The organism is Salinispora vitiensis, from assembly GCF_000378825.1.
Taxonomy (GTDB): Bacteria; Actinomycetota; Actinomycetes; order Mycobacteriales; family Micromonosporaceae; genus Micromonospora; species Micromonospora vitiensis.
This window is the reverse complement of record NZ_KB900388.1, coordinates 3,737,185-3,851,113: the sequence shown is the minus strand read 5'-3', so window position 1 is coordinate 3,851,113 and position 113,929 is coordinate 3,737,185. Positions and strand designations below refer to the sequence as shown.

General features: G+C 70.2%; 97 protein-coding genes, 2 tRNA genes, 1 other RNA gene, 3 pseudogenes and 1 riboswitch (1 of these 104 cut by a window edge). Of the genes and pseudogenes, 48 read left to right on the top strand and 55 right to left on the bottom strand.

The features are described 5' to 3' along the window. Positions 1-126: 126 nt before the first annotated feature. Positions 127-1,056: a GNAT family N-acetyltransferase gene (locus tag SALPAC2_RS0118195; RefSeq protein WP_018218066.1), complete on the top strand. Its 930-nt coding sequence runs from the start codon at positions 127-129 to the stop codon at positions 1,054-1,056. A gap of 86 nt (positions 1,057-1,142) precedes the next feature. Next, positions 1,143-1,346, top strand: a complete 204-nt coding sequence (locus SALPAC2_RS0118190; protein WP_018218065.1) for a hypothetical protein — start codon at positions 1,143-1,145, stop codon at positions 1,344-1,346. Between the two features lie 57 nt (positions 1,347-1,403). On the opposite strand, the gene groL is transcribed toward SALPAC2_RS0118190, so the two are convergent. Then, positions 1,404-3,026, bottom strand: coding sequence for a chaperonin GroEL (gene groL / locus SALPAC2_RS0118185; protein WP_018218064.1), 1,623 nt, complete (start codon positions 3,024-3,026; stop codon positions 1,404-1,406). Positions 3,027-3,620: 594 nt separating this feature from the next. Next, positions 3,621-3,824: a cold-shock protein gene (locus SALPAC2_RS0118180; RefSeq protein ID WP_007073263.1), complete on the bottom strand. Its 204-nt coding sequence runs from the start codon at positions 3,822-3,824 to the stop codon at positions 3,621-3,623. 210 nt (positions 3,825-4,034) lie between these two features. Between SALPAC2_RS0118180 and SALPAC2_RS0118175 the strand changes: the two genes are divergently transcribed. Next, the gene (locus tag SALPAC2_RS0118175; protein ID WP_018218063.1) at positions 4,035-4,571 is read left to right on the top strand and encodes a GNAT family N-acetyltransferase; all 537 of its coding nucleotides are present in this window, start codon (positions 4,035-4,037) and stop codon (positions 4,569-4,571) included. Positions 4,572-4,828: 257 nt separating this feature from the next. Then, entirely contained in the window at positions 4,829-5,617 is a 789-nt protein-coding gene (locus SALPAC2_RS0118170; protein ID WP_188115879.1) for an SAM-dependent methyltransferase, read from the top strand. A 195-nt stretch (positions 5,618-5,812) separates the two neighbouring features. On the opposite strand, the gene paaN is transcribed toward SALPAC2_RS0118170, so the two are convergent. From paaN to SALPAC2_RS0118150, 4 genes are all read right to left on the bottom strand, one after another. After that, entirely contained in the window at positions 5,813-7,486 is a 1,674-nt protein-coding gene (gene paaN / locus SALPAC2_RS0118165) for a phenylacetic acid degradation protein PaaN (RefSeq protein ID WP_018218061.1), read from the bottom strand. Between the two features lie 52 nt (positions 7,487-7,538). After that, positions 7,539-8,537: a GNAT family N-acetyltransferase gene (locus tag SALPAC2_RS0118160; protein WP_018218060.1), complete on the bottom strand. Its 999-nt coding sequence runs from the start codon at positions 8,535-8,537 to the stop codon at positions 7,539-7,541. A gap of 276 nt (positions 8,538-8,813) precedes the next feature. Further along, the gene (gene thrC / locus SALPAC2_RS0118155) at positions 8,814-10,100 is read right to left on the bottom strand and encodes a threonine synthase (RefSeq protein ID WP_018218059.1); all 1,287 of its coding nucleotides are present in this window, start codon (positions 10,098-10,100) and stop codon (positions 8,814-8,816) included. Between the two features lie 10 nt (positions 10,101-10,110). Further along, a riboswitch (SAM riboswitch) is annotated at positions 10,111-10,245 on the bottom strand. Positions 10,246-10,322: 77 nt separating this feature from the next. Next, on the bottom strand, positions 10,323-10,508 hold the full coding sequence (locus tag SALPAC2_RS0118150) for a hypothetical protein (protein WP_018218058.1): 186 nt from the start codon (positions 10,506-10,508) through the stop codon (positions 10,323-10,325). A 503-nt stretch (positions 10,509-11,011) separates the two neighbouring features. Between SALPAC2_RS0118150 and SALPAC2_RS0118145 the strand changes: the two genes are divergently transcribed. The 4 genes from SALPAC2_RS0118145 (at position 11,012) to SALPAC2_RS25030 (ending at position 15,804) form a co-directional block, all read left to right on the top strand. After that, on the top strand, positions 11,012-11,752 hold the full coding sequence (locus tag SALPAC2_RS0118145; protein WP_018218057.1) for an ABC transporter ATP-binding protein: 741 nt from the start codon (positions 11,012-11,014) through the stop codon (positions 11,750-11,752). Beyond that, positions 11,749-14,226, top strand: coding sequence for an FtsX-like permease family protein (locus SALPAC2_RS0118140; protein WP_018218056.1), 2,478 nt, complete (start codon positions 11,749-11,751; stop codon positions 14,224-14,226). The genes SALPAC2_RS0118145 and SALPAC2_RS0118140 overlap by 4 nt, the downstream gene beginning before the upstream one ends. Positions 14,227-14,255: 29 nt before the next feature. After that, on the top strand, positions 14,256-14,783 hold the full coding sequence (locus SALPAC2_RS26355) for a hypothetical protein (protein ID WP_223874080.1): 528 nt from the start codon (positions 14,256-14,258) through the stop codon (positions 14,781-14,783). Between the two features lie 298 nt (positions 14,784-15,081). Then, positions 15,082-15,804, top strand: a complete 723-nt coding sequence (locus SALPAC2_RS25030) for an ALF repeat-containing protein (protein WP_018218055.1) — start codon at positions 15,082-15,084, stop codon at positions 15,802-15,804. 262 nt (positions 15,805-16,066) lie between these two features. Here the strand turns inward: SALPAC2_RS25030 and SALPAC2_RS0118120 are convergent, their stop codons facing one another. After that, a complete protein-coding gene (locus SALPAC2_RS0118120) occupies positions 16,067-17,317 on the bottom strand; it encodes an MFS transporter (protein ID WP_018218053.1) in 1,251 nt (416 codons plus the stop codon). A gap of 7 nt (positions 17,318-17,324) precedes the next feature. Further along, positions 17,325-17,909 carry a transcriptional regulator gene (locus SALPAC2_RS0118115; protein WP_033661809.1) on the bottom strand — a complete coding sequence of 195 codons (585 nt, stop codon included), beginning with the start codon at positions 17,907-17,909 and terminating at the stop codon, positions 17,325-17,327. Between the two features lie 567 nt (positions 17,910-18,476). Between SALPAC2_RS0118115 and SALPAC2_RS0118110 the strand changes: the two genes are divergently transcribed. Continuing rightward, positions 18,477-18,875, top strand: a complete 399-nt coding sequence (locus SALPAC2_RS0118110; RefSeq protein WP_026184857.1) for a hypothetical protein — start codon at positions 18,477-18,479, stop codon at positions 18,873-18,875. 192 nt (positions 18,876-19,067) lie between these two features. Next, on the top strand, positions 19,068-19,712 hold the full coding sequence (locus SALPAC2_RS0118105) for a permease prefix domain 1-containing protein (RefSeq protein WP_018218050.1): 645 nt from the start codon (positions 19,068-19,070) through the stop codon (positions 19,710-19,712). Positions 19,713-19,761: 49 nt separating this feature from the next. Here SALPAC2_RS0118105 and SALPAC2_RS0118100 read toward each other — a convergent pair whose 3' ends face one another. From SALPAC2_RS0118100 to SALPAC2_RS0118080, 5 genes are all read right to left on the bottom strand, one after another. After that, entirely contained in the window at positions 19,762-20,112 is a 351-nt protein-coding gene (locus SALPAC2_RS0118100; RefSeq protein ID WP_018218049.1) for a PadR family transcriptional regulator, read from the bottom strand. 55 nt (positions 20,113-20,167) lie between these two features. Continuing rightward, complete coding sequence (locus tag SALPAC2_RS26350) at positions 20,168-20,341, bottom strand: GntR family transcriptional regulator (protein ID WP_018218048.1); 174 nt, start codon at positions 20,339-20,341, stop codon at positions 20,168-20,170. A gap of 51 nt (positions 20,342-20,392) precedes the next feature. Next, entirely contained in the window at positions 20,393-21,292 is a 900-nt protein-coding gene (locus tag SALPAC2_RS0118090) for an ABC transporter permease (RefSeq protein WP_018723815.1), read from the bottom strand. Beyond that, complete coding sequence (locus SALPAC2_RS0118085) at positions 21,292-24,138, bottom strand: alpha/beta fold hydrolase (protein WP_018218046.1); 2,847 nt, start codon at positions 24,136-24,138, stop codon at positions 21,292-21,294. Before SALPAC2_RS0118085 ends, SALPAC2_RS0118090 begins: the two co-directional genes overlap by 1 nt. A 131-nt stretch (positions 24,139-24,269) precedes the next feature. After that, entirely contained in the window at positions 24,270-24,905 is a 636-nt protein-coding gene (locus tag SALPAC2_RS0118080) for a class I SAM-dependent methyltransferase (RefSeq protein WP_018218045.1), read from the bottom strand. A gap of 155 nt (positions 24,906-25,060) precedes the next feature. On the opposite strand from SALPAC2_RS0118080, the gene SALPAC2_RS0118075 reads away from it, so the two are divergent. After that, positions 25,061-27,400, top strand: coding sequence for an AAA family ATPase (locus SALPAC2_RS0118075; RefSeq protein ID WP_018218044.1), 2,340 nt, complete (start codon positions 25,061-25,063; stop codon positions 27,398-27,400). Here the strand turns inward: SALPAC2_RS0118075 and SALPAC2_RS0118070 are convergent. After that, on the bottom strand, positions 27,394-27,903 hold the full coding sequence (locus SALPAC2_RS0118070) for a GNAT family N-acetyltransferase (protein ID WP_018218043.1): 510 nt from the start codon (positions 27,901-27,903) through the stop codon (positions 27,394-27,396). The genes SALPAC2_RS0118075 and SALPAC2_RS0118070 overlap by 7 nt on opposite strands. A 216-nt stretch (positions 27,904-28,119) precedes the next feature. On the opposite strand from SALPAC2_RS0118070, the gene SALPAC2_RS0118065 reads away from it, so the two are divergent. After that, positions 28,120-28,335, top strand: coding sequence for a hypothetical protein (locus SALPAC2_RS0118065; protein WP_018218042.1), 216 nt, complete (start codon positions 28,120-28,122; stop codon positions 28,333-28,335). A 33-nt stretch (positions 28,336-28,368) separates the two neighbouring features. Here the strand turns inward: SALPAC2_RS0118065 and SALPAC2_RS0118060 are convergent, their stop codons facing one another. From SALPAC2_RS0118060 to SALPAC2_RS0118045, 4 genes are all read right to left on the bottom strand, one after another. Further along, a complete protein-coding gene (locus tag SALPAC2_RS0118060) occupies positions 28,369-28,806 on the bottom strand; it encodes a DUF3263 domain-containing protein (protein WP_018218041.1) in 438 nt (145 codons plus the stop codon). 110 nt (positions 28,807-28,916) lie between these two features. Further along, entirely contained in the window at positions 28,917-29,927 is a 1,011-nt protein-coding gene (locus tag SALPAC2_RS0118055; protein WP_018218040.1) for an ABC transporter permease subunit, read from the bottom strand. Next, on the bottom strand, positions 29,924-30,901 hold the full coding sequence (locus tag SALPAC2_RS0118050) for an ATP-binding cassette domain-containing protein (protein WP_263404659.1): 978 nt from the start codon (positions 30,899-30,901) through the stop codon (positions 29,924-29,926). Before SALPAC2_RS0118050 ends, SALPAC2_RS0118055 begins: the two co-directional genes overlap by 4 nt. A 142-nt stretch (positions 30,902-31,043) precedes the next feature. Next, the gene (locus SALPAC2_RS0118045; RefSeq protein WP_018218038.1) at positions 31,044-31,829 is read right to left on the bottom strand and encodes a DeoR/GlpR family DNA-binding transcription regulator; all 786 of its coding nucleotides are present in this window, start codon (positions 31,827-31,829) and stop codon (positions 31,044-31,046) included. 185 nt (positions 31,830-32,014) lie between these two features. On the opposite strand from SALPAC2_RS0118045, the gene SALPAC2_RS0118040 reads away from it, so the two are divergent. The 3 genes from SALPAC2_RS0118040 to nagA are packed head-to-tail and all read left to right on the top strand — an operon-like array spanning position 32,015 to position 35,012. Next, positions 32,015-32,944 carry an SIS domain-containing protein gene (locus SALPAC2_RS0118040; protein ID WP_018218037.1) on the top strand — a complete coding sequence of 310 codons (930 nt, stop codon included), beginning with the start codon at positions 32,015-32,017 and terminating at the stop codon, positions 32,942-32,944. Then, positions 32,941-33,906, top strand: a complete 966-nt coding sequence (locus tag SALPAC2_RS0118035) for an ROK family protein (RefSeq protein WP_018218036.1) — start codon at positions 32,941-32,943, stop codon at positions 33,904-33,906. The genes SALPAC2_RS0118040 and SALPAC2_RS0118035 overlap by 4 nt, the downstream gene beginning before the upstream one ends. After that, positions 33,903-35,012 carry an N-acetylglucosamine-6-phosphate deacetylase gene (nagA, locus tag SALPAC2_RS0118030; RefSeq protein WP_018218035.1) on the top strand — a complete coding sequence of 370 codons (1,110 nt, stop codon included), beginning with the start codon at positions 33,903-33,905 and terminating at the stop codon, positions 35,010-35,012. Before SALPAC2_RS0118035 ends, nagA begins: the two co-directional genes overlap by 4 nt. A 46-nt stretch (positions 35,013-35,058) precedes the next feature. Here nagA and SALPAC2_RS0118025 read toward each other — a convergent pair whose 3' ends face one another. Then, positions 35,059-36,270 (bottom strand): DUF4032 domain-containing protein, encoded by a 1,212-nt coding sequence (locus tag SALPAC2_RS0118025; RefSeq protein WP_018218034.1) that lies wholly within the window; start codon positions 36,268-36,270, stop codon positions 35,059-35,061. Between the two features lie 42 nt (positions 36,271-36,312). Between SALPAC2_RS0118025 and SALPAC2_RS0118020 the strand changes: the two genes are divergently transcribed. Together SALPAC2_RS0118020 and SALPAC2_RS0118015 are read left to right on the top strand one after the other, a co-directional pair. Next, entirely contained in the window at positions 36,313-37,149 is an 837-nt protein-coding gene (locus SALPAC2_RS0118020) for a phosphatase PAP2 family protein (RefSeq protein ID WP_018218033.1), read from the top strand. A gap of 358 nt (positions 37,150-37,507) precedes the next feature. Further along, on the top strand, positions 37,508-38,077 hold the full coding sequence (locus SALPAC2_RS0118015) for a carbonic anhydrase (protein WP_026184856.1): 570 nt from the start codon (positions 37,508-37,510) through the stop codon (positions 38,075-38,077). Between the two features lie 94 nt (positions 38,078-38,171). On the opposite strand, the gene SALPAC2_RS0118010 is transcribed toward SALPAC2_RS0118015, so the two are convergent. After that, positions 38,172-40,112 carry an NAD-binding protein gene (locus SALPAC2_RS0118010; RefSeq protein ID WP_018218031.1) on the bottom strand — a complete coding sequence of 647 codons (1,941 nt, stop codon included), beginning with the start codon at positions 40,110-40,112 and terminating at the stop codon, positions 38,172-38,174. 113 nt (positions 40,113-40,225) lie between these two features. On the opposite strand from SALPAC2_RS0118010, the gene SALPAC2_RS0118005 reads away from it, so the two are divergent. Next, a complete protein-coding gene (locus tag SALPAC2_RS0118005) occupies positions 40,226-41,752 on the top strand; it encodes an FAD-dependent oxidoreductase (RefSeq protein ID WP_018218030.1) in 1,527 nt (508 codons plus the stop codon). 23 nt (positions 41,753-41,775) lie between these two features. On the opposite strand, the gene SALPAC2_RS0118000 is transcribed toward SALPAC2_RS0118005, so the two are convergent. The 3 genes from SALPAC2_RS0118000 to SALPAC2_RS27360 all read right to left on the bottom strand — a co-directional run bounded on the left by SALPAC2_RS0118000 (position 41,776) and on the right by SALPAC2_RS27360 (position 43,384). Continuing rightward, complete coding sequence (locus tag SALPAC2_RS0118000; protein WP_050563196.1) at positions 41,776-42,633, bottom strand: enoyl-CoA hydratase/isomerase family protein; 858 nt, start codon at positions 42,631-42,633, stop codon at positions 41,776-41,778. 71 nt (positions 42,634-42,704) lie between these two features. Continuing rightward, positions 42,705-43,175 (bottom strand): MSMEG_6728 family protein, encoded by a 471-nt coding sequence (locus SALPAC2_RS0117995; protein WP_018218028.1) that lies wholly within the window; start codon positions 43,173-43,175, stop codon positions 42,705-42,707. 5 nt (positions 43,176-43,180) lie between these two features. After that, the gene (locus SALPAC2_RS27360) at positions 43,181-43,384 is read right to left on the bottom strand and encodes a hypothetical protein (RefSeq protein ID WP_162561363.1); all 204 of its coding nucleotides are present in this window, start codon (positions 43,382-43,384) and stop codon (positions 43,181-43,183) included. A gap of 59 nt (positions 43,385-43,443) precedes the next feature. Here SALPAC2_RS27360 and SALPAC2_RS0117990 point away from each other — a divergent pair, with 59 nt between their 5' ends. The 4 genes from SALPAC2_RS0117990 to SALPAC2_RS0117975 all read left to right on the top strand — a co-directional run bounded on the left by SALPAC2_RS0117990 (position 43,444) and on the right by SALPAC2_RS0117975 (position 47,648). Beyond that, positions 43,444-44,613 carry a UDP-N-acetylglucosamine--N-acetylmuramyl-(pentapeptide) pyrophosphoryl-undecaprenol N-acetylglucosamine transferase gene (locus SALPAC2_RS0117990; RefSeq protein WP_018218027.1) on the top strand — a complete coding sequence of 390 codons (1,170 nt, stop codon included), beginning with the start codon at positions 43,444-43,446 and terminating at the stop codon, positions 44,611-44,613. Between the two features lie 709 nt (positions 44,614-45,322). Next, on the top strand, positions 45,323-45,739 hold the full coding sequence (locus SALPAC2_RS0117985) for a group I truncated hemoglobin (protein WP_223874081.1): 417 nt from the start codon (positions 45,323-45,325) through the stop codon (positions 45,737-45,739). Continuing rightward, complete coding sequence (locus tag SALPAC2_RS0117980) at positions 45,736-46,926, top strand: globin domain-containing protein (protein WP_026184854.1); 1,191 nt, start codon at positions 45,736-45,738, stop codon at positions 46,924-46,926. Before SALPAC2_RS0117985 ends, SALPAC2_RS0117980 begins: the two co-directional genes overlap by 4 nt. Beyond that, on the top strand, positions 46,923-47,648 hold the full coding sequence (locus tag SALPAC2_RS0117975) for a DivIVA domain-containing protein (protein WP_018218024.1): 726 nt from the start codon (positions 46,923-46,925) through the stop codon (positions 47,646-47,648). Before SALPAC2_RS0117980 ends, SALPAC2_RS0117975 begins: the two co-directional genes overlap by 4 nt. A 149-nt stretch (positions 47,649-47,797) precedes the next feature. On the opposite strand, the gene SALPAC2_RS0117970 is transcribed toward SALPAC2_RS0117975, so the two are convergent. The 4 genes from SALPAC2_RS0117970 to SALPAC2_RS28225 all read right to left on the bottom strand — a co-directional run bounded on the left by SALPAC2_RS0117970 (position 47,798) and on the right by SALPAC2_RS28225 (position 51,927). After that, positions 47,798-48,976, bottom strand: coding sequence for an NAD(P)/FAD-dependent oxidoreductase (locus SALPAC2_RS0117970; RefSeq protein WP_026184853.1), 1,179 nt, complete (start codon positions 48,974-48,976; stop codon positions 47,798-47,800). An 81-nt stretch (positions 48,977-49,057) separates the two neighbouring features. Next, positions 49,058-50,002, bottom strand: coding sequence for an RNA polymerase sigma-70 factor (locus SALPAC2_RS0117965; RefSeq protein ID WP_018218022.1), 945 nt, complete (start codon positions 50,000-50,002; stop codon positions 49,058-49,060). A gap of 88 nt (positions 50,003-50,090) precedes the next feature. Then, entirely contained in the window at positions 50,091-51,614 is a 1,524-nt protein-coding gene (locus tag SALPAC2_RS0117960; RefSeq protein WP_018218021.1) for a multicopper oxidase family protein, read from the bottom strand. A gap of 178 nt (positions 51,615-51,792) precedes the next feature. Beyond that, positions 51,793-51,927, bottom strand: coding sequence for a hypothetical protein (locus SALPAC2_RS28225; RefSeq protein WP_263404658.1), 135 nt, complete (start codon positions 51,925-51,927; stop codon positions 51,793-51,795). A 13-nt stretch (positions 51,928-51,940) separates the two neighbouring features. Here SALPAC2_RS28225 and SALPAC2_RS0117955 point away from each other — a divergent pair, with 13 nt between their 5' ends. From SALPAC2_RS0117955 to recD2, 4 genes are all read left to right on the top strand, one after another. After that, positions 51,941-52,762, top strand: coding sequence for a F510_1955 family glycosylhydrolase (locus tag SALPAC2_RS0117955; protein ID WP_223874083.1), 822 nt, complete (start codon positions 51,941-51,943; stop codon positions 52,760-52,762). Further along, positions 52,759-53,481, top strand: coding sequence for a response regulator transcription factor (locus SALPAC2_RS0117950; protein ID WP_026184851.1), 723 nt, complete (start codon positions 52,759-52,761; stop codon positions 53,479-53,481). The genes SALPAC2_RS0117955 and SALPAC2_RS0117950 overlap by 4 nt, the downstream gene beginning before the upstream one ends. Then, a complete protein-coding gene (locus SALPAC2_RS0117945) occupies positions 53,478-54,587 on the top strand; it encodes a HAMP domain-containing sensor histidine kinase (protein ID WP_018218017.1) in 1,110 nt (369 codons plus the stop codon). The genes SALPAC2_RS0117950 and SALPAC2_RS0117945 overlap by 4 nt, the downstream gene beginning before the upstream one ends. A gap of 100 nt (positions 54,588-54,687) precedes the next feature. Continuing rightward, the gene (gene recD2 / locus SALPAC2_RS0117940) at positions 54,688-56,946 is read left to right on the top strand and encodes an SF1B family DNA helicase RecD2 (RefSeq protein WP_018218016.1); all 2,259 of its coding nucleotides are present in this window, start codon (positions 54,688-54,690) and stop codon (positions 56,944-56,946) included. Between the two features lie 77 nt (positions 56,947-57,023). Here recD2 and SALPAC2_RS0117935 read toward each other — a convergent pair whose 3' ends face one another. Beyond that, complete coding sequence (locus tag SALPAC2_RS0117935) at positions 57,024-58,727, bottom strand: bifunctional metallophosphatase/5'-nucleotidase (RefSeq protein WP_026184850.1); 1,704 nt, start codon at positions 58,725-58,727, stop codon at positions 57,024-57,026. 290 nt (positions 58,728-59,017) lie between these two features. On the opposite strand from SALPAC2_RS0117935, the gene SALPAC2_RS0117930 reads away from it, so the two are divergent. After that, positions 59,018-60,439 (top strand): GGDEF domain-containing protein, encoded by a 1,422-nt coding sequence (locus tag SALPAC2_RS0117930; protein ID WP_018218014.1) that lies wholly within the window; start codon positions 59,018-59,020, stop codon positions 60,437-60,439. Between the two features lie 4 nt (positions 60,440-60,443). Here SALPAC2_RS0117930 and SALPAC2_RS0117925 read toward each other — a convergent pair whose 3' ends face one another. Further along, entirely contained in the window at positions 60,444-61,505 is a 1,062-nt protein-coding gene (locus SALPAC2_RS0117925; protein WP_018218013.1) for an aspartate-semialdehyde dehydrogenase, read from the bottom strand. 3 nt (positions 61,506-61,508) lie between these two features. Next, entirely contained in the window at positions 61,509-62,774 is a 1,266-nt protein-coding gene (locus SALPAC2_RS0117920; RefSeq protein WP_018218012.1) for an aspartate kinase, read from the bottom strand. Positions 62,775-63,247: 473 nt separating this feature from the next. On the opposite strand from SALPAC2_RS0117920, the gene leuA reads away from it, so the two are divergent. Continuing rightward, positions 63,248-65,023 (top strand): 2-isopropylmalate synthase, encoded by a 1,776-nt coding sequence (leuA, locus tag SALPAC2_RS0117915; RefSeq protein ID WP_026184849.1) that lies wholly within the window; start codon positions 63,248-63,250, stop codon positions 65,021-65,023. A 196-nt stretch (positions 65,024-65,219) separates the two neighbouring features. Here leuA and SALPAC2_RS0117910 read toward each other — a convergent pair whose 3' ends face one another. Further along, a complete protein-coding gene (locus SALPAC2_RS0117910) occupies positions 65,220-66,722 on the bottom strand; it encodes an MFS transporter (protein WP_018218010.1) in 1,503 nt (500 codons plus the stop codon). 144 nt (positions 66,723-66,866) lie between these two features. Here SALPAC2_RS0117910 and SALPAC2_RS0117905 point away from each other — a divergent pair, with 144 nt between their 5' ends. Both SALPAC2_RS0117905 and SALPAC2_RS0117900 read left to right on the top strand, forming a co-directional pair. After that, a complete protein-coding gene (locus tag SALPAC2_RS0117905) occupies positions 66,867-67,475 on the top strand; it encodes a GmrSD restriction endonuclease domain-containing protein (protein ID WP_018218009.1) in 609 nt (202 codons plus the stop codon). Then, the gene (locus tag SALPAC2_RS0117900) at positions 67,472-67,933 is read left to right on the top strand and encodes a hypothetical protein (protein WP_018218008.1); all 462 of its coding nucleotides are present in this window, start codon (positions 67,472-67,474) and stop codon (positions 67,931-67,933) included. Before SALPAC2_RS0117905 ends, SALPAC2_RS0117900 begins: the two co-directional genes overlap by 4 nt. A gap of 94 nt (positions 67,934-68,027) precedes the next feature. On the opposite strand, the gene SALPAC2_RS0117895 is transcribed toward SALPAC2_RS0117900, so the two are convergent. The 9 genes from SALPAC2_RS0117895 to ffs all read right to left on the bottom strand — a co-directional run bounded on the left by SALPAC2_RS0117895 (position 68,028) and on the right by ffs (position 78,152). After that, positions 68,028-69,143, bottom strand: coding sequence for an ABC transporter ATP-binding protein (locus tag SALPAC2_RS0117895; protein WP_018218007.1), 1,116 nt, complete (start codon positions 69,141-69,143; stop codon positions 68,028-68,030). Further along, the gene (locus SALPAC2_RS0117890; RefSeq protein ID WP_018218006.1) at positions 69,136-70,194 is read right to left on the bottom strand and encodes an ABC transporter ATP-binding protein; all 1,059 of its coding nucleotides are present in this window, start codon (positions 70,192-70,194) and stop codon (positions 69,136-69,138) included. The genes SALPAC2_RS0117895 and SALPAC2_RS0117890 overlap by 8 nt, the downstream gene beginning before the upstream one ends. A gap of 67 nt (positions 70,195-70,261) precedes the next feature. Next, positions 70,262-71,224, bottom strand: coding sequence for an ABC transporter permease (locus SALPAC2_RS0117885; protein WP_018218005.1), 963 nt, complete (start codon positions 71,222-71,224; stop codon positions 70,262-70,264). Beyond that, the gene (locus SALPAC2_RS0117880; RefSeq protein ID WP_018218004.1) at positions 71,221-72,225 is read right to left on the bottom strand and encodes an ABC transporter permease; all 1,005 of its coding nucleotides are present in this window, start codon (positions 72,223-72,225) and stop codon (positions 71,221-71,223) included. Before SALPAC2_RS0117880 ends, SALPAC2_RS0117885 begins: the two co-directional genes overlap by 4 nt. Before the next feature lie 75 nt (positions 72,226-72,300). Next, entirely contained in the window at positions 72,301-73,962 is a 1,662-nt protein-coding gene (locus SALPAC2_RS0117875; protein WP_018218003.1) for an ABC transporter substrate-binding protein, read from the bottom strand. Positions 73,963-74,269: 307 nt separating this feature from the next. After that, entirely contained in the window at positions 74,270-74,863 is a 594-nt protein-coding gene (gene recR, locus SALPAC2_RS0117870) for a recombination mediator RecR (protein WP_018218002.1), read from the bottom strand. 7 nt (positions 74,864-74,870) lie between these two features. Further along, the gene (locus SALPAC2_RS0117865; RefSeq protein WP_018218001.1) at positions 74,871-75,179 is read right to left on the bottom strand and encodes a YbaB/EbfC family nucleoid-associated protein; all 309 of its coding nucleotides are present in this window, start codon (positions 75,177-75,179) and stop codon (positions 74,871-74,873) included. 134 nt (positions 75,180-75,313) lie between these two features. Further along, entirely contained in the window at positions 75,314-77,896 is a 2,583-nt protein-coding gene (locus SALPAC2_RS0117860; protein WP_018218000.1) for a DNA polymerase III subunit gamma and tau, read from the bottom strand. Positions 77,897-78,061: 165 nt separating this feature from the next. After that, an RNA gene (gene ffs, locus SALPAC2_RS26345) (signal recognition particle sRNA small type) lies at positions 78,062-78,152 on the bottom strand. A gap of 81 nt (positions 78,153-78,233) precedes the next feature. Here ffs and SALPAC2_RS0117855 point away from each other — a divergent pair. Both SALPAC2_RS0117855 and SALPAC2_RS28550 read left to right on the top strand, forming a co-directional pair. Beyond that, positions 78,234-78,318 (top strand) — tRNA-Ser (locus tag SALPAC2_RS0117855). Between the two features lie 176 nt (positions 78,319-78,494). Next, a pseudogene (locus tag SALPAC2_RS28550) lies at positions 78,495-78,719 on the top strand (hypothetical protein); the annotation flags it as partial. 66 nt (positions 78,720-78,785) lie between these two features. On the opposite strand, the gene SALPAC2_RS0117850 reads toward SALPAC2_RS28550, so the two are convergent. Further along, the gene (locus tag SALPAC2_RS0117850) at positions 78,786-79,148 is read right to left on the bottom strand and encodes a hypothetical protein (protein WP_223874082.1); all 363 of its coding nucleotides are present in this window, start codon (positions 79,146-79,148) and stop codon (positions 78,786-78,788) included. A 193-nt stretch (positions 79,149-79,341) separates the two neighbouring features. Here SALPAC2_RS0117850 and SALPAC2_RS0117845 point away from each other — a divergent pair, with 193 nt between their 5' ends. From SALPAC2_RS0117845 to SALPAC2_RS0117820, 6 genes are all read left to right on the top strand, one after another. After that, positions 79,342-80,052: a class I SAM-dependent methyltransferase gene (locus SALPAC2_RS0117845; RefSeq protein WP_018217998.1), complete on the top strand. Its 711-nt coding sequence runs from the start codon at positions 79,342-79,344 to the stop codon at positions 80,050-80,052. Positions 80,053-80,364: 312 nt separating this feature from the next. Continuing rightward, a complete protein-coding gene (locus SALPAC2_RS0117840) occupies positions 80,365-81,693 on the top strand; it encodes an autotransporter outer membrane beta-barrel domain-containing protein (protein ID WP_018217997.1) in 1,329 nt (442 codons plus the stop codon). A gap of 52 nt (positions 81,694-81,745) precedes the next feature. Beyond that, on the top strand, positions 81,746-82,672 hold the full coding sequence (locus SALPAC2_RS0117835) for an aminoglycoside phosphotransferase family protein (protein WP_018217996.1): 927 nt from the start codon (positions 81,746-81,748) through the stop codon (positions 82,670-82,672). 48 nt (positions 82,673-82,720) lie between these two features. Beyond that, the gene (locus SALPAC2_RS0117830; RefSeq protein WP_018217995.1) at positions 82,721-83,929 is read left to right on the top strand and encodes an MFS transporter; all 1,209 of its coding nucleotides are present in this window, start codon (positions 82,721-82,723) and stop codon (positions 83,927-83,929) included. 43 nt (positions 83,930-83,972) lie between these two features. After that, positions 83,973-84,392 (top strand): VOC family protein, encoded by a 420-nt coding sequence (locus SALPAC2_RS0117825; protein ID WP_026184848.1) that lies wholly within the window; start codon positions 83,973-83,975, stop codon positions 84,390-84,392. Positions 84,393-84,476: 84 nt separating this feature from the next. After that, positions 84,477-85,112: a hypothetical protein gene (locus SALPAC2_RS0117820; protein WP_018217993.1), complete on the top strand. Its 636-nt coding sequence runs from the start codon at positions 84,477-84,479 to the stop codon at positions 85,110-85,112. On the opposite strand, the gene SALPAC2_RS0117815 is transcribed toward SALPAC2_RS0117820, so the two are convergent. Continuing rightward, entirely contained in the window at positions 85,096-85,476 is a 381-nt protein-coding gene (locus tag SALPAC2_RS0117815) for a YccF domain-containing protein (RefSeq protein ID WP_018217992.1), read from the bottom strand. The genes SALPAC2_RS0117820 and SALPAC2_RS0117815 overlap by 17 nt on opposite strands. Positions 85,477-85,576: 100 nt before the next feature. Here SALPAC2_RS0117815 and SALPAC2_RS25025 point away from each other — a divergent pair. After that, positions 85,577-86,198 (top strand): annotated as a pseudogene (locus SALPAC2_RS25025) (methyltransferase); the annotation flags it as partial. A 384-nt stretch (positions 86,199-86,582) separates the two neighbouring features. On the opposite strand, the gene SALPAC2_RS26340 reads toward SALPAC2_RS25025, so the two are convergent. From SALPAC2_RS26340 to SALPAC2_RS0117795, 4 genes are all read right to left on the bottom strand, one after another. Further along, on the bottom strand, positions 86,583-87,830 hold the full coding sequence (locus SALPAC2_RS26340; RefSeq protein ID WP_080636946.1) for a type II toxin-antitoxin system HipA family toxin: 1,248 nt from the start codon (positions 87,828-87,830) through the stop codon (positions 86,583-86,585). Further along, positions 87,817-89,538, bottom strand: coding sequence for a DUF262 domain-containing protein (locus SALPAC2_RS25020; protein ID WP_033661817.1), 1,722 nt, complete (start codon positions 89,536-89,538; stop codon positions 87,817-87,819). The genes SALPAC2_RS26340 and SALPAC2_RS25020 overlap by 14 nt, the downstream gene beginning before the upstream one ends. A gap of 290 nt (positions 89,539-89,828) precedes the next feature. Then, positions 89,829-90,695: a winged helix-turn-helix domain-containing protein gene (locus SALPAC2_RS0117800; protein ID WP_018217988.1), complete on the bottom strand. Its 867-nt coding sequence runs from the start codon at positions 90,693-90,695 to the stop codon at positions 89,829-89,831. A gap of 138 nt (positions 90,696-90,833) precedes the next feature. Further along, positions 90,834-90,920, bottom strand: a tRNA-Ser gene (locus SALPAC2_RS0117795). A 77-nt stretch (positions 90,921-90,997) separates the two neighbouring features. Here SALPAC2_RS0117795 and deoD point away from each other — a divergent pair. After that, a complete protein-coding gene (gene deoD / locus SALPAC2_RS0117790; protein WP_018217987.1) occupies positions 90,998-91,705 on the top strand; it encodes a purine-nucleoside phosphorylase in 708 nt (235 codons plus the stop codon). A 118-nt stretch (positions 91,706-91,823) separates the two neighbouring features. On the opposite strand, the gene SALPAC2_RS0117785 is transcribed toward deoD, so the two are convergent. From SALPAC2_RS0117785 to SALPAC2_RS0117775, 3 genes are all read right to left on the bottom strand, one after another. After that, complete coding sequence (locus SALPAC2_RS0117785) at positions 91,824-92,288, bottom strand: nucleoside deaminase (RefSeq protein ID WP_033661829.1); 465 nt, start codon at positions 92,286-92,288, stop codon at positions 91,824-91,826. A gap of 118 nt (positions 92,289-92,406) precedes the next feature. Beyond that, on the bottom strand, positions 92,407-92,931 hold the full coding sequence (locus SALPAC2_RS0117780; protein WP_018217985.1) for a tRNA adenosine deaminase-associated protein: 525 nt from the start codon (positions 92,929-92,931) through the stop codon (positions 92,407-92,409). A gap of 286 nt (positions 92,932-93,217) precedes the next feature. Continuing rightward, a complete protein-coding gene (locus SALPAC2_RS0117775; RefSeq protein WP_018217984.1) occupies positions 93,218-93,580 on the bottom strand; it encodes a hypothetical protein in 363 nt (120 codons plus the stop codon). 56 nt (positions 93,581-93,636) lie between these two features. Between SALPAC2_RS0117775 and SALPAC2_RS0117770 the strand changes: the two genes are divergently transcribed. Continuing rightward, a complete protein-coding gene (locus SALPAC2_RS0117770; protein WP_018217983.1) occupies positions 93,637-94,371 on the top strand; it encodes a M23 family metallopeptidase in 735 nt (244 codons plus the stop codon). A gap of 31 nt (positions 94,372-94,402) precedes the next feature. Beyond that, positions 94,403-95,404: pseudogene (locus SALPAC2_RS0117765) on the top strand (PHP domain-containing protein); the annotation flags it as partial. On the opposite strand, the gene SALPAC2_RS25015 reads toward SALPAC2_RS0117765, so the two are convergent. Further along, on the bottom strand, positions 95,353-96,489 hold the full coding sequence (locus SALPAC2_RS25015) for a DMT family transporter (protein WP_317889007.1): 1,137 nt from the start codon (positions 96,487-96,489) through the stop codon (positions 95,353-95,355). The pseudogene SALPAC2_RS0117765 and the gene SALPAC2_RS25015 overlap by 52 nt on opposite strands. 165 nt (positions 96,490-96,654) lie before the next feature. On the opposite strand from SALPAC2_RS25015, the gene SALPAC2_RS0117755 reads away from it, so the two are divergent. Continuing rightward, a complete protein-coding gene (locus SALPAC2_RS0117755) occupies positions 96,655-98,325 on the top strand; it encodes a DUF885 domain-containing protein (protein WP_018217980.1) in 1,671 nt (556 codons plus the stop codon). A 150-nt stretch (positions 98,326-98,475) separates the two neighbouring features. Here SALPAC2_RS0117755 and SALPAC2_RS0117750 read toward each other — a convergent pair whose 3' ends face one another. Beyond that, complete coding sequence (locus SALPAC2_RS0117750; protein ID WP_018217979.1) at positions 98,476-99,528, bottom strand: DUF3068 domain-containing protein; 1,053 nt, start codon at positions 99,526-99,528, stop codon at positions 98,476-98,478. Positions 99,529-99,642: 114 nt separating this feature from the next. Between SALPAC2_RS0117750 and SALPAC2_RS0117745 the strand changes: the two genes are divergently transcribed. Both SALPAC2_RS0117745 and SALPAC2_RS0117740 read left to right on the top strand, forming a co-directional pair. Then, positions 99,643-100,854, top strand: a complete 1,212-nt coding sequence (locus tag SALPAC2_RS0117745) for an acyltransferase family protein (RefSeq protein ID WP_018217978.1) — start codon at positions 99,643-99,645, stop codon at positions 100,852-100,854. Positions 100,855-100,935: 81 nt separating this feature from the next. Further along, the gene (locus SALPAC2_RS0117740) at positions 100,936-102,132 is read left to right on the top strand and encodes a glycosyltransferase family 4 protein (protein WP_018217977.1); all 1,197 of its coding nucleotides are present in this window, start codon (positions 100,936-100,938) and stop codon (positions 102,130-102,132) included. Here SALPAC2_RS0117740 and SALPAC2_RS0117735 read toward each other — a convergent pair. The 3 genes from SALPAC2_RS0117735 to SALPAC2_RS0117725 are packed head-to-tail and all read right to left on the bottom strand — an operon-like array spanning position 102,117 to position 105,933. Beyond that, positions 102,117-102,311, bottom strand: a complete 195-nt coding sequence (locus tag SALPAC2_RS0117735; RefSeq protein ID WP_026184846.1) for a hypothetical protein — start codon at positions 102,309-102,311, stop codon at positions 102,117-102,119. The two genes, SALPAC2_RS0117740 and SALPAC2_RS0117735, sit on opposite strands and share 16 nt — an antisense overlap. Then, entirely contained in the window at positions 102,304-104,055 is a 1,752-nt protein-coding gene (locus SALPAC2_RS0117730; protein ID WP_018217975.1) for a hypothetical protein, read from the bottom strand. The genes SALPAC2_RS0117735 and SALPAC2_RS0117730 overlap by 8 nt, the downstream gene beginning before the upstream one ends. After that, complete coding sequence (locus SALPAC2_RS0117725; RefSeq protein ID WP_050563125.1) at positions 104,056-105,933, bottom strand: hypothetical protein; 1,878 nt, start codon at positions 105,931-105,933, stop codon at positions 104,056-104,058. Between the two features lie 163 nt (positions 105,934-106,096). On the opposite strand from SALPAC2_RS0117725, the gene SALPAC2_RS0117720 reads away from it, so the two are divergent. Together SALPAC2_RS0117720 and SALPAC2_RS0117715 are read left to right on the top strand one after the other, a co-directional pair. After that, the gene (locus tag SALPAC2_RS0117720; RefSeq protein ID WP_018217973.1) at positions 106,097-110,464 is read left to right on the top strand and encodes an alpha-(1->3)-arabinofuranosyltransferase; all 4,368 of its coding nucleotides are present in this window, start codon (positions 106,097-106,099) and stop codon (positions 110,462-110,464) included. Then, complete coding sequence (locus SALPAC2_RS0117715) at positions 110,461-111,732, top strand: polysaccharide biosynthesis protein (RefSeq protein ID WP_018217972.1); 1,272 nt, start codon at positions 110,461-110,463, stop codon at positions 111,730-111,732. Before SALPAC2_RS0117720 ends, SALPAC2_RS0117715 begins: the two co-directional genes overlap by 4 nt. On the opposite strand, the gene nudC is transcribed toward SALPAC2_RS0117715, so the two are convergent. After that, positions 111,718-112,659: an NAD(+) diphosphatase gene (nudC, locus tag SALPAC2_RS0117710; RefSeq protein WP_018217971.1), complete on the bottom strand. Its 942-nt coding sequence runs from the start codon at positions 112,657-112,659 to the stop codon at positions 111,718-111,720. The genes SALPAC2_RS0117715 and nudC overlap by 15 nt on opposite strands. A 204-nt stretch (positions 112,660-112,863) precedes the next feature. Between nudC and SALPAC2_RS0117705 the strand changes: the two genes are divergently transcribed. Beyond that, positions 112,864-113,929 carry the 5' portion of a VanW family protein gene (locus tag SALPAC2_RS0117705; RefSeq protein WP_026184845.1) on the top strand. Its footprint extends 791 nt past the window's final position, so the window shows 1,066 of its 1,857 coding nt (coding positions 1-1,066); it begins with the start codon at positions 112,864-112,866; its stop codon lies off the right edge, out of view.

The following is a 113,929-nucleotide window of genomic DNA, read 5'->3' as shown; positions in this document are numbered from 1 at the left end:
TAGGCCGGGGATTTTTGACGCTGGGCCGGCCCGCTCCGGCCGCCCGGTCGGCGGAGGCGGGTCGCGTCGGCAGACAGCAGGGAACCTTCTTAACAACAGTGTTCCGGTGGCCTAGGGTCAGCGTCCATGGACCTGTTGGTCACCGAGCTGACCCCGGAGCAGCTGCCGACCGTGATCGAGCTGTGCCGCCGGTCCCTGGACCTGCCGGACGACGCCGCCGAGGCGGGGGCCATCGTGGCGACGCTCTGGCCGCGGGCGGTTACCAGCCGGCCCGTCGTCGCGCTGGGCGCCTACCGGGAGGACCGGCTCATCGGCGTACTGCTCGGCTCGCTCGCCGCACCGGGCAGCCCGGCCGCGCATGTGGACCTGGTCGCGGTGGGGCCGGCGCACCGCCGGCGGGGGGTGGCGCGGGCGCTGGTGTCGCGCGCCGAGCAACAGTTCGCCGGGCTCGGGGCGAGGGAGGTACGGCTGGCGGGCAACCCGCCGTACTACGCCTGGCCCGGTATTGATGTGCGCTACACGCCGGCGATCTGTGCGGCGGAGGCGCTCGGGTACGCCCGGGACAGTACGGCCTGGAACATGACCGCCGACCTCTCCGGCGCCGAGAGCCCGGCGCTACGGACGACGGCACCGGCGGAGCAGCGGCTGGCGGGCCAGGGAGTGACGGTACGGCGGGCGGAGCCGGCGGATCTGCCGGCGCTGACGGCGTTCGTGTCGGGGACCTTCGAGGGCACCTGGGCCGCGGAGGTGGCCGAGTCGATCGGCCGGGACCGGGCCGGCTGCCACCTCGCCGAACGCGACGGCGACCTCCTCGGCTTCGCCGCCTGGGGTTCGTCCCGGCCGGGTTGGTTCGGCCCGATGGGCACCGCGCCCGCCGCGGCCGGGTCCGGGATCGGTGGGGTGCTGCTGCGTCGCTGCCTCGCCGATCAACGGGCCGCGGGGATCACGCGGGCGCAGATTGGCTGGGTGGGGCCGGTTCGGTTCTACTCGGGCGGCGCAGGTGCCTGGATCGAGCGGGTCTTCTTCGGGTACCGGCGGACCCTCGGGGAGCAATAACCGACGAATGGGATAGATCATCCGATAGCGTCATTCGCCCCCATTAGCCGGCAGCGGCCCCTACCGTTTCGGTGGAGGAGGCCCACATGACGACGGACGACGAACAGCCCGGGCCGCCGTTGCCCTATGACCGCCTCGATGTCGGCGATGCCGAGCAGCAGGCGGAGATGGACGGCGCCGACGAACCGGCCGCCGACGAACCGGTGCCGGTCGTGGACGAGCCGGTCCCGGCGCCCCAGCCGTACGACCAGACGCAGAAGCGGCGCAACCAACGGCCGCTGCCGACGTAGTCGCGCAAAGGGGCGGGCCGCTGAGCGGCCCGCCCCTCCGGTCTCGCGAAACTGGACTCAGAAGTCCATTTCCCCGCCGCCCGGGCCGGCCGGGGCAGCCGGGGTCTTCTCCGGCTTGTCCGCCACAACGGCCTCGGTGGTGAGGAAGAGCGCCGCGATCGACGACGCGTTCTGCAGCGCCGAACGGGTCACCTTGGCCGGGTCGATGATGCCCGCGGCCATCAGGTCCACGTAGCCACCGGTCGCGGCGTTCAGGCCGTGGCCGGCCTCGATGCCACGGACGTGCTCGACGACGACGCCACCCTCAAGGCCGGCGTTGACGGCGATCTGCCGCAGCGGGCCGTCCAGCGCGATCTTGACGATCTGGGCGCCGGTCGCCTCGTCACCGGTCAGGTCGAGCTTGTCGAAGGCGGTCTTGCCGGCCTGCACCAGCGCGACGCCACCACCCGGGACGATGCCCTCCTCGACGGCAGCCTTCGCGTTGCGAACGGCGTCCTCGATGCGGTGCTTGCGCTCCTTCAGCTCGACCTCGGTGGCCGCGCCGACCTTGATCACCGCAACGCCACCGGCCAGCTTGGCCAGCCGCTCCTGCAGCTTCTCCCGGTCGTAGTCGGAGTCGCTCTTGTCGATCTCGGCCCGGATCTGGTTGACCCGACCCTGGATCTGCTCGGCGTCGCCGGCACCGTCGACGATCGTGGTCTCGTCCTTGGTCACCACGACCTTACGGGCGCGACCCACCATCTCGAGGCTGACGGCGTCCAGCTTGAGGCCGACCTCCTCGCTGATGACCTGGCCACCGGTGAGGATGGCGATGTCACCGAGCATGGCCTTGCGGCGGTCACCGAAGCCCGGGGCCTTGACGGCGACGGACTTGAAGGTGCCCCGGACCTTGTTGACGACCAGGGTCGCCAGGGCCTCGCCCTCGATGTCCTCGGCGATGATCAGCAGCGGCTTGCCCGACTGCATGACCTTCTCCAGGATCGGGAGCAGGTCCTTGACCGAGGAGATCTTGCTGTTAACGATCAGGATGTAGGGGTCGTCAAAGACGGCCTCCATCCGCTCCGGGTCGGTCATGAAGTACGCGGAGATGTAGCCCTTGTCGAAGCGCATACCCTCGGTGAGCTCGAGCTCCAGGCCGAAGGTGTTGCTCTCCTCGACGGTGATGACGCCTTCCTTGCCGACCTTGTCCATCGCCTCGGCGATGATCTCGCCGACGCTGGGGTCACCAGCGGAGATGGAGGCGGTGGAGGCGATCTGCTCCTTGGTCTCGACGTCCTTGGCGAGCTTCAGCAGCTCCTCCGAGACGCTGGCGACCGCGGTCTCGATGCCCCGCTTCAGGGCCATCGGGTTGGCGCCGGCGGCCACGTTACGCAGGCCCTCACGGACCATGGCCTGGGCCAGGACGGTCGCCGTCGTCGTGCCGTCACCGGCGACGTCGTCGGTCTTCTTCGCGACCTCCTTGACCAGCTCAGCGCCGATCTTCTCGTACGGGTCCTCGAGCTCGATCTCCTTGGCGATGCTCACACCATCGTTGGTGATGGTGGGAGCGCCCCACTTCTTCTCGAGCACGACGTTACGGCCCTTGGGGCCGAGGGTCACCTTCACAGCGTCAGCGAGCTGGTTCATGCCCCGCTCGAGGCCGCGGCGAGCTTCCTCGTCGAACGCGATCATCTTGGCCATACGGCGTTGTCCTCCTGGACACTCACGGGCCACCCGAGAGGGTGTCTCCCGGATGGGCCGCCTGGTTACGCACCTTCAGACATCGCCACCTGGCGACGGCGACGTCCGTCGGCCGGGCCGGATAGCCCGCGACGACCGGCCAACTGCCGCACCCGCGTCCTGCGACGCCGCCGCGACCGTGGCCCTCCCGCCCCGACCATTGGCACTCACGGTATGCGAGTGCCAAGGACCTGTTTAGCACTCCCCCTTGCCGAGTGCAAGCACGATCGCCCAGGGCAGCCGACTTCCACCGGTCGCCGAACGACGCTCACCAGCCCCTCGTACGCCGACCACGCGGGCGACAACGGCAACGAGCCCTACCTGCTTCCTCAGGTAGGGCTCGTTCTTTCCTCAGGTAAGGCTCGGAGGGTGACGGTGCGGCGAGAGCCGGGGCACGAACGAGCAGCAGCCGGGGCCCAGCGGGGCGGCCGGCAGGCACAGGCGAGCGACGTCACCGGGCCGCGCGCCAGCCCACGCCGGTCGGCTGGGCGGCTGGGCGGCGACAACTTTGGGGACGACCGTTACGCCGGTCGCCCCCGAGGCAGCGCCGGTCGCTCAGGCGACGACGCGCACCCGTTCGGCCTGCGGGCCCTTCTGGCCCTGGGCGATCTCGAACTCCACCCGCTGGCCATCGTCCAGCGCCTTGTAGCCGTCCATCTCGATAGCAGAGAAATGAACGAAGACGTCCTGCCCCCCGTCAACGGCGATGAAGCCGTAGCCCTTTTCGGCGTTGAACCACTTCACGGTGCCCTGTGCCACGGTGCACTTCCTAACTCTGCGCGACTCCACTCACCCCGGCCGAACCGGCATGCCGGCCGGCGGGTGGCACCGGTTCGACGATCGGCGACGGCCGCTGAACCGGTGACCGAAATCGCACGCTACACGAGGCGTGACGACGGCGCACGACCACAAATCGGACATGCGGCGAGCGAGTTCCATCGTCGGGCATCGTTATGATAGATAACCGACATGACGAGCGATCCCGCCCCGGGGCCGGCATCGACCCGGCGGGCGCGGGTCCGTCGGGTCCGGCCAGCCGACGCCGCCCGAATGCGGGCGCTGCGGCTGGAGATGCTCGCCGACGCACCGCTGGCCTTCCTGGAGACGCTTGCCGACGCGGCGGCCCGCCCCCACGCCGACTATGCGGCGCGCATCGCGTACACCGCGGCGGGCAGCTCCAACGCGCAGTTCGTCGCGGACCCGAGCGGCCGGCTGGTCGGACATGCCGGCGGCACGGCAACCCCGGACGAACCGGGGCTGACCGTCATCTTCGCCGTTTACATCACCCCGTCCTGGCGGCGCAGCGGACTACTCCCCGACCTGATCGACGCGGTGGCCGACTGGTCCCGCGCCTGCGGTCGTCCGGAGCTGATGCTGGAGGTCGTGGTCGGCAACGAGCGGGCCTGCCGGGCGTACCGTCGGCTGGGGTTCGTCGACACCGGTCGCCGCCTTCCGCACCCGACGATCCCGACCCTCACCGAGCTGCAGATGCGCCGCCCGGCCTGACCGACGCGGCACGCCACCGAACGCGTGCGGTACGACACCGAACGGGCCGGGCCACCGACTCGAACACCGGACGGCGGGCCCGGCCAGGAGTACACCCGGTGCCGCCCGGACCGCAGCCGCACTCTCACTCATCTCCGGGAATGTCGCTGGCGTCGATGTCCGGCTAGGCTGAACGCCGCCCGCTCCACGAGCGTCCTTAGTAGGAGGTGACCGTGCCCGGCAGTAACCCGGCTACGGAAGACCAGCAGCGACCCCAGTTGTCCGCAATAGACAACGGTGTGCCACATTCCGCCCGGATCTACGACTACTGGCTCGGGGGAAAGGACAACTTCGCCGCTGACCGGGCCGTCGCCGAGGCCCTGATATCGGCGATCCCGACAGTGCGGTCCATGGCCGCCGAGAACCGTCGATTTGTCCACCGGGTGGCCCGCTACCTGGTCGGACAGGCCGGCGTGCGGCAGTTCCTGGACGTCGGCACCGGCATCCCCACCAGGCCGAACCTGCACGAGGTAGCCCAGGAGATCGCCCCGGAGACCCGAGTGGTCTATGTCGACAATGACCCCATCGTCCTGGCCCACGCCCGGGCCCTGATGATCAGCACCGAGCAGGGGCGCAGCGAGTACCTCCACGCCGACCTGCGCGAGCCGGAGTTGATTGTCAACCACCGCAAACTGCGCGAGGTGCTTGATCTCAACCGGCCGGTCGCGCTGACGATCATCGCGACCCTGATGCTGCTCGAGGACGCCGAGGACCCGTGGCGCAAGATCCGCGTACTGATGGACGCCCTGCCGTCCGGTAGCTACGTGGCGATCACCCATCCGACCGGCGACTTCAACCCGGAGGCCGTCAAGACGGCCGTTGACGCTGCCGTTGACAGCGGCATGACCCTCGTGCCCCGCAGCCGCGACGAGGTGGCCCGCTTCTTCGCGGGTTGGGAACTGGTGGAGCCGGGAATCGTCCCGGTGGCAGCCTGGCAGCCCGACGACGGCCCGCCCACCGACCCGCACGCCGCCTACTACTGGGCCGGCATCGCTCGCAAGCCCTAGCCCGCCTTCGCCACTGGGGCGCCGGGCCGCGTGGCCCCGGGCAGCGGGGACGCCAAGAAGCCGGGCCACCGGGCCACCGGGCCACCGGGCGGACAACGCCGCGAAGGAGTCGTCCGCCCGGAACTGCCCGCCGGTGCAAATCCGGAAACGTGCAGCCGGAGCCGGGCCTGCGCGGCCCGCAGTCCCGAGTCTTACTCAGACGTGGCGACGGCTCTGCACGATGCGGAACCGGTTGGCGACGTAGGCACCGTCGGTGAGAGCCGCGTTGGCCGCCGGGTTCGCGCCGCTGCCATGGAAGTCGGAGAAGGCCGCCGACTGATTCACGAAGACGCCTCCGGTCAGGTTCGCCGACAGGTGCACCCCGACCTCGACCGCCGCCGCCTCGGCCGCGTCCAGCACCGCGTCCTCAGTCGAGTAGACCGCCGCGGTCAACGCACCCTGCTCGCCGACCGTGGCGCGCAGGAGTTCCAGGCTGTGCTCCGTCGAGTCGGTCCCGATCACGAACGAGATCGGACCAAACCACTCCCGGGCGTAGGTGGCGCTGTCGTCGGCGTTCAGCCGGACGATGGTCGGCGTCCGGACCACCGCACCGGGGTAGGTCGGGTGGCTGACGGTACGGGACTCCAGCACCGACTCACCGACCTTGGTCACCTCGTCCAGCCGCTCCAACACCCCGTCGTTGACGATCGCACCGGTCAACTCCACGCTGCGGGCCGGATCGGCGGTGAGCTTGCCAACCGCCGCCGCGATACCGGCCGCCACCTCGGCGAAGCTCTTGTGCCCCTGGTCGGTCTCGATGCCGTCCCGGGGAATCAGGATGTTCTGCGAGGTGGTGCACATCTGGCCGCTGTAGAGGGTCAGCGTGAAGCCCAGGTTGCGGCACATCCCGCCGAAGTCGTCGGTGGAGTCGATGACCACCGCGTTCAGGCCGGCCTTCTCGGTGTAGACCTGCGCCTGCCGGGCGTTGGCCTCCAGCCAGTCGCCGTACTCGGAGGAGCCGGTGAAGTCGACGATCCGCACCGCCGGATGCTGGGCCAGCGTGGAGGCGAGCTTCTCGCCCGGTGCTTCGGGGGCGAGCTGCACCAGGTTCGGGTCGAAGCCGGCCTCGGCGAGCACCTGGCGGGCGTACCGCACCGTGATCGCGAGCGGCAGCACCGCGCGCGGGTGCGGCTTGACGATCACCGGGTTGCCGGTGACCAGCGAGGCGAAGAGCCCCGGGTACGAGTTCCAGGTCGGGAAGGTGTTGCAGCCGATCACCAGCGCGACGCCCCGCGGCACCACGTGGAAGGTCTTGGTCATCCGCAGCGGGTCACCCTTGCCCGCCGCCTTCTCCCAGCCGGCCGTGCCCGGGTGCCGGGTCATCTCCGCGTACGCGTAGGCGAGCGCCTCCAACGCCCGGTCCAACGCGTGCGCGCCGCCCGCCTGGAAGGCCATCACGAACGCCTGCCCGCTGGTGAACTGCACCGCGTTGGCCAGCTCGAAGATGTTGCGGTGCAGCCGATCCAGGATCTCCAGGCAGACGCCCACCCGGGCCCGGGGGCCGGCGTCCCGCCACGACGGCAGCGCCGTGGCGGCGGCGGCGGTGAGGTGGTCGGCGCTCGCGTGCGGGTAGCCGACGCCCAGGTCGACGCCGAAGGGGCTGACCTCGGTCTGGACCGGGCTCCCGGCGCCGGCCTGGTCCAGGGGAAAGTCACGACCGAGGTACGCCTCGAAGGCCGCCTTGCCGTCGTCGGCGGCGGTCTCGCCGTACACCCGCGGGCTGGGCGACTCCGGGTAGGCGGACCAGTACCCGCGCTGCGAGATGGCGGTCAGCGCCCGGTCGAGGGTCTCGGCGTGCCTGTCGTACAGGGGGTGCGGGGTCTCCGTCATGCCCGACATCATGCAACAGATGTCAGCACGATCAGTAGGGCTGCGTCACAGATCAGATCGTCAACTGCCAGTTGGTCCAGTGGTCCGCCACCCGGAACCCGAGCTGCTCGTTGATGGCGATCATGTGATCATTGGCGGCGGCGTTGAAGGTGTTGATGACCCGCACCGCCGGTTCATGGGACCGCAGGTACCGCAGGTTTTCGAGCTTGACGAGCAGGCCGAGGCGGTGGCCCCGGTGCTCCGGGTCCACGATGGTGATCTGCTGGAGGGCGTGCCAGTCGACGGTGGCCGCCACGTCGAGCATGGTCCACCCGACGAGCCGGCCGGAAGCCCGGTGCCGTACTCCGGTGTGGTAGCGACGGCGGCCGCGCGCGGCCAGGGCGACGTCGGTGGCCCGGATCCGTTCGGCGTCGTACCGCCCCGGCTCCCACTCCAGGTCCCCCGTCGGCGCGTCGCTGACGAGGCGCCCCTCGAGGTAGGCGACGTCGGCCTGGTACTCCGCCGGGGTGTGGCCCTGCCAGAACACCAGCTGGTAGTCGGTGGCCCGGTCCTGGGCCTCGGCCAGCAGGCGGGCCAGCGCCGCGGGGTCCAGCTGGTCGAGGTCCAGCTGGCGGCGGACATCAGCCAGCGCGGAGTCCGCCCCGAGGGTCCGGGCGAAGGCGGCACCGGCCACCACCGTGTCCAGGGTCATCGCGGTCAGCCGCTTGCGCCGGTTTTCCCGGGCCAGCTCGACCGCGCGATCGAAGAGTGCCCGCCCGACCCCCCGGCGCCGAACGGCGGGATGCACCGTCAGGTCGACGAAGACGTTCTCGGTGTTCTCCAGCTGCGGCAACGCCAGGGTGACCAGGCCGGCGGCCGTACCGTCGAGGTGGGCCAGCAGGTGCACCGGCGCATTGCCGGGCATCGGGTGCCGCACCGACCCGATGAACCGCTGCGGGCAGAAGAGCGGAAAGTCAGGCAGATCAACGGCGGCGGCTGCCGCCTCGACCTGGACCGCCGCGTCGATCGCGTGGTCGTCGGCGGGGCCGAAGGGGGTGACGGTGATGCCCATGCCCGCAGCTTCCGCCACGAGGCGCTGGCCGGTCCAGCCATTTATCGACGGCCTGGAGCTGCCCAACCAGGCAGGAAGCCATGGGCGGTGGCGGCAGAAAAATTTGGGGTGGTCGGGAGGGACTCCCACGCAACGCCGCTGGCGCTGGGTCGAAAGAACAGAGTCTCCGGCGAGAGCCCTCCCGCGTTAGCTATTTTTCGGCATGAAAAACCGGACGTCAAGCCCGCACGGGCAGTTTTCACGCAGTCCGGGCCTCAGCAATCATCAAACGGTCGATCAACCCATCAGCCCGGCACCCCGGGCTGCCCGCAGCGAGGCCTTAATCCGGTGGCTTGGGCCCGCCTGATCCGCCACCGCGTCCAGGGTCTTGAGCCCCTCACCGGTATTGAAGATCACCGTCTCGGCGGTCGGGTCGAGCCGGCCGGACTCGACGAGCTTTCGCAGCACCGCCACGGTCACCCCGCCAGCGGTCTCGGCGAAAACCCCGGCGGTACGGGCGAGCAGTCGGATCCCGGCCCGGATCTCGTCGTCGTCGGCCGCCGCCATCCAACCACCGGTACGGCGGACCGACTCCAGCGCGTACGGACCGGCCGCCGGGTCACCGATGTTCAGCGACTTGGCGATGCCGGTCGGCTTGACCGGGTTGATGGTGTCACTGTCAGCGTGCAGGGCAGCGGCGATCGGGCTGCAGCCCGCCGACTGCGCCCCGAACACCCGCCAGCCACCGGCCGGCGCCTCGACCAGGCCAATCTCGACCAACTCGGCGAACGCCTTGTCGACCTTCGTCAGTAGCTCACCAGAGGCCATCGGAATCACCACCTGGGCGGGGATTCGCCAGCCGAGCTGCTCGGCCACCTCGTAGCCGAGCGTCTTCGACCCCTCGGCGTAGTAGGGCCGCACGTTGACGTTGACGAAGGCGGTGTCCTCGAACTCGTCGGTCTCCACCAACTCGCCGCAGAGCCGGTTCACGTCGTCGTACGACCCGTCGATCGCGACTAGGTCCCCGCCGTACACGGCGGTGGTGAGCACCTTGCCCTGCTCCAGGTCACTGGGGATGAACACCACCGACGGGACGCCGGCGCGGGCGGCGTGCGCGGCGACCGAGTTGGCCAGGTTCCCGGTGGAGGCGCAGGCGAACCGGGTGAAGCCCAACGACCGGGCGGCGGTCAGCGCCACCGACACCACCCGGTCCTTGAACGAGTGGGTCGGGTTGGCACTGTCGTCCTTGACCCAGAGCGGCGCGGTGAGACCCACCTCGGCGGCCAGCCGCGGGGCCGCGACCAGCGGGGTGAAGCCCGGGTCGAGGGTGACCCGGGTGGCCGGGTCCTGACCGACCGGCAGCAGCGGCGCGTACCGCCAGATGTTGCGCGGGCCGGCCTCGATCTGCTCGCGTGTGACGGCGGCCAGCGCGGCGGGGTCGTGGTCGACCTCCAATGGGCCGAAGCACTCGTAACAGGCGTGCTGGGCGATGAGCGGGTAGCGGGCCGAACAGGCGCGGCAGACCAGGGCGCGGGCCGGGCTGGCGGCGGGGTCGATCCCGGACGGGGCGAGGGTGGACGTCATCTCGAGATTCCTCTCATCTGCCCCCGCGTCGCACTCTGCGGCGGGGCCGGAATTGGCACCTGCCCCGCCAGTCACTCTGGGTGATCAGGTGGGGTGGTTGCCGGGGCGTCTTCGGGCCGTGTCCCTCAGCCCCTCTGGATGAGGCATTCAGTTGTGCGGCCGAGTGTAAGCCGGCGACGACGGCCGATGACCACCCGGTCCCACCCTGTGGCGAAATGTGATTCACCCCGCAGTAGCGGCGAGCCACCGCTCGACCCGGTCCGGCGCGACGACGGCCACTGCGTTACTCACCGTGGTGGCCGGGCCGCCTTCGGACGGGTTGGCGGTGGCCGGGCCACCTTCGGACGGGTTGGCGGTGGCCGGGCCGCCAGCCACCAGTTCGCTCCGCACGCTGTCGAGCTGCCCCACCTGTGCGCCCGCCGCGCCCGGTCGACGACGTCAGCTCGCGGACCTGCGGGGGCGGGACCATACAGATTCAGGACAGCAAGGTTGCAGACCCTAAAGCACGCCACACCAATAAGTTCACTGGTACACGGTTCCATCCTCGACGGACGCGCCGATCCACCACCTCAGTCCATTCAGAAAGAATTTTGTCTGCCGCTTACGTTTTCCACTGCGGTCATCCTGGCAACTGTGGTCGTCACTCCCTCCGGGACATGCACATTCCGCAATGGGCATTGAGACGGATACAGCGGTCACCACCGGTCGCGGTGGGGCTGACGGAACGTATCCAATTCGCTAAGGTCGACGAGTCCGTCCACCTCGGACACGGTGTGCTGCTGTCACGGTCGGGGCAGGCACATCGGTTGAGTCGCCTTACTCACGGGGGTGCGACCGTTCGAGATGGCTCGAGCCGCCAGAAGGGCGGCAGCCCAGGTGCCCACCCGACCCGAAGGAAGGCGAAGCGAAAAATGTCGACCGTCAGTGAGGTCTCGCCCGCGGTGCGGTTGCACCAGGTCACCAAGGTTTTTGGTGACCCGACGGCGGGGACGGTGGCGCTGCGTGCGGTCACCGCTGACTTCGCCGCCGGTAGCTTCACCGCCCTGATGGGTCCCTCAGGCTCGGGAAAGTCCACGCTGCTGATGTGCGCGGCCGGTCTGACCCGACCGAGTAGCGGCGTGGTTCAGGTTGCGGACCAGCGCATCGACAACGCTTCGGAGTCGGCGTTGACCCGGCTGCGGCGTGACCGGATCAGCTTCGTTTTTCAGCACTTCCAACTCATCGACTCGCTCACCGCCCTGGAGAACGTGCTGCTGCCGGCGCGGCTCGCCGGCCGTCGGGTGCGCAGCGGTGACGCGCTCGAACTTCTCGACCTGGTTGGGTTGGCAGACCGGACCGGGCACCGGCCGGCGCAGTTGTCCGGCGGGCAGCAGCAGCGGGTGGCGATCGCCCGCGCGCTGATCACCCGGCCGACGGTGTTGTTCGCCGACGAACCAACCGGGGCGCTCGACCAGTCGGCGGGTGCGGAGGTGCTGGAGTTGTTGCGGGGCCTGTGTGCCGCGCGCGGCACCACCGTCGTCATGGTCACCCACGATGCCGCTGCGGCGGCGGCCGCCGATCGGGTGCTGCTGTTGCTGGACGGGGTGCTCGTTGACGAGTTGCGAAGTGCCACCGTCGGTGAGATCTCCGACCGGGTCCTGGTGGGGCGGTGAGCGCCCGCCTGCGGTTGACCGCCGCCGACGTCCGGCTTCGCCCGGGCCGGGTCTTGGCTGTGGCGGTCGCCTGCCTCGTCACCGCCGCCGTTCTCGGCGCGAATGGCCTGCTGATCGCGGTGCTGCTCGAACGCCCCAAGGTGTCCCCGCTGGGCTCGGGTGAGGTCACGGCGGTGGTGGTCCGCGAGAGCGACAGCGGGGCCGTGGCACCGGCGGTTGCGCCTGACCTTGCTGCCCGTCTCACTGACGTGCCCGACGTACGGCGGGTCGTGGAGTTTCGGGGGCGCACTCTTTCCGTGGTGGCCGACGGCGCGCTCGTGGCCGGACGGGACCGGGCGGGGACCTGGGCCTGGAACTGGTCGGCGGCGGAGGCGGCCGGCTACCGGATCGAAGCCGGTACGCCACCGGCTGGCACGGAACTCGTCCTCGACCCGCGCACGGCCGACCAGTTGGGGCTGCGGCCGGGCGACCAGGTCGAGACCCTGGACGGGTCCGGGCGAACCTCCCGGCGCCTGTCCGCGGTGGTGGTGCCCCCGGCCGGTGGCTCCGCCGACGCCGAGCCCACCCTGCTGCTCGCCGATGACCAGGTCGCACGGCTGCCCGGCAGCACGCGCGCCGACGCGCTCCTGGTCACCGCCGCATCCGGCAGCGATCCGGTGCGGATCCGCTCCGCCCTCGATGCCCGGCTCGGTGACGGCTACCGGGCGATCAGCGCGGAGGATTTCCGCCCCGGGCCGGCGCCGACCAGCGAGCAGCAGGTCGAGGCGAGCGTCAACCTGCTCGCGCTACTGTTGTTCGTCCTGGTGACCTCCGCGGCAATGGTGCTCGGCACCACGCTGTCGCTGTGGATCAGCCAGCGCGGCCCCGTACTGGCGGTCCTGCGGGCGCTCGGTGTCTCCCGGCTACGGTTGCGGCTGCTTGTCCTGGGGGACGCGGCGATGGTGGTCGCCCCGCTCGCCGTGCTGGGCGTGCTCGGCGCCGCGCCGACAGCCGGGGCGATCAGGACGGCGCTGATCCACACCGGGATTCTGCCTCCGGACGCTCCCGCCGTACGGGCCAGCGGCGCGGGCGTGGCGATCCTGGCCGCGGCGGCCCTGCTGACCGTGCTCCTCGCCCTGACCGCCAGTGCAACGGCCGTCCGCGCTGCCGGACGGATCGATGCCGCAGAGGCGCTGCGAGCGGGTACTTCCGAGGCGAAGCGGGCCCGCCCGGTCGGCCGCCTGCTGGCCGGGCTGTCCCTGCTCGCCCTCGCCGCAGCGGCGCTGGTGGCCACCGCCGGCAAAGGGGCGGTACTCCTCGGTGCCGGTGCCACCGCCAGCGTGCTGTTCGTGGTACCCGCGCTCACCGTGCTCAGCCCCTGGCTGGCGCCGCTGTTCGTACCGGTCGCCGGGCTACTCGCCCGGCTGGCCGGCCGGGACGTCGGTCGACTCGCCGCCGCGAACCTGCGGCACTCCCCCCTGCGGACCGCAGCCATCGCCGCGCCGGCGTTGCTCGCCGTCGGTTTGACCACCACGCTGCTCGGCATGCCCCGGACCCTCGACGAAGGAGTTGCCCGACAGGCCGACCAGCGGCTACTCGCCGCCCAGGTGGTGGTGCCCGCCGGCACGGCCGGGTTACCCCTGTCCGCAGCGGAAGATCTGCCCGCCGATCAGGCCGCCGCAATGATCACCACCACGGTGCTGCCCCACAACGAATCCCGCTACGGGGGTCCCGTTGCCGTACCCGCCGCCGGCATCGACCCCACCGTCCTGCCGACCCTGCTCGACCTGGGCATCAACGACGGCGACCTCACCGCACTCACCGCCGACACGTTCGCCGCCGGGACCGGCACCGCCAAGCAGCACGGGTGGTCGACCGGCAACTCGTACCAAATCGAACTGGCCGACGGCCAGTCGCGCAACCTCCGCCTGATCGCCACCTACCAGCGCGAACTCGGAATCGCGGGCGTCCTGCTACCAGCCGAACTCGCCATCAGCCACGCCCCTGACCCCACCCTCGACATGCTCCTGCTCACCGACGACCAACACACCTGGCAGCCCCCACCCGGCGCACGCCTACTCGACCGGCAGACCTATCTGGCGACCTTGCAACCCCGGCAGACCACCGACAACGCGGCGATCCTGATCATCTCCCTGGTGATAGCCGGGTACGCGCTAATCTCCCTCGCGAACACCGCCGGCCTGGCCCAGAGCGACCGACACCACCAACGCCACGCCCTCCGCATGATCGGCGGAAGCCGCCACCAGCTGCGACGCCTCGTCATCACCGAAGCAGTCGGCGCCACCACGATCGGCATCCTGCTCGGCCTCCTCGCCGCGCTCGCGGGGCTCACCCCGCTGGCCATCGCCGCCGGCAGCGGACCCTTACCCGAACTCGACCCCCGCTGGACAATCACCGTCCCACTACTGTGCCTCTCCGCCGCCGCGACATCAGCAACACTCGCCGCCCGCCAGCCCCGAGGTCCCGGCCGATAGTCGACGGAACTACCAGCGGAGGAGCCCAGATGAGGAGAACAAGCGCCTATTCGTTCACACTTGGCGGCACCGTAGCCCTCCTGATGCTCTCGGCCACCGTTGCGTGCACGGTAGCTGCAAACCAGGAAAGACCCCGCCAAATTCAGCTACGTGAGGCCGAGGAGCTACTTTCGGAGGCCGTAGCCCTGGCACGGGACGGCAAGTTCGCCGACCTGTGCCACACGGCCGGAAGTCGGTCGAATTGCAGGTCAATTCTCGAATTCGCCACGTCTGAGGGACAACTACCGAACGACGAGATGCCGCTTGTGGTGGACGTCCGGCGCTATCCAGCCACTGACACACGGCCGGAGCATCTGGTGCTACGCGTTCAGGGCAGGCGAGTCGATGGCGCGACCTACGAGACCGACTTCCCGGTGATACGGGCGAACGATGGAGACGCGGCCAGCCTTTACCCCGTCTACTGGTCCGGAATGACCTTTTCCGCAGCTGCGCAATCGTGCAACGAGCAGGTGGGAGAGGTCTGCGCCCAGACTCGGATTGATGCCCCTCCGGAATAATCCACCTATGGGCCCGCAGTTGGTCGTCCCGGATGCGATGCAACGGTTGCGTCACCGGGCGAGGCGGCACGGCCCGCCATCCTCGCGCTCCACGTCGTCGACGTCCGGCCAGTAGTTCGCCTCGACCTCACACCCAACCGTGACCACGCATAGCGAATGCCGCAGCAGGCCCAAATTGCGTCCCAAATGCCACGAACCGACACCAGTCCAACAAAGCGATCGGCGCGGTATCCCACCCCCCACCCTTCTCATCCATTGGGGTAATGTCCCTCCCTTCTACTTCACGGGAGGGAACCACATGCGTGGGAAGATCCTGGCTGGCGCCCTAATGGCGCTGGCTTTCTTTATTCCGGCAACACCCGCGGCGGCTGAGACCCCACCGCTTGGGCTGGACGAGTCCTGCCAGATGGTCGAGCGCAAGGTGTACAAAGACATCCGCGAGATCATCACCATTGATCTGGACACCGCCAGCCACGCCGAGATTCACCTCTTGGCGTACCGGCTCCTGGAGGTGGCAGACGACTACTCGTTCGGCAGTACGTCCCGCAGTCTGCAGGAGGAGCTGGACGGCAGCACCGATGATCTCCGATCATTCCTCAAGGGACACGTTGAGGATAGATGGTGGATTGATCTGAGGATCAAGGTGAACCAGACAATGGCGAGTGGTGGCGCCAACGTGAAGGAGACCGCGCAGGAGGCGCTGAAAACCTCGACCATGGACGCCTACCTGGCTTACCTGAACGACGGTCTGTACGCCGCACGTGAGCTTGACTGCGCCGCTCAGGCCACACCGACGCCGAGCGCCACCACGACCCCCGCACCAACCCCGAGCGCCACGACGACTGATGCACCAACCCCCACCCCCTCCGCCAGCCAGGGCGCCCCCGGCGGCGAGGGAGGCGGACTTCCCGTAACCGGCGCCAACACCGCGACGGTCGCCGGCATCGGCGGCGCACTCCTACTCCTCGGCGGCGTGGGCTACCTGATCGGACGCCGACGCCGCACCCGCTTCGCTTCCTGACCCAGGCGCTTCGCGACACCCGGCCCGATATCGCCCCGGGTAGCCGCAATCAACGAACCACGACCAGGTGAAGCGCGACCGACAATGGGCCACCCGTTCCCGGCACACACCGGAGCAGGTGGCCTGTTGTCGGCCCCAGGCAACGGCGGGCGGGCGTTTCGAATCGGCCACGACCAACGCGCCATCCGGGAACGGATCAACCGCTAGTGGGGCGGGCGCTTGGCTTCATCCAGTGATAGTTCGGCTGTTCGCCCTGAAGGATCTATCCAATGTCGACGGTGGAGCGCTCTCGCAGTACGGGACGCTGCTGCAGGACCGAGCGCAGTCCCACGTAGGCGACCGCGCCGGCGGCCAGGTAGAGCGCGGCCTGCACGTTGAGGACGAGGACCACACTGAGTGCGTCACCGAGCAGGCCGGCGGCTGCCATGCCCAGCCCCTGTGCTGCGTTGTAGATCGCGTAGTAACCGCCGAAAGCCCGGCCCAGGTCGGTGTTGGGCACGCTTTGTTGAATCTGCGCGAAGGCTCCGCTGTTGTAGGCGATACCGGGCGCGCCGACCAGGATGAACAGCAGGATGTACCACCCGGGCTGGCGGGTGACCGCCGGCCCGTTCCAGATGACCAGGCTGATCAGGGCGAAGGTGGCGGCGCCAAGGCTCATCAGCAGCCGGGGACTGAGCCGCGCGCCGAGGGTGCCGACAATGAGGCCGCCCGCCACGCCGCCGATCGCCTGTACGCCCCGCAGCACACCGGTGAGCGTGCTGTCAGCGTGCAGCGCGCGGCTGACAAAGACTACGAATAGCACCACGAACAGGCCCTGCGCGATGCCGCCCAACGCCACACTCAAGAACGTCACGCGCACGCTGCGGTTACGCAGCATCGTCGTGAGGCCGGACCGCCAGGCGGCGAAGAACGACGACGTACGCTCCGGCGTACCCGATGAATTGGCGCCGTGGTCCGCGGCCCGACGGGCGACTGTGACCAGCGCCGCGGCGACCATAAAGGCCACAGCGGCACCGATCGCCAGGTAGCGGGTGCCCTCACGGATGAGGGCGAGCCCACCGAGCGAGCCGCCAATGAGCCGCCCCATGCTCACATTGAGCGCCACCATGCTGTTGGCACGCACCAGGTGCGCCGCCTCGACGATGCCCGGCAACGCGGCGTTGCGGGCGGAGTCGAACGTTTGCGTCAGTACCGCGTGGGCCCCGGCGACCAGCGAGATGATCCACAGATGATGCTCAGGTTGACTGAGCAGGGGTATCACCGCCACTGCCTGAAGCACGGCGACGCAGCTCATGAGCCGGAATCGGTCGAAGCGGTCGGCCAAGGCACCGGCGAACGATCCCAGGGTGATACCGCACAGCAGCTCGACGAGGAAGACCGCAGAGGTGAGGAACGCCGAGCCGGTCACGCCGAACACATAGATCGGCAGCCCGGTGAGCAGCAGCCAACTCGCCACGCTCGAGGAGAGCCCGGCGAGCAGGATCAGAACGAATCCGCGGCGGCGCAGGAGCATGAACAACTCAGATGAACTCGGGCGTGGGGTGCGCCTGCAGACTGAGACTGACCGGCCGGGCTTCCCCCGGAGGCGGGTTGCGCATCGGACGCAGGTAGGGCCGGATGACCGCATCCAGAGTCAGCTTGAGGTGCCGCAGCTCCTCAGGGGTGACCGAGAGCGTGTAGTGGTGAAAGATCGCGCTCTCCCGCCACTCGTCCGTCAGCTTGTGCTGCTGGTGCTGGTAGCGCTGCAGCGCCCGGAAGAGCTCCTCAAGCTCGAGCGCGGTCAGCGCCTCGTTGACCTGCTGACTGTCGACATCACCCGGCTCGGGGAGGAATTCGAACCCGACGGCGGCGGCGCGCCAGGGCCGATCACGACGGTTGTCCCCCTCGGCGGGAACCCGCTCGATGAGGCCGTGACGGCCGAGTTGATGCAGGTGGTAGCTGCAATTCGAGCCGGTGTCGCCGAGCGCCTCGGCGCACTGCGCTGCGGTTCTCGGGCCGGCGGCCAGTAGGTAGCGCAGCAGCCGCAGGCGCAACGGGTGCGCGAGCGCCCGCAGTTTGGTCGCGTCCTGCACGCGCACCCGGCGTTCCGGCTCGTTCGACTCCATCGACACTCCCAAACGAAAGACTTCTTTCGTTTATACGCTATCCGACTCGATCTCCGCAATGACCATTGCGCTTGAGGTCGCGCCGCCGGAAGCCGCGGTCTACCGAGCCCCGGCGCACCGGAGCGGGTGGCCCATATGCCTGCCCAGGTGACGGCGGAGCGGCGCGATGCACACCTCGCCGCCGCTTGCGCCCCCCGTACCGCTGGAATGGACAGCGCGAGCTACGCACCCGCGAACCGGCCTGGGTTTGCCCACCGGCCCACCGGCCCACCGGCCCACCGGCCCACCGGCCCACCGGGCGATGGAACGGTGGCGCAAGGTCGACATCAATGCCCTGGTGATCGAACCAACCCAAATGTCGATCATGCTGACGGTCTGCGGTGATTCCAGATTCGGCAAATGCGATGAGAGCACTGAAACGAGTCTTGCGGGGCTCGGGAGTACGTACGCGCTTGATATGTAGGCTGTCTACTTGTAGCCTTCACCCAACGAAGGGCACCGGGCATGAAAGGAACCGGATGGACGACACCTACTTCCGGCCACTCGGGCAACCAGGGCGGGCCACCGATGAACGAAACTAACGGTCTTGACTGGAAACTGATACTGGGATTGGGGCTGTTCGCCACTTTTCGCCCGATTCTCAGCATCGTGGGTGTCTATGAATCCGGCGCACTGAGAAGCCCGGTCGGACCGATTGTCATGACCATTCTCATTTCGGTGGTATGGCTGACGATGGTCGTGCTGCGCCGTGCTCGACAGCCGGTGACCACCCTGACCCTCGCCGGATTCGCCTACGGTGCCTTCGCCATCGTTCTCAACCTGGCGCTTCAACCGATCCTCACGGACGCCAAACTGATCCCGGCTCCCGGAATGATCATGATTTTGCTGGTGAATGCGCTCTGGGGTGCTGCACTAGGGCTGATCGCCTGGGCGCTGCTGCGGAACCGTAGCAGCGTCGCACGCTGAATTCGCTCCACATCCCGACGGATCTGTTGTGGTGACTTCGATGGCGACAGCCCTGCCTCAGTACGGCCCCGGGCTCGATGGCGGCGCCGCTTCCGGGCCTGTTAGGGCGTTACGTCCGCCGATCTGCCTATACTGGATCACCCCGACTCCCGGCTAGGGAAGCTGGATCGAGCGAGTGGACATGCGGGCAGCATGATTGACGATTGTCTTGCCGAGCTACGACAGGCGCTACGCGGACCTCGATCGGCCAAGATTGACATCCTGGCCGAGGTGCGGGACGGCCTAGCCGACGCCGTCGAGGCATACCAGAGGTCCGGCCTCGACCGCCACACCGCCGAACGACGGGCGGTGGCCGACTTCGGGTCCGTACGGCAGGCCGCCACCGACTATCAGGCCGAGCTGGCCCTCGCCCAGGGAAGGCGTACCGCGCTGCTGATCTGCGCCATTCTGGTGACGCAGCCGCTGGTGTGGCGAGTGGTCCTACATCTGGCCGGCTCAGTTGGCGCTGAATCGGGCAGCTCAAGCTATGTATTCGTGAACGATCTGGTGGGATGGACCGGCACCGTGGCCATCCTCTGCGCCCTGCTGGCGGTTTTCGCCACCTCGAGGGTGGGCGTGCGTCACCTGGGATCGCGGCGCCGTGTTACCCACCTGACCGGGGTGCTCGCCTTCAGCGTGTGCGGTGTCTTCGCCGTTCTGGGTTCGCTACTCACCATCCTGAGCCCGGCCACCAGCTCGATGCTGGGCCCCACCGGCCTTCCGGGCACGGCGATGTTCCTCGGCATTCCACTGGCCGGCCTCGCGTTGTCCGGCCGAAGCTGCCTCAATGCGGGCTGACGGATCGACACGCCCAAGGCCACCGCACTCACCCGCCGCCGGTGTCGGCCTACACCCCGATCCCATCGGCGAGATCGGCCCGCGCCGGCCGCAGGACGTGCTCCATCACCCGGGCGAGATCCCGCCAATCCGAACGTTCGTTGGCCAGTGCCCGCCGCCCGGCCCGGGTGAGCCGGTAGGTGCGACGCTTACGGCCACCGACAGTGCTCCACTCACTGTCCAGATACCCGGCGCGCTCAAGGCGTCGCAGCGCCGGGTAGAGGGTGCCGGTGGGCAGGTCGAGCAAACCCCCGCTACGTTCCTGCAGCGCCTCCATGATCGCGTAACCGTGCAGAGAACTTCCCTCTAGGACGGAGAGGATCAGGGCGTCGAGATGCCCGCGGAGCGCGTCAGGCTTCATGTAGGCAAGCTACACCTGCGGAGGGACCCCGGCCTGACGCTCCTACCGGACCGCGCTACCCCAACTTCGGATGCTCCACGACGTACGTTCCCTTGCCCTGGTGCCCCTCGACCAGTCCACGCTCCCGGAGTATGCGCAGCGCGGTTTGGGCGGTGGTGACACGGATCTTGAAGTGGTCGGCAAGCTGCGCGTAGCTCAGCAGCCCGAACAGCCGATGGCACCGCCGCAACCGCCTGCCACTGGGAGTTGAGCGCGGTGTACCGAGCGCACCCGCGTGCCGTTAGGACACGACGTCCTTGCGGGTGAAGCGCCAGAAGGCCAGGCCCCAGAAGAGCGTCGCGTAGCTGATCGCCGAGATCGCTCCCCGGACCACGTCGTCGGTCTGGATCGGTGTCGACAGCAGTCCCAGCCAGGCGGTGCTGTAATGCGTCGGCAGGAAGGCCCGCAGCACGCCGAGGGCGGTGATCTGGTCGAGGATGCTGGACAGGATCCAGAGCAGCACCGCCCCACCGACCGCGCCCAACGCGGCGTCCGTCGACACCGACAGCAGCACGGCCAGACCCGCCACCACCAGCAGTACGACGGCCAGGTAGCCGAGCACCGCCAGCAGCCGCAGCAGCCCCTCCCCCGGCTCCAGCTCGGCGGCGACCGTGCTGCGCAGCGGGCCCCACCCGTAGCGCAGGGTGCCGAGCAGCAGCGCGGTGCCGGCGAGCAGGAGCAGCGCCAGCGCCGAGTAGGTGAGCGCCACCAGCAGTTTTACCGCGAGCAGTCGGGCCCGCGGCACCGGCACGGCGAGCAAGTAGCGCAGGCTGCCCCAGCTTGCCTCGCTGGCCACCGTGTCGCCGCAGAACAGCGCCACCACGACCACCAGCAGGAACGACGCGGAGACGAAAAGGGCGAAGAGGGTGAAGTTCAGTCCGCCGGAGGTGGCGAACTCGACCAGGCTGCCGAACTCGCCGCGCCCGTTGTCGTCGTCGCCCGAGTCAAACTGGAACGCGATCAGGATGATCAGCGGCAGCAGCACCATGAAGCCCAGCGCGAGCTGGGTCCGCCGCCGCGACGCCTGCCGCCGGAACTCGGCCCCGAACGGCAGCGTGGCGAAGGGCCGGTAGCCCGCCGCCGCACCGGACGGGGTGCCGCCGGAGTCGCCCGCGCCGGGCTCGACCGTCGTCTGCGCCATCATCGATCCCCGCTTCCCCGAGAGTTCTCGCCGACCAGGGCCAGGAACGCGTCCTCCAGGCGCCGCCGGGGCACCACCCGGTCCACCCCGATGCCGGCCCGCACCAGCTCGGCGACCACCTCGCTGCGGGCGGTGCCGTTGGTGTCCACCACGAGCTGCCCGTCACCGTCGGGCAGCACCGAGACGCCCGCCAGCCGGTCCAGCACCTCCCGCGCGGCCACCGGGTCGGTGACCTCCAGCAGGACGCTCGGCGACTCGCCGACGATCTCCTCGACCGGGCCGGACGCGACGATCTGCCCCTTGGTCACCACCACCGCGTGGGTGCAGGTCTGCTCCACCTCGGCGAGCAGGTGGCTGGAGACCAGCACCGCCCGGCCGCCGGTGGCGTACCGCCGCAGGACCCGGCGCATCTCGGCGATCTGCGGCGGGTCCAGGCCGTCCGTCGGCTCGTCGAGCACCAGCAGCTCCGGCAGGCCGAGCATCGCCTGCGCGATCGCCAGGCGCTGCCGCATGCCGTGGCTGTAGGTCCGCACCTTCCGGTGCACCGAGGTGCCCAGCCCGGCGATCTCCAACGCCTCGTCGAAGTGCGCGTCCGCCCACGGCCGCCCGGTCGCCCGCCAGTACGCCTTCAGGTTGTCCTGCCCGGACAGGTGCGGCAGGAAGCCGGGGCCCTCCACCAGGGCTCCAATCCGGGACAGCACCGGGGCTCCCGGCACCAGCCGGTGCCCGAACACGTAGACCTCGCCGGCGGTCGGCTGGGTCAGCCCCATCAGCACCCGCAGCGTGGTGGTCTTGCCCGCGCCGTTCGGGCCGAGCAGGCCCACCACCTGCCCGGGGTGCACCTCGAAGTCGACGTTGGAGACGGCGACGAAGCCGTCCGCGTACTCCTTGCGCAGTTCCCGGACGGCGAGCGGGACGCCCTCGTACGCCGGGTGGACCCGGCTCTCCCGACGCCGGTGCCGGCGGCGGAGGACGGCGACGACCACGACGAGCCCGACCACGATCGTGGCGAGCAGCCCGGCGAGTACCCAGCGCCAGACCACGGCGTCGGTGGGGATCGGCTCGCTGGCAACCGTGGGCAGGGTGACCGCCCCGCTCGCCAGGGCCACGCTGTAGACGGCCGGTTCGACCGGGGTGGCGTACGCCTGGTCGGAGGTCGCCACCACGACCCGCAGCCGGTGCCCGGCCTCGATCCGGCGGACGATCGCCGGCAGGGTGACGGTGACCGGTTCGGCGTCCTCGACGGCCGCCGCTAGCCCCTCCAGCCGGATCGGCGCGACCAGCCCGTTCGGCAGGGTCGCTGACCCGTCACCGGCGACGTCGTAGAGCTTGACGAAGAGTACGGCCGTGCCGGTCGGGGACGCGGCCCGGATGGAGATGGTCGGCGCGCCGACCACGTCCACCGCCGCCGGCAGCGGTGCGGACTCGAACCGGGCGTGCTGGCCGGGGATGTCCCCGGCGACCCCGTCGAGCAGCGACGAGAGCTCCCCGGCGAAGGGCACCGACGAGATCGCGGCCGGGTTGCCGGCCGGCGGGTTGGCGATGGACTGCGCGGGACCGCTCACCGACACCGGCTGCTGGCCGGTGCCGTCTACGCCCGGGTAGCCGGTGGCGCGGAAGCCGCTGGCGACCAGACCCCGGTCGAGGGCGTCGAATCCGGCGATCCGGGAGAAGGTGAAGTCGTCGGCGGGGGCCACGCCCTCGCCCTTGACGTAGTGGTCGAGCCACCGCGCGGTCAGGTGCCGCACCCGGTCCGAGTCGGTCTTCGGGCCGTCGCCGCCGTCGTGCCCGCCGGTGAACCAGGCCACCTGGACGGGGGTGCCGGTCGCGGCGATTTCCCGGGCGTTCGCGTCCGCCTCGGTGAGCGGGAAGAGGGTGTCGGCCGCCCCCTGCACCAGCAGCGTCGGCGCCTCGACCCGGTCGAGCTTCCCGGCCGGGCTGGAGCGGCGCAGCAGTGCCACGGCGGCCGGGTCGGCGCGCCCGGTGGTGGAGATCCGCAGGTACGCGGCGCACACGTCGGCGGCGAACCGCCCGCAGGACGGGTCAACGGCCCCGGCCGTGGTGGCCGCGTTCTCCGGGAGGGAGCCGCCCGGCACGGAACCGCCACCGGGGGCGAGGCCGCCGGCCGGGCCGGAGCCACCGAGGGGGGCGGGACCGGAGTTGCCGCCGCTGCCGAAGAAGAGCCCGGCCCAGCCCTTCTTGAACACCCCCTGCTCCGGCCCTTCGCCGCTCTGTTCCGGCAGGAAGGAGCGGGCTAGGTCGTTCCAGGTGATCATCGGCACGATCGCGTCGACCCGCTGGTCCTGCGCGGCGAGCAGCAGCGCCAGCGCGCCGCCGTAGGAGCCGCCGACCACGCCCACCCGTGGGTCCCCGGCGGCGTCGGTGACGACCTCGGGCCGGGCGGCCAGCCAGTCCAGCAGGCGCTGCGCGTCGCGGACCTCGTAGTCCGGGTGGTCCAGGTGGATCTGCCCGCCGCTGCGGCCGAAGCCCCGCGCGGTCCAGGTCAGCACCGCGTACCCACGGCCGGCGAACTCCTCGGCGTCGGCGCGGACCGACTCCTTGGTGCCGCCGAAGCCGTGCCCGAGCAGCACCGCCGGCACCGGGGCGTCGGCGGCCGCGGCGGGGGGCAGGTACAGCGTGGTGTCCAGCTCGACCGGCTCATCGCCGGTCGGCCCGGACCGGACGGTGATCAGCGCCGCCTCGGTGCGCAGGTCCGGCTCGGCGGGCCGCAGCGTACCGGCGACTCCGGCGGCGAGCAGGACGACGACCACCGCCGCCACGGCCAGCGCACGCCGACGGGTGGGCAGGGCGCGCCGGATCCACGCGGCCGGTGACGGCGATCTCATGCGGCACACGCTACGGGGGGAAAGCTGAGGATTGCCTGAGTGAACACAGAACGCACCACTGTCGGCGCTGGGCGCCAGGTCAGGGCGCCGGCTGGGCGCCGGGTCGGGGCACCGGCCCGGCGCTGCCGGCGTCAGCGGGTGCGGCGGGCGGTGAGCACGGTGTCGTGGATGGTCACCGGCGTGCCGTCCGGTGTGGTGGCGGCGCGCGGACGGGCCGCCCGGGTACGCACCTCCCAGTCCCCGGCGGGCAGGTCCTGCGCCAACTCGTCGGCCGTGTAGAACAGGTCGGGCTCCGGCGGTCGGCGCATGGCGGTGCCCAGATCGCTGGGGTGGTGCCCGACGATCAGCAGGTGGCCACCCGGGGCCACCCGGGTGGCCAGCGTGGCGAACACCCGCCGCCGCAGCGCCCCGAAGAAGTGCAGGTAGGACGCGGCTACCAGGTCATAACGGGGGCCGTCGTCGGGCTGCCAGTCGCGAATGTCCGCCCGCTCCCACCGCAGTCGCCCGGCCAGGGCGGCGGGTACCCGCTCGGCCGCCCGGGCGAGGGCCTGCGCGGAGAAGTCCACGCCGGTGACCTGCCAGCCGTTTCCGGCCAGCCAGATGGCGTCCGCGCCCTCGCCGCAGCCCACCTCCAGGGCCGTACCGGGGGCAAGGGGGGCGACCTCCTCGACGAGCACGGGGTTGGGGTCGCCGCTCCACACCGGCCCGGCGGCGCTGTATCGCTCGTCCCAGTAGTCAACGTTGAAGATGGCGTCCAAGTCAGTCATCACAGGTTCCTCTGCCGATCACCAAATCACGGAAGTGCCACCCTCCGGCAGTACGACGCAGGACCGCAAACGTCTTTGCCAAGCCGGCAAAGCGGGAGGTGGCGAACCGCGGCGGCTACCGAGACCCCTTCCGCGTACCGGCTAGGGTTCGGTGGGTGGGGGGACCGGAGCTCGTACTCACCGCCAGCCGAGCGCCAGCCGCGCTGGACGCCCGCCGGGGCGTCGTGCGGCTGCACCCGGAAGTGCTCACCGCGCTCGGAATCCGCCCCGGCGACCCCGTCCGGCTGGCCGGTCGGCGGGTCACCGCCGCGCGGGCCGCGGCGAGTGAGCCGGAGGCCACCCCCGGGCTGCTGTACGCCGATGACCTGACCCTGGGCAACCTCGGCCTGCGCGACGGCGGCGAGGTCACCGTCGGCCCGACCCCAGTCACCGCCGCCGCCCGGGTGGTGCTCACCGGCGCACCACAGGTGGCTGCGGCAATCTCCCCGGAACTGCTCCGGCTCGCGTTACTCGGCAAGGTGGTCACCACCGGCGACGACGTCTCGCTGCTGCCGCAGGAGCTGCCGCCCCCGGCGGCGACGCCCGAGGAGGCGCTGCCCCCAACGGCGCTGCCCGGCCCGGCGTTGCGTGGCCTCCTGACGGCGGCCCGGCAGAGCCTGGCCAACCGGGTCGGCTACGCCTGGACCAGCACCCTGCTCACCGTCACCGCCGCCGCACCGGCGTCGGCGGCGCTGGTCACGATGGAGACCGCCGTCGGGTGGGAGCACGGCCCCGCCACCCACGACCCCGCGACCCCGGCCGCCCAAGACCTGGTGGCTTCCCCGGCACTCTCCCCTGCCGAGGGCTCACCCCTGCCCCGGACCGCCGCGCCCGCCGGGGCACGGGATACCCAGCCGGCGGAGACGGCCGAGCCAGCAGAGACGGCCGAGCCGGCGGCGCCCACAGTGGAGGAGCTACCCGGGCTGCACGCCCAGGCCGAGGAGCTGACCGAACTGCTCGACCTCGGCTTCCACCACGGTGCGGTGCTGCGCCGACTCGGCACCACGGTGGCGCTCGGCGTACTCCTCGACGGCCCGGCCGGGTCCGGCAAGTCCGCGCTGGTGCGCGCGGTCGCCACCCGGCTCGGTGCGCGGGTTCGGCCGCTCTGGGGGCCGGAACTCGCCGCGTTGACCAACCCGGCCGCCGCCGAGCGGCTGCGGTCCGCCGCCGCCGCGGTACGTGCCGACGGACCGGCCGTCCTGCTGGTCACCGACGTGGAGGCGCTCGCCCCGGCCGCCGCGCCCGGCCCGGTCGCCACCGTCTTCCGCCAGGTGGTGGCCGAGATCGTCGCGGCCGGGGCCGCCGTCGTCTGCACCACCAGCCGCCTCGACGCCGTGGACCCCGCCCTGCGTACCCCGGACCTGCTCCCGCTGCGGGTCAGCGTCCCGCTGCCGGACGCCGCCGGGCGCCGGGAGCAGCTCGGGGTGCTGACCCGACCGGTGCCGCTGGCCGAGGACGTACGGCTGGACGAGGTCGCGGCGCGTACCCCCGGTTTCGTCGCCGCCGACCTGGCCGCGCTGGTCCGCGAGGCGGGGGTCCGGGCCGCCCTGCGGCAGAAGACGGTCGAGCAGCCCCGCATGACAATGGCCGACCTGCACGCGGCGCTGGCGGTGGTCCGCCCGACCACGATGGCCGCGTCAACCCTGAAGCTGGCGTCGGTGACCCTCGACGACGTGGGGGACTTGGCCGAGGTCAAGCAGACCCTGACCGAGTCGGTGTTGTGGCCCCTCACCTATCCGGACACCTTCGCGCGGCTGGGGGTGCAGCCGCCCCGCGGGGTCCTGCTCTACGGCCCGCCGGGCTGCGGCAAGACGTACCTGGTGACCGCGTTGGCCGGTTCCGGCCGGGCGAACGTGCTCTCGGTGAAGGGCGCCGAGCTGCTGTCGAAGTGGGTGGGCGAGAGCGAGAGCGCGGTGCGTGAGCTGTTCCGCCGGGCCCGTGAGGCCGCGCCGACGCTGGTCTTCCTGGACGAGGTGGACGCGCTGGCGCCGGTACGCGGTCAGGCCACCGACGGCGGTACGGCCGACCGGGTGGTGGCCGCCCTCCTCACCGAACTGGACGGAGTGGAGTCCCTACGCAACGTGGTTGTGGTCGGTGCGACCAACCGGCCGGACCTGGTCGACCCGGCTCTCCTGCGCCCCGGCCGGATGGAGCGGCTGGTCTACGTCCCGCCGCCGGACGAGGCGGGCCGCGCGGAGATCCTGCGGGCGGCGTCGCGCACCGTGCCGCTCGCGCCGGAGGTGGATCTCGGCGCGCTCGCCGGGGACCTGGACGGCTTCTCCGCCGCGGACTGCGCGGCGCTGGTCCGGGAGGCGGCGCTCGCCGCGATGCGCGAATCACTCGCCGCGGCGACGGTGACCACCGCCCACGTCGCCGTCGCCCGCACCCGCGTACGCCCCTCCCTGGACCCGGCCCAGGTCGCCTGGCTGGCCGAGTACGCGAAGAAACGTCAGTGATCCTTCGGCGTGGCGTCCAGCGACAGCTCGGCGTGGACCTGGCCGTCCGCTTCGCGCAGCCGCGCGCCGCAGTTGGTGAGCACGGAGAGCGCACCCCGGTTGTCGGAGGTGGTCGCCGCGACCACCCGGCGCATGCCGGCCGCGGCGGCCTTGTGGAGTAGTTCCCGGAGCGCGGCCGCTCCGATCCCCCGGCCCCGCGCCGAACGCCCCAGCCACAGCCCGGTTTCGACCGCCTCCGGCTCGGCGCAGCGGGTCATCCGGATCACCCCGACGACCTCGCCGGCGGCTAGGACGGCGTACATCCGGGTGCGGGTCGGGCCCGGCAACCCGGCGAAGCTGGCCCGGTGGAACTCGCGGAACGCCTCCCGCCGGGCCTGCGACCAGCCGGCCGGGGCTTCGACCGGCGGCATAACATCGGTCGGATCCGCCTCCGCAGCAGCTACGGAGAGCAACGATTCGAGGTTGTGTTCACTAACCGGCTCCAACCGCACGTCACCCGCCACGTCCGGGAGTCTGCCGGGCTCATCGGCGAGCGTCCAGCTCAAACGGGGCGGACTGACGATCCGGACGAAGAGATCGGCCAGTTGGCCCTACCCGAACCATCCTCACCCTCTGTTGCTGGTTTCTCCGTCCCGTGCCACGGCAGCAGGTAGCGTCGGCACTGGTGGCCCGCCGGGCTTCCGTGGCACGAGCCGACTTTTGCGACAGGGGGATCGCGGATGTTGCAGCGCCTACACGAGACCGGCCTCCGAGCCGAGCACGCCTATCTCGCGGGTTTCATTAGCATTGGCCTGTCTTTTGGCAGTTGGTTCCTCTCGAAGCATCTGGAGCGAGCGGGCATGGCTCGCGCCGACCGCTGGGGGATCTTCATCGGCGAGTGGGCTCCGACCTTCTTCGCCATCGGCAACGGCCTGCGCATGCACGAAAAGCGCTGATCCAGCCGCAGGGGCCGGCCGTGGGCCGGCTCCTCAGCGACGTCGGTCGCGGGCTCGGGCCGAGCGCAGGCGACGCAGCCGCCCCACCAGGAGCGGCTCGGCAGCCAGGGCCGCCGGGTTGTCCAGCAACCCGTTCAACAGCTGGTAGTAGCGGGTGGCGGTGCAGCCGAACCGGTCCCGGATGGCCTGCTCCTTGGCGCCCGGATGCCGCCACCACTGCCGCTCGAAGTCGAGGATGTCCCGCTCCCGCCCGGTCAGTTCGACGGTCGAGCCGACGCCGTCCCCCGACGGGGCGGCGCCCAACGGCGCACCGCCGTCGGCCTCCGCGACGTCCGGCTCAAGGTCGGCGGACGCGACGGCCTCCACCTCGGGCACCGGCCGGGGCGGTGGTACGACGGAGCGCCCGCGTCCATCGCCAGGTCGCCCGTCGCCGGAGGGTTCGGCGGCGGTCGGGGCGGTGTCGGGCGGCATGACCCTCCTCGCGGGGGCGGTCGGCTCGGTACGGCCGACCCGGGGATGCCTCAGCCTAGTGCGCCGCTCGGCCAGCCGCACGAGACGGCCGGCCGAGCGGCGAGGCGACATCAGGAGATGTCTCGCCGACGCATCGCCCAGCACGCACCGCCGAGGACGAGCACCAGCCCCGCCACGAGTAGCCCGGACGAGTGCTGCCAGGTGAGGGTCAGGGTTTCCGGTTCGCAACCATAGGGGCTGACCCGGCACACCTGGAAGTCCCGGAGGACGACCTCCTTCTCCACCCAGGCCTGCACGTAGGTGGGGAGCATCCATGCCCCGATGAACTTCGCTCCGGTCAGGCTGAGCAGCACTCCGAGACCGAACTGCCCGACCACCGTCACCCCGACCGCGCCGCCCAGCGCCATCGCGGTGTGCCGGCCGAGCGAGGCCAGCCCGAAGCCGAGAGCAGCGGCGACCAGGGCGAGCACCGTGCCACGCAGGCCGGTCAGGGCGAAGGACTGCCAGGCACCGGCGGTCATCCCCTCGGTGCTGCCACGCGTGGTGGCGATCAGCCAGAAGCTGCCGAACCAGAGCAGCATCGTGGTCACCGCCAACGCCAGCAGCCCGGTGAGCAGGGCGGCCAGCTTGGTGAGCAGGACCGTCACCCGCTTCGGCCGCCACAACAGCATGGTCATCATGCCGCCGGTGTTCCACTCGGCGCCCACGAAGGAGGAGCCGACCACGAAACCGACCAGGGCCAGGATCGCCCCCACCGCGGTCAACGTCTGGCCGAAGCTGGCCCGAAACTCGAAGGTGCTCGGTAGGTACTGTTCCGCCGGGAAGGCGTCCGGGGGTGGGGGCGAGATGTGGGAGCAGTCCGGGGGGAAGCGATCCGACTGGTCGCCCTGGGCCGCCGCCTGCTCGCACTCGGCCCGAAACTCTTCGGTCTGCCGCACCTGCTGCTGCCAGTCCTGCTCGGCGGCCACCTCGGCCTTGGCCCAGGCCGCGTCGTCGATCTTCTGATTCGACAAGAAGACCCCGACGGCCACGGTTGCCAGCACCGCCAGGCCCAGCACGGTCGCCCAGCGGGTGAGGCGCCGCAGCACCAGCCGGCGTAGCTCCGCACGATAGAGACTCACGCGCCCCACCCTCCTGTGCTGCCCTGACCCACCGGAGTAGGCCGTGCCGACTGGTCGACCTGCCGGCTCTGGCCGGGGGCCGGCGCGGTGGCGGTCAGCTCGAGGAAGACACTCTCCAGGTCGGCCTCGACCCAGACCAGCTCGCTGACGTACAGGCCCTGACCGGCGAGGAGGCGGGTCACCATGGCGGCTTGCTCCACCCCGGCGAGCAGCAGGTGGTCTGGTTCCCGGGTGACGCGGAACCCGGCCCGGGTCAGCGCCTCACTCGCCGCCGGCAGGTCTGCCACCACTTCCAGGCGTACCCGGACGGTGCCGGCCGAGTGGGTCGCCAGCACCTTCTCCACCGGGCCGAACGCGACCCGGCGACCCAACGAGATGATCGTGACCGAATCACAGATCAGTTGGATCTCGGCGAGGATGTGGCTGGAGAGCAGCACCGTGGTGCCCGCTTCGGCCAGGTTCCGCACCAACGTCCGCATCTCCCGGATGCCACCGGGGTCGAGCCCGTTGGCGGGCTCATCCAGGATCAGCAGTCGCGGCTCCTTCAACAGGGCGGAGGCGACGGCCAGCCGCTGCTTCATGCCGAGCGAGTAGGTCTTCACCCGCTCCCGGGACCGGTCTCGCAGCCCCACCAGCTCCAGCACCTCGTCGATCCGGGTGGAGCGGACCTGGCCCGCGGTGGCCAGCAGGGACAGGGTGTCCCGGGCGGTGAAGTGTGGGAAGAACTGCGGGCTCTCCACGATCGCGCCGACCTGACCGGCGACCGCGGACAGGTCGGCCGGGACCTCGTGGCCGAGCAGTCTCATCCGACCGCCGTCGGGCCGGATGAGCCCGAGCAGCGTACGAAGGGTGGTTGTCTTACCCGACCCGTTCGGGCCGAGGAAGCCGTGCACCTGGCCCGCCTCCACCCGCATGTCGAAGCCGTCGAGCGCGTTGCGGGTGCCGCGCCTTCGGCTTCGATAGGACTTTTGCAAACCTTCTATCTCCAGGACAGCCGTCAAGCTGCACCTCCCCCGTTTGGCGGCACTGACAACACAGTACGCGGTACTATCTTTTACGCAATAGCTAATCCGCGCATCGCGTCGAAAAGCGGCGAAGGAGGCCCGCTCGGGTGGTTCAGGCGCAGACCACCCGCACGCCGGCCGCGTGGAAGGCGTCGACCACCTCGGGTGCCGCACCGGAGTCCGTGACCAGAGTCTCCATCCGGTCCACCGGACAGATCCGGGCGAAGGCGTGGCCACCCAGCTTGGAGGAGTCGGCGATCACCACCACCCGCTTCGCCCGCGCCACCATCAGGCTGTTCATCGCCGCCTCCCCCTCATGGTGGGCGGCGGCACCGAGCTGCGGGTCAACCGCGTCCACCCCGAGCAGGGCCACATCCAGGGTGACCTCGCGCAGCAGGGCCCCGCCCAGCGGGCCGACCAGCTCGAACGACTTGGGTCGCACCACCCCACCGGCCACCACGACCTTCATCCGGGACCGGACCAGCAGCTCGTTGGCGATGTTGAGGGCGTTGGTGACCACGGTGAGCTGGGCGCCCTCGGCGCTGGTGTTCAGATCCGGCCGTACGGCCAGCGCTCGCGCCACCTCGGTACTGGTGGTGCCGCCGTTGAGGCCGACCACCGTGCCCGGGGCCACCAGCGCCGCGGCTGCCGCGCCGATCCGCTGCTTCTCGGCCGAGTGCTTCGCGGACTTGTACCGCAGCGGCAAGTCGTACGAGACGCCGTTGGCGACCGCCCCACCCCGGGTACGCGTGATCATCTGCTGCTGGGCGAGCTGGTCGAAGTCCCGGCGGATGGTGGCCTGCGAGACGGCCAAGCGCTCGGCGGCCCCCTCGACACTGACCCGACCACTGTCGGTCAGCATCTCGAGCAGGGCGTTCCATCTCGCGTACCGGTCCACCCCGAGCCCTCCAGCGGCTGCACGATTGGTGATTGTGCGTGCACAATAGTGCGCGAAACTAGGTAAAGGCAACGCCGGGTCTGCTCGATCCCCGGCCTGGTTGCCACCACCGCCCAAATCGGCGCACAATAGCGCGCGAAAGCCGGGCCTAACGAGCCAAAATGCGCACGCTCTGGAGAACCCTGATGTCGTACGTCGACATGGAGATCGCGAGTCAACCCGACTGCTGGCGGACCGCGGCACGGCTGGCCACCTCGGTGGCCGACCAACTGCCCCAACCCGGCGAGCGAGTCGCCGTCGTGGGCTGCGGCACCTCCTGGTTCATGGCGATGGCCTACGCCGCCCGCCGCGAGCACGCCGGCCACGGCGAGACCGACGCCTTCCAGGCCAGCGAATTTCCCACCGGCCGCCGCTACGACCGGCTGATCGCGATCACCCGCTCCGGCACCACCACCGAGGTGACCGAGCTGCTCGCCGCGCTCCGCGGAGTGCTGCCCACCACCGTCCTGGTCGGTGACCCCGCCGCCCTCGCCGCCGACCTGGCCGACGCCACGGTGCCGTTGGCCTTCGCCGACGAACGCGCGGTGGTGCAGACCCGATTCGCGACGACCGCGCTGGCCCTGCTCCGCGCCCACCTAGGCGACAACATCACCGCGCTCTCCGCCGACGCCGAGGTGGCGGTACGCGCCCCCCTACCGATCGACCCCGCCCAGATCGAACAGGTCACCTTCCTCGGCCGGGGATGGACCGTCGGGTTGGCCCACGAGGCGGCGCTGAAGTGCCGCGAGGCCGCCACCTTCTGGGCCGAGGCGTACCCGGCCATGGACTACCGGCACGGCCCGATCTCCGTCGCCGCGCCAGGCCGGCTGGTCTGGGCCTTCGGTGACCTGCCCGAAGGGCTTGCCGAGGATGTGGCGGCCACCGGTGCCGCCTTCGTACACAGCCGCACCCACGGGTGCCGCAGCGTGATCGGAAACTGGGCCGCCGGTCGTACCCCGATGGACCCGATGGCCGACCTGATCCTGGCGCAGCGCTTCGCCGTCACGCTCGCCACCAGCCGCGGCCTCGACCCCGACGCACCACGGCACCTCGCCCGCTCCGTGGTGCTGGCATGAGCAGCGGGAAACTGAGCGCTCCGGACGGCGCACCCGACCGGCAGCAAGTCGTGGTCGCGATCGATGTCGGCGGCAGCGGCATGAAGTGCGCCCTGGTCCACCGGGACGGCACCGTCGCGCGCACCGAACACCACCCGACCCAGGCCGCCCGTGGTCCGGCGGCCGTGGTCGACACCATCCTCGACGTGGCCGAGGGCCTGGCGGACACCGCCCGCCGGGAAGGGCTCACTCCGGTGGCGCTCGGCCTCGCCGTCCCCGGCGTCATCGACGAAGCGGCGGGGGTGGCGATCTGGTCGTCCAACATCGGCTTCCGCGACGTGCCGCTGCGGGCCCTGGCCACGACCCGGCTCGGGATGCCGGCGATACTCGGCCATGACGTCCGCGTCGGCGGCATCGCCGAAGCGCGCCTCGGCGCCGGCCAGACCGACCGACACGTCCTCTTCGTCGCCATCGGCACCGGCATCGCCGCCGCCCACGTGGTCGACGGAACGGCCGCCGTCGGCGCGCACGGCGCCGCCGGGGAGCTCGGCCACATCCTGGTCCGTCCCGGTGGGCCGCGCTGCGGCTGCGGGCAGGCCGGCTGTCTGGAGGCGATCGCGTCCGCCTCGGCGGTCGCCCGCCGCTACGCGGAGCTGACCGGCAGCACACCCGGGCCGAGCGCGGCCGAGGTGGCCGCCCGCGCCGCCGCCGGGGACCGGCTGGCCCAGCAGGTCTGGGCGGAGGCGGTCGCGGCCCTCGCCGACGGCCTCGCCACCGGCCAGGCGCTCTTCGACGTGGAGACGGTCGTGCTCGGCGGCGGGCTGGCCCGGGCCGGCGCCCAGCTGCTCGACCCGCTGCGGGCCGCGCTACACGACCGGATGACCTTCCACCGCGAGCCACGGCTGGTCCCGGCGGCCCTCGGCGCCGAGGCGGGCTGCATCGGCGCCGCCCTGCTCGCCCTCGACAGCCTGGAGAAGCAATGACGGTACGGGTGACCGGTCGGGTGGTGACCCCCGCCGGGGTGATCCACCAGGGCTGCGTAGAGATCAACGACGAGCAGATCACCGCGGTCGCCGAGTACCCGTCCGGGCGGGACGGACACTGGATCCTCCCCGGATTCGTAGACATCCACACCCATGGCGGCGGTGGACACACCTTCACCACCGGAGACACCGACGAGGCCCGGGCCGCCGCCGGCTTCCACCTCCGGCACGGCACCACCACCCTGCTGGCCAGCCTGGTGAGCTCGCCGTTCGCGCTGATGCGCACCGCCACCACCGCCTTTCGGCCGCTGGTCGCCGAAGGGGTGCTCGCCGGGATTCACTTCGAGGGCCCGTACCTCTCCGCCGCCCGGTGCGGGGCGCAGAACCCGGCGTACCTGCGCGACCCCTCCACCGAGGAGCTGACCGAGCTGCTGAAGCTGGGCCAGGGAACGATCCGGATGGTCACCCTCGCCCCGGAGCGCGAGGGAGCGACCGCCGCGATCAAGCTACTCACCGCCCACGGCGTGGTCCCGGCGATCGGCCACACCGATGCCACGTACCAGCAGACCCGGGACGCCATCGCCGCCGGCGCGAGCGTCGCCACCCACCTGTTCAACGGGATGCGCCCGGTGCACCACCGGGAGCCGGGACCGGTGATCGCCCTGCTGGAAGCCCCCACCGTGGTCTGCGAACTGGTCGCCGACGGGGTGCACCTGCACGACGGCATGCTCGCCTTCGCCACCACCACCGCCGGTGTGGAGCGGACCGCCCTGGTCACCGACGCGATGGCCGCCGCCGGTCAGCCCGACGGCGAGTACGAGCTGGGCGGGCAGCGGGTCACCGTTACCGCCGGCGTGGCCCGGCTCGCCCGCGACGGGGCGGTCGCCGGCAGCACGCTGACCATGGATGCCGCCTTCCGGCACGCGGTCGGCACCGGCGTCGCCGTCCCGGAGGCGGCCCGGATGGTGGCCACCACGCCCGCCCAGGCGATCGGTCTCGGCGATCGGGTCGGCGCCCTCCAGCCCGGCCTCCGAGCGGACCTGGTGGTGCTCGACGACGACCTGAACGTGGTCCGGGTGATGCGCGCCGGCACCTGGCTGGACTGACTGGGCCGAGCGGGCCGCATCGGTCCACGGCGGTGCGCACCGCCGGTCAGCTCGGGGGCGGGATCTCCACCCCGAGCACCGCCTGCTCGTCGGGGCGGTGCGCCAACACGTCCCCGAGGTACGACTGCACCGCCGGGGCCATGCCAACGTCCCGGCCGGCCCGCTGGGAGAGCAGCCACTTGTGCTCGATGATCTGCGCGAAGATCTCCTGCGGTTCCAGCTTGCGGCGCAGGTGCGCCGGCACGGCGCGGACCACCGGCTCGAAGACCTCGGTCAGCCAGCGGTGTGCCGCCTGCTGCTCGTCGGCCAGGTCGCTCTCGGCCCGGTAGGCGTCCAGGTCATTGAGGAGCCGACGCGCCTGGTTCTCCTCCGCGTCCAGGCCGGTCAGGCGAAGCAGCCGCCGGGTGTGGTAGCCGGCGTCCACCACCTTCGGCCGCACCAGATAACGCCCGTCGTCGATCGTCGACACGGCGATCTCAGCGACGTCGAAGCCCAGCTCGTTGAGCCCGCGGATCCGGCCCTCGATGTCGTGCCGCGCCTCCCGCTCGATCTGCTGCTCGTAGGTGATCTCATGCCACAGCCGCTCGTAGCGCCGCACGACCTCCTCGCACACCGCCTCCGGGTCGATCGACTCGTGCAGCAGCCCGGCCGCCTGCAGATCCAACGCCTCCCCGAAGATGTTCACCCGGGCGATCTCCAAGTCCTCACCGCGCTGCCCGTTCGACAACGAGCGGTGCAGCACCCCGGTCTCCGCGTCCACCAGGTAGGCGGCGAACGCGCCCGCGTCCCGACGGAAGAGGGTGTTCGACAGCGAGCAGTCGCCCCAGAAGAAGCCGGTCAGGTGCATCCGGACCAGCAGCGCGGCCAACGCGTCGAGGAGTCGCTCCATCGTCTCCGGGCGCAGCGTGTGCGAGAAGAGCGCCCGGTAGGGCAGGGAGAACTGAAGGTGCCGGGTGATCAACACCGGGTCCAGCGGTTCCCCGGCCTCGGTCTGCCGGTCGGCGACGATCGCCACCGCCTCCACCGTTGGGAAGTCGATCCGTTCCAGGGCCCGCAGCAGGTCGTACTCTCGCTCGGCCACCCGCTCGCCGGTCTCCTTGACCGCGTACACGTAACCGCCGAGCCGGACGAACCGGACAACATGTCGAGAGATGCCCTGCGGCAGCGCCACCAGGTGCTGCGCCGGCCACTCCACCAGCGGGGTCGACCAGGGCAGGTCGAGCAGCGCCGGGTCAACGAGAGCCGAGGTGATCCGCACGCACTCCAGTTTGCGCCCTCCCCCGCCGGAACGCCTCCCCGCGTGGTTCGGCACACAGCCACCCGGACCGGGCCGGGGGCCGAACGGGCCGGTAGCGTGGCCGAGATGCGGCAGGCAATGACCAGGTGGCGAGCGGTACGGCTCCGGCCGGTCCGCCCGGCTGGCTGGTGGTTCGACGGGCTGCTCCTCGCCGGCCTGGTGGCCCTGACCGCCGCCCTCACCGCCGGCTACCTCTTCGGCCTCGACCGGGCGGTGGCCGACTGGTCGGACGCGCACCGCCCGACCGCCGCGTACTGGGTCGCCTTCAGCCTCAACTACCTCGGTCAGGGCGGCCCGCTGACCCTGGTCGCGGTCGGGCTCGGCGTTCTGCTCGCGGTGCGGGTCCGCTCCGCCCGCCCACTGCTGCCACCGGTCGCCGGGGTCATCCTGATCTACCTCGTCGTCGGCGGGCTCAAGGTGACGACGGCCCGGCCCGCGCCCAGCGCGAGCGTGAAAGAACCCTTCCTCGCGCCGGAGCAGACCCTGCCGCTCTTCCAGCACGAGTTGGCGCTGCAGTTCACCCGCTCCTACCCGTCCGGGCACGTCGTCAACACGATCATCTGGTGGGGCGTGATCGTCCTGCTCCTCGCCCAGTTACTGAAGACGTACGGGCGCACGTTGCCACCCCGGCTCGCCGTCGCGGTACGGGTCGTCCCGCCCCTGGTGGTGTTCGCCACGACCCTGTACCTGGGCTGGCACTGGCTGACCGACTCGGTCGCCGGGCTGCTGCTCGGCCTCCTGCTGGACCGGGTGCTGCACCGGGTGCCCTGGGATGACATTCCGCTGCCCCGGCGGATCGACCAGGACCACCGGAGGCGGACCTCCGCGCGCACGAACTGATCCGGTCCGCGGTCGCGTGCTGGCGCGGCGCCGGACCTGCGGTCCGTGGCGGGGCTGAGCGCCCCACCACCTGCCACCCGCGGAAGCCGGAGAATACGCCTGCTTGTCCGTCTCTGGGGCCTTCAACGTATAATTCCACCGCTAAAGGTGAGAGTATTACTATAAACCAGTTCAGGGGAAATTAATGAATAGAGTTGTACGCCCGAATCGGCGGGCGTTGCTCTCCGGCGCGCTGGTCGGCACCGTAGCCACGCTCGCGGGCTGCTCATCGACGGAGGCGCAGCCGGCAACGACCAGCGCGCCAACCCAAGCGCCGCCCACCACGCCCACCACGCCCACGGCAGCACTCAAGCGGCTGATGGAGGGCAACCAGCGGTGGGTAAAGGGCGAGCCGCAGGCCCCCAACCGGGACCCGGACCGGCGTCAGGCCGTAGCCGAGGAGCAGAAGCCCTTCGCGGCGGTCCTCTCCTGCATCGACTCGCGGGTACCACCGGAACTCATCTTCGACGTCGGCCTGGGCGACCTCTTCGCGACCCGCACCGGGGCCGAGGTGGTAAGCCCGGTGGTCACCGGTTCGGTCGAATACGGGCCGGTGGCCAACGGCACTCCGCTCATCGTGGTCCTCGGTCATCAACGTTGCGGCGCCGTCAAGGCGGCGCACGCCTCCCTCAGTGACGGCGAAACGCTGCCCGGCCACCTGGCAGAGATCGTCACGGCCCTGCAGCCGGCGTACGAAAAGGTAGCTGAGACCGGGGGTGACGACCCGATCGATGCCATGGTCCGAGCCCAGATCGAGTTGGTCGCGAACGAACTGCGCTCCAACCCGGGCCTCGCCCCGCTCGTGACGAAGCAGGAACTCGCCATCGTCGGCGCCTACTACTCCCTCGACACCGGTGCGGTCGAGGTCCTCAGCGGCGCCCCCTCCTGACCAGCCGAACGGTGACCGAACAACCCTGGTCCCGGGCCAGCGGCCTAGTCACTAGGGGCCGATCCCCTGGTGCTGGCGCCTTCCGGGACCTGGGTTAGTCGGCAGAGTCGGATTGTTGACCAACCGAACCGTCCTGCTCCCCTGACCGGGGCAGTGGCGGGCCCCCCGGGGGCATCGCGGCCCCCGGGGACGAGCCGGCCGGCGGCGTCGCGGCCTCCGGGGACGAGCCGGCCGGCGGCATCGCGGCCCCCGGGGACGAGCCGGCCGGCGGCATAACGGCCCCCGGCGGCGCGGAAACCTCCGAATCGAGGGGGCCGGTCGCACGGAGCAGGGCATTCAGCCCGGCCCGTCGGGCAACCACCGTCAACCGGTCCCCGCCCATGATCACTAGCCGGTGGTCAAACTCCCACTCGTACTGCTGGCCGGAGCGGGCATGGGCGAGGAGCCGGACGCTCCCCGCCCGGCCGACGGCGGCGAGGGGCTGACCCTCGAGCGAGGAGCCGGCGGCGACCGGGACCTCGGTGACCAACAGGGCGTGCCGGCCGACCGAGATGGTGGCGATGACGGCACGGTCCAGCAGGGCACCGGCGAACGACGGCGCCGCCAGGTACGACACGCTTCGCGAGACGCCGATACCGAAGGACCGCTGGACGCGCTCGGCGAAGTGCCCATCGAAGAGCCGCAGCACCACCTGAACATCGTCGTTGAGAGAACGGGCGGTCAGCGCGGCCCGCAGATTCACCCCGTCGTCGGTGGAGACCACGACGAGGGCCTGGCTGGTAGCGACCGAGGCGGCGCGCAGGATCTCCTCGGCGGAGGCGTCCCCCACCACCACCGGCACGCCGAGCTGCCGGGCCAGCTCGGCACCCCGCGCATCCGGGTTCTTGTCAATGGCGACCACCTCGACTCCGAAATCGCGGAGCTGGGCGGTCACCCGCATCCCGATGTTGCCGAGGCCGACCACGACCACGTGCCCGGAACGGTCGGTCAGGGGCCGCCCGGAGTGCAGCGCCAGCCGGGCGTTGACGAGGCCGTCCACCACCACGGCGGTGATCAACGGGATCAGTGCCAGCCCGGAGAGATTGAGGACCACCTGGAGGACCTGTTCGCCCACCGGCTTGGCGGCGTCCGGGTCCTGCCCGCTCAGGGCGGTGACCAGGGTCAGGTAGAGCGCCTCCCCCCAGCTCACCTCGGCGGTGCTGGCGTAGAGGCCGCCGAGCACGACGATCACCGCCAGCAGCGCCATCACGGCGATGCCGATCCGGCGGGTGGCGAAGCCGCGGACCGCCCGGAGCAGCATCGTGACCGGCCGCCGCCACCGCCGGGACCGGCGCAGTCGGCGTGCCGCCACCTCGGTTCCCGGTGGCGTACCGGCCGCCTCGGCGAGCACCACGTCGGCGGCGGTCGCGTCCGCGGGCAGGACCCGGACCTCCCGCGGGTCGCGGGTATCCGCCACCGGGCAGACGACGTCCTCAGCGCGAAGATCGACGCGGCGGGCGACGTAGAGCGTCCGCCCGCCGTGTCGGAAGTGCGCCGGCGCGACCTCACCCAGCGCGGCGGCGACGAAGGCCGGAGCCGCCATCGCGGCGTCGGAGAGCACCGCGGAGTCGGGGAAGATCTGTCGTACCCCGTTGGCCAGGCTGGTGTTGAACATCCGCACCACCAACCGCAGGCTCGGCTGGACCTCCTGTGCGCAGAGCGCGGCGTGCATGTTGCCCACATCGTCCTGGTGCAGCAGCGCCAAACCCTCGGCCCGGTCCAGCCGGGCCTCGCGGAATGTCACCTCGTCGAGCCGGTCAGCCTGAATGACCTCGATGCCGTCGAGATCTCGACCGTCCGGGCTGTCCGTCCGCTGCCGCCTCGGCACCACCAGCGTGATCCGGATCCGGGCCAGCTGCGGCTCGGTGCCGAGCAGTGACTTCACCACCCAGTACGCCAACGCGTCGTGGCCACAGACCACGTAGTGGGTCCAGGCGTCGCTGTTGCCTCGGAGCCGCCGCCCGGTCCACCACGCACGATCGAAGGGCCCCGTCATGTGGCGCATAGTAGACAGCTGGCGGCCCTCGCGCAGCCCATTGATCACGATTACGACGGATCAGTAGCGCGCGTCCATTCTCCGCCCCGGCCCGACTCCGGCAGACTGGGGCGATGACGCTGTCGCAACTGGCGGGTCGGCTGCTCGGCGTCCGCGAACACGTGGTGGAGCAGGGCGACGGAGGCTCACCGCGCGTACCCCACCCCGCACCCACCGTGGTGGTCGGCGGCGGAATCGCCGGCATGTCAGCAGCGGTGGTGCTGGCCGAACGGGGAGTGCCGGTCACCGTCCTGGAAGCCGCCCCCACCATCGGCGGGCGGCTCGGCGCGTGGCCGGAGACCTCGCCCGACGGCACCCGGACCAACGAACACGGGTTCCACGCCTTCTTCCGCCAGTACTACAACTGGCGAAACATTCTCCGCCGGGTCGACCCGACGCTGGGCTTCCTCCGGCAGATCCCGCGCTACCCGGTCCTGTCCGCGCGCTGGCCCACCGAGGAGTTCGGGCGGCTGCCGCCCGCGGCGCCAGCGAACCTACTCGCCCTCCTGCTCCGCAGCCCCAGCCTCCGCCCGCGGGACCTACGCGCGATGAACCGGGACGCCGCGCTGCCGCTGCTCAGCTACGACCCGATCCAGACGTACGCCGAGTTCGACGACACCACCGCCGACGCCCTGCTCACCTCGCTCCGGCTGCCGGACCGAGCCCGAGCGATGCTCTTCGAGGTCTTCTCCCACTCGTTCTTCAATCACGAGGCGGAGATGTCCGCCGCCGAAATGATCGCCCAGTTCCACTTCTACCTGCTGGGCAACCCGGAGGGGCTGGCCTTCGACTGCCCCACGACGGACTACGCGGCGTCGATCTGGCAGCCCCTCACCCGGTACCTCGAGCAGCACGGCGGCCGGATCATCACCGAGGCCGCGGTCACCGGGCTGCACCGCGACGCCACCGGCTGGCGGGTGGTGAGCGCCGCCGGCGCGTACGAGGCCCGGCACGTCGTGCTCGCCGTCGACCCACCGGCCCTCGCCGCGCTGGTCGCGGCCTCCCCCGTCCTCACCGAAGCCGCCCCCGACCTGGTAGCGCGAATGCCCGCCTTCGGCCGACCCGGTCCGCCGTACGCGGTGGCCCGCTACTGGTGTGCCGGGGACGTGGATCCCGGGCGGGCGGTCTTCAGCGGGGTGTCCCGGCAGCCCACCCTGGACTCGGTGACGCTCTACCACCGGCTGGAGGCGGAGTCCCGCCGCTGGGCGGCGCGCGACGGCGGCGCGGTGGTCGAGCTGCACGCGTACGCCTGCGAGCCGGAGGTGCCCGCCGAGGAGCTGGCCGAACGGATGTGGCGCGAGCTGAGGCCCCTCTGGCCGGAGGCGGGGCGGCTGCGGATCCGCGAGCTGCGGGCCCGGGTGGAGGCCCGGGCGCCCGCGTTCCCACCCGGCGGCCACGCGGGGCGGCCCGGTGTCCGCACCGACGCCGACCGGCTCTACCTGGCCGGCGACGGCATCCGCACCGACTTCCCCAGCGCGCTGATGGAGCGCTCCGCCGCCACCGGCATCCTCGCGGCCAACCACATCCTGCGGGACGAGGGCGGCGCGGCCGAGCCGGTCCATTCGATCCGCCCCCGGGGCCTGCTCGCCCGAGGGCGCTGATCGGAGGCGGGGGCGACCCACCGCTACCCGGTGCCGCCCGCTCCACCGGCCCCCACCTCGGGCGGGGACCACGGAAACCGGGCCGGCCGGCGCTCGTTGGCCGCCGCCACACCCTCCCGGGCCTCCCCGCTGGCCCGCACCTGCCCGTGCCACCAGGCGATCCGGTCATCGTCCGCCCGCCCGTCGACGATTTCCTTGGCCGCCATCACGCTGAGCCGGGACCGCGCGGTCATCGCGGCGGTAACCGCACCGACCCGGGCCGAGAGCGCGGCAGCGGGCAGCACCTCGTCCACCAGGCCAACCCGGAGCGCCCGCTCGGCGTCGATCAGCTCCGCCGTGAAGAGCAGAGCCTTCGCCGTGGACGGCCCGACCAGTCGGGCCAGCCGGCGGGTGGTGGGTGCCGGATAGACCAGGCCGAGCCGGGCCGGAGGTACGCCGAAGCGCGCGTCGTCGGCGGCGAGCCGCAGGTCGCAGGCGACGGCGAGTTGACACCCACCACCGACGCAGGCGCCGCGAATCGCGGCGACTGTCGGCTTGGCGAAGGCGGCGAGTCGCTCCTCGGCGGTGACAGCGATACTGGCGTCACCGGCGTCCAGCAGCTCGTCCAGGTCACCGAGGTCCGCGCCGGCGCAGAAGGTGTCGTCGGCTCCGGTGAGCACCAGGGCCCGTACCGCCGGGTCGACCTCCAGCCGATCGAGCACCCCCGGCAGGCGTCGCCACATCGCCGCGGTCATCGCGTTCCGCCGGGCCGGATTGTGGATCACCACGGTCGCCACCGGACCGGCCACCTCGACAAGCAGTTCCGCGTCCGTCACCGCAACTCTCCCTCCGGTCCATGTCGCCGCGGTGACGATATCGACGCAGCCGCCGCCCCGCCCCATCTCGGTGACGCCGGTCACGGTCCGGCGGCCCTTCCCAGCCGGCGGCTCCTTTTAGCCGGGGCGCGACCTTCCTAGCCGGGGGCGCGATCCGAACGGGGCCAGACGTATTCCAGATCGATCGGGATGTCCCCGAACTGCGGGCGATAGTGTTCGGGGTCCTTGCGCAGCAGCGACGAACGGTGACTCAGGTGCAGGTCGTCGCGGCCTAGCCAGGGCGGTAGCTCACCGGCGTCCGCCAACTCGGCCTGGGTGCGTACGGTGCGTACGCCGCGGGCGGCGGCGAAGTCGTCGACCAGCGTCGCGGCACAGGTGTCGGCTCGGCCCGGCTCGCACCAGACCGCGCACACGTCCAGGCCGTACCGAGTCAGTGCCTCCTCGTAGCCGGCCCACATCTTCACCGCCGGATGGTGTCGCCAGCCGTAACCCGGACGGGTCAGCCCCCGCAGTACCTGAATCGCCTCCACCCGCTGCTTACCGAGCCGTCGTTGGTCCAGCACGGCCGCGCTGGCCAGGAAGTCCGGGTACGGGAGGAACGTCTGCATCCTGATTACCTACCCGCCGCCGCACCCGACAATCCTCCGGCAGCAAGGCAGCGGGGCAGCAGGGCAGCGGCAGCGCGACGGGCGACGCGGCAGGCGACCAAGCGACGGGCGACGCGGCAGGCGACCAAGCGACGGGCGGCGCGGCAGGCGACGAAGCGACGGAGTTCGCGGGCGTTATAGTCGATCTCCAACAACGTCAGAACGCCCACCAGTCCATCCTGGCTCGCCGGCAAGATGCCAGCCGGACGGACACCGCACAGGGGAACGCATGGCCGTCTACAGTGCTCAACAGCTCCACGGCTTGCGAATCATCGTCACCGGCGGTGGCACCGGGGGGCACACCTACCCGGCGCTGACAACCATCCGGACGCTCCGCGCCCGCCTCGCCGAAACCGGCGCCGAGCCCGAGATTCTCTGGGTCGGTGTCGAGCAGGGACTGGAGGCGAAGATCGCCCGGCAGGAGGGCCTGCCCTTCCGCGCCATCACCACCGGAAAGCTACGGCGATCGCCCAACCGTCAGGAGCTGTGGCGCAACATCACCGACGCGTTCCGGATTCCGATCGGCGTACTGCAGGCCATGGCGACCGTACTGCGGGTCCGGCCGCACGTGGTCCTCTCCACCGGCGGCTATGTCTCCGTCCCGATCGGTCTGGCCGCCTGGCTGGCCCGGCGCCCCCTGGTCATGCACGAGCAAACCCTCAACCTGGGCCTGGCCAACCGGATTCTCGCCCTAGTCGCCCGCCGGGTGCTGCTGAGCCACGCCTCCTCGTTGCCGAACCTGTCGAAGCGAGCGCAGGCCAGAGCGGTGGTTACCGGCAACCCGGTCCGCCCCGACATGCTTACCGGAGACCCGGCTGCCGGTCGCGCCGCCTACGGGCTGGAGCCGCACCTGCCACTGGTCTTCGTCACCGGCGGCGCGCAGGGCGCGGTGCAGGTGAACCAGATGGTCGCCGAGGTCCTCCCCGATGTCTTGCAACGCTGCCAGGTGCTGCACCAGTGCGGGGAGTACAGCCTGGACCGGATGCGACAGATCGCCGCCCAGCTACCGCCGCACCTACAGGCCCGTTACCGCGTCGTGGACTACATCCATGGGCAGCTGCCCGATGTGCTCGCCGCCGCCGACATCGTGGTCGCGCGCAGTGGCGCCGGCACGGTAGCCGAGCTGACCGCGTTGGGCCGACCGGCAATCCTGATTCCACTCGTGCCGACCTCCGGCGACGAGCAGCGGCAGACCGCCCGGCACCTCGCCGCGGCCGGCGCGGCGCGGATGCTCACCGGCGGTGACGCCACCGGTGCCGCGCTCCGCGCCGAACTCTTGACGTTGCTCGACGACGCGCAGCGTCGGCACGCCCTGGCGGAGGCCGCCCGCCGCCACGGCCGGCCAGACGCCGCTGCCGCCGCGGTCACCGAGCTGATCGACGCCGCCCGCCGCGGCTGACGGGCACCCGTAGGCGCCGCCGGGATCGGGGCAGTGGGCCCCCAGTCGAGCCGAGTTGGTATCGTACTGGCACTGAACTAAACCGGTTAAGTCAACGTAACACAGTGGTTACACCAAATCGCCGCGCCAGTCACTCCACGGACCAGACCCAGGGGGCCGAGTGAAGTCGATGCACGACCCCCCGGGCGGCGCGTCCAGCGCCGACGCCACTCAGCCGCACCGGCAACCGCCAACTCAACGCCGCCCTGCACCGCATCGCGATAAGCCCAGGCCCGATGCCACCAACCCGTCAAGGAACTCCTCACGCCACAAAAACTCCGGGGACGGCGACCGGGAAGCCCTCCCCGCGCTGAAGCGACGCCTATCCGACGTTGTCTACCAAGCCCTACGAACCGACTACCAACCCAATGCTTGTCAGAGGAGCTACGTACAGTCCCAGGCCAAGCTACATCGACTAAGCAAAGAGGTTTGTCCGCATTTTGGACGTAGACACGTCCGGTCGGCTGCGACTATCGTCGCTGGGGCAGATCGATCACGCAAAGCAAGGGTTGAGGACAAACGCCAACACCCGGACACTCAAGCTGCCAGGCAAGCAATTCCAAACCGGAAACGGCCGCAATGCGTGCGAAAGATCTGGCGGCGCCGCGCCCCAACACCTCCATGCCGGCACCCGTCCGTTCCCGCAATCTCTGCGACTAAAGGCGGATATATGACCACAACAACGCAGCCAGAAAAGACCGAATCGATGTACGACCGAATTGGCGGCGCGTCAACCGTGACGCGAGTCGTGGACCGGCTCTACACGCTAATCCTGGACGACTCGCTGCTGCGTCCGACCTTCCACGATACAGACTTAGCACCACTCAAACGGCACATGGCTGCGCTGCTGTCGCAGGTCCTCGATGGCCCCAAGGCCTACACCGGTCGAGATCTTGCCACAGTGCATAAACCAGTTGCCATTACGGATGCGCAGTATCGCTCGGTCGCCGACTACCTGCTCGCATGCCTGTACATCGAACATGCTCCAGCCGATGTCCTCGCGGCAGTAGCCGAGACCCTTACCGCGCTACAAGCCACCGTCGTAAGCGCCGACTCCGACCCAGCAGCGGCCGGCGTGTCGACGTGACGGTGGACCCTGACCGGCTACAAGCATCGTGGGCTCGAGTTGTCGCGCACGGTGATTCGGTGCCGGCCTACTTCTACGCGGCCTTGTTCGCGCGTAACCCGCAGCTGCGACAGCTCTTCCCGGCGTCCATGGCGGGCCAGCGGGATCGGCTGGTCACCGCGCTTGGACGCATTGTCGCCAGGGTTGGTGAGCCAGACGTGATGCTGCCCTTCGTGCGCGGGCTGGGCCGCGACCACCGGCGCTTCGACGTTCGTCCCGAGCACTACCCGCCCGTGGGGGAGGCGTTACTGGCCACCCTCAGCCAGTTCCTCGGCCCCGACTGGGACGCCGACCTGGCCGCCGGGTGGACTGAGGCGTACGGCCTGGTCGCGCAGGTCATGTGTGATGCCGCGGCGGAGGCCACCCGCAACGAGCCCCCGTACTGGCAAGCGCTGGTTGTCGAACACGAGCGCCGGGGCCTGGATGTGGCCGTGGTCCGGCTGCAGGTGGACCAGCCCATGCCCTACTGGTACCTGCCCGGCCAGTCCTGCGCGATCGAGGTGCCGACGCGGCTTCGCCTCTGGCGGTACTACTCGCCGGCGAACATTCCGCGTCGCGATGGGCTGGTCGAGCTGCACGTGAAGGCGGTACCGGGTGGGGAGGTCTCCACCGCCATTGTGCAGTCGCTGCGCAACGGTGACGAGGTCCGCGTCGGCGCGCCCATCGGGCACAGCCTGACCCTGGACCCGGACTCCGGCCGCGACCTCTTACTGCTCGCTGGCGGCACCGGCCTGGCACCCCTGAAGGCACTGACCGAACAACTCGCCGCCGAGGGCGGCCGACGACGAGTCACCCTCGTCGTCGGCGGCCGCACAAGCGGCGACCTGTACGACCTGCCCGCCCTGGAATCCATGGCGCAGCAGATGCCCTGGTTGACCGTCATCCCCACCCTGTCTCACGACGCCCACGCCGCCAGTGTTGACCGCGGTAACGCCGTGGATGTCGCACTACGCATGGGCCGCTGGGACGCGCACGACATCTACGTGTGCGGTCCAGCCGAAATGGTCGCCACCAGCCGCGAACGCCTCGCCGAGGCCGGTATCGCCCCGCAGCAGATCCGAAGCGAAGACGGCACCAACGACCCCTACCGCCCCGACTCCGTAGCCACCGTTGCGGTGGCCGACCGCGCCGAGGTGTACGCACGATGAACACATCTAACTACCCCGACGACAGGCCTAACCTCGGGCTGGAACAAGCCCTGCCTCGCGGATGGCAACCGCTGTCCCCGGAACACATCCGGGGACAGCGATTCCGCGAAACCGCACTCGCCCGCCGCGGCTACCGCCCGGACGAGGTCGAGGCCTTCCTCGCCCGCATGGCCGAGGAAGTGCAACGCTGGACCAGCACCCATGCCCGCGACCTCGCAGAAATCAACCGACTACGCGGCTTCTTCCGCAACCAGAACATCGACACCGAACCCGCCCGCCAACGCGCCTTCTCCAACGAGGCGATCAACATCTTGGCCACTGCCCAGCAACAGGCCGACCAACTCATCGCCGACGCCAAGACCCACGCCCGCAGCATGCAAACCGACGCACGTGGCCAAGCCGAACGCGTCGTCGTCGAGGCACGCCGCGAGGCAGAAGCAGCCGCCCACGCCTACCGCGTCCGCGCCGGGCAGCAGTACTCCGCCGACCGCGAACAAGTCGAACGCCTCGCCGCCATCGCCCGGAACATCCTCGCCGCAGTCGCAGGCGCCACCACCCAACTCGACGGTGCCAGCGCCCAAATCCGCGCCGTCGGCGACGCCTTCAGCGCCGAACTGACCAAGCTAGTCGGCCCCCCAGCCGCCATACCCGCACCCACCGCCATACCGGACCACCCCACAGCTACCGGCATACCACACGTACACGGGCAAACACATCGGTAACCGTGCGCCATAATCGCCAGCGGTGCAGATGGGTCGAGCGCATCTTTCACCGCACCGATAGCCACGCGCCACGAGCCCCACAGCACCCCTACCGCCCGCGCCCCACCGTGAGCTCGGCGACCGGGCACCGGTCGTCTACTCCCCGCGGCTCATCGCATTGTCTCCTGCCCGCTCAGGCTGGCCTGGCGGCGACGGGTCGGTAGCAGCAGCGTGGGGTGGCGGACGCTCCAGGCCGCTCCCCTGCAGAACATCTCCTTGTAGCGGGCTGCCACTCTCCCCGCGAGGAACGACGCCTTGGCCTGGTCATCGGCGGTCACGAACTGGACGAGCCCGTCCCGCCGGCCGAGACTGACGCACTGGTTGTAGTAACGGAACGCGAGTTCCGGCACCTCCCGGCCGGTCAGCCGCGCGGCGATCGCGTCGGCGGCCTGCCAGCCCATCGGGATCCCGGCAGCGCAGGACATCCGGAGCGGCTTGCCCCCGGGCCCCTCGGCGAACGCGGCATCCCCGATCGCATACACCTCGGGGTGCGAGACCGCCCGCATAGTGGCATCGACCCGAATCTGTCCAGTTTCGGCAAGCTCAAGGCGCGTGGCGGCGGCGATGGGGTGAACGGCGAAGCCCGCCGTCCAGACGGTCACCTGAGCCGGAACGGTTCGGGCGTCGCCGGTAACCGCGGTGGCCGCGTCGACCCCGACGATGTTCGTCTGCTCGTGCACGGTGATGCCGAGCCGGTCGCAGACACGTCGCAGGTGACGCCGCGCCCCGCCGTCCAGCCAGTCACCGAGGCCGCCGCGGGCGGCGAGCGCGACGGCGAGGTCCGGCCGTGCCTCGGCGATCTCGGTGGCGGCCTCGAGACCGGTCAGCCCACCTCCAACGACCAGAACGTTCCCGCCGGCGCCGAGGCGAACCAGACGATCACGCAGCCGCAGGGCGGACTCCCTTCCGGCGATGTCGTAGGCGTGCGCGGCGACACCGGGAACCCCGTGGTCAGTACCGGTGCTACCGAGGGCGTAGACGAGGGTGTCGTAGCTGATCTCGTCCGCGCCCTGCTGATCCACCAGCGCGACGACCCTGCGGTCGAGATCAACGGCGGTGACTCGCCCCAGGAGTAGCCGCACGTCCGTACCCGCGTAGATGTCGCGCAGCCGGCGGCGGGCGAGACGCTGCCCGGTCGCGAGCTGATGCAGCCGGACCCGCTCGACGAACTCGGCCCCGGCGTTGACGACAGTGATCTCGACGCTGTCGGGGTGCAGCCGCCGGGCGAGGCGTCCGGCGGCGGCGGCTCCGGCGTAGCCGGCCCCGAGGACGACGATGCGGTGTTCCATCATCTCACTCCTGTCTCGATGCGTCCGCCTCCTGAACCGGACAGCGACGCGGTTCCTGACAGGAGCCCGCCGTGAGCTAGGTCACCAAGCTTCGATGAGGGGTTCACCGGGCTCGACCGCGGACCAGCGGTGCGTGGCGCGGGCGAGCTTGTCGGGGTTGACCTGGGTATGAATGGCCGCGATGCCCTCCCCGGTCAGGTGCAGGGCCATGACGGCGACGACCCGGTCGTCGAGCACGACCACCACCGCGGGCCCACCGTTGACAACGCCGGCATGGACAGCGGGTCGGCCACCCATCCGGTCGCGTTTGACGGGGGTGGGAGCGAGGAGACCGCGCAGGAACCTCGCCACCGCCAGCGCGCCGACGACCGGCGTGGTCCGGGCCGCAACCTTGCCACCACCGTCGCCGACGCTCGTCGCGTCCGCGGTCAGGAGCTCGACGAGCCGCCCAACCTCCCCACTGGTGGCGGCCACGAGGAACTCTTCGACCACCTTCCGCGTGCTGGTCGCGTCCACCTCCGCGCGGATCCGGCCGGTGCTGAGATGCTGCTTCGCCCGCCGATAGAGCTGTTGGCAGTTCGACTCGGTGAGGTCGAGGAACTCGGCGATCTCAGCGTGCGAGTAGCCGAACGCCGCCCGGAGCACGTACACCACCCGCTCGTTGGCCGAGAGCCGCTCCAGCAGGACGAGCACCGCCATCGACACCGACTCCCGCTGCTCCACGGTGTCGACCGGGCCGAGCATCGGATCCCCGGGGAGCAACGGCTCGGGCAGCCAGGTGCCCACGTACCGCTCGCGCCGGGCGCGCGCCGAGGTGAGCTGGTTGAGACAGAGGTTGGTGAGCACCCTCGTCAGCCACGCCTCGGGCGTCCGGACCGTCGTCCGGTCGGCGGCCTGCCACCGGAGAAACGTCTCCTGGACCGCGTCCTCGGCGTCGCTCGCCGAGCCGAGCAGCCGGTAGGCGATCGCCTCCAACCGAGCCCTGGAGCGCTCGAACAGCTCGACCTCGTGCGAACTCAGCGGCATGGCCCGACAGTAGCCACGCGGCCCTCCCGGCACCACAGCTATGTCGGACCGTCGCGTCAGGCTGGACCAGTCCCGTTGTCCGGGCAGCTCACAGCTGGTACGCCAGGTTAATCATCATGCCGGTCTCGGCGTGGTAGATGTTGTGGCAGTGGGTCATCCACTGTCCTGGGTTGTCCGCGTCGAGGTCGACAGTGACGGTCTGGTGCGGGGTCACGATGACGGTGTCCTTGCGGGCGCCGCCGTCGCCGAGGGCGAAGGTGTGCCCGTGCACGTGCATGGGGTGGAACATCATCGATTGGTTGATCATCCGTAGCCGTACCCGTTCGCCCTCCCCGACCAGGAGCGGCTCGGCGTCGGTGAAGGTCTTGCCGTTGATGGTCCAGCGGTAGGGCATCATGCCGCCGCCGAGGACCAGATCGTGGGTCCGGTCCGGCTCGCGCTGGGGCAGCCGTACGTTGTCCGCGGCCCGCAGCTGGTTGGTGAGAATGACGCGGCGGTCGAGTTCGGCCGCGCGCACCTCGGCTGACGGTGGGCTGCCGCCTCCGGTCCGGACCACGGCGAGCGCCTGGCCCGTCTTGCCCTCGGCGACCGCGACGAGGGGGAACACCCCGTCGGCGACGACGACCTCGACGTCGACCCGCTCACCCATCCCGACGACCAGTGCGTCAGTGACGTCCGGAACGACCGGAAACCCGTCACTGTGCGTGACAGTAAGCTGGTGCTCGCCCAGCGCCACCCGGAATGCGGTGTCGGAGGCGGCGTTGACCAGCCGGATGCGTACCCGCTGCCGGGGCTGGGCGGTGAGCGTGACGGGGGCGGCCGGCACCCGACCGTTGATCAGGTAGTGCGGGTAGTCGACGTCCCCCGCGCCGCCGAGCAACGGCGAGGTCATGGATTCCATGTTGCCGTCGTCCATCGGCATCCCGCCGTGGTCCATGCCGGGTGTGTCGTGCCCGCCGTGCATCCCGGCGGTGCCGTCGCCGAGCGCGGCCAGCACGTCGTCCGGGGTGTGCCCGGTGCCGTCGACCCAGTCGTCCAGGACGACGATCCACTCCTGGTCGTAGCGGCCCGCGTCATTCGGGTCGTCCACAATCAGGACGCCGTAAAGCGCTCGGTCGAGTTGCACCCCGGAGTGCGGATGGTAGAAGTAGGTTCCCGGGTGGGGCGCGGTGAAGTCGTAGGTGAACCGCCCGCCCGCGCCGATCGGGTCCTGGGTGACCCCGGGGACGCCGTCCATGTCGTTGCGCAGCGCGATGCCGTGCCAGTGCACGCTGGTGTCCACAGGCAACTCGTTGACCACGTCGACGCGGAGCCGGTCACCGGCCTTAGCCCTGATCAGCGGAGCGGGAGCGTCCTCGGCGTACCCCCAGGTGTCGACCGTCACGCCGCCAAGGTCCAGGGTCACCGGACGGGGGGTGAGGGTGGCGCGGACGGTGGCGGCGCCGGGGCGTTGCCGGGCCAGTTCGGCGCGGTGGATGGCCTCGGAGTGGGGGTCGACCAGTTTCGGGGTGTTTCGGTTGGCGGCGACGGCGACGACTCCGGCGGTGCCGGCGAGACCGGCAGCCCCGGCGATCCCGGCGATCACGTGCCGGCGGGTGAGCAGCGATGGCATAGAGGCTCCTTCGTGTGCACCACCAGCGTCTTCGACGGCCCGCCCGGCGAGTAGTGATCGGGCCGCTTCTTCAGAGAATCTCCATGGCCCCGAAGGGGTCTTTCCGCTGGCTTCGGGCCATGGTTGATGGGGACGAGAGGTCACCCTGATCCCGCGCCGGGGGCCACCCTGCACCGGGTCAGGCAAGGATGAGGAAGTGAACGTAGCCGATGAGTAGGACGTCGCAGCAGATGCGACCACGCAGCAGGTCCGGATCCGCGCCAAAGTCGCAGGGTCGCAGTGCGCTGGCCGCACCGCCGCGGATGATCATCATTGCGGCGCTGGCCGTGCTGGCCACGCTCACCGCCGTGGTGGTGTTCGCTCTGCGCAGCCAGGGACCTTCGAACGGTGCCACCACCGGCGGTGCCGGAAGCTCCGCGTTCGGGCACGTCCACGGGATCGCGGTCGACCCGGGTAGCGGCGCCCTGCATGTCGCCACGCACGTCGGGCTGTACCGCATCGACGGTCAACGGACCGCCGTACGCGTGTCAAAGGACTACCTGGACCTGATGGGCTTCACCATGGTCGGCCCCGGGCACTACCTGGCCTCGGGCCACTCCACGCGCGGCCCGGCCAACGTGGGCCTGATCGAGTCGACCGACGGTGGCGTGACCTGGCGGGAGAAGTCGCTTACCGGTACGGCGGACTTCCACGGGCTCCAGGTCGCTCACGGCTCGGTCTACGGCTACAACTCGGTCGACGGCGAGTTCATGGTCAGCGCCGACCAGCGGGAGTGGGAGCGCCGTTCCCGTACGACGATCGGCGCGTTCGCGGTCAGCCCGGCTGACGGCGGGACAGTCCTCGCCGTCGGACGCGACGGCCTGCAGCGCTCCACCGACGGCGGCCGCGGCTGGCAGCGGGTGCCGGAGGCTCCTGCTGTCGGCCTGCTGGCCTGGGACCACACCGGCGTGTGGGCGGTCGCGGCGGACGGGGCGGTCTGGTCGTCGTCGGACGGCGGGGGGCAGTGGCAGCGGCGCGGAGCGGTGCCGGGCGAGCCGCACAGTTTCGCCGTGCAGGACGGCACCCTCTTCGCCGCGCTCGCCGGGGACCGGATCGTAGCCAGCACCGACGGCGGTGCTACCTGGACTGATCGGTACGCGCCGGAGTGAGGGGCACGGCCACGAGGGATCAGGACAGCAGTGGACGGGTGCTGGTCGTCGACGACGAACGGAGCCTCGCCAAGGTCGTGGCGAGCTATCTCGAGCGCGATGGCTACCAGGTGCGCTGCGTCTTTGACGGCCCGGCGGCGCTCGATGCCGCCCGGGCGGACGAGCCCGACGTCGTCGTCCTGGACCTGATGCTGCCCGGCCTCGACGGTGTGGAGGTATGCCGGCGGTTGCGGTCGTTCAGCGACTGCTACATCGTGATGCTGACCGCCCGCACCGAGGAGGCCGACAAGCTGACCGGGCCCGGGGTTGGAGCGGACGACTACCTCACCAAGCCGTTCAGCCCTCGAGAACTTGTCGCCCGGGTGGCCGCGATGCGGCGTCGTCCACGCCAGCCCCGCGACCGGCCGGAGCCGGCACCGCGTCGGTTCGGTCCGCTGGCGGTGGACGTGCCAGCCCGCGAAGCCCGCCTCGACGAGGTGCCCGTGCCGCTCACCCGCACCGAGTTCGATCTGCTGGCAGTTCTGTCCGGCCGACCGAATGTCGCGTTGAGCCGCGCTGAGTTGATCACCGCGGTGTGGGGTGAAGGGTGGGTGGGCGACGAGCACCTGGTCGACGTGCACATCGGCCATCTGCGCCGCAAGCTCGGCGACACCCCCGCCCGCCCCCGGTTCATCCGCACCGTCCGGGGCATCGGCTACCGGATGGGACCGCAGTCGTGAACTCTTGGCGCGTCAGCCTCGCCGTACGGCTCTTCGCCGCGCAGGTGCTCGCGCTCGCCGTCGGCGGGCTGACCCTGGCGCTGGTCGCCAGCGCGGTGGGACCACGGATCTTCCACGAGCACCTGGGGCAGGTCGGCGGGGAGGTCAGCGCCGAGGCGCGCTGGCACGTCGAGCGGGCGTACGCCTCGGCGAACGCGCTCGCGCTCGGTGTCGGTCTCCTCGCCGCGCTGGTCGCGGCGCTGGCGGCCAGCGCGTACGCGACACGGCGGATCGCCAGCCCGGTCACTCACTTCGCGCACGCGTCGGCCAGTCTCGCCGACGGACACTACGACGTTCGGATGACCGACCCCGGCCTCGGCAACGAGCTCAAGACCCTCACCGACTCGTTCAACACCATGGCGGAAGGCCTGGAGACCGTCGAAACGACCCGGCGACGGCTCCTCGCCGACCTCGGTCACGAACTGCGCACCCCGCTCGCCACCATCGAGGCCTACCTCGAAGCGGCTGAGGACGGCGTCGCCGTTGACGACGAGGACCTTCAGTCGGTGCTGCGGGCCCAGACCGCGCGGTTGCACCGCCTCGCCGACGACATCGCCGCGGTCTCCCGCGCCGAGACGCATCAGCTCGACCTGCACCCGGTACAGACGGCCCCGGCGGACCTGGTCTGGGACGCCGTGACCGCGGTGCGGCCCCGCTTCGCCGGCAAGGGCGTGACGCTGCGCAGCGATCTTCACCCTTCCCCACCGGTCGACGTCGACCCGCAGCGGATGGGGCAGGTGCTCGGCAACCTCCTGGACAACGCGCTCCGGCACACACCCGAGGGCGGGACCGTCACGGTGCAGGTGATCAGCGGCGCCAGAAGTGTGGAGCTGGCGGTGGCCGACACCGGTCCCGGCATCCCGACGCAGCACCTCCCGCATGTCTTCGAACGCTTCTACCGGGTCGATACGGCCCGGGACCGGGACAACGGCGGCTCGGGGATCGGGCTCGCCATCGTGCGTGCCGTAGTCAGCGCCCACGGGGGGCGGGTATGGGCGGAGAACGTCCCGGGCGGTGGCGCGGTCGTTCGGGTGGTCCTGCCATCAGCGGGACAGGCGCAGGTCTGACCGGACGGCCACCCGCCTCTCCGGATCTTGGACCTGTCGCCAGTCGCGCCAAGAAACCAGCCCGGACCGGAGCGCCGCGCCGCGGCTGGGGTACGGCAGGATGGCCGACGTGACCGCCGCCCCCCGTCCCGCCCTGGCGACGCTCGAGGCGGTGCTGGAGCGGCTCACGTACGTCAACGAGGAGACCGGCTACACCGTGGCCCGGGTCGCCACCGACCGCGGTGGTGATCTGTTGACGGTGGTGGGTGCGCTGCTGGGCGCGCAGCCGGGGGAGAGCCTACGGCTACACGGGCGCTGGTCCTCGCACCCCAAGTACGGCCGGCAGTTCGAGGTCGACTCGTACACCACGGTCCTGCCGGCCACGATCCAGGGCATCCAGCGCTACCTCGGCTCGGGCTTGGTGAAGGGCATCGGGCCGGTGTTCGCCGAACGGATCGTCGCCCATTTCGGCCTGGAGACGCTGCGGATCATCGAGGAGGAGCCGGCCCGGCTGGTGGAGGTGCCGGGGCTGGGCCCGAAACGCACCGCGAAGATCACCGCGGCGTGGGAGGAACAGAAGGCGATCAAGGAGGTCATGGTCTTCCTCCAGGGCGTCGGGGTCTCGACCTCGCTGGCGGTACGGATCTACAAGCAGTACGGCGACGCCGCCACCGAGGTGGTGACGAAGGAGCCGTACCGGCTGGCGGCCGACGTGTGGGGCATCGGCTTCAAGACCGCCGACACCATCGCCCGGTCGGTCGGTATCCCGCACGACAGCCCGCAGCGGGTCATGGCCGGCCTGCAGTACACGCTCTCCGAGGCCACCGACAACGGCCACTGTTACCTGCCCGAAGCGGAGTTGGTCGCGGACGCGACGAAGATCCTCGACGTGCCGGCCGACCTCGTCACCCGCTGCCTGGACGACCTGGTCGCCGAGGAGGGCGTGGTCCGTGAGTCCCTACCGGACGGCGACGCCGGCCGGCCAGCATCGGCAACACCCGGCCCGGCGGAGCCGGTGCGGGCGGTGTATCTGGTGCCGTTCCACCGGGCGGAGCGGTCGCTCGCCACCAGCCTGCTCCGCCTGCTCGGCGATGGGGCCGATCGGTTGCCGCACTTCGCGGGCGTCGACTGGGACAAGGCGCTGACCTGGCTGAAGGCGCGCACCGGCAACGACCTCGCCCCGGAGCAGGAGGAGGCGGTCCGGCTCGCGCTGACCTCGAAGGTCGCGGTGCTGACCGGCGGGCCGGGCTGCGGCAAGAGCTTCACTGTCCGTTCGATCGTCGAGCTGGCCGCCGCCAAGAAGGCCAAGGTCACGCTGGTGGCCCCGACCGGGCGGGCCGCCAAGCGCCTCTCCGAGCTGACCGGGCATCCCGCCGCCACGGTGCACCGCCTGTTGCAGCTCCGCCCGGGCGGGGACGCCTCCTACGACCGGGACAACCCCCTCGACGTTGACCTGCTGGTCGTGGACGAGGCCTCCATGCTCGACCTGATCCTGGCCAACAAGCTCGTCAAGGCCGTCCCACCCGGCGCGCACCTGCTGCTGGTCGGCGACGTCGACCAGCTTCCCTCCGTCGGCGCCGGCGAGGTGTTGCGCGATCTACTGGCCGCTCCCACCATTCCGCGGGTGCGGTTGACCCAGATTTTCCGCCAGGCCGCCCAGTCCGGAGTTGTCACCAACGCCCACCGGATCAACGCCGGCCGCCCGCCCCTGCTCCAGGGCCTGCCGGATTTCTTCCTCTTCGCCTGTGACGAAACGGAGGCCACGGCCGAGCTGACCGTCGATGTCGCCTGCTCCCGCATCCCCGCCAAGTTCCGCCTGGATCCCCGCCGGGACGTACAGGTCCTCACCCCCATGCACCGCGGTCCCGCCGGCTCGGGGGCGCTGAACACCCTGCTCCAGCAACGACTCACCCCGCATCGGGAGGGGCAGCCGGAACGACGTGCCGGCGGGCGGGTGTTCCGCATCGGCGACAAGGTCACCCAGATTCGCAACAACTACGACAAGGGTGAGTCCGGTGTCTTCAACGGCACCCTCGGCATCGTCACCCAGCTCTCCACCGAGGAGCAGACCCTGACCGTCCGCACCGACGAGGACGAGAGCATCGACTACGACTTCGACGAGTTGGACGAGCTGGCGCACGCCTACGCCATGACCATCCACCGCTCGCAGGGCTCCGAGTACCCGGCGGTCGTCATCCCGCTGACCACCAGCGCCTGGATGATGCTGCAACGCAACCTGCTCTACACCGCGGTCACCCGCGCCAAACAGCTCGTCGTCCTGGTCGGCTCCCGCCGGGCCCTCGCCGCCGCGGTCCGTACCGTCGGCGCCGGACGACGGCACACCGCCCTCAACCACCGACTCGCCACCACCACGCCCTGACCGCGGGGGACACCGGGCCAAGACGAGGACGGGCCCCGGGGTGTTCCCGGGGCCCGTCGGTGCTGGAAGCGGTGGCGTCAGCGGCCGGGCTCCCCGGTGGTACGGATCCGGTCCAGTGCCGGAGCGGAGACCGGCGAGGACTCGGTCAGGTACGCGACCAGCGCGTCCAGGTCGATCTGGCCGGTGGCCGGGTTGGTGCCGTCGGTGAGGACGGAGAAGCCGTCGCCCCCGCCGGCCAGGAAGTTGTTCACCGTGACCCGGTAGGTCCCGTCGGTCTCCACCGGTACGTCGGCGAAGGTCAGGCTGCCGGGGACCACGCGCGTGCCGGCGCAGGGGTCGTCCGCCGGGGCGGTGCTGCCGGCCGGGTCGACGACGTACCCGACCGTGGCCGACGGGTAGAGCACCCGCTCGGTGACGAACTGCTGCTCCAGCAGGCAGTAGAGCTGCTCGCCGGTGAGGTCGAGGGTCACGAGGTTGTTGGTGAACGGCTGGACGGTGAACGCCTCCTCGTAGGTGACCGGGCCGGCATCGAGGTCGGCCCGGACACCGCCTGGGTTCATGAACGCGGCGACCGCGTCCTGGTCCCCCTCGGTGGCCCGAAGCTGGGCGTCGGCGATCAGGTTCCCGAGCGGGGACTCCCCGCGAACGGTGTCGAAGAGGGTCTCCTGCGTCCGGGTGATCGCCTCGGTGGTCTCGCCGACCTCCCGGCCGGCGACCGGGCCGAGGACGGTCTGGTACCGGTCGATCAGCGCGGTCTGGGCCGGGTCCTCGGCGACGTCCCGGGTGACCACCAGGTTCTCGGCGGTGGCCCGCAGCACGTCCCCGCTCCGCCGGTCGATCTTCAGGTCGATGTCGGTGATCAGCCGGCCGTACGAGCTGGCGCTGGTCACCAACTTGTTGTTGACCTCACAGTTGTACGCCTGGTGGGTGTGCCCGCTGACGACGACGTCGATGGACTGGTCCATCCGGTTGACGATGTCGACCACCGGGCCGGTGAAGTCGACGCAGTCGTTGATGCCACCGGCGCCGGCCTGGTTACCGCCCTCATGCAGCAGCACCACGATCGTCTCCACGCCCTGGCGGCGCAGTTCCCGCGCGTACCGGTTGGCGGTCTGCGCCTCGTCGGCGAAGGTCAGGCCGGCGACGCCTTCCGGGCTGACGATGTCCGGCGTGCCCTCGAGGGTCATTCCGATGAAACCGATCTTGACGCCCTGCACCCGGTGGATCGCGTACGGGGGCAGCAGCGGCTCGCCGGTCTCGGACACGAAGGAGTTCGCGGCGAGGTACTGGAAGTCAGCGCCCCGGTACGGGGTGCCGTCGGCGCAGCCGTCGACCGGGTGGCAGCCGCCGTGCTGAATCCGCAGCAGCTCGTCGGAGCCTTCGTCGAACTCGTGGTTGCCGACGCTCGCGTAGTCGAGACCGGCCTGCGACAACGCCTCGATGGTCGGCTCGTCGTGGAAGGCCGCCGACAGCAGCGGGGAGGCACCGATCAGGTCCCCGGCGGCGACCGTGATGGTGTTCTTCTTCTTGCTGGCCTTCCGCAGCTCGGCCAGGTGGGTCGCCAGGTACTCGACCCCGCCGGCCGGCTGGTCCTCGATCGTGCCGCTGGACCCACCGGGCGGCTCCAGATGACCGTGGAAGTCGTTCAGCGCGAGCAGCGTGACGTCGACCGGCTTCCGCCCGGCGTCCGCCGCTTCGGGGGTGGTCGCGACCGCGCCGAAGGCGGCCACAGCGAGCGCGGTCAGGCCGATCGCGGCCCGACGCATCCCAGGGATGGACATGGAACTCCTCGTGGGAACCGGCGCGGAAACATCCGGGCTAGGCACGCCCACCATTTCGCGCCATCGGCAGGATTCGGACACCGGCGGCGACGGGTACCGCCACCAGCACCGACGACAGCCTCTCATCGCGCTCGCCACCCAGTCGACCGGGCGGCACACCACAGCTTCGACAACAGTGGGTAACCCGTTGGTACGCCGTACCGCGCGGACCGGGCTGCCGCGACCGGCTGGCTACCCTGGAACACGGCACCGGCAGCGGCCGGTCACCTCCGACCCGGGACAACACGCGAGTGGATCACGATCAAATCATCTGTGCCGGCACGGCCCGCCTGCCGATGGCGTCGACCGTCACCCAGGCGTGCCAGTGGACCGTCGCCGCCCTGGCCCAATCCACCCCGGCCGCCATCTCGGTGCTGCTGGAGGTCCACGACCGGCTCCGCTGCGTCGCGGCCACCGGGTCGTGGCAGGTCTTCTCCACCGTCGGGCCGGCCACCGGCGTCCTCGGTCGGGTGCACACCACCGGTCACCCCGCGGTCATCACCGACCTCGACGCGGACCCGGACCGCCTCCCGGTCCGCCCCGACGCCACCGGTGAGGTCTGCGTACCGGTGCCGGGGCCGGCGGGCCGCCCGGTCGGCGTCCTCGACCTGCTCTGGAACCAACCGGCGGACCTGACGGCGTGGCGGGACACCGCCGAACGCCTCGCGGAGCAGCTCGGCGCGCGGATCGTGGCACTCGGCGGACCGCCGGCGGAGACCCGGAGCGAGAAGCTGTTGCGGCACGCCGCCGCGCTGGCCGCCGCCGACACCGAGCGGGAGCTGCGACACGCGGCCACCACGGCGGCGCGGGACGTGTCGACGCTCTCCACCGCCGTTCTGGTGCTCGCTGGGCCGTCGGGTCCCCGGCTGTGCGCGCCGACCACCCGGCCCGACGAGTTGGAGGCCCGGGTCCGGGCCGCGCTCGCCGCGGCCGGCCCGGAGGCGCTGGGGCGGATGGTCGACCAGGCCCACCGCTACGGCGCCGGTTACACCCTCGGTGAAGCCGAACCGCCGGCGACCGACGACCACGCTCCGCTGACCCGGGCCGGGGTCCGCACGCTGGTGGCGGTGCCGGTCGGCGCAGCCGACGATGCCGGGCTCCTGCTGGTCGCCGACGGGCGGCGGCTCCGCCCCGACCCGACCACCGTCAACCTGCTGGAGTTGCTCGCCGGCCAGACCGGAAGCGCCCTGGACCGGCTCCGGACCGTGGCTCGGCTCCGCGAGCGGGCCAGCTCCGACCCGCTGACCGGGTTGCGGCACACCGGGCCGTTCGGGGAGCGGATCGCGGCGGCCACCCCCGGGCGTACCGCCCTGCTCGCGATCGACGTGGACGGCTTCAAGACCGTCAACGACACGTACGGCCACCAGGCCGGTGACCGGCTGCTGGTGGGGCTGGCACGGGCGTTGGAGGGCGCGTTGCGCCAGGGCGACGAGCTGTACCGGACCGGTGGCGACGAGTTCGCGGCGGTTATCGAGGTGAACCGCCCCGAGGAGGCGGTCCGGGTCGCCGAGCGCCTCACCGCGGCGGCGCGCGGGATCGGCCGCACCATCAGCGTGGGCGTCGCCCTCCCGTACCCGGACGAGCCCGCCGGCCACGCCCTGCACCGCGCCGACCAGGCGCTCTACCGAGTGAAACGGGAGGGCCGCGACGGCGTACGCCTAGCCGCCGCCTGAAACGTCAACGCGGGGTCAGTTCGCCGGCCAGGAGTTCGGCGATCTGCGCCGCGTTCAGGGCGGCACCCTTGCGGAGGTTGTCCCCGGTCACGAAAAAGTCGAGCGCGCGGGGGTCGTCCAGGGCCCGGCGGAGGCGGCCGACCCAGGACGGGTCGGTGCCGACGGCGTCGATCGGCATCGGGAACTCGCCGGCCGCCGGTTCGTCGACCAGGATCACGCCGGGGGCGTTACGCAGCACCTCACCGGCTCCCTCGGCGTCCACCTCGGTGCCGAAGACGGCGTGCACCGCCACCGAGTGCCCGGTGACCACGGGCACCCGGACGCAGGTGGCGGTGACCTTCAGATCGGGCAGGTCGAGGATCTTGCGCGAGTCGTTACGCAGGGTCACCTCTTCGGAGGACCAGCCGCCGTCGCTGGGCACCCCGGCCCACGGCACCACGTTCAGCGCGAGGGGTGCGGGGAAGGGGCCGAGGTCGTCGCCGACCGCCTGCCGGACATCTCCGGGACGGGCACCGAGCCCCCGGTCTCCGACGACCTTGACGAGCTGGCGGTACAGGGTGTCCACCCCGGCCGGCCCGACATCGGAGACCGCCTGGTAGGACGAGAGCACCAGCTCCCGCAGGCCGTACTCGCGGTGCAGTGGCGCCACCGCGACGATCATGGCGAGGGTCGTGCAGGTCGCGTTGGCGACGATGCCCCTCGGCCGGTTCCGAACCTGCTCCGGGTTGATCTCGGGGACCACCAACGGAACATCGCTTTCGGTACGGAACGCGGCGGTGTTGTCCACCACAACGGCGCCCCGGTCGACCGCGGTCGGCGCCCACTGGGCCGAGATCGCGTCCGGAACGTCGAAGATCGCCACGTCGACGCCGTCGAAGACCTCCGGGGTGAGCGCCTGGACGGTCAGCTCCTCGCCCCGGCAACCCACCGGCTGCCCGACCGACCGCTCGGAGGCGACGAGTCGGATCTCGCCCCAGACGTTCCGACGGCCGGTGAGCAACTCACACAGGATGGTGCCGACCGCGCCCGTCGCCCCGACCACAGCCAGGGTGGGCTGCGACGTCATGGGCTACCGCCCCGTCCCCGCATACACGACCGCCTCGGTGTCACCACCGAGCTCGAAGGCGTCGTGGATGGCGCGTACGGCGTTGTCCAGGTCGGTGTCGCGGCACACCACCGAGACCCGGATCTCCGACGTGGAGATCATCTCGATGTTCACGCCGGCCTGGCCGAGGGCGGCGAAGAAGCCGGCCGCCACGCCCGGGTGGGAACGCATCCCGGCACCGATCAGCGAGACCTTGCCGACGTGGTCGTCGTAGAGCAGCCCTTTGAACTTGACGCTGTCCTGAATCTTGCTGAGCGCGGCCATGGCGGTGGGGCCGTCGGTCTTGGGCAGGGTGAACGAGATGTCCGTCCGGCCGGTGCCCTCGGTGGAGACGTTCTGCACGATCATGTCTATGTTGATCTCAGCACCGGCGACGGTGTCGAAGATCCGCGCGGCCGCACCCGGCTCGTCGGGCACCCCGACGATCGTGATCTTGGCTTCGCTGCGGTCGTGCGCGACTCCGGTGATCAACGCCTGTTCCACGGAAAGGTCCTCCATCGATCCGGTGACCATCGTGCCGGTGCTGGTCGAGTATGACGAACGGACGTGGACCGGCAACCCCGCCCGGCGGGCGTACTCCACGGCGCGCAGCGCCAGAATCTTGGCGCCGCAGGCGGCGAGCTCCAGCATCTCCTCATAGGTGATCTGTCGGATGTGCCGGGCGTCCGGCACGATCCGCGGATCGGCGCTGAAGACGCCGTCAACGTCGCTGTAGATCTCGCACACATCGGCGTCGAGCGCGGCGGCGAGCGCCACGGCGGTGGTGTCCGAACCACCCCGCCCCAGGGTGGTGACGTCCTTGGTGTCCTGCGACACACCCTGGAAGCCGGCGACGATGACCACCGCGCCCTCGTCCAGGGCACCCTTGAGCCGCCCCGGTGTCACGTCGATGATCCGCGCCCGACCGTGCACCGAGGTGGTGATGACCCCGGCCTGTGAGCCGGTGAACGACCGCGCCTCGTACCCCAGGTTGTGGATCGCCATCGCGAGCAGCGCCATCGAGATGCGCTCCCCGGCGGTGAGCAGCATGTCCAGCTCCCGGCCGGGCGGCAGCGGACTGACCTGGTTGGCGAGGTCGGTCAACTCGTCGGTGGTGTCGCCCATCGCGGAGACCACCACCACCACGTCGTCGCCGGCCTTACGGGCGGCGACGATCCGCTCGGCCACCCGCTTGATCCGCTCGGCGTTGTCGACGGAGGATCCGCCGTACTTCTGCACCACGAGTGCCACGACGGCGCACTCCCCTCCCACGTCACCCTGAGCGTGCCGACGCCGCCGACGGAGCCGGCGGCGTCATGTCAAGACGCCCTCAGGGTATCCGCCGGACCACTCGTCCGCGTCGGGTGATCCCAGCATCCGGCCCCGAGCGCCGGGGCGCTCCGGACAGCGGACCGTTACGGTGCCTTTTCCCACATTTACCCGCTGCCAACCGCGCCGGCGCTACCAGCGAGTTCGGCCTTCCCACCGACCTGCCCGCTGACCTGCTGCTGGTCACCCGGGCTGCGACTCCCATCTCACAGTCCGGGCGATCCTTCCCAGATCCGCCCCCCACCACGTAGGGTGACGTGGTCATGTGGCAGCCGTTGCTTCTTCTTGGTCGCCGCGGCGAGGCCTAACGGCCGGCACCTCGCCGCGGGGTCGAACCGTGCCGCCCGCTCCGACCCGTTCCTCGGCGCCTCGCCGACCTCGACTGCTGACGTCACATGACCACGGAGGCACACCGCATGGCTCACCCTGCTGCCACCCCCGACGCTGAGACCGACCCCATCGCCCGGCAACGCCCCAGCCGGATGCCGCACCACCGCTACCAGCCCTACCAGCGGCAGTTCCGCACCGACCTCCCCGACCGCAGCTGGCCCACCCGGCAGGTCGAGGCCGCACCGCGCTGGTGCGCGGTCGACCTGCGAGACGGCAACCAGGCCCTGATCGACCCGATGTCCCCCGAGCGCAAGCGCCGGATGTTCCAGCTCCTGGTGCAGCTCGGCTACAAGGAGATCGAGGTCGGCTTCCCCTCGGCCAGCCAGTCCGACTACGACTTCGTCCGGCAGCTCATCGAGCAGGACCTGATCCCCGACGACGTCACCATCCAGGTGCTGACCCAGTGCCGGGAACACCTGATCGACCGCACCTTCACGGCGCTGCGGGGCGCGAAGCGGGCGATCGTGCACTTCTACAACTCGACCTCAACGCTGCAACGCCAGGTCGTCTTCGGGCTGGACCGCGACGGCATCACCGACATCGCCACCACCGGCGCCCGGCTCTGCCAGAAGTACGCGGAGATCCACACCCCGGACACCGACATCCACTACGAGTACTCCCCCGAGTCGTACACCGGCACGGAGCTGGACTACGCCGTGGAGGTCTGCGCGAAGGTGATCGAGGTCCTCGACCCGACCCCCGACCACCGGCTGATCGTCAACCTGCCGGCCACCGTCGAGATGGCGATGCCGAACGTCTACGCCGACTCGATCGAGTGGATGCACCGACACCTGCCCCGACGGGACAGTCTGGTGCTCAGCCTGCACCCGCACAACGACCGCGGCACCGGAGTGGCCGCCGCCGAGCTGGGCCTGCTGGCCGGCGCGGACCGGATCGAGGGCTGCCTCTTCGGCAACGGCGAGCGCACCGGCAACGTGGACCTGGTCACCCTGGGCCTGAACCTCTTCTCCCAGGGCATCGACCCCATGATCGACTTCTCGAACATCGACGAGATCAAACGCGCCGTCGAATACTGCAACCAGCTACCCGTGCACGAGCGTCACCCGTACGCCGGCGACCTGGTCTACACCGCCTTCTCCGGCTCCCACCAGGACGCGATCAACAAGGGGTTCGACGCCCTCGCGGCCTCCGCCGACACCGCCGGGATCCCCGTCGAGCAGCACCCGTGGGCGGTGCCGTACCTGCCGATCGACCCGAAGGACCTGGGTCGCACCTACGAGGCCGTCATCCGGGTCAACTCGCAGTCCGGCAAGGGCGGCGTGGCGTACATCATGAAGACCGAGCACCAGCTCGACCTGCCCCGCCGGCTCCAGATCGAGTTCTCCGGCGTGGTCCAGCAGGTCACCGACGACAACGGCGGCGAGGTCGACCCGCAGACCATGTGGGAGATCTTCGCCGGGCAGTACCTCCTCGACCACCAGGCGGACCCCACGGTCACCCTGACCAACTACACACTCGGCACAGTGGACGGCAAGGTCGAGTTCGAGGCGCTGGTCGGGCACGGCGGCGGGCAACGCGCCGTCACCGCCATCGGCAACGGCCCGGTGGACGCGTACGTCAACGCGCTGCAGTCCCTCGACGTCAACGTACGCGTCCTCGACTACCACGAACACGCCCTCTCCGCCGGCGGCGACGCCCAGGCGGCCGCGTACGTGGAGTGCGCGGTGGACGGCCGTACGGTCTGGGGCGTCGGGGTTGACGCCAACATCGTCACCGCCACCATCAGGGCGGTGACCAGCGCCGTCAACCGCGCCCACTGAGGCACCCGGGGCCCAGTCCGGGTTGATCTCCACCCGAGATCAACCCGGGGGCCGGTCCGGGTTGGCCTCCACCCGAGGTCAACCCGGGCCACCGGTTACCTGCCGGCCGTACCCCGAGGTCAACCGGGGCCCGGTCGCCGGCCGGCCGTACCCCGAGGTCAACCCGGGGCCCGGTCGCCGGCCGGCCCCGGAGTCGTCAGGAAGCCGTCCCCGTACCCTTTTCCGGCCCGGTGGCGGCCGGCAGGGACTGGCAGGGCTGCGACGGTGGCGGCGTCCGACGCGGACGGCGGACGAAGACCACCGCCAGCACCGCCCCGACCAGCAGCAGCCCGGCGCACCAGGCCAACGCGCCCCGGTAGGCGGCGGTCAACTCGGCCGGCCGTTCGTAGTCGGTGCCGGAGAGGCCGACCAGCAGCGGCAGGGCGGCCACCGCGAGCAGACCCCCGGCGCGTGAGGCCGCATTGTTGAAGCCACTCGCCACTCCGGCGAAGCGGTCCGCGACGGCGGCCAGCACCGAGGCCGTCAACGGCGCCACCACCAGGGCCAACCCGAGCCCGAAGAGAAAGACCCCGGGCAGCACGTCCCGCCAGTAGGACGCCTGGGCCCCGACCTCGCGGAGCAGAACAAGCCCGATCGCGGCCACGACCGGGCCCACGGTCAGCGGCAGTCGGGGCCCGATCCGGGTCGCCAGATCACCGGCGACCGGTGAACCGACCAGCAGCAGCACGGTCACCGGCAGCAGCGCGACGCCGGTGGCCAGCGCCGACCAGCCGGCCACGTTCTGGAGAAAAACGGCAACGAAGAAGGTGAACCCACCAAGCGCCGCGTAGATCACCACGGTGAAGACGTTCAGCACGGAGAAGATTCGGCTGCTGAACAACCCGGTCGGCAGCATCGCGGTCTCCCCCCGGCGTCGCTCGACCAGCACGAAGGCCACCGAAGCGAGGACCCCGGCCGCGACGGCCAGCAACACCGCTGCCGACGTCGCGCCCCGAGCCGGTGCGTCGATCAACGCGAACGTGATCCCGGCCAGGGCGACCGCCCCCAGCACCGTGCCGAGCACGTCGAACCGCCGCCGGCCCGCCCCCTTGGTCCTGGTACGCGAGGCGCTCTCGTCCCGGCTCTCCGGCACCCAGCGCAGGGCGGCCAGCAGCACCAGCACGGCCAGCGGCACGTTCAGGAAGAAGATCCATCGCCAGGAGAACTGGTCGATCAGCCAGCCGCCGACGAAGGGGCCGAGCGCCGTGGAGACGCCGGAGAAGCCGGCCCAGGCACCGATCGCCCGCCCCCGGTCGTCCGGGTGAAAGCTGGCCTGCAGGACCGACAGGGAACCGGGGGTGAGCAGGGCCGCTCCGGCGCCCTGCAGGAGCCGAGCCGCGATGAGCTGCCCGGTGTCCTGGGCCAGCCCGCACAGCACCGACGCCACGGTGAACCACACCACCCCGAGCAGGAATACCCGCCGCCGGCCGAACCGGTCACCGAGCGCGCCACCGAGCAGTACGAACGCAGCCAGCATCAGCAGGTAGCCATTAACCGTCCACTGCAGATCCGAGACGGTGGCGTCGAGGTCCTCACCCAGGCGGGGCAGGGCAACGTTGACCACGGTCCCATCGAGAAAGACCATCCCGGAGGCGAGCACCGCGGCGAGTAGCGTGCCGACCCCCGCGGGGGTACCCAGGCGAAGGGAGGGTGGCGTCATGGCCCCAAGGTTGCCCCGGCTCGATCTCGAAGCGGCTACGAAACGCCGAAACCGCCCGCCGCGGTACTGGGCGGAGCCGCCGGAAACCGCCAAGCTAAAGAGGTGTCGTCTCTGCGTACCAGATCCGGACCGCTGCTCGGGACAGTGCTGGCGCTCGGCCTGGCCGGCTGCGTCCCGGCCGGCACGCCCGACCCGTCGCCCACCAGTGACGGCGGGAATGTGATGGAGAAGCTGGCCGAGCTGACGGTGGCCAGCGCCGGATCGATGAAGGGCTACAGCCGCGACCGCTTCCCCCACTGGCGGGGCACCGGCAAGAACTGCGACGTCCGGGACACCGTGCTCGCGCGCGACGGAGAGAGCATCAAACTCTCCGGCTGCAACGTGGTCGGCGGTCGCTGGGAGAGCGTCTACGACGGCCAGGTCCTCACCGACCCCTCCGAGGTCGACGTCGACCACATGGTGCCGCTGGCGAACGCCTGGCGATCCGGGGCCGACCGGTGGACCGACGCGAAGCGGGGTGACTTCGCCAACGACACCCGGTCGCCGCACCTCTTCGCGGTTTCCCGCACCGCCAACCGATCGAAGGGTGATCAGGATCCGTCCCAGTGGCGACCGGCGAACCGGTCGTACTGGTGCCGCTACGCCGAAAGCTGGGTCACGGTGAAGCATCACTGGCAGTTGTCGGTGAACACCGACGAGAAGACCGCGCTGGCCGACATGTTGGCGGGCTGCACCGGGGGGAGCCAATCATGACCAGCACCGGGACGGATCCGACACCGCACCGGCCGGCGGGAGCCGACAACGACGCGACGGCCGCCGCTGGCGGTCCCGCCCCGGGCAGCGCCGGGATGACGGCCGACGGCGCGGCCGGTGCCGCGGTACCCGGCGCCGGGATGAGCGCGGAGACCACCGGCGCCCTGGCGGGCGGCATTCCCGGCTCCGGGATGCGGGCCGACGGCGGGTCCCGGGTCTGCGGCGCGGACATCGTCCCCGGGCCGGGCGGGGTGATGACCGACGAGGTCGGCGTGATCACCGGCGAGCTGACGCTTCGCACCGAGTACCTCGACGGTCAGGTCACCCTGCGGGTGCAGTACCGCGAGGCCGACGAATGGTACGTCGTGACCGGCGGACGGGCGACGCTGCCCGACCCGGCCGGTCTCGATGCGGTACACGCGATCGCCGTCGCCCTGCTCCACCGCCCCGACGGCTGAACCGGGGCACAGAACGTGCTCAACCCGCCCCGACGGCTGAGCCGGGCCGCGGAGGCAGCCGGTCCTGGCTGCCCCGCGACCCGGCTTCGGCGGCTCAGCCGTCGGCGGAGTCCGCCTTCGCGGTCGGGGCCGCGATCGACACCGACTCCGCGGCCGCACCGCCGTCGGACGCCCCGGTGACTCCCGCCCCGCCGTGACTCGGACGGAGTTCCCCGCTGGCGATCCGCTCGGCCCAGTGGCAGGCCACCCGGCTGCCGCCGATGTCGCGCAGCACCGGCCGTTCGTCGGCGCAGCGCGTCGGCTGGGCCCACGGGCAGCGGGTGTGGAACCGGCAGCCCGTCGGCGGGTTGGCCGGCGACGGCAGGTCACCGGCGAGCAGGATCCGCTCCCGGCGGTCCTCCACATCCGGGTCCGGCACCGGCACCGCCGACATGAGCGCCCGGGTGTACGGGTGCAGTGGCTCGGTGTAGAGCCGGTCGCTCGGCGCCTCCTCCACCAGGGCGCCGAGGTACATGACACCGACGATGTCGGAGATGTGCCGGACGACGGCCAGGTCGTGCGCGATCACCAGGTAGGTGAGGCCGAGGCTCTCCTGGAGTTCGTCGAGGAGGTTGACCACCTGCGCCTGGATCGACACATCCAGGGCGGACACCGGTTCGTCGGCGACGATCAGTTCCGGACCGAGGACCACCGCCCGGGCGATCCCGATCCGCTGCCGCTGCCCGCCGGAGAACTCGTGCGGGTAACGGGACAGGGCCCACCGGGGTAGCCCCACCTTGTCGAGCGCCTCCCCGATGATCGCGCGTCGCTCGTCTCGGTTGTCGCCGATGCCGTGGGTCTGCAGACCCTCGGTGAGGATCGACTCGACGTTCTGCCGCGGATCCAGGCTGGACATCGGATCCTGGAAAATCATCTGCATCCGACGACGCATGGCCCGCAGCCGGGCCGGCGGCAGCGTGGTCAGCTCGACATCGTCGAAGACGACCTCGCCGCCGGTGGGCGGGGTCAGCTGGAGTAGCGCCCGGCCGAGCGTCGACTTCCCGCACCCGGACTCGCCCACCAGGCCGTAGGTCTTGCCGCGGGGAATCCGCAGGTCGACCCCGTCGACCGCCTTCACGTGGCCGATCGTGCGATCGAAGAGCACTCCCCGCTTGATCGGAAAGTGCACCTTCAGGTCACGGACCTCGACGAGGATGTCGTTGTCAGTCACGGGTCTTCTCCTCGTTGGGCTCCGGGCTCGACGCTCCGGGCTGGTCGGCCGGACCGGCCTGGGCCGGGACGGCGCCGGGCAACGGCACCGGGTCGACACAGCGGTAGCTACGGGCGTCGTGGGTGCGTACCACCGGCGGCGTCTCGTCGAGGCAGGCGTCCACCCGCCGGGAGCAGCGCGGGGCGAACGCACAGCCCTCCGACCAGGACAGCACGTCGCGTACCGAGCCGGGGATCGGGTTCAGCGGCTCGCCGCGCCCACTGTCCAGGCGGGGCACCGAACCGAGCAGACCCGCGGTGTACGGGTGCCGTGGCTCCCGGAAGAGGGGACGTCGACGGGCGGTCTCGACCACCCGACCCGCGTACAGCACGTTGATGCTGTCACACATGCCGGCGACCACCCCCAGATCGTGGGTGATCATGACAAGCGCGGTACCGGAGTCGTGGACCAACTCCTTGAGCAGTTCCAGGATCTGCGCCTGGATGGTGACGTCCAGCGCGGTGGTCGGCTCGTCGGCGATCAGCAGCCGGGGACGGCAGGCGACCGCCATCGCGATCAACGCCCGTTGCCGCATCCCACCGGAGAGCTGGTGCGGATACTCCTTGAGCCGCCGGTTCGGATCCGGGATGCCGACCCGGTCCAGCAGCCCGGCCGCTTCCTTACGTGCCGCGTCACCCTTCATTCCCCGGTGGCGGGCCAGCACCTCGGTCACCTGCAACCCGATCGGGATCACCGGGTTCAGCGAGGAGAGCGGATCCTGGAAGATCATCGCTACGTCCCGACCACGGATGTCTCGCCGGGCGCGGTCGTCGAGTCCGAGCAGGTCGGTTCCGTCGAAGACCGCCTTGCCGCCGATCCGGGTGCCAGGATGCCGCGGCAGCAGCCCCATGATCGCCATCGAGGTGACGCTCTTGCCGCAGCCGGACTCACCGACCAGACCGACGACCTCACCGGCGTCGACCGAGAAGGAGACCCCGTCCACCGCGCGCACCGTACGCTGCCCACGCCGGGCGAATGTGACGCTCAGGTCATCCACTTCGAGCAGTGCCATTACCGGCCCTCCGTTCGCACCTGCGGGGCTCGCGAACCCGTTTCTCGGGCTACACACATGGCGGGACCTACTTCCGCAGCTTCGGGTCGAGGGCCTCACGCATCGCCTCACCGAGCAGGGTGAAGCCGAGCGCGGTGATGATGATCGCTACCGCTGGGAAGATCGCCAGTGCGGGTCGAATGCCGAGGTACGACTGGGCGTCGGCGAGCATGACTCCCCACTCGGGCTGCGCCGTGTCCGGGTTGCCGAGGCCGAGGAACGAGAGCGCGGCGGCCTCGATGATCGCGGTGGCCAGGGTCAACGTGGCCTGCACGATGACCGGGGCCAGCGAGTTCGGCACGATGTGCGTCAGCGCGATCTTCGGCTTCCGGACGCCGAGTGAGGTGGCCGCGAGCACGTAGTCGCTGTTGGCCTGCGCGATCATCGAAACCCGCAGCAGTCGGGCGAAGACCGGCACCGACACCATGCCGACCGCGATCATGACGGTGCTTAGGCTCGCCCCGAGCAGGGCGGCGATGCTGACCGCGAGCAGGAGGCTCGGCAGCGCCAGCATCATGTCGATGACGCGCATGAGCACGTTGTCGACCGCGCGCCCCCAGCGGCCCCCCAGACCGGCGGCCGCTCCCGCGACCCCGCCGATCAGGGCGCCCACGGCCAGTCCGATCAGGGTGGCGACCACCCCGACCAGCAGGGTCTGCCGGGCTCCGACGATCATCCGGCTGAAGACGTCCCGACCCTGGTGGTCGTAGCCGAACCAGTGCTCGGCGGAGGCGCCGGGGATGATGCCCTGCCCCGACTTCACCAGGCCCTCGCGAATTCCGATGGTGTCCTTCGGCTCGTAGGGGACGAAGAACGGGCCGACCAGCGCCACCAGGACGAAGATCGTCAGAATGACGGCGCCGATGATGGCGGCGGGGTTCCGCCGCAGCCGCCGGAACGCCTCCTGCCAGAGGCTGACCCCCCGCTCGTCGTCCCGGTTCACCATCTCGGCGAGCCGGTCCAACCGCTCCTTCTTACCTGTCATCGTCATCGGACCCTCACCCTCGGGTCGATCAGGCTGTAGGAGAGGTCAACCAGGAGGTTCACCAGCACGTACACCACCGATATGATCATGATGAAGCCCAGCAGCACCGGGTAGTCACGCTGGCCGATCGCCTCGTAGATGAAGGCCCCGATGCCGGTGAACGCGAAGACCGTCTCGGTCAGCACGGCACCGGAGAGCAACCCCCCGGTGAGCAAGCCGATCGAGGTGACCACCGGCAGCAGCGAATTGCGCAGCACATGCCGGCCCCGCACGGTCCGCTCGGTCAGCCCCTTCGCCTCGGCGGTCCGGACGAAGTCCTCGTTGAGTACCTCCAACACGCTCGCCCGGGTGATCCGGACGATGATCGCCAGCGGGATGCTGGCCAGCGCGAGCCCCGGCAGCACCAGATGCCAGAGCGCGTCCATGGCGGCATCCCACTCCCGGGTCATCAACCCGTCGAGGACGAAGAAGTTCGTGATCCGGGTCGCCTCGATGGTCGGATCCTGTCGGCCGCTGGACGGGAACCAGCCCAGGTTCTCCGAGAAGATCGCCTTCAGGACGTAGGCCAGGAAGAAGATGGGGACGCAGATCCCGACCAGCGATCCGCCGACCGAGAGATGGTCGAGTAGCTGCCCCCGACGGCGGGCGGCCAGGTAGCCGAGGGGAATGCCGACCCCGATCGCGATCACCAGGGCGGTGATCGTCAACTCGATGGTGCCGGGGAAACGCTCCAGGAACTCTTCGACCACTGGGCGCTTGGTCGACGTCGAGGTGCCCAGGTCCAGGCGAAGGAGCCGCTGCACGAAGCGGCCGTACTGGACCAGAATCGGCTCGTCGAGACCCATGCTGCGGCGAATCGCCGCGCGCATCTCGGGGGTGGCCCGCTCGCCGAGGATGGCGTCCTCGGGGCCGCCCGGTAGGCGGCGGACCCAGATGAAGAGCAGAAGCGAAAGCCCGAACAGCGTTGGTATCAGCTGGAGCAGGCGTCTGACGATAAACCGGAACACGATGCCTCAGAAGGGTGCGGAGGGACGCGGGCGGGCGCTGTGCAGCACAGCGCCCGCCCGGTTTCTTGCGTTAGATCAGGACTTGAACTCAGCGTTGGCGAACCGCTCGTCGGTGAGCGGGCTGGCCGTGACACCGGTCACGTCCTTGCCGAACACGATCGTCGGCGGCGAGTGCGAGACCGGCACACCGGGCAGGAAGTCCATGATGGTCTTGTTCAGAGCCTTGTACTTCTCCACCCGTTCCGCCGCATCGATGGTGGAGTCGGCGTCCTTGAACTGCTCGAAGAGGGCCGGGTTGTCGAAGCCCCACTCGTCCTTCTGCCGGTCGAAGAAGGTGCCGATGAAGTTGTAGGCGTCGCCGTAGTCGCCGGTCCAGCCGAGGAAGTGCAGGTCGTGCTCGCTACCGGAGGTGGTGGCGTTGAGGTAGTCCGGGCTCCACTTCAGCGGGATCGGCTCGACCGTGATGCCAGCCGCCTCGAGGTCCGCCGAGACCAGCTCGAAGAGATCCTTCGGGTTCGGCATATACGGACGGGTGACGTCGGTCGGGTAGTGGAACCGCAGCGTCAGGTCCGCCGCACCGGCCTCGGCCAGCAGCTGCTTGGCCTTGTCAACGTCGTAGTCGTAGGTGGTGACGTCGCCGTTCCAGCCCTCGACCGTGTCCGGGAAGAAGTTCGTCGCCACCTTCGCCTTCGGGGGCAGCTTCGAGTCGACCAGGGCCTGCCGGTTGATCGCGTGGGCGATCGCCTGCCGGACCTTGAGGTCGGCCAGCTTCGGGTTCCCCTCCTGGTTCATGGCCAGGTAGAGGATGTTGAACGCCGGCCGGGTCAGGACATTGAATCCCTCGTTCTTCAGCGGCTCGACATCAGCCGGCCCGACCAGGTCGTAGCCGTCGACGTCGCCGGAGCTCAGCGCCTGCTTGCGCGCGTTCTCCTCCGAGATGGTCTTGAAGACGAGGTTCTTCAGCTTGGCCTTGTCGCCCCAGTAGTCGTCGTTGCGCTCGATGGTGAGCGACTTGTTGGCGATGTCCCAGGTCTTGAACTTGAAGGGCCCGGTGCCGGTCGGGTGCTTGGTCGCGTACTCAGGGTACTTGACGTCCGTCGCGGTGCCGCCGATGTTGTCCGCGTCGTACTTCTCCAGCGCCGTCGGGCTGTGGATGGAGAACGACGGCAGCATCAGGGCGGCCGGAACCTTGCTGGACGCCCGGGTGAAGGCCAGGTCGACCGTGGTGGCGTCCTTGGCGGTGCAGGACTTGAAGAGGCTCTCCGAGAGCCCTTCGTCCTCGTTCTGGGCGAAGCCGCCCATCACGTCCTGCCAGTAGGCGGTCACGTCCGGGCTCTGCATGAGGCCCGTGGCGTTGTACCAGCGATTGAAGTTGACGCAGACGGCCTCGGCGTCGAAGTCGGTGCCGTCGTGGAACTTCACGCCCGAGCGGAGCTTGAAGGTCCAGGTGGTGCCCGCCTCGTCCGGAGTCCAGGACTCAGCCAGGCCCGGGCTCACCTTGGTGCCGCCCTCCTCGGGGCGGACCAGGGTCTCGAAGATCTGACGGGCCACCCGCAGCGACTCACCGTCGCTGGCGAAGCTCGGGTCGAGCACCTTCGGGTCGTGGGCGACACCGAAGACAAGGGTGTCGTTGTTACTACCGCCGGAATCCTCGCGGTCACTCTCGGCGCAGCCGGCTACCGCGAGGGCCGCGACCGCGACGGCCGCGACAGCAGCCTTCGGCCTGGATGCACGCATGGGTGCTTCACCTCGTCCTTGTGGATACGGACAACGCGGTGACCGGGGTCACCGATGGCGGGAACCATAGCCGTCCGGCCAACGCCGCGGAAACTGCCGGGTGGACAGTCGATGTCGGATCGTGGCTTTTCACCGCCCAGACCGAAGAACCGAAGGAAAAGCGAGGACCTTCCCGAATGATCGGCGGCCGTGATGCGAAACTGTTACGTCAATCCGGCCCTAGAAGACCTCAGGTGTTAGATCAATACGACCCCCGTTGATGCGGTGCCAGCAGGGCCCGGACCGTTGGCCCGGGCGCCAGCGGGGCTCAGACCGTCCGGCGCCCCTCGAAGGCACGACCGAGAGTGATCTCGTCGGCGTACTCCAGGTCACCGCCGACCGGCAGGCCACTGGCCAGCCGGGTCACGGCGATGCCCATCGGCTTCACCATCAACGCCAGGTAGGTGGCGGTCGCCTCACCCTCGGTGTTCGGGTCGGTGGCCAGGATCAGCTCCCGCACCGCGCCACCGCCCAGCCGGGTCAGCAACTCCCGGACGCGCAGATTGTCCGGCCCGATCCCCTCCAGCGGGTTGATTGCGCCACCGAGGACGTGGTAGCGGCCGCGGAACTCACCGGTCCGCTCAATCGCCACCACGTCCTTCGGCTCCTCCACCACGCAGAGCACCTCATCGGTACGGCGTGGATCGCGACAGATCCGGCACTGCTCGGACTCGGCCACGTTGTAGCAGCTGGTGCAGAAGCGCACCAGCTCCTTGACCTTGCGCAACGCGTCGGCCAGCCGGTTGATGTCGGCCGGATCCGCGGACAGGACATGAAAGGCGATCCGCTGGGCGCTCTTCGGGCCAACGCCCGGCAGTCGGCCCAGCTCGTCAATCAGATCCTGGATGGCGCCCTCGTACATCGTCGGCTCAGAGACCGGGCAGGCCGAGGCCGCCCATACCGCCGGCCACCGGCCCCATCTTCTGGTCGGTCAGCTCCCGGGCCGCCTCGGCGGCGTTCCGCACCGCCGCCACCACCAGATCCTCCAGGGTCTCGACATCCTCCGGATCGACCGCCTTTGGGTCGATCGTGACCGACTTAAGCTCGCCGGTGCCGGCGACGGTCGCGGTGACCAGGCCACCACCCGCGGCACCGGTCAGCTCCGCCTCGGCCAACTCGGCCTGCGCCTGGGCGATCTGCTGCTGCATCTTCTGCGCCTGCTTCAGCATCTGCTGCATGTTCGGCTGTCCACCTGGGCGCACGAACGACTCCTTAATCACTCGACCTGCTGCAAAACTCTGCTTACTGCTTACTGCTTACTGCTTACTGGCGTTACCCACGGGTGTTTGCTCCCCGCCGGCTACACGCCGACCTAACGGGACTCAACCTCGTCGATCCGCTCCGCGCCGAACGCCTCACGGAGCAGCCGAACCGCCTGCTCCTCACTGGACTGACGGGCGGTCCGCTCATCAATCACCTCGTCCAGCGGCTCGTCTCCCGGATCGAACCCCTCATGCACCACCGCGGAAGCCGTACCACCACGCGGCGCACCGTCGTATTCCGGATCGTACGGCGGCTCGCCGGCCCAGTCCGGCTCCGCTATCCGCCGCGACGGGGCGGCGGAACGCTGCGCCCGCCCCCCACCGGCAGCCGCCGCCCGGGCAGCGGCGATCGCACTACTCGCCGGGGAAGCGCTCGTCGCGGACGGCCGGGATGCAGCCGCAGCGGCAGGCGCCGCGCCAGAGACCCGGCCACCACCAGCGGTCGACCCCGCCGCTGACGGCGCCGGTCCCGCTGCTGACGGTGCCGGTCCCGCTGCTGATCCTGCCGACGCCGCTGCTGGCGCAGCCGTGGCGGCCGCACCCGGCCCACCCGGGCGGGCGGTCGCGGGCCACTCCTCGGCCGCGCTGCCGGCCGGCTCGGGCGGGGCAGCAGCCCCACCGGGGCGCGCCGGCTCCGGCCACTCCTGCTCCGCCGCGGACCCAGCGGAGCGCCGGGCCGCACCATCAGCCCCCCCGCCGCCAGCCGCTCCGCCGCCGGCCGACGAGCGGGTCGGAGCGGTTGGAGCCGCCGCCGGCTCCGGCCGCGCCGGCGCGGCCGCAGGCCGGGCCGGGCCGCTGGCGCGGGGCCCGGCAGCGGGTCCGCCGACCCGCTCACCAGCTACCTCGCACCTGATCTGCCAGCGTTCGCCCAGCTCCTCGTGGAGGGACTCGATGAGCAGGTCCGGCTCGTTGGCGAGCGCCTGGGCGTGAAACGGATAACGGAAGGCCAGCACGAGGGTCTGACCGTCGACCTCGTGGACCGTCGCCTCCCGAGCCCAGGCAGCGGCCTTCTTACTCTTGCGACCCACCAAGCCGACCACCTCCGACCAGCGCCGCCGTACGGCGGCCGCGTCGAGCGGGCCCGTGCCGGTCGTACCCGGCCGGGGCGGCTCGGGCGTGGCCGGGTCGGGCATGACCGCCGGCCGGGGGGAGGTACGGCGAGCATCGTCGGACGCGGCCGGACCAGCCGGGCCCGGCGTGCTCGCGGACGTCGCGGTAGCCGCCGGGCGGGGCGGGGAGTCGGCCGCTGGCGCGGGAGACGGGACGGCAGCCGGCGCGGAAGGCGTACCAACTGCCGGGGCGGGGGCAGCCGGCACGGCGGACGAGCCAGCAGCCGGCGAGGCGGGGGCAGCCGGCGAGGCGGGGGCAGCCGGCGAGGCGGGGGCAGCCGGCGAGGCGGGGGCAGCCGGCGAGGCGGAAGTCGGCGCGGGGGCAGCGCCCGGCGGGGCACCGGCACCGGCACCGGCACCGGCGAGCGTGAGCCGACGCTCCAGAGTTTCGAGGCGTTGCAGGAGGCCAACGGTCGAGTCGTCGGCGCCGGGCAACAGCAGCCGGGCGCAGATCAGCTCCAGTAGCAGCCGGGGGGCGGTGGCGCCCCGCATCTCGACCAGGCCGTCGTGCACGATGTCGGCGCACCGGGACAGGGTGCCCGGCCCGAGCCGCTGCGCCTGGGCGGTCATCCGCTCGATCTGGTCGTCCGGGCCGTCCACCAGGCCCTTCGGCGCGGCGTCCGGCACCCGCTGGAGGATGATCAGGTCACGCAGGCGCTCCAGCAGGTCAGCGGCGAACCGGCGCGGGTCGTGACCGGCGCCGACGATCCGGTCAACGGTGGCGTACGCCGCCGCACCGTCCCCCGCGGCGAGCGCGTCGCACATCTCGTCGATCAGCGCCGAGTCGGTGACACCGAGCAGCGCGGCGGCCCGGGCGTAGGTGACCCCCTCCGGGCCGGCCCCGGCGATGAGCTGGTCGAGCACCGAGAGACTGTCCCGGGCGCTACCGCCACCGGCCCGCACCACGAGGGGGAAGACCGCCGGCTCGACTTGGACGCCCTCGGCCTGGCAGAGCTGTTCCAGGTACGGCCGGAGCACCTTCGGCGGGATCAGCCGGAACGGGTAGTGGTGGGTCCGCGACTTGATCGTGCCGAGGACCTTCTCCGGCTCGGTGGTGGCGAAGATGAACTTGACGTACTCCGGGGGCTCCTCGACCAGCTTAAGCAGCGCGTTGAAGCCGGCCGACGAGACCATGTGCGCCTCGTCGATGACGTAGATCTTGAAGCGGCTCTGCGCGGGTGCGAAGAACGCCTTCTCGCGCAGCTCCCGCGCGTCGTCAACGCCGCCGTGACTGGCCGCGTCGATCTCGATGACATCGATCGAACCGGCGCCGTCGGTGGCCAGCGCCCGGCAGGAGGCACAAGTCCCACAGGGCTCCGGGGTCGGGCCGTGCTCGCAGTTGAGCGACCGGGCCAGGATGCGGGCACTGGAGGTCTTGCCACAGCCACGCGGCCCAGAGAAGAGGTACGCGTGATTGAGCCGCCCGCTGCGCAACGCCTGCGACAACGGCTCGGTGACGTGCTCCTGCCCGATAACCTCGGCGAAGGTACGTGGTCGGTACTTGCGGTAGAGCGCCAGCGCCACAGCGTCCCGCCTCCTCTCGACCGAGCCATTCTGCGCCGGTCCGGCCCGGGTGACCACCCGCCCCGCTGACCCCGGGGCAAGGAAGGAACCGGATTGACGCCCGAGATAACAGAAGGAGCCCTTGCTGACAAGGCAGCTCAGCGGCGGGTGCCGACGGCGGCACCGAAAGGCCCCCCGTGCACCCGCCAGAGCCCGCTTATCCTTGCTGCCTTCCGGCCCTGGGGAGGTTCACGAGATGCACGCCGCACGGGGGGTGCAGACAGCCTACCCGACCGGCTGTCGATCAACGGGGGGTGGTGGGGCGAGCGCTCCCGGCGGGACCTGTATCCTGTTCGGCGGAGGATTCGCCTAGAGGCCTAGGGCGCACGCTTGGAAAGCGTGTTGGGTTTACACCCTCACGAGTTCGAATCTCGTATCCTCCGCTCGCCTGAGCAGGAAAAACGACAGGGCCGGCCCCCACGGGGACCGGCCCTGAGTCGTCTCTACGGTCGCTGTCGTCTCAGTTGTCGTCTCACTTGCCCTGTTCCGGCTCGTCTGACGGCGGCTCGGCAGCCTGCTCCCCCGGCCCGCTCGGCGGGTCGCCCCAGCGCAGTCCACCCTCGCTGCCAGCGACCGTTCGGTGAGCTACCTCCGAGCTACCGCAGCGTCCGGGGACACGTCCGAGCCCGAGACCGACCCGTATCCGGACGATCCAGATCCCCCAGGGTTAGGCTCGTTCATTTCATCGACGAGCTGTCCGTGCGCCTGCCACGCCTTGTTGAGTACCCCGTCACTTGTGAACTGCATGTCAGCGTGCTTGACGATGTACGCCTTGGCTTCCTGAGCGTCGTAGCGTGCGTCGTTTTAACGCGAAACGCAGCGCGTCCCAGGGCGCCGGTTCAACAAAATCTCACAACAGGCGGTCTTCGATAAACCCCGTCACGACAAGCAGGACGGCGGCAACAAGTAGCGAAAGAGTCATGATTCTCCCGCGCCGCTTCGACTGGGTGTTGTTGACTGCCCGATAGACACCAGCGCCTGCCACTGCCGCCACACCAAGGGGTACCGCAACGGACATGGAGCGAAGGAACGACCCCAAGTCAAAGATTCCGCGGTCGTCACCAACGACGGCCAGCTGGTAAATCACGTATCCCACCGCCACCAGGCAGAAGAAGAACAGCACCATCGAAAGCGTTGCTACGCTTTTGCGGAAGTCATGCCATTGGTCCAGCTTTTCAGGTGCCGCCGCCCGCTTCACCGTATCACCACTCACGGCGCGACCCTGTCACAGAGCTACCGCTAAGCGCCACCCCGCTCAGACACCGTCATGGGGCCCCCTACCGGAGGATCGCCGTGCCACTTCTGGGCACCGTCGCGGCGGCCGGTCTGGTCCATACTTCCTCGGCGCGCTTGGCCTACACGTAAACCCATTGCTAGCCCGCGCCACTGCGCGTAGAACCGACGACATGACCGACGCCGTGGGGCCGGGACCGCAGTACGAGGCGTTCGCCGACGAATTCTTGGAGCACGCACGCGAGGGCCTCTACAACGCTCACTACGACCGGCCGACCTGCCTGCGGCTGCTCGGTGAGGTCGCTGGGCGCACGGTGTTGGATGCGGCCTGCGGTCCCGGGCTTTACGCCGAGGAGCTGGTAGCCCGGGGTGCCCGGGTGATCGGGCTGGACCAGAGTCCGCGCATGGTCCAGCTGTGCCGGGAGCGCGTCCCCACTGGCGCCTTCCACGTACACGATCTTGCTGACCGGCTGCACTGGCTGCCGGACGCCTCGGTGGACCTGGTCTTGCTCGCGCTCGGGCTGGAGTATGTCGATGACCGAACCTCGGCGCTGCGGGAGTTGCGGCGGGTGTTGCGGCCGGATGGGGCGCTCGTGCTGTCCCGGCTACACCCCACCGGTGACTGGCTTCGGCATGGCGGCAGCTACTTCGACGTGCGCGTTGTGGAAGAGACCTGGAGTAAGGGCTGGCAGGTGCGCTATTGGCTGGCCCCGCTGGAGCGGACCTGCGAAGAGCTACACGAAGCGGGATTTCTGATTGAGCGGCTGCTGGAGCCACGGCCGACCGCCGAAGGGGCGCTGGTCGATCGAGACCGCTACGAGCGTCTGCTGCGGGAGCCGATCGGGTTCCTCGCGGTCCGGGCGCTGCCAGCCCCGGGGCGGTAGCGCCCCAGCCGGCGCCACCCGCCCCGCTGGGACACGCGGCGGCGCGTTACCCCACGTAGCCCGTTGACTGGTTTAGGCATATTTTTCGTATTCACGTCTTTATCGGGTCTATGTCGGGTTTACTCAGCGGTGGCTGCTACCGCCGGCCTGGTAGCCGAGGAGCATCGCACCGGCCAGCCCCGGCATGGTCGCTTCTCGTCCATGACGGGGAAGGACACCGAGACCACGATGAGCCTTCAGGAGCACACCCACAAGCCGGACCCGGCTCGATCTGGTGTACGGCGGGGGCGGTCCCGGTGGTGGGCTGCCGGAGTGACGGGCCTGGCCCTCACCACCGTCGGCGTCACTGCCGCCCCGGCCGCCGATGCGGTCGGACGCACCCGCGCCACTGTCGCCGACCGGCCCGCCACCGCCGACCGTCCCGCCGCCGACCGTCCCGCCGCCGACGAGCACCGCGGCAAACTCGACGGCGGCAAACCCAGCCACCAGAGCAGGGAGGACCCGGGAACGAAAGGCGGGACGTCACCGGGGGCACCGGTGCCCTGCGACGCGGATGCCCTGATCGCTGCGATCACCCTGGCCAACGCCCGCGGTGGGGGTGCGCTCGACCTGGCGCGGGACTGCACCTACCTACTGACCGCGAACATCGACGGCGCCGGCCTGCCCGCCATCACCAGCCCGATCACCCTCAACGGGAGTAAAAGCACCGCCATCGAACGCGCCGCCGCTGCCGACCAATTCCGCATCCTGAACGTCAGCACCGGCGGCAACCTCACCCTCAACCAGCTGACGATCACCGGCGGCCAGACCACCGACGCTGACGGCGCTGGCATATTGGTCGACGCGGGTGGGGCGTTGACCACTAATCACAGCACCATCACCCGCAACATCGCCAGCGGCACGGGTGGCGGCATCACCAACAACGGCACCACCCATCTCCAGTCCTCCGAGGTCAGCCGCAATACCGCCAACTCCTCCGGCGGAGGAGTCATGAATTTTGGCCTACTCAATGTCAGCAAGTCCGGCATCCACGCCAACACCGGATACATGGGAGCCGGAGTCACCAGCACGGGAACTGTTCGGATCGGACACAGCAGCATCTCCAAAAATCACTCCCGGCTATTCACCGGCGGTCTTTTCGTCGAAAGCGGCACCGCCACAGTCACGGACAGTAGCGTTACGAACAACAGCGCCACCCAGGTGGTCGGTGGGATTCTCGCGGGCCTGAGCACAGAAGTATCGCTCCGCTCGGTCACCATCGCCGACAACGTGACTTTGAACGCAGTCGCTGGCGGCCTTGGGGTGGACTTCAACGCGTCCGTCGTCGTTGCCGACAGTGTTATCAAGAACAACAATGCCAGCATCGAGGGCGGCGGGATCTACAACACCTCCGATCTGGTACTAAGAAACACGAAGGTCTTCGGCAACCAGGCCGGAACCCAGGGCGGTGGCATCTACAACGAAAGCATCGGAACCGTGACCCTCTTCACCACCAAGGTCACCAAAAATATCGCCGGCGAGGATGGCGGTGGCATCTACAACGAGGCGGGCGGCACGGTGAACCTGAACACCGCCACCGGCACCGTCGTGGTCAAGAATCGACCGAACAACTGCGTCGAGGTTCCCGGCTGCGCCGGTTAGTCGCGTACCGCCGGGCCCGCGAGAGGGCCCGGCAGCGGATACATTGCTCCGCATGACCAAGGTCGATCATGAGATCACCGCGGAACTGGTCCGGGAGCTGCTCCGCGACCAGCACCCCGACCTCGCCGAACGCCCGATCGGGCTCGGCGCGCGGGGGTGGGACAACCAGTTGTGGCGGCTCGGTGCCGACCTGGCCGTCCGGCTTCCGTGGGCCACGGTGCACGCGGACGCGCTGCTGCACAAGGAACACGCCTGGGTACCCACCCTGGCCCCACGCCTACCGTTGCCGGTCCCCGTCCCACAACGACTCGGCGTACCCTCCGAACAGTTTCCCCGGTCGTGGCTGATCACCACCTGGATTCCGGGCGCCCCCGCCGACCAGATCCCGGTCACCCGCCCCCTCGACGCGGCCAGGTCGCTGGCCACCTTCCTGACAGCGCTGCACCAACCCGCCCCCAGCGGGGCGCCTGCCGGCTGGGGCCGGGGTGGGCCGCTGGTGGACCAGTCCGAGCAGTTCGCCGAGGCACTCGCTGCCGCCACCGAACGTGGGCTGATCGACGAGCCGGATGCGCTTCGCGCCATCTGGCAGGACGCGGTCGCCGCTCCGCCGTGGACTGGCCCACCGCTCTGGCTCCACGCCGACCTGCACCCGGCCAACGTGCTCACCGCCGACGGCACCCTCTGCGGAGTGATCGACTTCGGTGACCTCTGCACCGGGGATCCCGCCTATGACCTCGCCGCCGGGTGGCTGCTGCTGCCCGAGGGCATCGACCACTTCCACGCAGCGTACGAGCCGGCCCCCGACCCCGCCACCCTGCTCCGCGCCCGCGGTTGGGCGGCGACACGCGCCCTCGATTGCCTTCTCATTGGCGACAACGGCGTCCACGGCCGCCCCGGCGGCAAGCCCTCCTGGGGCCCACCGGCGCACGCCGCCCTCCGCCGCCTCACCGCCGCGGTGCACAGTTCGCCGCCAGGATGAGGGCTGCGGAGCCGATCCAGCGCCCCCACCGGAGGCGCTGACAGTGCAATGATGCCCGTCATGGTGACCAGTTCCATTCCGTTGGGACGTCCCTTCTGGACGTTCTGGAGCGCCTCGACCCTCGCCAACGTCGGTGACGGCATCCGACTGGCAGCTTTCCCCCTCCTCGCCGCGTCGCTGACCGCCAACCCGATCGCGGTGGCCGCGGTAACCGCGGCCCAGTCCCTGCCGTGGCTGGTGACCGGCCTCCTCGCCGGGTCGCTGGCCGACCGCCGCCGCCCTCGCGCGCTGCTCGCCCAAGCCGACACCGCCCGGGTGGTCGTCCTGGGCGTCCTGGTCGTAGCCGTGGCGATGGGCTGGGCGTCGCTGCCGCTGGTCCTGCTGGCCAGCTTCCTGCTCGGGGTCGGGGAGACGGTACGCGACACGGCCGCGCAGACGGCACTTCCCGGCCTGGTGCCCGAACGGCTACTCGAACGCGCCAACGGAAGACTGGTCGCCGGCGAGATCGTCGGCAACGAGTTCGTCGGCCCGCCAGTCGGCGCCGCGCTCTTCGTGGCCGGCGCCGCGCTGCCGTTCGCGGCGAACGGGGCGTCCCTCGCCCTAGCCGTCATGCTCCTGCTGACTCTGCCGATCAGCATCGCCGCCCGGCCACCGCAGGACGCGCCGAAGCAGGCCAGCCCAGGTGTGGTGGCGGGTCTGCGCTGGCTGGCAGGCCAGCGGATGCTGCGCACACTCGCGTTGGTCACCGCCGCGGTCGCCGCCGCCGACAGTGCCTGGTTCGCGATCCTGGTGCTGTACGCGGAGGGCCCCCTCGGCATCGGCGCGACCGGCTTCGGAATCCTGCTCGCCGCCGGTGCCCTCGGCGGCCTGCTCGGCTCGTTCATCGTTGACCGACTCGTCGCGGGCCGCCGGCACCGCATGATCCTCACCTGCTCACTGGCGATCACCGCCGGCATCCCGGCGGTACTCGCCGTGACCACCCAGTTGTGGGCGGCGATCCTCGTCATCGTGGTCACGAGCGGCTCGTTCGCGGTGCTCAACGTCACGGTCGTCTCGCTACGGCAACGGCTGGTGCCACGGGAACTACTCGGCCGTACGATCGCGGCCGGTCGCACCCTGAGCTTCAGCGCCGCCGCAGCGGGTGCACTGCTCGGCGGTGTCCTCACGGCGGCAATCGGAATCGAAGCACCCTTCATCTTCAGCGGCCTGGTCGCGGTCCTGGCGACTACCGCGTGGTGGGTCGTGTCCCGCCCCTGACCAGGAGCCCATCGTCGATGAGGGCCGCCGCGAGGGAGCGTAGATGCCGGGCGCGACCACTGGAACACCGCACCACATCGAAATCTGGGTACCCCACCTCGCCCGGGCCATCCACAGTTGGGGATGGTTGCTGCAGCGTCTCGGCTATACGCTGTTCCAGTCTTGGCCAGCGGGACGCAGTTGGCGGATGGGCCCGACGTACATCGTGCTGGAAGAATCCCCGGACCTCACCGCGGACGACCATGACCGCCGCCGGCCCGGCCTCAATCACCTTGCCTTTCACGTCGAAAGCACCCAACTCGTCGACATGCTCTGCGAGGAGGCCACCCAGTACGGTTGGCGCCTGCTGCTCTCCGACCGCCACCCCTACGCCGGGGGCCCCAACCACTACGCCGCCTATCTCGAGGACATCGACGGCTTCGAGGTGGAACTCGTCGCCATCCCGCCCGAGCAGGGATACTGAGGGCGTGCAACGGAGCGGGCAACCAACGGGGGCGAAGCCAGCCGGGCTCTTCGTACACATGTCTCATCCACAGCCTGTGGACGCATGAGTTACCAGCTCAGCGCGATCATCGCGGACGTCGGGTTGCTGCGCGGGGAGACCCGCGGGCTGGATCACGCGGTCCTCGGCGACCTACGCCAGGATTTCGCCCTACTGCCGGTGACCTCGCAGCTGGTCGAGGAGCTGACCGGGGCGCCGCCGGACTACGCCGTCGAGGAGCCCGCCCCGGAGCGCCCGTTCACGCTGGCACTCTCCACCGCGCTGACCGGAGTCCTGGCCGACTGGTCACGGCAGGGGCCGGTGGCGTACGTCGAGGCGGAGTTCGCCGGCGGCGGTGGCTACCAGGCAGCGGCGGTGTGGCTCGGCGGTCAACGGTCCTGGGGACCCCGTTTCGACTCGGTGTTCGACGGACCGCGGGAGCGGTGGCCGATCAACGCCGCCCTGGTCGAGGTGGGGGTGGAACCGGGGCGGTGGGTTGATCACTTCGCCGAGCTCGGCCTGCACGTGGAGCGGAACACCGCCGGCTGGCTGACGCACGGGCGTCGAGGGTTGGGGGTCGACTACTGGGACGAGTTGGTTGAGGAGTGGGAACGGCGCGAAGCCGAGGCCAGCCAGCGTCCCGAGCCGGGCGGGTTTCGGTCCGGCGATCCCGGCGGGTTTCGGTTCAGCGAACCTCGATGACCTCCTGGCCGAGCGGCCAGAATGCCGCCGGCACGAGCTTGAAGTTGGCGATCCCGAACGGAATGCCGATGATCGTTACACAGAGCGACACCCCGGCAATCAGGTGCGACAGCGCCAGCCACCAGCCGGCCAACAGCACCCAGAGCACGTTCGCCAGCCCCGAGGCGACGCCGGCCCCCGGCTTGGTGACCAGGGTCCGACCGAAGGGCCACAGCGAGTACGAGGCCAGCCGCAGCGAGGCGACCCCGAACGGGATGGTGATGACGAGGACGAAGCAGATCACCGCGGCGACGAAGTAGCCGAAGGCCAGCACGATTCCGCCGCCGAAGATGAGCCACAGCACGTTCAGGACGAATCGAATCATGCTCCTAGCGTGACGCACCTCCGCCACCTCGCCGGCCTCGCGCACCACCCCCGGTGCCGACCCACGCCCATGAACCACTTGATGCTTCTAACTACTAACGATCGCTGCAACCCCGCTGACGCAACTCGTAGCCGGCGTCCGGGGCTTCGAGACCCGCGGGGTACGTGTCGAGTTCGGACTGATCACACGCCTGGCCGGCGCGCGGACCATCACCGTGACCGAAGCCGCCGCCGAGTTCAGGATGGACGACCGTCCGGCCGACCTGCTACTGGCCGCAAGCGCATCCCTGGGGCTACTGGAGAAAGCCGGTGCCAGCTACCGCAACTCCGAGCTGGCCGAGCAGTTCCTGGTCGAGGGGCGGCCGTACTACTTCGGCGCCCAGATCCGCTACTCCGACCTGCGCACCTACCTGCCCTGGCACCGGGTCGGCGAGGCGCTGCGCAGTAACCGCCCGCTGACTTGGGACCCGCAGCAGCAGTCCATGTTCGACACGACAAACCCGAAAATGGTGGCGGAGTTCTGGGACGCCATGTTCTCCACCTCCCGCTTCACCGCGCGTGCCTTGGCTGAGGCATACGACTTCGGCGCGCACCGCCGGCTGCTCGACGTCGGCGGCGGTGCCGGGGCCTTCCCGATCGAGCTCTGCCAGCGGCTACCGCAGCTCCAGGCGACGATCCTGGATCTGCCGCACGTCTGCGCCCGGGCCGAGGAACGGAGTACATGGGCTGGCTCGGCGACGCCGGTTTCGTTGACGCCCGGGTCGTGGCCTACGACGCAGCCGGCGCGAACGGCGCGGTGGTGGCCCGCCGGCCCTGACATCACAACCGAGCCTAACGATCTCGAGATAGCGGAACACCCGGTGCGATCTTCACGGCTCGACCGGGGGTTCTCGCTGTTCACGAGCGGTGGCGGCGGGATTTGAACCCACGAATGAGGTGAGGCATATCCCCGACGGGGAACGTTGAAGCGATGCAGCATCATCACGCTCGGCCCCAGAACATCGGTTTGCCGACTCGTCTGGGTCCATGTGATCCGAGTTCCCATGCGGATGCCGCCCAAGAACCCCGCCAGCCGGAGGGCGTGTAGAGGATCTTCGTCGGCCCGAATCAGGAGCGCCCAAGCAGTGTTTGCGCGCGATTTATAATGCTACGCTCGATACCCACCCTGAGGCCGGGGCTACCTTTTATGTAATCGGCAACGTTGGGCCAAGCCTCAACCGTTCTCGCCACTGTATCCCGGACTATCTCTCCAAGCCCTGAGCCCGGGGGAGCCTGTAACCTCGCCTCAAGCCTCTCGAACGTCCGGACGTTCACGTAGTCAAACCGTTTTGATCCACCGAATTTCAGGCCAAGGTCCTCTGGCTCCTCCCCTATTCGATACGCCGCTGTTGAAACGAGGTCGTAGGCAGGGGACAAAGCCGGGATCCGAGTATCCCGATAAATGAGTGACCAGTTCTTCAGGTGGGCGTCACCGTTGCTGATAAGGATGATGAATGCCAGCCGGCGCGTGAACTCTCGCAAGCCGGCAAGATCTCGTCTTCTATAGATTAGGGATGCAACGGACTCATAGTTGCCCGAATATTTTCGGTTTGGGTAAACGTTACAGACCTGCGCCAGGTCTTCGATGTGGATACGACCTCGCCCGTCCTCCAAACGGTCGAATCGGCGAATCGCGTAGGCCCACTCCTCTACCCCAGGCCAGACGCCGCTTGGCAGGCCCTCAATCTGATCCCTATGCACCAACTTTATTTCTGGCACTTCGATTCCGGCCATAGCTGCTAGCGACATCATCGCGAACTCGTTGCGGGGAACGTCCGGATACTGACGGTCTGGCAGTTTAACGATCCAGTCGCCACCCTCGCCAAAAGCTGGCATTGTTAGGCGGTCCCGATCATCCAGCATCGAGAACTTGAGCTGGACGCCGGCTAGGGAGAAGCGCCATCCGGTGCTGCTCTCAAGGTCACGAAGGACGGCAGTGCCTTCAGGAACATGTTCCGGCCAAGGGATCTCTTCGCCTTCCGGGGTAAGGGGAAGTACCTTTACGGCACCCGGCAAGTCATGTCCCACCTGAGCAAGAAGCTCCATCTCCCTGTCTGCTGAGACCCCACGATCGTCCGCAACCCACGTACGGAGAACGCCTTCTGGGAGAAGGTTGGAAAACCAAGGAGGTAGCCGCAAGGCGGAGGTGTGAGGCTTTAGGAGATCCTGCTCGAATACTAGCCCCAGCACCGGCCGATACGGATTTCGAACATATTCCTCGTCTATTGAGAACCGGGTATAGTCACCACGTTGCGTGATGTGGCCTACTCTTGTTTCTGACAGCCAGACGCCGTAATGCTGCTCACGAAGCGTCATCGTTCTCCTCGTTAACGTCTTCAATTATGAGGTCCGTCAGCGGGGGCGTGTTCTCGAAACCCCATTCGCACACACCCTGCAGGAACCCTTGAAGTTGGGTCTGCAGAGCGACTTGTCGCTCCTTAAGAAACTCCACAGTCTTGTCACCTTCGAGCAATTCAAGCATCTCATGGGACAGCACGTGAGACGTCAGCACTTCTTGGGGAACCGCTTCGCCGTTCGGCCGACGTAGAAGATCACCCTCAATCGTCCCAGTCTCACTTTCCCTGGTAGGCAAAAGAACCCGATTAGCCGCCCAAAGGCGGTATTCCTCAGGTACGGAGTACCTGGGTACGATGTATCGCACCGCATCAAATGCCGTCACCCGGTCGAGTAGGCTGGCCGACAGTTCCTCCCGTCGAATTTTCTCACCTGTGGTTAGCGATCGCGGTTCAATGCTCCACCACGAACAGAGAGTAATTTTGGTAGACGCCTCATTACTACGAAACCGCCGAAGGTTCGGGAGTGGAAGGTCGGGGCGATCCACAAGACCAAGCAACGCTTGAATAGATCCGCCGAGGTCACCAGGCCTGATTGCGAAGCACAAGAAGCGAAGAGCCCCCGTAGTACTGCCCTTGTAAATTTCAGGCCCCACCACCGCCGCCCTCCAAAACCAGCGGCGCAGTAAACGGAGATTTCTCGCGTCGGGTTGCGGATAGTGGGCGAATAGACGAGTAAGGACAACGAGGAGATGCCTATACGGCAGCATACTGAAGTGCGGCACTCCAGTTTCCTCCTGCAAGAAAATAATTGCACGGCGAAGCGCCTCCTCGCCTAGCCTGTATGCCGTATCCCGATCTTCATCAGGGAACTCGATAATTGCGCGGCTAGGCTGGTGAGTTCTACGGGTCTCGCTGTGAAAACCAAACTCGTTCCGAATCTCGCGCGCCACATCAGGTCCACGGCGAGCCAGAACAGCCCGCAACACCGTGTCCTTGTCGACAAGCCCGAATCCCAGGTCGTCGTCTAGGTTCTCCGCAATTCGATCAAAATTAAGGGTGACGTCCTTTGCCTTCTCTTCGCCAGCAAATAGTGCAGAGAATATTTCCGCTCGACTCAGGCGCTTGCCGTAGTTGTTCATACGATCAAAGATGTCCTGCAGGACCTGCGCGTCATCCTGCACAACTTCGTATGCAGGTATTGCGTATTGACGTAGGGTCCTAGTGACAGCACTCGCCTGTTCTACGTAATCAAGAATGTCAGGATGTGCGGAGAACCATCGCAAGACTTTCTGAAGGTCAAAGATGACCGGAAGCGGAATTATTGTCGGCTCTTCCACCGCCGGCCGCGCCACGAACTGCTTAAGCTTCAGGTCATAAGCCAGAGAAAATCGTGAGTCTTTCGCGCCATCCTCACTTAATGCATTTGCAAGACTTGTGATTCGCTGCTGGCCGTCGACCACCCAAAGGGCTCGGTCGCTACCAGGGGCGTCGATCGTGAGTGCTCCCAACCGTAGGGTCTGGGGTTGCGCAGGCCGCCGCCACAACAGAAGGGAACCGATCGGATAGCCACGTAGGATGCTGTCAAGAAGGCGAATCACATCTGCTCGCTGCCACCGGAAGTCACGCTGGAAGTGGGGAACCCTAATCTGGCCCATCCATGCCATGTTGACAAGCGTTTCGACGTCGAACATGGTGGCACTGGGCCGGGCGTCAAGTTCCGTGGTCATCTCGTTCCTTCCCTCTTGCCTTCACTTTGCCAGACACCGGCCGAACACGTCCGATCTACACACGCCAGGTCGCACCATCTGGCGCTGACCCGTGAACATAATTAGGAACTCAACCGCTCCGCCCGTCCGATCAGGGCGGTTGCTAGCGTCTTCGTGCTCGTGATCACTACGTCCGCCCCGGCGGTCTGCAATCCATCGATTTCTTCGGTCGGCTGGCGTATGTGACAAACCGCGCCCCGTGCTGCGGCGAAGGGCCTCGAGTGGATCAGGTTTGCTGGCGAGATCGACGCTCATCCGTTGTACCGGTAGGCGATGGTTGACCACACCGAGTCGAACCACTGCCGGGACGCTTCCACGAACTGCGTGCCGTGGGAGGTATCGTCGTCGGTCACCGCGTAGTGGAACAGCGGCACATCCTTGCCCAACAGGTCGTAGATCGTCATCGGCTCGCCCTTGATCGAAACGGTGCGCTCAACGACCGGGTAGAAGCCGTAGAAGACTTCTTCGCCGTTGAGTATGTAAAGCTTGAACAGCGGGGACGCGCGGTGCATCCGTACCTCGACGGTGGTCGACCGGATCAGGCCGAGGTCTCCTAGCTCGGTGACTTGGTCGATGATGCTGTCCGCCGCCCGGCGGGTGATCCGCTCGGCGCGTTCGCGTACGGCCGGGTCATCGGCCTGGGTCTCAGCCCGTGAAGGTAGCGCTGTCGGTACGGTCATGTCCGAGATCAGGACTCGCACTGCGATTGTTTCCGGGGTGAGCCGACCGAGGCGCACCTTGTCGAGCGCTTCGACGAGCGCGTCTCGCAACGTCTCGCCGGAGAAGCCGGCGAGATCGATGGTGACGTGGGGCTGCTCGAACGCGGCATCGATGTGCGGGCGCAACTCGACGGCCCGCTGTGTGTGCACGCGGACGAACGCGCCGCTGCCCTGTCGGGACACGATCAGCCGCTCTGCCCGGAGCAGGTCTAGGGCACGCTTGACGGTCTCCCGTGCCACGCCGTATCGGGCGGCTAGCTCGGGCTGCGACGGCAGCTTGTCGCCAGGAACAAGCCGGCGCGTGAGGATGGCGGCCCGCAATTTGTTGGCGATCTGCTGCGACGCCTGTTTCGGGTCGTCGGGATCTAGCTGCCCGAGGAAGTCAAGGTTCTCGCTCACCCACCCACGGTACGTCTGACTAGCCAGGCTGGGAAGGTTTGCCGCGCCAACCCTGGCGGCGCGGTACCAGCACGTCTTGAGATAGCGAACGCCCGGCTGGTCCTTCCGGACCGACCGGGCGCTACGCCTTTTCACGAGCGGTGGTGGCGGGATTTGAACCCGCGGAGGGCGTAAACCCTCACACGCTTTCGAGGCGTGCTCCTTAGGCCACTCGGACACACCACCGCCGAGTAGGCTACAGGACCGCCCGACGGATGGCCCAACCGGTACGACGCCGAGGGTGGGCTGGCAGAATCCCTGCCATGAGTACGCACATCGGCGCGAAGCCGGGAGAGATCGCCGAGCGGGTCCTGATGCCAGGTGACCCGCTGCGGGCCAAGTGGATCGCAGAGACCTACCTTGAGGGCGCGCAGTGCTACTCGACCGTCCGCGGGATGCTCGGCTTCACCGGCCGCTGGAACGGGGTCGACGTGTCGATCCAGGGTTCCGGCATGGGCATGCCGTCGGCCTCGATCTACGCCCATGAGCTGATTAACGAGTACGGCGTCCGGTCTCTGATCCGGGTCGGCTCCTGCGGCGCCCTGTCCGAGGATCTCCAGCTCCGCGACGTGGTGGCGGCGATCGGTTCCGCCACCGACTCGAACATGAACCGCGTACGCTTCGACGGGCTGATCGACTACGCCCCGGTCGCCGACTTCGGGCTGCTGCGTAGCTCGGTGGAGGTGGCCGAGCGGCGCGGCGTCACCATGCAGGTTGGGCCGGTTCTGGCTGCCGACGCCTTCTACACCGACCGGCCGGACCTCTACGACTCCCTCGCCGAGTACGGCGTGCTGGCGGTCGAGATGGAATCGGCAGCGCTTTACACCATCGCCGCCCGGTTCAAGGCCCGAGCGCTCACCATCCTGACAGTCAGCGACCACATCCGTACCGGGGAGAAGACCACCTCGCAGGAGCGGGAGCAGACGTTCAGCCAGATGGTGGAGATCGCCCTGGACACCATCATCGCCTGATCAACACACGCTCACCCCGGGTCCTGGGCCGGTGCCAGGACCGGGACCGGGCAGACCTGGGCCGGTGCCAGGACCGGGACCGGGCAGACCGGCACCCGGGGCGGACCGGCCGGCGGCCCTACCGGAAGAAGGCACGCAGGACCGCCGCCGTCTCCGTTTCCAGGACACCGCCGTAGACCTCGGGGCGGTGGTTCAGTCGACGGTCACGCAGCACGTCCCAGAGCGAGCCGGCCGCCCCGGTCTTCGGCTCCCACGCCCCGAATACCACCGTGGAAACCCGGGCCAGCACCAGCGCCCCGGCGCACATGGTGCACGGCTCCAGGGTTACCACCAGGGTGCACCCGTCGAGCCGCCAGCGGCCGAGCCGGCCAGCTGCCCGGCGTAGCGCCAGCACCTCGGCGTGCGCGGTCGGGTCCCCGGTCAGCTCCCGCTCGTTGCGGGCGGTGGCCAGCTCGGCCCCGTCCGGGCCGAGGAGCACCGCACCGACCGGAATGTCGTCAGCGGCGGCGGGGGCCGGAATGCCGTCCGCGGCAGTGACCGTGGTTGCCGTCCCGGCGACCGCGACTTCCAACGCCCGACGCATCCACTCTTCGTGGCGCTGCCGGCGACCGGCACCACCCAGGCCGACCTCGCGCTCGCCCGCGCTCCCGCTCTCGCCGACGGGCCCGCCCACGTTCCCGCTCTCGCCGACGGAGACGGGCTCACACCTCACGCAGCTCCTCGACCTCGTCGGCGCAGCCCAACACCGTGCACGCCTCGGTGGTGACATCCGCCGGCAGCATCCCCTCGTGCCCGCAGAGCGCGATCAGCTTTGTCCCGGACACCCCCAGGTCGGCGAGGAGGTCCGCGTCCCCGACCGGGTCCGCCTCCGGGTCCGCGGCGGGCTGTTCACTCTCCGGGTCACCGGTGGCGGCGCGGGGTTCCTCGATCTCGTCCAACCCCGGCACCGACGCCTTGAGGTCCCCGACCAGCAGCGCGCCCAGCTGGGTCTCCTCGGCGTACGCCGAATCCGAGCCGAAGACCCGCAGGTCCTCACCCGCATCGAGCCGCAGAATCACCAGGTACTCGTCCTCGGCCTCGACGAAGAGCAGCGACAGGTCGGCGCCGGGGTCAACGTCACGCAGCCGATCGGCGACCCCGTCCACGTCAACGGCACCGCGGAGGTTCACCTCGGCGGCGGTCCAGCCGCTCTCGTCCCGCACCACGGCCGCAGCAAAGTACGACACGCTTCCCCCCAAAACTTCCTCGGCGTAACCCCGAAAATCCTCGGACCGTCCGCGGCCGCGCGTGGTCGGTGGGCGGGCCCGGCCACAGCCGGTAGCGGCGTGACCAGGCCGCCAGCCCCACCTACCGCTCGCCCAGCGATGCCCGGACGGTCTTACGCGTGCACGTTAGCCGGTGGGGTCGCCGGACGACCGGCCAACGCCCCGACGGATGGCCAATCGACGCCGCCGAACTGCTCGAAGCAGCCGAGGGGCGGGTGGACCGGGCAGCCCCAGGTGACCGATCTGCCTACCAGAGGGGCCAGTCTCCGCTGACCATCCAGCGGCTCGCAACGACCGCCGCCGCGATGCTCCAGCCGCCACCGACGACGATCGCGACCCCGGTGGCAATTCCCCGATCGCCGTACCGCACCAACAGCAGGGCCGCCAGCCAGGCGACACCACCGGCGAACGCCGTCCACCAGGCGAACCCCCGCACGCTGGTGCCGAGCAGCCCAAAGAGCAGCAGCCAGGTCGTGGCGACGACGCCGCCGAGGACCACCGCGGCGCCGTGGATTGGATGCGGTTCACGGTAGGTGGGCCGCGCTGGTGGCCCGGCGGGGAAGAGCCCCGACGGGTTTCGCGGGCGGCCCCCGTCGTGCGGGTCGGTCACGGTCGCCTCCTCCCCGGCTTCGCCCTCCCACCGTACTGGTCTGTCAGGATGGCCGGATGCCTGCGCCGTTGACGGGACGCCGCCCGGCGTACCCCCTGTTGCTTCTGCTCACCGCGGCGCTCACCGCGAGCTGCGCGACGACCCGGCCCGGGGTGGAAACCGGCACGGCCGGTCGCCCGGCCACCACGGCCCCAACCCCCACGGCCAGCTCGATGCCAACGGCGACAGCGGCTCCGTCGAGCGCGTCGGCGACCCCACCGCAGACGCGGCCCGCCGAGGTCCGGCACGTCTTCCCGGTACGGGCTGGTAACGCCTCCTACCATCCGACCCACTCGGTGTATCCCGCCACGGACATCTTCGCCGACTGCGGCGCGCCGGTGGTGGCGGTGACGGACGGTTCGGTGCTGGAGGTGAGCCGGGTGGACCGCTTCGACCCGGGCGGTCCCCGCGGTCCGTTCAACGGCGGCCTGTCGGTGGCGGTGCTGGGCGATGACGGGGTGCGCTACTACGGCTCACACCTGACCGAGGTAGCGGCGGGACTCGATCCGGGCGTACGAGTCGTCGCCGGGCAGCAGCTCGGCACCGTCGGCCGGACCGGCAACGCGAACAACGTGTGTCACCTGCACTTCGGCATCTCACCGCCGTGCCCGGGGAAGGACGGCTGGTGGATCCGGCGAGGGGTGGTGTGGCCGGCACCCTACCTGGACGCGTGGCGGCATGGGGTGAACCGGTCGCCGGCCGTGGAGGTGGCGGACTGGCAGCGCCGACACGGTTGCCCGAAGGAGCCGTGAGTGTCCTGGCCACAGCCGCTAGGTTGCAGGAATGACCGCCCGGGATCCCATCGCTGACCTACGCCGGATTGCCTTCCTGCTGGAGCGGGCCAACGAGGCCACCTATCGGGTGCGCGCGTTCCGATCGGCGGCGAAGGCCGTGGCCGCCCTGCCGGCCGCGGAGGTCGCCGAGCTGGCCCGGGCCGGCAAGCTCACCGACCTGTCCGGGGTGGGCGCGGTCACCGCCCGCTGCGTGGCCGAGTCACTGGCGGGCGAGGAGCCGGTCTACCTGCGTCGGCTGGCGGCGACCGAGGGCACCGACCTGGACGCTGAGGCGGCAGCGTTACGGACAGCGTTACGCGGCGACTGCCACACCCACTCGGACTGGTCCGACGGCGGCTCCTCAATCGAGGAGATGGCGTTGGCCGCGGCCGAGCTGGGCCACGAGTACCTGGTGCTCACCGACCACTCGCCTCGGCTGAAGGTGGCGCGCGGGCTGACCGCCGACCGGCTCCGCCGCCAGCTGGAGCAGGTGGCGCGGCTGAACGAGGCGTTGCCGACCGGGTTCCGGATCCTTACCGGCATTGAGGTGGACATCCTCGCCGACGGCACACTGGACCAGGACGAGGAGCTGCTCGCCCAGCTCGACGTGGTGGTGGGCTCGGTGCACAGCAACCTCTCCGACGAGCGGGGGCGGATGACTCGTCGGATGCTCGCCGCGGTCGCGAACTCGCACCTGGACATTCTCGGGCACTGCACCGGCCGGATGGTCTCCAGCCGACCGGCGGGCGTGACCGGGCCGGGCGACCGGGGGCACCGGCGGCGTGCCCGGGGGGAGAGCGACTTCGACGCCGACGCCGTCTTCGCCGCCTGCGCGGAGCGGGGCGTCGCAGTCGAGATCAACTCCCGGCCGGAGCGGCAGGACCCGCCGAAACGGCTGATTCGGCGGGCGCTGGAGGCCGGCTGCCGGTTCGCGATCAATACCGACGCGCACGCCCCAGGTCAGCTCGACTGGCAGCGGTTCGGCTGCGAACGCGCCGCCCGCTGCGGCGTCCCCGCCGACCGGGTGGTCAACACCTGGCCGGCGGAGCGGCTGGTGGGGTGGGCCGCAAGCCGTTCCTGACCGACGGCGGCCGAAGTTCCCGCCGCCGTGGCCGAGGTTCCGGCAGCCGTGGCCGAGGTTCCGGCTGCGGCGGCCGGTTGCGCGGCGGCGCATGGTCGGCGGCGGGGGCCGATCAGCCCCTGGGTGACGGCGACACCGAGCAGGACCACCACCGCACCGACCGGTTGGTGCCAGGTCAGCCGCTCGTCGAGCACCAGCGCACCGGCCAGCACCGCGAAGACCGGGATCACGTAGGTCACCGTAGCCGCGGTACTCGCGCCGGCGACCCGGATGTTACGGAAGTGAATCAGGAAGGCCAGTCCGGTGCCGAGCGCGCCGAGCGCGACCATGCTGGCCAGGACCGAGCCGGAGAGGGCGGTCGGCAGCGGCGGGGCCCCCGCCACGAACGGGGTGACGACGGTGAGCAGCGCCAGCGCCATCAACAGCTGCGCCGCCGACAGGGCCAGCCCGGAGTAGGGGCGGCCCGCGACGAACTTCTTCTGGTACGGGATGGCTACTCCATAGCAGGCCGCGGCGCCGAAGCACATCAGCTGGCCGACGAAGTGCGCACCGCCAGTCCCCTGCCACACCCCGAGCACCACCAGTACGCCGAGGAAGCCCAGCCCGAGTCCGACGGCCCGGGCGGCGGTCAGCCGTTCGGTGCGGAGGACCAGCACCGCCATGGGGAGCACGACCAGCGGTGTGGTGGCGTTCCAGATCCCGGAGAGCATGGACTCGACCCGCTCCCCGCCGTAGCCAAACAGGGTGAACGGAAGCGCCACCCCGACCCCGCCGGTGACGAGCAGGTGGGCCCAAACCCGCGGCTCGCGGGGCAGCCGGTCGCGCAGCACCGCGAGCAGGATCAGCAGCGTCGCCGCGCCGGCGCCGACCCGGTAGAGAGTCAGGTGCACCGGGTGCAGCTCCCGTACCCCGATCTTGATGAACAGAAAGCTGGAACCCCAGATCGCGGCCAACGCGAGGTACCCGGGCAGCCAGCTCCGCAGCACAGCCCGGTCAGGGGCGGACTCGACTGTCACCCCTGACACTCTGCCGGCCGTGGGCAAGAAAGTCTGGTGGTTTTCCGACGCCGTGTTGGCCGTCACAAGAGCCTGCCGGCTGGTGACCAGAGGGCTCGGGAGTAACCCCGAAGCCGGCGAACTCACGGGCGCACCCCGACTGCACGATCACGTAGGGTCGAGCTCGTGGGACGAATCGACGATATTGCGAACCGGTACGTGGCGGAGTGGGCCGCGCTGAGCCCGACCGGCGCCACCTACGTCGGCATCACCGGCCACGACGACCGCCTCGACGACCTCTCGCCGGAGGGCTACGCCGCCCGTGCCGACCTGAATCGCCGAGCCCTCGCCGACCTCGACGGCGTGGAACCTCAGTCGCTGCCGGAGCAGACCGCGAAGGAGGCCATGCAGGAGCGGCTCGGCCTGGAGCTCGCCCGCTACGCGGCGGGAGAGGTCGGCCGGGGAGTCAACGTCATCACCAGCGGGGTGCACGAGCTCCGCTCCGTGTTCGACCTGATGCCGGCCGAGGGCGAGGAGGCCCAGGCCAACATCGCCGCGCGGCTCAACCACTTCGCCGGAGCACTCGAGCAGTACCAGACCACGCTGCGCGAGGAGGCCGCGGCCGGCCATTCCAGCGCGCGAGCCCAGCTGCTCGAGGTAGCCAAACAGTGTGACACCTGGGTGGACCCGGCCGGGGACAACTTCTTCCACGGGCTGGTCGAACGGCTGGGCGCGGGTGGCGCGCTCGGTGCCGAACTGCGCCGGGGTGCCACGACCGCCACCGCGGCGACCGCCGAGTTCGGCCGTTTCCTCCGGACCGAACTGGCCCCGCGGGGCAGGGCGAAGCAGGCCGCCGGCCGGGAGCACTACAAGCTGGCCTCACAGTACTTTCTCGGTGCCCGGATTGACCTAGACGAGACGTACGCCTGGGGGTTTGCGGAGCTGGCCCGGCTGGAGTCGGAGATGCGAACGGTCGCCGCGCAAATCGTCGGCCCCGGCGCCACCGTCGACGAGGCGGTGACGGCGCTGGACGCGGACCCGGCGCGGACCATCCGGGGCAAGGAGGCGTTCCGGGACTGGATGCAGAACCTCGCCGACAAGGCGGTCAGCGAGCTGCACGGCACTCACTTCGACATCCCGGAACAGGTCCACCAGATCGAGTGTTGCCTGGCACCGACGAGTGACGGCGCGATCTACTACACCGGCCCGAGTGAGGACTTCTCCCGCCCTGGCCGGATGTGGTGGGCGGTGCCGCAGGGCATCGACAACTTCTCCACCTGGCGCGAGGTCACCACCGTCTACCACGAGGGCGTTCCGGGCCACCATCTTCAGGTTGCCCAGACGGTACTCCGAGCCGATACCCTCAACCGCTGGCAGCGGCTGCTCTGCTGGGTTTCCGGGCACGGCGAGGGGTGGGCCCTCTACGCCGAGCGGCTGATGGACGAGCTGGGCTACCTCGGGGACCCGGGCGACCGGCTGGGCATGCTCGACGGCCAGGCGCTCCGCGCCGCCCGGGTGATCGTCGACATCGGCATGCACTTGGAGTTGACGATCCCGGCCGACAACCCGTTCGGATTCCATCCGGGTGAACGCTGGACGCCGGAGTTGGGCTGGGAGTTCATGCGGGCACACTGCCGGGTACCGGATGAGGTCCTGCGATTCGAGCTGAACCGCTACCTGGGCTGGCCCGGGCAGGCACCGTCCTACAAGGTTGGTGAGCGAATCTGGCTGCAGGCTCGCGCCGACGCCGAGGCGCGCAAGGGGGCGGAGTTCGACCTTCGGGAGTTCCACCGGCAGGCACTCGACCTGGGTTCGCTCGGCCTGGACCCGCTACGTCGGGCGCTCGCCCGAATCTGAGGGCGGACGCGGCCTGTCCCGATCTAGGTGCCGTCGCCCGGTTCGGGCGCGGACGCCGGTCAGTCCGGCCAGGACAGCCTCAGCGGGGCAGGAGCCCGGGTAGGGGCGGGCACGACCCGCCCCTACCCCCCGGGGTCAACATCCACGCCGCTAGCTCGGATTCTTGTCCACTTTGGTGTCTGCCGGACCGTCGGCGACGGATGCTCCGGCGGAGTGCCGACCTGCGGCGCCCCCGGCCGAAAAGAACAGCCAGAGGCCGACAGCCAGGGCGATCAGGCCGAGGACCGCGGCGGCGATCGGCGCCCAGAGCTTGACCAGACTGATCTGGAGCCGGTTTTTCTTAACCGACTCGACGGTGCTGCTGACGGTGTCTTCGGTGTACTTGAAGTCAGCATCGAGCAGTACGGTGGTGGGCCCGATGTCCGGATGCAGCTCCTTGCGCGGCTGGTCCCGTGCGTCGATCCAGACACCGGTTACCGGATCAACCCAGTACGTCCGGGTGTTGCTGTAGATGACCTTGCCGGTGGTGGCCTCCGGGGCGAAGGCACCCAGCAGCACCTGCAGGCTCTCCTCCGGGGTGTACAGCTCCTGCTCTTCGATCCGCTGCTCGTAGCGGTACACCTCGATACCCTCGACGGTCTCGGTGCCGACGAAGGCCGCCGGGAGCGCCTCCTTGAGATCTCGATCGAAGAGCGGATAGTCCTTCTTCTCCGCACCGAACGGGAACTTGTAGGTCAGCCCCGAGTATTCGACGTTGCCCCGCGGGGTCCCGTCGCTGTCGTCCTGCTTGAGCCACTGATCTTCCCAGGGGGCGGCGGTGCCGGAGACCCGGTAGAGAGCCAGTTGCGTGCTGTACGCGGTGATATCCCGGTCGTTGTCGGTCCGCTGCACCGTCTGGTAGACGTCCCAGATGACCGCGTCGCCCTTGAGTGCCTTCGGCAGCTCGTCCTTGGTGAGGCCGGGCTGGGGAAAAACCTCAATGGTGGACCGTAGATTCGCTCGTGGGACCTCGATCGTGAGCGCTTCCGCCTCGGCGGTGATCTGCAAGAACCGGGCGTTCTTCGCCTCTGCGACCGACGTCGTCGGCTCCAGGTCGTAGGGGAGCCTGGTAACGGCGGGGGCGACGTAGAGCGGCAACCCGACCGCGAGGACCAGCAACAAGATGCCGAGCCCGAAGAGCGCGGCACTTACCCGAAGCTTCACTCTTCCTCCTGTAACGCCTGCCGCCCCACGGCCTGTCGCCCAGGGCAATCGATCCATAACATGGCGGGAGGTTACTCCTCAGTCAACATTAAAGCGAACCCCCTGGATGTCCAGATGTCCGCAACCGTTACCTCGAACCCGCCCCTTCCTTCGACCACCGGCCGCCTGCCCGCCCTGGATGCGCTCCGTGCGATCGGCTCGGTAGCCGTCGTCGCCCACCACGTCGGATTCCAGACGGGCGTGAGCCTGAGCAGCCAGTGGGGCACCTGGTTGGCGCGGATGGACGTCGGTGTCGCCATCTTCTTCGTCCTCTCCGGATTCCTGCTCTTTCGGCCCTGGGTATCGAGTGCCGCCGCCGGGCTTCCCCGGCCCCGGGTTCGCCGGTACTTCTGGCGCCGCGCCCTGCGAATCCTGCCGGCCTACTGGCTGACGGTGCTGGTCTGCCTGATCGTGCTGCCGCAGAACCAGCCAGCTTCGGCTGGTGACTGGCTCCGCCACCTGACCTTCACCCAGATCTATCAACCCAATCAGCTCCGCGCGGGCCTCAGCCAGACCTGGAGCCTCGCCACCGAGGTCGCGTTCTACCTGGTCCTGCCGCTGGTCGCGGTGCTGGCCGTGGGCCGGTCCTGGCGTCCGGTCCGCACCCTGGTGCTCGCCGCCGGGGGCGCCCTGCTGACTGCCGGGTGGCTCATCCTGATGGGGCTTGGCGTCGTTGGCACCGCCGTCCACACCATGTGGCTGCCCTCGTACGCGGCCTGGTTCTGCGGCGGCATGGTCCTGGCGGTGGCGCATGTCGCCCTCCGGAGCGGGACGGGCCCGGCCGCTCTGCGCATCCTCGACGACCTCGCCGCGGCGCCAATCGCCTGCTGGGCCGCGGCCGTGGGACTGCTGGCGATCGCGACGACGCCCATCGCCGGCCCACTGGACCTCGTCGAGCCGACCGTCGCGGAGTTCGCCGTGAAGCTCACCCTCTATCTCGCGGTCGGAACCCTGATCATGATTCCGGTGGCGTTCGGCGAGCGAAAGACCCGGATCCACCAGGCCTTTGGCAGCACCTCCGCCCGCTGGCTCGGCCTCGTCTCGTACGGGCTGTTCCTCTGGCATCCGCTGGTGATCGAAACGATCTACGTCGTGGGAGACCGTCCACTGTTCACCGGGGGATTCCTCGAGACCTTCACCCTCACGATGGCGGGTGGGTTGGTGTTGGCGGCGGCGAGCTACTACGGCGTCGAACGCCCGGCCCAGGCCCTCGGTGACCGCCGCCGCCCTCGACCGACCACCCCTCAGCCCGAGAGCAGAGTGCCGACGGTCAATTCACCACATTGACCCAGATATTTTAACCTAGGCATTGCCTAGCCGGCTCTCGAGCTTTAGTGTGGCGCTAAATTACTCGAGAGTAGGGATCACGTGGAGCACTTTTCCGCCACCGCCGGACATGTGCTGTTCCTCAACTGGCGGGACACCCGGAACCCCGAAGGCGGTGGATCCGAAGTATACGTTGAACGGATTGCCGCAGAGCTGGTAGCCCGCGGCTTCCGAGTCACACTGTTCTGCGCCGCACATCGTCAGGGCCCCCCCGACGAGGTCAACGAGGATGGGATTCGGCTGGTCCGACGCGGTGGACGGCACACCGTCTACCTGTGGGCCGCCTTCTGCTACCTCGCTGGCGCCCTCGGCATCGGCCCCCTGTCCCGCCGACACGGCGGCCGACCGAACGTGCTCGTGGATGTCTGCAACGGCCTGCCATTCATGACCCCCCTATGGGCTCGTCGACCGATCATCAAGCTCATCCATCACATACACCGTGAACAATGGCATGTGGTACTTCCGGCATGGGCAGCCCGGTTTGGCTGGTGGGTGGAGTCATCCTTCGCCGTATTCGTCTACCGGCGCTGCCACCACATCACCGTCTCCGACGCCACCCGTCAGGAGCTGATCCAGCTCGGCGTACCCGCGGAGCAGATTTCCGTGGTGCACAACGGCACCCCGCCGCTCCCGCACACCGACACGGAACGCGCAGCCTCCCCGCTGCTCGTCACGCTCAACCGACTGGTCCCGCACAAACGCGTCGAGGTGGCACTGCAGGCGGTCGCCACCCTCGCCGATGAGCTGCCGCAGCTGCGGCTGGTCGTCGCCGGCCAGGGCTGGTGGGAAGGGCAGCTCCGCGAAGTCGCCCACGACCTGGGCATCACCGACCGGGTGGAGTTCCGGGGATTCGTTACGGAGGAGGAGAAAGCGGCCCTCCTCGCCTCGGCCTGGGTGGCGCTCACCCCGTCCCTGAAGGAAGGGTGGGGTCTGACCATCGTGGAGGCGGGATCTGCGGGTGCTCCGACCGTCGCGTTCCGCAACGCGGGCGGCGTGGGCGAGGCGGTGGTGGACGGCCAAACGGGGCTTCTCGCCGACGACGTGGACGACTACGTGGCGAAGGTGCGTACCCTCCTGCACGACCACGAGCTACGGCAACAGCTGGGTACGGCGGCCCGGGAGCACGCGGCGGCCTTCACCTGGCCGGCGGCCGGTAGCCGCTTCGCCGCCCTACTGGAAAGCACGGAGTCGCCCCGCCAGAAGCGTTCACGGGGCGCCCCGTCCTACCTGCTGCCGTAGATCGCGGGTGTGTAAGGGTCCGGCTCGTTGGCCTGCTTGGCCTTCTCGACGAGCTCTTCGGCCTTGGAAACCGCCTCCTCCTCGGTGGCGGTCGTAGCGGCTGCCAGCCCAGCGAGAGACAGCATCCCGAGCACCGCCGCCGTCAGGCCGGTGACGACCAGGGTCACGGCTTTATGCATGCCAATCCTCCAATGTCTGAACCTCGGAGCGGAGGTTACCACGCAGTAGCACACCCGCGTACCGGCGAAACAGGGCAGCGATGACCACCACAACGGCGATAGCCAGCGCCACCACCACCACCCACCGAGCCGGGGCGGCCAGCACCGGACTCGGCGGTACGGCGGGGTTGCGATACAGCGCCAGAAACGCGCCCTGGTGCACGGGCTCGAGGCCAGTGAGGGTAGCCGGATCCACCTGGTCCACCCGGTGTCGCTGGACCAGTACCCAGCGCACCCCCGTCTCCGCCGCCGGCCGTCCCGCCCCGAGCAAGTGCCGGATCTCCCGCAGGCGCGGGTTTTCACCGGTCACCGCCACGTCGCCGACCCGAAGCGTGTCGTCAACCAGGACCGTCGCCGGTAGGTAGCGCGGGGCCGGGTCCAGCACGGTCCGCCCGTCATTCCACGGGTACGCGCGGTAGCCGCTCAACGGCAGCGCCAAGACCTCCCCACCGGGGTCGGCGGCCAGTCGCCCCGCCACCACCTGCCAGTCCGCCGGGTAGCTGACCGGCCACAGCCGACCCGCGCCGCCGAACGCGAGATCCGGCATCGCCGCGACCGGCAGTAGCAACGCACCACCCAGCACCACCCCCGCCACCTCCCGGTTCATCCGCTCCACCCGGGTCACAAGCCGCTCGGCGCCCAACGCCACACACACCACCAGCAGCAACGCGTACGGCGCCAGGAACTTCTGCCCGTCGCGAAGCAGCCCGGCCCCCGGTAGCTGCGCCACCGCCCACCGCAGTACATCAGCGGCCCCCGGCGCCGTACCCAGCGCGGCGAGCAGGAAACCGACCCCCGCCAGGACCAACAGCCGGGCCGAGACGTCCGGCGACGTCCGCCGCCGCAGTAGGCCAAACCCGGCGGCGGCCAGGGCCAGCAGCACCAGGGTCACCAACGGCACCAGGGGAAGTCCTCGGCTCGCCGGAGTGGCCTGCGCGCTCCAGATGCCCCCGGTGCCGGCGAGCGCGGCGAGCGGACCCGCCCAGTTCTCGCCCCGGGCGGCGAAGGCGGCCACTCCCGCCGGGTCGGAGGTGCCGCCCGCGTCGGTCACCAGGGCAGCGGTCACCCACGGGGCGTTGAGCAGGGCGACCCCCACCACCGCGACCGTCGACCCCCGCCAACGCCCCCGCCGCGGTGCGAGCAGCGACACCACACCGAACGCGATCAGACCACCGGTCGGGGTGATCGCAGCCGGCGCGGCGGCGAGCAGCACTCGGGCCACCGCACCGGCCCGCCCGGCCCGCAACTCCAACACGGCCCGCACCAGCCACGGCAGGGCGGCATAGCAGACCAGCAGCCCCCACTGCCCGATCAACAACCGCTCGGCCAGGTACGGCGTCCAGGCGTAGCCGACCGCGGCGAGCAGCCGAACCCCGGCCCGTTCGGTCGGCACCAGGCGCCCGGCACCAACCGCCGCCAGCAGGACCGCCCCGCCCAATGCGATCCGCTGCACCACCCAGCCCGGGACAAGCTGGGTGAGCACCGAGACCACGGCGTCCATCGGCACCGCCCGCGGCAGGCCCTGCGCCGGCGCCACGAGATCCCAGGTGAGCGGCTGCCGGGGCACGAACACCATGTCGTAGCGCAACACGTAGCCCGGTGCCGCCAGTGGGGCGAGCACTATCGCCGTCACCACCGCCGCGACGCCGTACAACAGGAGCCGGTCTCGAACCACCCGGGCCCGATCGACTGGTCGGTCACCCACTCACGACGCCGGCACCACCCGCCCGACAGTGATCAACCTGGTACAGAGGGAGATGTCCGGAGTGCTGATGGTGACCTCGACGGCGTCCCCCGCGCCGCGCAACGGGAAATACAGCTGATTCAGTCCACTCCGTACCGGGATCTCCCGGGTTGCCTCGCCCAGGCGCAGGGTCACGGTCGCGTCACCGGAGCTCAGGTAGCCGAACTCCACCACGTACGGCCACTCCTCGACCGGCACTTCCAACGGAATCCGGGTCGTTCGCCCGCTCTCCACCAGGTGCCCGCAGTCGGGCACCGGGCCCGGCAGGACCTTGACTCCCTCGATTCGGACCGGCCGGATTCGACCCTCCGCGTCGAAGGTAACCGGCAGCTCGGCCACCTCGACGAACTCCGGCTGGTGCTCCGCCGGGCGGAAAAAGTGCGACTGAAGGTTGTCCGGCCAGAAATAGCCGGCAACGACCCGGTCGGGAACGATCGTGTCCAGGAAAACGGTGTCCGGTGGCGCGGCGGCCAGCTCGGCCTGCGTCGTGGCGAGGTATTCCCGGCCATGCTTGGTGCTCCAGTTGTCGCCAAACGTGACGGTGCTCCACACCGTACCGAGCCCGACCGCGACCAGGACAGCGATCGCCGCCCGACCAACCGCGAACGAGTCGAGCGCCCACGGAATCCCCGGTAGCGGCCGCGGGACGTACCCGTCCTGCTCGCCGGCATCCCGAAGCCCGAACAGGGCTACCCCGACGCAGATCGCGGCGACCGGAACCACATCAGCCACGAAACGCGGGACCGTGCCCACCATCGGGCCGAGCGCACCACCCAGGCGGGTCACCGCGAAGAGCACCGCGACCAGGCCGAGGTAGGAGGCCAGCAGCAGCCAGGCCCGCGCCGCCGACCGGCGCCGACGGACGGTCACCACAACCAGGGCCGCCAGCACCAGCCATGACAGCCACATCGCGACCGGATAGGGATCCACCAACGGCGGCCCGTCACCGGCGTACGTCCACCGCCACGGCCCCCCGAGCAGGCCCGGCACAACGGTCGCACCGACCAGGTCACCGAGGAAGGTAAAAGCCTGACCAGCTGAGGTCACCTGGTCCAGCGCACGAGCCGGTCGGGTCAGGTAGAACGCCAGGTAGGCCCCGGAGAGCGCGGTAAGTAACAGCCAGACCGGCCAGTGCCGACGTACCGCCGTGACCACGCTTCGCCGCGGCGCGCCGTCGGTGAAAAGGAAGAGGGTCAGCAGGAACAACAGCGGCGCGATCAGCAGCGCCTTTGGGTCGAACAGCAGGCCGAACAGCAGCCACACGACGACCATCACGAGGTGCCGGCGGCGGCCGGTGCGCACGTACCAGACCTGGGCCCGCACCGCCAGGACCAGCGCGAGCTGCACCGGCAACAGGAGCAGCCCGACCAGCCACAGCGACGACACCTCCAGCGTCAGCGGGCTGAACAAGAAGAGGGCCAACGGGACCAGCAGACCCCAGCCCGGCCGCAGCAGGTCGCGCAGCAGCCGATAGACGGCGACGCCAACGGCCGCCTGCCCCACCGCCAGCATCAGCACCCAGGGCCAGCTGACGAAACCGGCTACCCGCACCATCAGCCACGCTGTCAACAGGCCGCCGGGCATCAGGTGGTTGTTGAAGGTTCGCAGCAGGAAGTCCGCGTCCAACCGGGCATCAAGGGCCTGGGCGGCGATGACGAACTCGTCCTGGGAGAACCAGCCCCGCGTGGCGAGGCCGGCCCGCCAGGCGACCGACACCACGATGAGGGCTATCGCCACCGCTCCGACCTGGTCCGGACGAAACCGTCGAACGAACGTTTTCGGGCCGCCGGACTCCGACGCAGCGGGCTCTGCAGTCGCCACAGCCCCAGCCTCTGGCATTGACATGCTCGGCAGCCTGCCACACGCTTACACGCCGTGGGGGTGGCCATCCATCCACATTCGTCTTGCCAACCGTTGCCGCCTCCCCGCCCACCCCGGTCCCGGCCACGTCGTCGACCGTCGTCGGCTGCCGGTACCTGTACCCCGGCGGAACAGGAGCGACATGCGTGCAGAGGTGACCAGTGGCGCCGGCGCACGGCCGAATCGAGCCCGACGGCTGGACCAGAGATTCCGGCACCTCGCCATCTGCGTTGTCCTCACCGCCCTCGCCTTTCAGCAGGCACCCGGGCTGATCGTCCCCGACACCAAGGTCGACCTAAACGTCAATCCCGCCGGGTGGCTGCTCCGCTCACTGCATCTCTGGGACCCCACCGGCACCTTCGGCCAGCTGCAGAACCAGGCATACGGGTACCTCTGGCCAATGGGTCCGTTCTTCCTGGGGGGGTCAGAGCTTGGCCTGGCACCGTGGGTGATTCAACGGTTGTGGTGGGCGCTGCTCTTCTGCGTCGCCTACCTGGGTGTGGTGCGGCTGGCCGGCAGCCTCGGCATCGGCTCACCCGCCGGACGCATGATCGCCGGCATCGCCTTCGCCCTGTCACCCCGGATCCTCACCCAACTCGGCTGGTCCTCGGTCGAATCCTGGCCCAGCGCGGTGGCGCCGTGGGTACTGATCCCCCTGGTCGGCCTCGCCCGAGGTACGCCCCTACGTCGGGCGGTCGCGGGGTCGGCACTCGCCGTGGCCTGTGCGGGCGGGGTCAATGCGACCGCCGTGTTCGCGGTGGTGCCGCTCGCTCTGCTCTGGCTCGCCACCCTGGCACCAATCCGCCGCCGGATCACCGCGATCGCCGCCTGGTGTGGCGCGGTCGCCCTGGCCACCGCCTGGTGGCTGGTGCCACTGCTCATTCTCGGGCGGTACAGCCCGCCGTTTCTCGACTACATCGAAACCGCCCAGAGCACCACCAGCGTGACCGACGCCGTGACGACGCTCCGCGGCACCTCCTACTGGGTGGCGTACTTGGCCTCCCCGGTCGAGCAGGCCATCCCCGGCGGCGCCCGGTTGGCCACCGAGCTTGGGCTGATTCTCGCCACGCTCGCCGTCGCCGCCCTGGGTGTACTGGGGCTTTCCCGGCGCGGGATGCCGCACCGCCGCTTCCTCATCACCGGCCTGGTGCTCGGCGCCGCGGTGGTCGGGCTGGGACACGCCAGCGACCTCCCCAATCTCCTCACCGGAGGACAGCAACAGTTCCTCGACGGGGTGGGCGCACCACTGCGGAACACCCACAAGTTCGACGTCCTGCTCCGGCTACCACTGGTGCTCGGACTGGCCCACCTGGTGGGCCTGGTCGGGCAGGCAGCCCGTACCGCGCCCGCCGCACGACGCCGGCCGGCTATCGCGCGGGCCTGGATCACCACCGGCGTGACCATGGTTGCGGTCGCGGCGGTCGCCAGCCCGACGGTCGTCGGCGGACTCGCCACTCCGGGAAGCGCGCGGGAAGTACCCCAGTACTGGCAGGACGCCGCCGACTGGCTGGACGCGAACACCGGCCCGGGACGGGTGCTCGTCGTCCCCGGAGCCCGCCGGCCCGCCTACGACTGGGGCAGCACCACTGACGAGATCGTCCAACCGCTGCTGGAGAGCAGCTGGGCGGTACGCAACTCGATCCCCTTCACCCCGCCCACCACGATCCGACTCCTGGATGCGATCGAGGCCACGCTCAGCTCCGGCGCCGGTTCGGCGGGCCTCGCCGACCTCCTCGCCCGCTCCGGGGTCAGCCACGTCCTGTTCCGCGCCGACCTCGACCACGGCCGCTCCGACACGACCCGCCCCGCCGTGGTTCGCCAGGCCCTGCAGCGCTCACCGGGGCTGACCCGGGTCACCACCTTCGGCCCGGTTCGGGGTGGGCCGGAGGCGGTGGACGAGCGGCGCGACCAGGGGCTCGATGTGCCCGGACGGGCGCTCGAGGTCTACCAGGTCAACCGCCGGGTGGAGCCGGTCGTCGCCTACGACCGGCGGGATGTCGCGACCGTCGTCGGTGGCCCGGAATCCCTGCTCGACCTCGCTGCGGCGGGCCTGTTGAGCCCCGCCCCCACGGTCCTGGCCGGCGACGCGGAAGCCGACGGCGCGAATACCGGCGACCCGAATACGGGCGACGCGAATACGGGCGACGCGGAAGCCGACGGCGGCTACGGTCCGGTCGCGATGACCGACGGACTCCGGCGCCGCGAGGTCTCCTTCGGTCGGTCCCAGGACAACACCTCGCACACCCGTACCGCCGACGAGCCCCTCGCGCCGTCGATCCCCGCGCACGACTACCTGCCCGAGTGGGCCCCGGACTGGTACACAGTGGCCGAGTTCGAGGGCATCAGCGCGATCCGCGCGGCTACGGCACGCTCACAGGTCGACGTTCCCGGCGGTAACCGCTCCGAGCATCAGCCGTACGCGGCCATGGACGGTGACCCGACAACCTCCTGGCAGTCCGCTCCGTACCACCTCGGCGATCAACAGTGGATAGAAATAACGCTGGAAAACCCGACCAACGTCACCAGGGTGGAGCTCAGCTTCGACCTGACGGCCGACGTGGTGCCGACCACGGTGACCGTCACCGCCGGGTACGAGAGCCGGACCGTGGAGAGCTTCGGCGATCGAATGGTCTTCGACCTGGACGGCATCCACGCCACCCGCCGCGTCCACATCTCCATCGACGACACCTTCGCCCTCCGCCCGCTCGGTGCCGGGGTGGTGGGGATCTCCGAAATCAGCATCCCGGGCATCGAGACCAGTCGGACCCTCCGGCTGCCGGAAGCACCCGCCACCGACCGCCCGCCGGCCGTCGTCGTCTCCGCGGATCCCCGCACGCCCGCCTGCTTCCAGGTGGACGGGAAGCCGCACTGTTCCACCTACGCGATCCGCGGCTCGGAGGATGGACGCACGATCGACCGTACGCTCACCCTGCCCGCCGCCGGGACCTACGACCCGCAGCTATGGGCCCGCCCGACCGACGGCTCCGCCCTGCACGCGGTCCTAGACGAGGCGGTGACCGACGCGCAGGCACTGGGCCTGGCACCCGAGGTGAGCGCCTCGTCGACCGGCGTCCCGCACCCGACCCGCCGCCCCGGCGCGGTGTTGGACGGGGACCCGGCCACCAGCTGGTCACCGGCGACCAGCGATGACGCCCCGATCCTGCGCCTCACCTGGCTGAAGCCCCAAGAGATCAGCGGCCTCCGCTTCGCCGTCGACCCGGCCGTCGCCGCCACCCGGCTCGGCAGCGTACGGGTGATCGCCGACGATGGCATCCGTGGCGGCCTGCTCGGCGAGGACGGGGTGCTGGCCCTGGATCCGCCGATCCGCACCAAAGAGCTCACCATTCAGTTCCTCGACCAGCCCTCCGTCACCAGCATCGATCCGTACGGATTTCGGTTGCCCGAGCCGCTGCCGATCGCGGTCGGCGAGCTCACCGTGCTTCCAGGCGCCCCCTCCAGCCCCGCGGACCTGGACACACCGTTGAAGCTGGACTGCGGCTCCGGTCCAACGCTGACGATCGGCGAAGAGACCGTGACCACCGCCCTACGCGGCACGATGCGGGACCTCCTGGAATTGCGGGAGGTACCGGCCGAGCCGTGCGGCACCGACACCGAGTTACCGCTTGCCGCCGCCGAACACCGCCTCGTCGCCACCGCCAGCCGGTTCGCCACGCCGAGCCGGGTCGCTCTCGTACCGCAGCAGCACACGGACGTGCTGGGCCCGAGCGCCCTCGAGGTCACCGCCTGGGATGCGACCGAGCGGCGGGTACAGGTCGCCGAGTACGCCGGCGAACGGGTACTCGCGGTGCGGGAGAACACCAACCAGGGCTGGCAGGCCACGCTCGCCGGCGAGCCACTGCGCCCCGTGGTCGTTGACGGCTGGCAGCAGGGCTGGGTGCTACCCGCCGGCGCGGCGGGCGAGGTCGTCCTCCGCTTCACCCCGGACCGCCCGTACCAGGTGGCGCTCCTGACCGGCGGCGTCCTCCTCCTGGGCGTCGCACTCCTCGCACTGCTCCCCGAACGTCGCGGCGGCGGACCGGCCCGGCCGACCCAGCGACCGCGACGCCGGGCCCTCCGCTCCCTGCCCCTGCTGGCGGTCGGCGCGACCGCCCTGATCCTGCTCGGCGGCCTCGTCGGCGGGGCACTCGTCGCCGCCGGAGTCCTTCTCGCCCTCCCCGGTGCGCTGCGCGAACCGCGGCCGACCGACCCCCGCTGGGTACGGCTCGCCCCCCGGTTCGTCGAGACCTGGCTTCCCGCCGGCCTCGTCCTGCTCGCCGGCTGGGCGTACCTGGACGCCACGCAGCGGCACACCGCCGCCCTTCCGCAGCTCCTGATGGTTCTCGCCCTCGGCACCCTCTGGTTGTCGACCTGCCTTCGACGCCGGTCCGTCCACCGCGCTCCCCAGCGCCCCGACCCGGTACCGCCGGCGGCGGATGCGCCCGTGCCGCCGGCGGACGGTGTCACCCCGGACGCCGGCCGGCGGGAATCCGACCCTTCGGGAACCGTGTGAGCCGGCGAACCAACGATGTGGACGGCTCGGGGACGCGCTCCCCGAGCACCGGCGTCCGGGCACTCGGCACCGCCGGCCTGGCCGTGACCGCCGCGGGGCTGCTGGGCAACGGACTCGCCTACCTGGCCCCGGTGCTGGCCGCCCGCCAGCTCGGCTCCGCGGAGCTCAGCGCGCTCGCCACCACGCTCGGCCTGATCGCCATCGCGAGCGTGCCGGGATTCGGCCTGCAGCTCGCCGTCGCCGTGCACCACGCGCGGCACGGTCCCACCCAGACCCACCGGGCAGCCCTGTTGACCGCCGCCCTCTGCGCGTCCGCCCTGATTCTCGCCACCCCGTTACTCGTCAGAGGCTTGCGTCTTCCGGTCGAGGTGCTCCTCCTCTCCGCGGTCACCACGGCCGCCATCGTGCTCTCCTGCCGGACGTTGGGGGAGCTCCAGGGCGGGCAACGGTTCGTTCGGCTGGCCATCGCCATGGCGCTGCTGGCCGCCGGGCGGTACGGCGGAGTGCTGATCGGTCTGCTGCTGGATGCCGGCCTAACCGGATCCCTGCTGCTCGGGGCCGGGACCGCCGCGCTCACCCCGGTCGGGCTGGCCGCCCTGGCCCGGTCGGCCGCCTCGCGGATCTCCACCACGGCGCCGCCGCTGAATGCCGGCCAGATCCTGACCGGCTGTGCCGCGATGCTCGCCATGCTCGTCGTCTCGTACGTGGACCTCTTCCTCGCCCGTCAGCTCCTGCCGGCCGACGACTCCGGCGGGTACGCGGTGGGGACGGTGTTGACCAAGGGCGCGCTGTGGGCGCCGCAGGTGGCCACCGTGCTCGCCCTACCCCGGCTGGCCCACGACGATCGGTTCAGTCGGGCCGTCGCGCTCGCCGTGACCGCTGGCTGCGGCGTACTGCTGATTCTCGGCTCGACGTTCGCCGGCACCCTGGCCTTCCAACTCGCCGGCGGCCCGGACTACATCCACCTGGGCCCGCTAGCGCCGCTCTTCGCCGCGGTCGGAGCGCTCTGGGCGGTCGTTTTCGTCCTGCTGAACGCGGCGGTCGCCACTGGTGTCCGTTGGCCCGCCGCGCCGCTGTGGGTGGGCAGCGTCCTGCTGACGGCGGTCGCGCTGTGGACCGCGCCACGGACCGTCGCCGGGCTGCTCTGGCCCACCCTGGGAGCCGCCGTGGTCACGACCCTGGTCATGACGCTCCGTACGTGGCGGTCGACCCCAGCGCGTGCCGACCCGCCGGTGCCGGCGCCGCGGCGGGCGTCAGCGGGGAGCTGACCCGGCTGTTTCCTCCTCGGCCAGCCAGCCGGTGAGCAGGTGGTGACCGATCGAGTCCCGCCGGCCAAGCCGCTGGCCTGCCGCCGCCCGCTGACGCAGCTCGGCGCGAGTGAACCAGCGCGCCTCCAGCAACTCGACCCCGTCCACCCGGATCTCGTCGGATTCGGCGGTGGCCCGGAAGCCCACCATCAGCCCCGCCGGAAACGGCCAGGCCTGCGACCCCTGGTACGTCACGTCGGTCACTAGGACGCCCGCTTCTTCGGCCACCTCGCGCCGGACCGCGTCTTCCAGCGTCTCCCCCACCTCGACGAAGCCGGCGAGGGTCGAGAACGCGTTCTCGGCCGCCCCGGCGTGCCGGGCCAACAGGCAACGGCTGGGCGAGCCCGCTGTCTCCACCAGCACAATGATGGCGGGCTCGATCCGGGGAAAGTACAGCCGGGCACAGCCCGGATCCGTGCACCGCCGCGCATGCCCGGCATCTTGGAGGTTGGTGGCCGCACCGCACGCGCCGCAGTACCGCTGCTGCCGGTGCCAGTGCAGCAGACCACGCGCGTACCCCTGGATGGCCGCCTCGGCCGGGCTGAGCCGCCCGACGAGCCCGCGCACCCCCACCACCCGCGTCGCCCCGGCGGCCGCCAGTGCGGCGTCCTCAGTGAGCTCGGAGAGGTCCGCCGCGAAGACCGCCCGCCCCGCCGCGAACCCGAGGAAGACCGTCTCCGCCGCGGCGGCGCGGACCCGCTCCGCTGCGTCACCGCTCAGTTGCACCGGTACCGCCTCGTTGACCAGGCAGTGGTCCTGCCACAGCGGCAGCACCCTGGTGTCTGCCCCGCCCAGCAGTTGCGCCAACCGTTCCGGATCGGCGCGGAGGGCACCGGCCCGGTCCACCCAACCACCGCCGTACGCCAGGGCCGCCTCGTCCTCCCGCATGGACCCCACCGTACGGAACCCCGCGCTACGTGGTGCTGGGCGGACCCATCTCGCTCGCGGCCGTCGCACGTCCGGACTGATCCGCGAGGATCTCGAAGTCGCGACACGCGACGCAGGACACGACCTGCCGCGACGGGCACATGTTGGTTACCGTAGTTTCCTTCCGGGTGTGATAACCGCCCGAGCGCGACGCCCCTAGTCGAGGTGACTGTGACCCTGTACGGCGACAAAGAGCTGCCCGCCGACGACCGGCCCACCGTGCAGGTAACCGCGGTGCAGTGGCCCGTGGAGGAGGCGGAACCCGCCAACCGGCAACGGGGCGGGAAGTGGTCCTTTCTAACTGGCGGGAAGTGGTCCTTTCCTCCCGGCGGGGGACGGGGCCGCCGCGCCTGGTTGCTGCTCGCCACCGGGGTCACCACTGTGGTGCTCGCCACCACAGTCGGCATCGGCACCTTCGCGTACGCCGGTGACATTGCCCGTGGCACGACGGTGCTCGGCACGGATCTCGGCGGGCAGAGCCAGGCTGCCGCGGTCGCGAGGCTGCACGCGGCGGTGGAGCAGCAGACCGCCAGGCTGACCGCCCCCCTGCCGGTGGTCGTCGGCCAACACACCGCGGAACTGGTGCCGGCCGAGGTGGGTCTCCAGGTTGACGTGGAGGCCACTGTGCGAGCCGCCATGCGGGTGGAGGCGCATGTCTTCGAACGCCTCGCCGGCTCCCGCGCCGTGCCACCGGTGGTGACGGTGGACGTGGAGAAGCTCGACGCGGCCCTCGAGGAGGTCTTGGGGGACCAGGGCCGCGAGATGACCATGCCCGGCATCACCTGGAGTGGCCTCACCCCGAAGGCAACCCACCCGAAGCCCAGCCTGGAGCTCGACCCGGAGCACTCCGCGCAGGCGGTGCGGGAGGGCTGGTTGAGCGACGATCCGGTCACCGTTCCGCTGGTCGAGACCTATCCGGTGACCACCGCCGAGGAGGTGGACCGGCTGGTGACCGAGTTGGCGAAGCCAGCCGTGGCGGCCCCGGTAACCCTGACGACGGACGAGGGCTCGGTGAGCATTCTGCCGGAGGCGATCGCGAAGAGCCTGCTGTTCACCGCCGACGAGGCCGGCACGTTGTCGGCGAAAGTCGACGTCGAACGACTCCGCTCCGCACTCGGCGACGACCTGGCCGAGGTCGAGGTGACCCCGAAGAACGCCCGGATGACACTGACCGACGGCAAACCGAAGATCATCGACAGCGAGGACGGGAAGGAACTCGTCACCGGCGAGC

Excerpts from the sequence above, each read along its gene's own strand:
- SALPAC2_RS0117925 (WP_018218013.1), bottom strand. The coding sequence starts at position 61,505 with ATGACGTCGCAGCCCACCCTGGCTGTGGTCGGGGCGACGGGCGCGGTC.
- SALPAC2_RS0118175 (WP_018218063.1), top strand. The coding sequence starts at position 4,035 with ATGACGAGCGATCCCGCCCCGGGGCCGGCATCGACCCGGCGGGCGCGG.
- SALPAC2_RS0118115 (WP_033661809.1), bottom strand. The coding sequence starts at position 17,909 with ATGGAGTCGAACGAGCCGGAACGCCGGGTGCGCGTGCAGGACGCGACC.
- SALPAC2_RS0117900 (WP_018218008.1), top strand. The coding sequence starts at position 67,472 with ATGACCAGCACCGGGACGGATCCGACACCGCACCGGCCGGCGGGAGCC.
- SALPAC2_RS0117820 (WP_018217993.1), top strand. The coding sequence starts at position 84,477 with ATGAGTTACCAGCTCAGCGCGATCATCGCGGACGTCGGGTTGCTGCGC.
- SALPAC2_RS0117960 (WP_018218021.1), bottom strand. The coding sequence starts at position 51,614 with ATGCCATCGCTGCTCACCCGCCGGCACGTGATCGCCGGGATCGCCGGG.
- SALPAC2_RS0118110 (WP_026184857.1), top strand. The coding sequence starts at position 18,477 with ATGAACGAAACTAACGGTCTTGACTGGAAACTGATACTGGGATTGGGG.
- SALPAC2_RS0118015 (WP_026184856.1), top strand. The coding sequence starts at position 37,508 with ATGGAGGGCAACCAGCGGTGGGTAAAGGGCGAGCCGCAGGCCCCCAAC.
- SALPAC2_RS0117965 (WP_018218022.1), bottom strand. The coding sequence starts at position 50,002 with ATGCCGCTGAGTTCGCACGAGGTCGAGCTGTTCGAGCGCTCCAGGGCT.
- SALPAC2_RS0117985 (WP_223874081.1), top strand. The coding sequence starts at position 45,323 with ATGACCACAACAACGCAGCCAGAAAAGACCGAATCGATGTACGACCGA.
- SALPAC2_RS0117865 (WP_018218001.1), bottom strand. The coding sequence starts at position 75,179 with ATGCAGCAGATGCTGAAGCAGGCGCAGAAGATGCAGCAGCAGATCGCC.
- SALPAC2_RS0117890 (WP_018218006.1), bottom strand. The coding sequence starts at position 70,194 with ATGGCACTGCTCGAAGTGGATGACCTGAGCGTCACATTCGCCCGGCGT.
- SALPAC2_RS0118100 (WP_018218049.1), bottom strand. The coding sequence starts at position 20,112 with ATGAAGCCTGACGCGCTCCGCGGGCATCTCGACGCCCTGATCCTCTCC.
- SALPAC2_RS0117825 (WP_026184848.1), top strand. The coding sequence starts at position 83,973 with ATGCCGGGCGCGACCACTGGAACACCGCACCACATCGAAATCTGGGTA.
- SALPAC2_RS0117885 (WP_018218005.1), bottom strand. The coding sequence starts at position 71,224 with ATGACGATGACAGGTAAGAAGGAGCGGTTGGACCGGCTCGCCGAGATG.
- leuA (WP_026184849.1), top strand. The coding sequence starts at position 63,248 with ATGACCACGGAGGCACACCGCATGGCTCACCCTGCTGCCACCCCCGAC.
- thrC (WP_018218059.1), bottom strand. The coding sequence starts at position 10,100 with ATGACGTCCACCCTCGCCCCGTCCGGGATCGACCCCGCCGCCAGCCCG.
- SALPAC2_RS0118160 (WP_018218060.1), bottom strand. The coding sequence starts at position 8,537 with ATGGGCATCACCGTCACCCCCTTCGGCCCCGCCGACGACCACGCGATC.
- groL (WP_018218064.1), bottom strand. The coding sequence starts at position 3,026 with ATGGCCAAGATGATCGCGTTCGACGAGGAAGCTCGCCGCGGCCTCGAG.
- SALPAC2_RS0118035 (WP_018218036.1), top strand. The coding sequence starts at position 32,941 with ATGAGCAGCGGGAAACTGAGCGCTCCGGACGGCGCACCCGACCGGCAG.
- SALPAC2_RS0118060 (WP_018218041.1), bottom strand. The coding sequence starts at position 28,806 with ATGCCGCCCGACACCGCCCCGACCGCCGCCGAACCCTCCGGCGACGGG.
- SALPAC2_RS28225 (WP_263404658.1), bottom strand. The coding sequence starts at position 51,927 with ATGATGATCATCCGCGGCGGTGCGGCCAGCGCACTGCGACCCTGCGAC.
- SALPAC2_RS25020 (WP_033661817.1), bottom strand. The coding sequence starts at position 89,538 with ATGACCACGGAACTTGACGCCCGGCCCAGTGCCACCATGTTCGACGTC.
- paaN (WP_018218061.1), bottom strand. The coding sequence starts at position 7,486 with ATGACGGAGACCCCGCACCCCCTGTACGACAGGCACGCCGAGACCCTC.
- SALPAC2_RS0118090 (WP_018723815.1), bottom strand. The coding sequence starts at position 21,292 with ATGGCGCAGACGACGGTCGAGCCCGGCGCGGGCGACTCCGGCGGCACC.
- nagA (WP_018218035.1), top strand. The coding sequence starts at position 33,903 with ATGACGGTACGGGTGACCGGTCGGGTGGTGACCCCCGCCGGGGTGATC.
- SALPAC2_RS0118000 (WP_050563196.1), bottom strand. The coding sequence starts at position 42,633 with ATGGGGCGGGGCGGCGGCTGCGTCGATATCGTCACCGCGGCGACATGG.
- SALPAC2_RS0117875 (WP_018218003.1), bottom strand. The coding sequence starts at position 73,962 with ATGCGTGCATCCAGGCCGAAGGCTGCTGTCGCGGCCGTCGCGGTCGCG.
- SALPAC2_RS0117845 (WP_018217998.1), top strand. The coding sequence starts at position 79,342 with ATGACCGACGCCGTGGGGCCGGGACCGCAGTACGAGGCGTTCGCCGAC.
- SALPAC2_RS0118105 (WP_018218050.1), top strand. The coding sequence starts at position 19,068 with ATGATTGACGATTGTCTTGCCGAGCTACGACAGGCGCTACGCGGACCT.
- SALPAC2_RS0117720 (WP_018217973.1), top strand. The coding sequence starts at position 106,097 with ATGCGTGCAGAGGTGACCAGTGGCGCCGGCGCACGGCCGAATCGAGCC.
- recR (WP_018218002.1), bottom strand. The coding sequence starts at position 74,863 with ATGTACGAGGGCGCCATCCAGGATCTGATTGACGAGCTGGGCCGACTG.
- SALPAC2_RS26340 (WP_080636946.1), bottom strand. The coding sequence starts at position 87,830 with ATGACGCTTCGTGAGCAGCATTACGGCGTCTGGCTGTCAGAAACAAGA.
- SALPAC2_RS0118010 (WP_018218031.1), bottom strand. The coding sequence starts at position 40,112 with ATGACGGGGCCCTTCGATCGTGCGTGGTGGACCGGGCGGCGGCTCCGA.
- SALPAC2_RS0117910 (WP_018218010.1), bottom strand. The coding sequence starts at position 66,722 with ATGACGCCACCCTCCCTTCGCCTGGGTACCCCCGCGGGGGTCGGCACG.
- SALPAC2_RS0118005 (WP_018218030.1), top strand. The coding sequence starts at position 40,226 with ATGACGCTGTCGCAACTGGCGGGTCGGCTGCTCGGCGTCCGCGAACAC.
- SALPAC2_RS0117830 (WP_018217995.1), top strand. The coding sequence starts at position 82,721 with ATGATGCCCGTCATGGTGACCAGTTCCATTCCGTTGGGACGTCCCTTC.
- SALPAC2_RS0117835 (WP_018217996.1), top strand. The coding sequence starts at position 81,746 with ATGACCAAGGTCGATCATGAGATCACCGCGGAACTGGTCCGGGAGCTG.
- SALPAC2_RS0117745 (WP_018217978.1), top strand. The coding sequence starts at position 99,643 with ATGTCCGCAACCGTTACCTCGAACCCGCCCCTTCCTTCGACCACCGGC.
- SALPAC2_RS0117770 (WP_018217983.1), top strand. The coding sequence starts at position 93,637 with ATGCCTGCGCCGTTGACGGGACGCCGCCCGGCGTACCCCCTGTTGCTT.
- SALPAC2_RS0117970 (WP_026184853.1), bottom strand. The coding sequence starts at position 48,976 with ATGGAACACCGCATCGTCGTCCTCGGGGCCGGCTACGCCGGAGCCGCC.
- SALPAC2_RS0118080 (WP_018218045.1), bottom strand. The coding sequence starts at position 24,905 with ATGACTGACTTGGACGCCATCTTCAACGTTGACTACTGGGACGAGCGA.
- SALPAC2_RS0118120 (WP_018218053.1), bottom strand. The coding sequence starts at position 17,317 with ATGCTCCTGCGCCGCCGCGGATTCGTTCTGATCCTGCTCGCCGGGCTC.
- SALPAC2_RS0117975 (WP_018218024.1), top strand. The coding sequence starts at position 46,923 with ATGAACACATCTAACTACCCCGACGACAGGCCTAACCTCGGGCTGGAA.
- deoD (WP_018217987.1), top strand. The coding sequence starts at position 90,998 with ATGAGTACGCACATCGGCGCGAAGCCGGGAGAGATCGCCGAGCGGGTC.
- SALPAC2_RS0118065 (WP_018218042.1), top strand. The coding sequence starts at position 28,120 with ATGTTGCAGCGCCTACACGAGACCGGCCTCCGAGCCGAGCACGCCTAT.
- recD2 (WP_018218016.1), top strand. The coding sequence starts at position 54,688 with ATGGCCGACGTGACCGCCGCCCCCCGTCCCGCCCTGGCGACGCTCGAG.
- SALPAC2_RS0118040 (WP_018218037.1), top strand. The coding sequence starts at position 32,015 with ATGTCGTACGTCGACATGGAGATCGCGAGTCAACCCGACTGCTGGCGG.
- SALPAC2_RS25030 (WP_018218055.1), top strand. The coding sequence starts at position 15,082 with ATGCGTGGGAAGATCCTGGCTGGCGCCCTAATGGCGCTGGCTTTCTTT.
- SALPAC2_RS0118085 (WP_018218046.1), bottom strand. The coding sequence starts at position 24,138 with ATGAGATCGCCGTCACCGGCCGCGTGGATCCGGCGCGCCCTGCCCACC.
- SALPAC2_RS0118195 (WP_018218066.1), top strand. The coding sequence starts at position 127 with ATGGACCTGTTGGTCACCGAGCTGACCCCGGAGCAGCTGCCGACCGTG.
- nudC (WP_018217971.1), bottom strand. The coding sequence starts at position 112,659 with ATGCGGGAGGACGAGGCGGCCCTGGCGTACGGCGGTGGTTGGGTGGAC.
- SALPAC2_RS0117990 (WP_018218027.1), top strand. The coding sequence starts at position 43,444 with ATGGCCGTCTACAGTGCTCAACAGCTCCACGGCTTGCGAATCATCGTC.
- SALPAC2_RS0117995 (WP_018218028.1), bottom strand. The coding sequence starts at position 43,175 with ATGCAGACGTTCCTCCCGTACCCGGACTTCCTGGCCAGCGCGGCCGTG.
- SALPAC2_RS0117735 (WP_026184846.1), bottom strand. The coding sequence starts at position 102,311 with ATGCATAAAGCCGTGACCCTGGTCGTCACCGGCCTGACGGCGGCGGTG.
- SALPAC2_RS0117815 (WP_018217992.1), bottom strand. The coding sequence starts at position 85,476 with ATGATTCGATTCGTCCTGAACGTGCTGTGGCTCATCTTCGGCGGCGGA.
- SALPAC2_RS0117785 (WP_033661829.1), bottom strand. The coding sequence starts at position 92,288 with ATGCGTCGGGCGTTGGAAGTCGCGGTCGCCGGGACGGCAACCACGGTC.
- SALPAC2_RS0117935 (WP_026184850.1), bottom strand. The coding sequence starts at position 58,727 with ATGTCCATCCCTGGGATGCGTCGGGCCGCGATCGGCCTGACCGCGCTC.
- SALPAC2_RS26355 (WP_223874080.1), top strand. The coding sequence starts at position 14,256 with ATGAGGAGAACAAGCGCCTATTCGTTCACACTTGGCGGCACCGTAGCC.
- SALPAC2_RS0117725 (WP_050563125.1), bottom strand. The coding sequence starts at position 105,933 with ATGCCAGAGGCTGGGGCTGTGGCGACTGCAGAGCCCGCTGCGTCGGAG.
- SALPAC2_RS0118145 (WP_018218057.1), top strand. The coding sequence starts at position 11,012 with ATGTCGACCGTCAGTGAGGTCTCGCCCGCGGTGCGGTTGCACCAGGTC.
- SALPAC2_RS0118190 (WP_018218065.1), top strand. The coding sequence starts at position 1,143 with ATGACGACGGACGACGAACAGCCCGGGCCGCCGTTGCCCTATGACCGC.